The organism is Pannonibacter carbonis (assembly GCF_003012935.1).
Taxonomy (GTDB): domain Bacteria; phylum Pseudomonadota; class Alphaproteobacteria; order Rhizobiales; family Stappiaceae; genus Pannonibacter; species Pannonibacter carbonis.
The window spans coordinates 1-112748 of the sequence record NZ_PUDR01000012.1 but is presented as its reverse complement, the minus strand read 5'-3'; the positions used below and the strand labels follow the sequence as shown (position 1 = coordinate 112748).

General features: G+C 63.0%; 115 protein-coding genes (1 of these 115 running past the window's edge). 60 read left to right on the top strand and 55 right to left on the bottom strand.

Annotation, left to right across the window (positions count from 1 at the left end):
* Positions 1-986: the 3' portion of an ATP-dependent carboxylate-amine ligase gene (locus tag C8348_RS16800; RefSeq protein WP_106754527.1), read on the top strand. It extends 67 nt beyond the left edge of the window; the window shows 986 of its 1053 coding nt (coding positions 68-1053); the start codon falls outside the window, past its left edge; it ends in the stop codon at positions 984-986.
* A gap of 49 nt (positions 987-1035) precedes the next feature.
* On the opposite strand, the gene C8348_RS16795 is transcribed toward C8348_RS16800, so the two are convergent.
* From C8348_RS16795 to yddG, 3 genes are all read right to left on the bottom strand, one after another.
* Positions 1036-1239 (bottom strand): DUF1737 domain-containing protein, encoded by a 204-nt coding sequence (locus tag C8348_RS16795; protein WP_106754526.1) that lies wholly within the window; start codon positions 1237-1239, stop codon positions 1036-1038.
* Positions 1240-1272: 33 nt separating this feature from the next.
* On the bottom strand, positions 1273-2157 hold the full coding sequence (locus tag C8348_RS16790) for an HpcH/HpaI aldolase/citrate lyase family protein (protein WP_106754525.1): 885 nt from the start codon (positions 2155-2157) through the stop codon (positions 1273-1275).
* 104 nt (positions 2158-2261) lie between these two features.
* Complete coding sequence (yddG, locus tag C8348_RS16785) at positions 2262-3155, bottom strand: aromatic amino acid exporter YddG (protein ID WP_106754577.1); 894 nt, start codon at positions 3153-3155, stop codon at positions 2262-2264.
* Between the two features lie 262 nt (positions 3156-3417).
* Between yddG and C8348_RS16780 the strand changes: the two genes are divergently transcribed.
* The 5 genes from C8348_RS16780 (at position 3418) to C8348_RS16760 (ending at position 6404) form a co-directional block, all read left to right on the top strand.
* The gene (locus tag C8348_RS16780; protein WP_106754524.1) at positions 3418-3876 is read left to right on the top strand and encodes a GNAT family N-acetyltransferase; all 459 of its coding nucleotides are present in this window, start codon (positions 3418-3420) and stop codon (positions 3874-3876) included.
* A gap of 126 nt (positions 3877-4002) precedes the next feature.
* On the top strand, positions 4003-4983 hold the full coding sequence (locus C8348_RS16775) for a hypothetical protein (RefSeq protein WP_106754523.1): 981 nt from the start codon (positions 4003-4005) through the stop codon (positions 4981-4983).
* Positions 4984-5168: 185 nt separating this feature from the next.
* A complete protein-coding gene (locus C8348_RS16770; RefSeq protein WP_106754522.1) occupies positions 5169-5552 on the top strand; it encodes a hypothetical protein in 384 nt (127 codons plus the stop codon).
* 328 nt (positions 5553-5880) lie between these two features.
* Positions 5881-6129: a hypothetical protein gene (locus C8348_RS16765; protein ID WP_106754521.1), complete on the top strand. Its 249-nt coding sequence runs from the start codon at positions 5881-5883 to the stop codon at positions 6127-6129.
* Between the two features lie 62 nt (positions 6130-6191).
* Complete coding sequence (locus C8348_RS16760) at positions 6192-6404, top strand: hypothetical protein (protein ID WP_106754520.1); 213 nt, start codon at positions 6192-6194, stop codon at positions 6402-6404.
* Positions 6405-6438: 34 nt separating this feature from the next.
* Here C8348_RS16760 and tlpA read toward each other — a convergent pair whose 3' ends face one another.
* Positions 6439-7095: a thiol:disulfide interchange protein TlpA gene (tlpA, locus tag C8348_RS16755; RefSeq protein WP_106754519.1), complete on the bottom strand. Its 657-nt coding sequence runs from the start codon at positions 7093-7095 to the stop codon at positions 6439-6441.
* A gap of 57 nt (positions 7096-7152) precedes the next feature.
* On the opposite strand from tlpA, the gene argH reads away from it, so the two are divergent.
* From argH to C8348_RS16735, 4 genes are all read left to right on the top strand, one after another.
* Positions 7153-8538 (top strand): argininosuccinate lyase, encoded by a 1386-nt coding sequence (gene argH / locus C8348_RS16750; RefSeq protein WP_106754518.1) that lies wholly within the window; start codon positions 7153-7155, stop codon positions 8536-8538.
* A gap of 150 nt (positions 8539-8688) precedes the next feature.
* Entirely contained in the window at positions 8689-8913 is a 225-nt protein-coding gene (lptM, locus tag C8348_RS16745) for an LPS translocon maturation chaperone LptM (RefSeq protein WP_106754517.1), read from the top strand.
* A 39-nt stretch (positions 8914-8952) separates the two neighbouring features.
* Positions 8953-10227, top strand: coding sequence for a diaminopimelate decarboxylase (lysA, locus tag C8348_RS16740; RefSeq protein WP_106754516.1), 1275 nt, complete (start codon positions 8953-8955; stop codon positions 10225-10227).
* 102 nt (positions 10228-10329) lie between these two features.
* Positions 10330-12900 (top strand): TIGR02302 family protein, encoded by a 2571-nt coding sequence (locus tag C8348_RS16735; protein ID WP_106754515.1) that lies wholly within the window; start codon positions 10330-10332, stop codon positions 12898-12900.
* Between the two features lie 76 nt (positions 12901-12976).
* Here C8348_RS16735 and C8348_RS16730 read toward each other — a convergent pair whose 3' ends face one another.
* Genes C8348_RS16730 through C8348_RS16720 form a run of 3 tightly spaced genes read right to left on the bottom strand, consistent with a single transcriptional unit; the run spans position 12977 to position 15065 of the window.
* Positions 12977-13372 (bottom strand): response regulator, encoded by a 396-nt coding sequence (locus C8348_RS16730; protein ID WP_106754514.1) that lies wholly within the window; start codon positions 13370-13372, stop codon positions 12977-12979.
* 2 nt (positions 13373-13374) lie between these two features.
* Complete coding sequence (gene hpt, locus C8348_RS16725; RefSeq protein WP_106754513.1) at positions 13375-13935, bottom strand: hypoxanthine phosphoribosyltransferase; 561 nt, start codon at positions 13933-13935, stop codon at positions 13375-13377.
* Positions 13932-15065 (bottom strand): DUF3426 domain-containing protein, encoded by a 1134-nt coding sequence (locus tag C8348_RS16720; protein WP_106754512.1) that lies wholly within the window; start codon positions 15063-15065, stop codon positions 13932-13934. The genes hpt and C8348_RS16720 overlap by 4 nt, the downstream gene beginning before the upstream one ends.
* 184 nt (positions 15066-15249) lie before the next feature.
* Here C8348_RS16720 and ftsE point away from each other — a divergent pair, with 184 nt between their 5' ends.
* The 4 genes from ftsE to C8348_RS16700 all read left to right on the top strand — a co-directional run bounded on the left by ftsE (position 15250) and on the right by C8348_RS16700 (position 18753).
* On the top strand, positions 15250-15909 hold the full coding sequence (gene ftsE / locus C8348_RS16715; protein ID WP_106754511.1) for a cell division ATP-binding protein FtsE: 660 nt from the start codon (positions 15250-15252) through the stop codon (positions 15907-15909).
* Positions 15910-16127: 218 nt separating this feature from the next.
* Positions 16128-17138 (top strand): cell division protein FtsX, encoded by a 1011-nt coding sequence (locus C8348_RS16710; protein ID WP_108724198.1) that lies wholly within the window; start codon positions 16128-16130, stop codon positions 17136-17138.
* Between the two features lie 280 nt (positions 17139-17418).
* Positions 17419-17922 (top strand): YdcF family protein, encoded by a 504-nt coding sequence (locus C8348_RS16705; RefSeq protein WP_208983797.1) that lies wholly within the window; start codon positions 17419-17421, stop codon positions 17920-17922.
* 69 nt (positions 17923-17991) lie between these two features.
* Entirely contained in the window at positions 17992-18753 is a 762-nt protein-coding gene (locus tag C8348_RS16700) for a lysophospholipid acyltransferase family protein (protein ID WP_106754509.1), read from the top strand.
* 18 nt (positions 18754-18771) lie between these two features.
* On the opposite strand, the gene C8348_RS16695 is transcribed toward C8348_RS16700, so the two are convergent.
* A complete protein-coding gene (locus C8348_RS16695) occupies positions 18772-19290 on the bottom strand; it encodes a gamma-glutamylcyclotransferase (protein ID WP_106754575.1) in 519 nt (172 codons plus the stop codon).
* Between the two features lie 102 nt (positions 19291-19392).
* Between C8348_RS16695 and C8348_RS16690 the strand changes: the two genes are divergently transcribed.
* Complete coding sequence (locus C8348_RS16690; RefSeq protein ID WP_106754508.1) at positions 19393-20442, top strand: DUF2125 domain-containing protein; 1050 nt, start codon at positions 19393-19395, stop codon at positions 20440-20442.
* A 27-nt stretch (positions 20443-20469) separates the two neighbouring features.
* On the opposite strand, the gene C8348_RS16685 is transcribed toward C8348_RS16690, so the two are convergent.
* Together C8348_RS16685 and C8348_RS16680 are read right to left on the bottom strand one after the other, a co-directional pair.
* Positions 20470-20973: a cyclic nucleotide-binding domain-containing protein gene (locus C8348_RS16685; protein WP_106754507.1), complete on the bottom strand. Its 504-nt coding sequence runs from the start codon at positions 20971-20973 to the stop codon at positions 20470-20472.
* Between the two features lie 26 nt (positions 20974-20999).
* Positions 21000-21683, bottom strand: coding sequence for a response regulator transcription factor (locus C8348_RS16680; protein WP_106754574.1), 684 nt, complete (start codon positions 21681-21683; stop codon positions 21000-21002).
* Between the two features lie 157 nt (positions 21684-21840).
* On the opposite strand from C8348_RS16680, the gene C8348_RS16675 reads away from it, so the two are divergent.
* The 5 genes from C8348_RS16675 (at position 21841) to ftsY (ending at position 26888) form a co-directional block, all read left to right on the top strand.
* Positions 21841-22392, top strand: a complete 552-nt coding sequence (locus tag C8348_RS16675) for a L,D-transpeptidase family protein (protein WP_106754506.1) — start codon at positions 21841-21843, stop codon at positions 22390-22392.
* 50 nt (positions 22393-22442) lie between these two features.
* Complete coding sequence (ypfJ, locus tag C8348_RS16670) at positions 22443-23330, top strand: KPN_02809 family neutral zinc metallopeptidase (RefSeq protein WP_106754505.1); 888 nt, start codon at positions 22443-22445, stop codon at positions 23328-23330.
* 137 nt (positions 23331-23467) lie between these two features.
* Positions 23468-24379, top strand: a complete 912-nt coding sequence (gene dapF / locus C8348_RS16665) for a diaminopimelate epimerase (RefSeq protein ID WP_106754504.1) — start codon at positions 23468-23470, stop codon at positions 24377-24379.
* Positions 24376-25644, top strand: a complete 1269-nt coding sequence (gene mtaB, locus C8348_RS16660; protein ID WP_106754503.1) for a tRNA (N(6)-L-threonylcarbamoyladenosine(37)-C(2))-methylthiotransferase MtaB — start codon at positions 24376-24378, stop codon at positions 25642-25644. The genes dapF and mtaB overlap by 4 nt, the downstream gene beginning before the upstream one ends.
* Positions 25645-25691: 47 nt before the next feature.
* Complete coding sequence (gene ftsY, locus C8348_RS16655; RefSeq protein ID WP_106754502.1) at positions 25692-26888, top strand: signal recognition particle-docking protein FtsY; 1197 nt, start codon at positions 25692-25694, stop codon at positions 26886-26888.
* Between the two features lie 112 nt (positions 26889-27000).
* Here the strand turns inward: ftsY and C8348_RS16650 are convergent, their stop codons facing one another.
* The 10 genes from C8348_RS16650 to C8348_RS16605 all read right to left on the bottom strand — a co-directional run bounded on the left by C8348_RS16650 (position 27001) and on the right by C8348_RS16605 (position 35564).
* Positions 27001-27198, bottom strand: coding sequence for a hypothetical protein (locus C8348_RS16650; RefSeq protein WP_106754501.1), 198 nt, complete (start codon positions 27196-27198; stop codon positions 27001-27003).
* A gap of 57 nt (positions 27199-27255) precedes the next feature.
* A complete protein-coding gene (locus C8348_RS16645) occupies positions 27256-28743 on the bottom strand; it encodes a class I adenylate-forming enzyme family protein (RefSeq protein WP_106754500.1) in 1488 nt (495 codons plus the stop codon).
* A 4-nt stretch (positions 28744-28747) separates the two neighbouring features.
* Entirely contained in the window at positions 28748-29629 is an 882-nt protein-coding gene (locus C8348_RS16640; protein WP_106754499.1) for a 3-hydroxybutyryl-CoA dehydrogenase, read from the bottom strand.
* Positions 29630-29866: 237 nt separating this feature from the next.
* On the bottom strand, positions 29867-30805 hold the full coding sequence (locus tag C8348_RS16635) for an electron transfer flavoprotein subunit alpha/FixB family protein (RefSeq protein ID WP_106754498.1): 939 nt from the start codon (positions 30803-30805) through the stop codon (positions 29867-29869).
* 27 nt (positions 30806-30832) lie between these two features.
* The gene (locus tag C8348_RS16630; RefSeq protein ID WP_106754497.1) at positions 30833-31582 is read right to left on the bottom strand and encodes an electron transfer flavoprotein subunit beta/FixA family protein; all 750 of its coding nucleotides are present in this window, start codon (positions 31580-31582) and stop codon (positions 30833-30835) included.
* Between the two features lie 231 nt (positions 31583-31813).
* Entirely contained in the window at positions 31814-32503 is a 690-nt protein-coding gene (locus C8348_RS16625) for a rhomboid family intramembrane serine protease (protein WP_106754496.1), read from the bottom strand.
* 33 nt (positions 32504-32536) lie between these two features.
* Positions 32537-33112: a cob(I)yrinic acid a,c-diamide adenosyltransferase gene (locus tag C8348_RS16620; protein WP_106754495.1), complete on the bottom strand. Its 576-nt coding sequence runs from the start codon at positions 33110-33112 to the stop codon at positions 32537-32539.
* A gap of 31 nt (positions 33113-33143) precedes the next feature.
* Complete coding sequence (locus tag C8348_RS16615) at positions 33144-33341, bottom strand: twin transmembrane helix small protein (RefSeq protein WP_106754494.1); 198 nt, start codon at positions 33339-33341, stop codon at positions 33144-33146.
* A gap of 85 nt (positions 33342-33426) precedes the next feature.
* The gene (locus C8348_RS16610) at positions 33427-34302 is read right to left on the bottom strand and encodes an SDR family oxidoreductase (protein WP_106754493.1); all 876 of its coding nucleotides are present in this window, start codon (positions 34300-34302) and stop codon (positions 33427-33429) included.
* A gap of 23 nt (positions 34303-34325) precedes the next feature.
* A complete protein-coding gene (locus tag C8348_RS16605) occupies positions 34326-35564 on the bottom strand; it encodes a ubiquinone biosynthesis hydroxylase (RefSeq protein WP_106754492.1) in 1239 nt (412 codons plus the stop codon).
* 191 nt (positions 35565-35755) lie between these two features.
* Between C8348_RS16605 and tesB the strand changes: the two genes are divergently transcribed.
* Complete coding sequence (gene tesB / locus C8348_RS16600) at positions 35756-36619, top strand: acyl-CoA thioesterase II (protein ID WP_106754491.1); 864 nt, start codon at positions 35756-35758, stop codon at positions 36617-36619.
* Between the two features lie 3 nt (positions 36620-36622).
* On the opposite strand, the gene C8348_RS16595 is transcribed toward tesB, so the two are convergent.
* Both C8348_RS16595 and C8348_RS16590 read right to left on the bottom strand, forming a co-directional pair.
* Entirely contained in the window at positions 36623-37873 is a 1251-nt protein-coding gene (locus C8348_RS16595; RefSeq protein ID WP_106754490.1) for a CobW family GTP-binding protein, read from the bottom strand.
* 30 nt (positions 37874-37903) lie between these two features.
* Positions 37904-39271, bottom strand: a complete 1368-nt coding sequence (locus tag C8348_RS16590; RefSeq protein ID WP_208983795.1) for a D-alanyl-D-alanine carboxypeptidase family protein — start codon at positions 39269-39271, stop codon at positions 37904-37906.
* A 407-nt stretch (positions 39272-39678) separates the two neighbouring features.
* On the opposite strand from C8348_RS16590, the gene C8348_RS16585 reads away from it, so the two are divergent.
* The 9 genes from C8348_RS16585 to ureG all read left to right on the top strand — a co-directional run bounded on the left by C8348_RS16585 (position 39679) and on the right by ureG (position 46076).
* Positions 39679-40509, top strand: a complete 831-nt coding sequence (locus C8348_RS16585) for an urease accessory protein UreD (protein WP_106754572.1) — start codon at positions 39679-39681, stop codon at positions 40507-40509.
* 29 nt (positions 40510-40538) lie between these two features.
* Complete coding sequence (locus C8348_RS16580; RefSeq protein ID WP_106754489.1) at positions 40539-40841, top strand: urease subunit gamma; 303 nt, start codon at positions 40539-40541, stop codon at positions 40839-40841.
* A gap of 280 nt (positions 40842-41121) precedes the next feature.
* Positions 41122-41334: an LPXTG cell wall anchor domain-containing protein gene (locus tag C8348_RS22005; protein ID WP_157950451.1), complete on the top strand. Its 213-nt coding sequence runs from the start codon at positions 41122-41124 to the stop codon at positions 41332-41334.
* On the top strand, positions 41331-41636 hold the full coding sequence (locus C8348_RS16575) for an urease subunit beta (RefSeq protein ID WP_106754488.1): 306 nt from the start codon (positions 41331-41333) through the stop codon (positions 41634-41636). Before C8348_RS22005 ends, C8348_RS16575 begins: the two co-directional genes overlap by 4 nt.
* A gap of 69 nt (positions 41637-41705) precedes the next feature.
* Positions 41706-43418 carry an urease subunit alpha gene (gene ureC, locus C8348_RS16570; protein ID WP_106754487.1) on the top strand — a complete coding sequence of 571 codons (1713 nt, stop codon included), beginning with the start codon at positions 41706-41708 and terminating at the stop codon, positions 43416-43418.
* A gap of 57 nt (positions 43419-43475) precedes the next feature.
* Positions 43476-44078 carry a glutathione S-transferase family protein gene (locus C8348_RS16565; protein WP_106754486.1) on the top strand — a complete coding sequence of 201 codons (603 nt, stop codon included), beginning with the start codon at positions 43476-43478 and terminating at the stop codon, positions 44076-44078.
* On the top strand, positions 44075-44683 hold the full coding sequence (locus C8348_RS16560; protein ID WP_106754485.1) for an urease accessory protein UreE: 609 nt from the start codon (positions 44075-44077) through the stop codon (positions 44681-44683). The genes C8348_RS16565 and C8348_RS16560 overlap by 4 nt, the downstream gene beginning before the upstream one ends.
* Before the next feature lie 56 nt (positions 44684-44739).
* The gene (locus C8348_RS16555) at positions 44740-45462 is read left to right on the top strand and encodes an urease accessory protein UreF (RefSeq protein ID WP_244294039.1); all 723 of its coding nucleotides are present in this window, start codon (positions 44740-44742) and stop codon (positions 45460-45462) included.
* Entirely contained in the window at positions 45459-46076 is a 618-nt protein-coding gene (gene ureG / locus C8348_RS16550; RefSeq protein ID WP_106754484.1) for an urease accessory protein UreG, read from the top strand. Before C8348_RS16555 ends, ureG begins: the two co-directional genes overlap by 4 nt.
* 47 nt (positions 46077-46123) lie before the next feature.
* Here the strand turns inward: ureG and C8348_RS16545 are convergent, their stop codons facing one another.
* A complete protein-coding gene (locus C8348_RS16545) occupies positions 46124-47566 on the bottom strand; it encodes a TrkH family potassium uptake protein (protein WP_106754483.1) in 1443 nt (480 codons plus the stop codon).
* A gap of 169 nt (positions 47567-47735) precedes the next feature.
* Positions 47736-48119 (bottom strand): VOC family protein, encoded by a 384-nt coding sequence (locus C8348_RS16540; RefSeq protein ID WP_106754482.1) that lies wholly within the window; start codon positions 48117-48119, stop codon positions 47736-47738.
* A gap of 396 nt (positions 48120-48515) precedes the next feature.
* Between C8348_RS16540 and ffh the strand changes: the two genes are divergently transcribed.
* From ffh to rimM, 4 genes are read left to right on the top strand one after another with little or no spacing between them, the layout of a single operon-like run.
* The gene (ffh, locus tag C8348_RS16535; protein ID WP_106754481.1) at positions 48516-50072 is read left to right on the top strand and encodes a signal recognition particle protein; all 1557 of its coding nucleotides are present in this window, start codon (positions 48516-48518) and stop codon (positions 50070-50072) included.
* Between the two features lie 53 nt (positions 50073-50125).
* Positions 50126-50410 (top strand): chorismate mutase, encoded by a 285-nt coding sequence (locus C8348_RS16530; protein WP_106754570.1) that lies wholly within the window; start codon positions 50126-50128, stop codon positions 50408-50410.
* 19 nt (positions 50411-50429) lie between these two features.
* Complete coding sequence (gene rpsP, locus C8348_RS16525; RefSeq protein WP_106754480.1) at positions 50430-50801, top strand: 30S ribosomal protein S16; 372 nt, start codon at positions 50430-50432, stop codon at positions 50799-50801.
* A 60-nt stretch (positions 50802-50861) separates the two neighbouring features.
* The gene (gene rimM, locus C8348_RS16520) at positions 50862-51419 is read left to right on the top strand and encodes a ribosome maturation factor RimM (RefSeq protein WP_106754479.1); all 558 of its coding nucleotides are present in this window, start codon (positions 50862-50864) and stop codon (positions 51417-51419) included.
* Here the strand turns inward: rimM and C8348_RS16515 are convergent.
* Positions 51365-51883 (bottom strand): VanZ family protein, encoded by a 519-nt coding sequence (locus C8348_RS16515; RefSeq protein WP_106754478.1) that lies wholly within the window; start codon positions 51881-51883, stop codon positions 51365-51367. The two genes, rimM and C8348_RS16515, sit on opposite strands and share 55 nt — an antisense overlap.
* A gap of 211 nt (positions 51884-52094) precedes the next feature.
* On the opposite strand from C8348_RS16515, the gene trmD reads away from it, so the two are divergent.
* From trmD to C8348_RS16490, 5 genes are all read left to right on the top strand, one after another.
* Positions 52095-52874: a tRNA (guanosine(37)-N1)-methyltransferase TrmD gene (gene trmD / locus C8348_RS16510; protein WP_106754477.1), complete on the top strand. Its 780-nt coding sequence runs from the start codon at positions 52095-52097 to the stop codon at positions 52872-52874.
* Positions 52875-53125: 251 nt separating this feature from the next.
* Entirely contained in the window at positions 53126-53611 is a 486-nt protein-coding gene (gene rplS, locus C8348_RS16505; RefSeq protein WP_106754476.1) for a 50S ribosomal protein L19, read from the top strand.
* Between the two features lie 249 nt (positions 53612-53860).
* Entirely contained in the window at positions 53861-55273 is a 1413-nt protein-coding gene (leuC, locus tag C8348_RS16500) for a 3-isopropylmalate dehydratase large subunit (RefSeq protein WP_106754475.1), read from the top strand.
* 401 nt (positions 55274-55674) lie between these two features.
* On the top strand, positions 55675-56232 hold the full coding sequence (locus C8348_RS16495) for an HNH endonuclease (protein WP_106754474.1): 558 nt from the start codon (positions 55675-55677) through the stop codon (positions 56230-56232).
* Between the two features lie 142 nt (positions 56233-56374).
* Entirely contained in the window at positions 56375-57811 is a 1437-nt protein-coding gene (locus C8348_RS16490; RefSeq protein WP_208983794.1) for a TadE/TadG family type IV pilus assembly protein, read from the top strand.
* A 290-nt stretch (positions 57812-58101) separates the two neighbouring features.
* Here C8348_RS16490 and acs read toward each other — a convergent pair whose 3' ends face one another.
* The 3 genes from acs to C8348_RS16470 form a co-directional block, all read right to left on the bottom strand.
* Positions 58102-60039, bottom strand: coding sequence for an acetate--CoA ligase (acs, locus tag C8348_RS16480; protein ID WP_106754472.1), 1938 nt, complete (start codon positions 60037-60039; stop codon positions 58102-58104).
* 130 nt (positions 60040-60169) lie between these two features.
* Positions 60170-60568 (bottom strand): DUF1761 domain-containing protein, encoded by a 399-nt coding sequence (locus tag C8348_RS16475; RefSeq protein WP_106754471.1) that lies wholly within the window; start codon positions 60566-60568, stop codon positions 60170-60172.
* 25 nt (positions 60569-60593) lie between these two features.
* Positions 60594-61262 carry a YggS family pyridoxal phosphate-dependent enzyme gene (locus tag C8348_RS16470; RefSeq protein ID WP_106754470.1) on the bottom strand — a complete coding sequence of 223 codons (669 nt, stop codon included), beginning with the start codon at positions 61260-61262 and terminating at the stop codon, positions 60594-60596.
* A gap of 225 nt (positions 61263-61487) precedes the next feature.
* On the opposite strand from C8348_RS16470, the gene leuS reads away from it, so the two are divergent.
* Genes leuS through holA form a run of 3 tightly spaced genes read left to right on the top strand, consistent with a single transcriptional unit; the run spans position 61488 to position 65727 of the window.
* Positions 61488-64112 carry a leucine--tRNA ligase gene (gene leuS, locus C8348_RS16465; RefSeq protein WP_425270830.1) on the top strand — a complete coding sequence of 875 codons (2625 nt, stop codon included), beginning with the start codon at positions 61488-61490 and terminating at the stop codon, positions 64110-64112.
* Positions 64099-64674 (top strand): LPS assembly lipoprotein LptE, encoded by a 576-nt coding sequence (lptE, locus tag C8348_RS16460; protein WP_106754469.1) that lies wholly within the window; start codon positions 64099-64101, stop codon positions 64672-64674. Before leuS ends, lptE begins: the two co-directional genes overlap by 14 nt.
* A 9-nt stretch (positions 64675-64683) precedes the next feature.
* On the top strand, positions 64684-65727 hold the full coding sequence (holA, locus tag C8348_RS16455; protein WP_106754468.1) for a DNA polymerase III subunit delta: 1044 nt from the start codon (positions 64684-64686) through the stop codon (positions 65725-65727).
* A gap of 57 nt (positions 65728-65784) precedes the next feature.
* On the opposite strand, the gene C8348_RS16450 is transcribed toward holA, so the two are convergent.
* From C8348_RS16450 to hemE, 9 genes are all read right to left on the bottom strand, one after another.
* On the bottom strand, positions 65785-66711 hold the full coding sequence (locus C8348_RS16450; RefSeq protein WP_106754467.1) for a ParB/RepB/Spo0J family partition protein: 927 nt from the start codon (positions 66709-66711) through the stop codon (positions 65785-65787).
* A gap of 92 nt (positions 66712-66803) precedes the next feature.
* Positions 66804-67628: a ParA family protein gene (locus C8348_RS16445; RefSeq protein WP_106754466.1), complete on the bottom strand. Its 825-nt coding sequence runs from the start codon at positions 67626-67628 to the stop codon at positions 66804-66806.
* Entirely contained in the window at positions 67628-68296 is a 669-nt protein-coding gene (gene rsmG, locus C8348_RS16440; protein WP_106754465.1) for a 16S rRNA (guanine(527)-N(7))-methyltransferase RsmG, read from the bottom strand. Before rsmG ends, C8348_RS16445 begins: the two co-directional genes overlap by 1 nt.
* Before the next feature lie 13 nt (positions 68297-68309).
* Positions 68310-70184, bottom strand: coding sequence for a tRNA uridine-5-carboxymethylaminomethyl(34) synthesis enzyme MnmG (mnmG, locus tag C8348_RS16435; protein WP_106754567.1), 1875 nt, complete (start codon positions 70182-70184; stop codon positions 68310-68312).
* A 351-nt stretch (positions 70185-70535) separates the two neighbouring features.
* Complete coding sequence (mnmE, locus tag C8348_RS16430; RefSeq protein WP_106754464.1) at positions 70536-71888, bottom strand: tRNA uridine-5-carboxymethylaminomethyl(34) synthesis GTPase MnmE; 1353 nt, start codon at positions 71886-71888, stop codon at positions 70536-70538.
* 255 nt (positions 71889-72143) lie between these two features.
* The gene (locus C8348_RS16425) at positions 72144-72686 is read right to left on the bottom strand and encodes a GNAT family N-acetyltransferase (protein ID WP_106754463.1); all 543 of its coding nucleotides are present in this window, start codon (positions 72684-72686) and stop codon (positions 72144-72146) included.
* A gap of 112 nt (positions 72687-72798) precedes the next feature.
* Entirely contained in the window at positions 72799-74064 is a 1266-nt protein-coding gene (gene rho / locus C8348_RS16420; protein ID WP_106754462.1) for a transcription termination factor Rho, read from the bottom strand.
* A gap of 269 nt (positions 74065-74333) precedes the next feature.
* Positions 74334-74762 (bottom strand): protoporphyrinogen oxidase HemJ, encoded by a 429-nt coding sequence (hemJ, locus tag C8348_RS16415; RefSeq protein WP_106754461.1) that lies wholly within the window; start codon positions 74760-74762, stop codon positions 74334-74336.
* Positions 74763-74772: 10 nt separating this feature from the next.
* On the bottom strand, positions 74773-75801 hold the full coding sequence (gene hemE, locus C8348_RS16410; protein ID WP_106754460.1) for a uroporphyrinogen decarboxylase: 1029 nt from the start codon (positions 75799-75801) through the stop codon (positions 74773-74775).
* Between the two features lie 431 nt (positions 75802-76232).
* Here hemE and C8348_RS16405 point away from each other — a divergent pair, with 431 nt between their 5' ends.
* The 5 genes from C8348_RS16405 (at position 76233) to dnaQ (ending at position 79981) form a co-directional block, all read left to right on the top strand.
* On the top strand, positions 76233-77081 hold the full coding sequence (locus C8348_RS16405) for a pyruvate, water dikinase regulatory protein (protein ID WP_268137681.1): 849 nt from the start codon (positions 76233-76235) through the stop codon (positions 77079-77081).
* 24 nt (positions 77082-77105) lie between these two features.
* Complete coding sequence (locus C8348_RS16400) at positions 77106-77699, top strand: Maf family protein (protein WP_106754458.1); 594 nt, start codon at positions 77106-77108, stop codon at positions 77697-77699.
* On the top strand, positions 77696-78538 hold the full coding sequence (locus C8348_RS16395) for a shikimate dehydrogenase (RefSeq protein ID WP_106754457.1): 843 nt from the start codon (positions 77696-77698) through the stop codon (positions 78536-78538). Before C8348_RS16400 ends, C8348_RS16395 begins: the two co-directional genes overlap by 4 nt.
* The gene (gene coaE, locus C8348_RS16390) at positions 78535-79122 is read left to right on the top strand and encodes a dephospho-CoA kinase (RefSeq protein ID WP_106754456.1); all 588 of its coding nucleotides are present in this window, start codon (positions 78535-78537) and stop codon (positions 79120-79122) included. Before C8348_RS16395 ends, coaE begins: the two co-directional genes overlap by 4 nt.
* A 127-nt stretch (positions 79123-79249) precedes the next feature.
* On the top strand, positions 79250-79981 hold the full coding sequence (dnaQ, locus tag C8348_RS16385) for a DNA polymerase III subunit epsilon (protein ID WP_106754455.1): 732 nt from the start codon (positions 79250-79252) through the stop codon (positions 79979-79981).
* Positions 79982-80276: 295 nt separating this feature from the next.
* Here dnaQ and C8348_RS16380 read toward each other — a convergent pair whose 3' ends face one another.
* Positions 80277-81263 (bottom strand): 2-hydroxyacid dehydrogenase, encoded by a 987-nt coding sequence (locus C8348_RS16380; RefSeq protein ID WP_106754454.1) that lies wholly within the window; start codon positions 81261-81263, stop codon positions 80277-80279.
* Between the two features lie 284 nt (positions 81264-81547).
* Here C8348_RS16380 and C8348_RS16375 point away from each other — a divergent pair, with 284 nt between their 5' ends.
* On the top strand, positions 81548-82102 hold the full coding sequence (locus tag C8348_RS16375; protein ID WP_106754453.1) for an SH3 domain-containing protein: 555 nt from the start codon (positions 81548-81550) through the stop codon (positions 82100-82102).
* Between the two features lie 49 nt (positions 82103-82151).
* Here the strand turns inward: C8348_RS16375 and fabI are convergent, their stop codons facing one another.
* From fabI to fabA, 3 genes are all read right to left on the bottom strand, one after another.
* Entirely contained in the window at positions 82152-82964 is an 813-nt protein-coding gene (fabI, locus tag C8348_RS16370; RefSeq protein ID WP_106754452.1) for an enoyl-ACP reductase FabI, read from the bottom strand.
* A gap of 61 nt (positions 82965-83025) precedes the next feature.
* Positions 83026-84243 carry a beta-ketoacyl-ACP synthase I gene (fabB, locus tag C8348_RS16365; RefSeq protein ID WP_106754451.1) on the bottom strand — a complete coding sequence of 406 codons (1218 nt, stop codon included), beginning with the start codon at positions 84241-84243 and terminating at the stop codon, positions 83026-83028.
* Between the two features lie 117 nt (positions 84244-84360).
* On the bottom strand, positions 84361-84867 hold the full coding sequence (gene fabA, locus C8348_RS16360) for a 3-hydroxyacyl-[acyl-carrier-protein] dehydratase FabA (protein ID WP_106754450.1): 507 nt from the start codon (positions 84865-84867) through the stop codon (positions 84361-84363).
* A 353-nt stretch (positions 84868-85220) separates the two neighbouring features.
* Here fabA and irrA point away from each other — a divergent pair, with 353 nt between their 5' ends.
* A complete protein-coding gene (gene irrA, locus C8348_RS16355; protein ID WP_341871594.1) occupies positions 85221-85676 on the top strand; it encodes an iron response transcriptional regulator IrrA in 456 nt (151 codons plus the stop codon).
* A gap of 30 nt (positions 85677-85706) precedes the next feature.
* Here the strand turns inward: irrA and C8348_RS16350 are convergent, their stop codons facing one another.
* Together C8348_RS16350 and nth are read right to left on the bottom strand one after the other, a co-directional pair.
* A complete protein-coding gene (locus C8348_RS16350) occupies positions 85707-86273 on the bottom strand; it encodes a GNAT family N-acetyltransferase (protein ID WP_106754449.1) in 567 nt (188 codons plus the stop codon).
* The gene (nth, locus tag C8348_RS16345) at positions 86270-87106 is read right to left on the bottom strand and encodes an endonuclease III (RefSeq protein WP_106754448.1); all 837 of its coding nucleotides are present in this window, start codon (positions 87104-87106) and stop codon (positions 86270-86272) included. Before nth ends, C8348_RS16350 begins: the two co-directional genes overlap by 4 nt.
* A gap of 22 nt (positions 87107-87128) precedes the next feature.
* Between nth and C8348_RS16340 the strand changes: the two genes are divergently transcribed.
* Both C8348_RS16340 and C8348_RS16335 read left to right on the top strand, forming a co-directional pair.
* Positions 87129-87671, top strand: a complete 543-nt coding sequence (locus C8348_RS16340; RefSeq protein WP_106754447.1) for a DUF2244 domain-containing protein — start codon at positions 87129-87131, stop codon at positions 87669-87671.
* 107 nt (positions 87672-87778) lie between these two features.
* A complete protein-coding gene (locus C8348_RS16335) occupies positions 87779-88423 on the top strand; it encodes a DUF2799 domain-containing protein (RefSeq protein ID WP_106754446.1) in 645 nt (214 codons plus the stop codon).
* 49 nt (positions 88424-88472) lie between these two features.
* Here the strand turns inward: C8348_RS16335 and C8348_RS16330 are convergent, their stop codons facing one another.
* Positions 88473-89639, bottom strand: coding sequence for an MFS transporter (locus tag C8348_RS16330; RefSeq protein ID WP_106754445.1), 1167 nt, complete (start codon positions 89637-89639; stop codon positions 88473-88475).
* A 205-nt stretch (positions 89640-89844) separates the two neighbouring features.
* Positions 89845-92610: a DNA mismatch repair protein MutS gene (gene mutS, locus C8348_RS16325; protein ID WP_106754444.1), complete on the bottom strand. Its 2766-nt coding sequence runs from the start codon at positions 92608-92610 to the stop codon at positions 89845-89847.
* Positions 92611-92767: 157 nt separating this feature from the next.
* Here mutS and C8348_RS16320 point away from each other — a divergent pair, with 157 nt between their 5' ends.
* Complete coding sequence (locus C8348_RS16320; protein WP_106754443.1) at positions 92768-95050, top strand: NADP-dependent malic enzyme; 2283 nt, start codon at positions 92768-92770, stop codon at positions 95048-95050.
* A gap of 187 nt (positions 95051-95237) precedes the next feature.
* Here the strand turns inward: C8348_RS16320 and cysK are convergent, their stop codons facing one another.
* Both cysK and dut read right to left on the bottom strand, forming a co-directional pair.
* Entirely contained in the window at positions 95238-96203 is a 966-nt protein-coding gene (gene cysK / locus C8348_RS16315) for a cysteine synthase A (protein ID WP_106754442.1), read from the bottom strand.
* Positions 96204-96389: 186 nt separating this feature from the next.
* On the bottom strand, positions 96390-96839 hold the full coding sequence (dut, locus tag C8348_RS16310) for a dUTP diphosphatase (RefSeq protein ID WP_106754441.1): 450 nt from the start codon (positions 96837-96839) through the stop codon (positions 96390-96392).
* Positions 96840-97058: 219 nt separating this feature from the next.
* On the opposite strand from dut, the gene C8348_RS16305 reads away from it, so the two are divergent.
* The gene (locus C8348_RS16305; RefSeq protein ID WP_106754440.1) at positions 97059-97859 is read left to right on the top strand and encodes a DODA-type extradiol aromatic ring-opening family dioxygenase; all 801 of its coding nucleotides are present in this window, start codon (positions 97059-97061) and stop codon (positions 97857-97859) included.
* 41 nt (positions 97860-97900) lie between these two features.
* Here the strand turns inward: C8348_RS16305 and C8348_RS16300 are convergent, their stop codons facing one another.
* The 3 genes from C8348_RS16300 to trpA all read right to left on the bottom strand — a co-directional run bounded on the left by C8348_RS16300 (position 97901) and on the right by trpA (position 101163).
* Entirely contained in the window at positions 97901-99217 is a 1317-nt protein-coding gene (locus tag C8348_RS16300; RefSeq protein ID WP_106754439.1) for a bifunctional folylpolyglutamate synthase/dihydrofolate synthase, read from the bottom strand.
* Positions 99218-99379: 162 nt separating this feature from the next.
* A complete protein-coding gene (gene accD, locus C8348_RS16295) occupies positions 99380-100294 on the bottom strand; it encodes an acetyl-CoA carboxylase, carboxyltransferase subunit beta (protein WP_106754438.1) in 915 nt (304 codons plus the stop codon).
* A 41-nt stretch (positions 100295-100335) separates the two neighbouring features.
* The gene (trpA, locus tag C8348_RS16290; protein ID WP_106754437.1) at positions 100336-101163 is read right to left on the bottom strand and encodes a tryptophan synthase subunit alpha; all 828 of its coding nucleotides are present in this window, start codon (positions 101161-101163) and stop codon (positions 100336-100338) included.
* Between the two features lie 359 nt (positions 101164-101522).
* On the opposite strand from trpA, the gene C8348_RS22000 reads away from it, so the two are divergent.
* On the top strand, positions 101523-101690 hold the full coding sequence (locus C8348_RS22000) for a hypothetical protein (protein ID WP_157950450.1): 168 nt from the start codon (positions 101523-101525) through the stop codon (positions 101688-101690).
* A gap of 70 nt (positions 101691-101760) precedes the next feature.
* On the opposite strand, the gene C8348_RS16285 is transcribed toward C8348_RS22000, so the two are convergent.
* Positions 101761-102375 carry a TetR/AcrR family transcriptional regulator gene (locus tag C8348_RS16285; protein ID WP_198647099.1) on the bottom strand — a complete coding sequence of 205 codons (615 nt, stop codon included), beginning with the start codon at positions 102373-102375 and terminating at the stop codon, positions 101761-101763.
* 107 nt (positions 102376-102482) lie between these two features.
* On the opposite strand from C8348_RS16285, the gene C8348_RS16280 reads away from it, so the two are divergent.
* Positions 102483-103244 (top strand): SDR family oxidoreductase, encoded by a 762-nt coding sequence (locus tag C8348_RS16280; protein WP_157950449.1) that lies wholly within the window; start codon positions 102483-102485, stop codon positions 103242-103244.
* 80 nt (positions 103245-103324) lie between these two features.
* Here the strand turns inward: C8348_RS16280 and secB are convergent, their stop codons facing one another.
* Positions 103325-103804 (bottom strand): protein-export chaperone SecB, encoded by a 480-nt coding sequence (gene secB, locus C8348_RS16275; RefSeq protein ID WP_106754434.1) that lies wholly within the window; start codon positions 103802-103804, stop codon positions 103325-103327.
* Positions 103805-103974: 170 nt separating this feature from the next.
* Between secB and C8348_RS16270 the strand changes: the two genes are divergently transcribed.
* The 4 genes from C8348_RS16270 to C8348_RS16255 all read left to right on the top strand — a co-directional run bounded on the left by C8348_RS16270 (position 103975) and on the right by C8348_RS16255 (position 109780).
* Complete coding sequence (locus tag C8348_RS16270; protein ID WP_106754565.1) at positions 103975-105342, top strand: ActS/PrrB/RegB family redox-sensitive histidine kinase; 1368 nt, start codon at positions 103975-103977, stop codon at positions 105340-105342.
* 51 nt (positions 105343-105393) lie between these two features.
* The gene (locus C8348_RS16265) at positions 105394-105951 is read left to right on the top strand and encodes an ActR/PrrA/RegA family redox response regulator transcription factor (RefSeq protein ID WP_106754433.1); all 558 of its coding nucleotides are present in this window, start codon (positions 105394-105396) and stop codon (positions 105949-105951) included.
* Between the two features lie 213 nt (positions 105952-106164).
* Positions 106165-107985 carry an MliC family protein gene (locus C8348_RS16260; protein WP_106754432.1) on the top strand — a complete coding sequence of 607 codons (1821 nt, stop codon included), beginning with the start codon at positions 106165-106167 and terminating at the stop codon, positions 107983-107985.
* Between the two features lie 109 nt (positions 107986-108094).
* Positions 108095-109780, top strand: coding sequence for a methyl-accepting chemotaxis protein (locus tag C8348_RS16255; protein WP_106754431.1), 1686 nt, complete (start codon positions 108095-108097; stop codon positions 109778-109780).
* Between the two features lie 87 nt (positions 109781-109867).
* Here the strand turns inward: C8348_RS16255 and coaA are convergent, their stop codons facing one another.
* The 3 genes from coaA to hisF all read right to left on the bottom strand — a co-directional run bounded on the left by coaA (position 109868) and on the right by hisF (position 112086).
* Positions 109868-110833 (bottom strand): type I pantothenate kinase, encoded by a 966-nt coding sequence (coaA, locus tag C8348_RS16250; RefSeq protein ID WP_106754430.1) that lies wholly within the window; start codon positions 110831-110833, stop codon positions 109868-109870.
* A 95-nt stretch (positions 110834-110928) separates the two neighbouring features.
* Positions 110929-111252, bottom strand: a complete 324-nt coding sequence (locus C8348_RS16245; protein WP_106754429.1) for a phosphoribosyl-ATP diphosphatase — start codon at positions 111250-111252, stop codon at positions 110929-110931.
* A gap of 54 nt (positions 111253-111306) precedes the next feature.
* A complete protein-coding gene (gene hisF, locus C8348_RS16240) occupies positions 111307-112086 on the bottom strand; it encodes an imidazole glycerol phosphate synthase subunit HisF (RefSeq protein ID WP_106754428.1) in 780 nt (259 codons plus the stop codon).
* 45 nt (positions 112087-112131) lie between these two features.
* On the opposite strand from hisF, the gene C8348_RS16235 reads away from it, so the two are divergent.
* Positions 112132-112575, top strand: a complete 444-nt coding sequence (locus C8348_RS16235) for a DUF3800 domain-containing protein (protein ID WP_106754427.1) — start codon at positions 112132-112134, stop codon at positions 112573-112575.
* Positions 112576-112748 lie beyond the last annotated feature (173 nt).

Genomic DNA, 112748 nt, shown 5'->3' with positions numbered 1-112748 from the left:
CCGTTGAGGGCCTGCATCTCGTGGCCGAGCCCGAGTATGGCTATGCCGGCTATGTCGAAGCGCGGAGCGGCCGCCGGCATTTCTTCAAGGGAGCCGGCTTCGACCTGAACAGCGCAGGCGCTGCAGCCATTGCCCGTGACAAGGGCTACAGCGCCGACTTTCTGGCCCGGGCAGGCCTGAGCGTGCCGGCGACACTGCTGATCGCCAGCCCGCGGTTCGTTGCAGACATCCGCATGAAGAACCCGGGCGTGGCCGAGCGGCTCGCTGGGGAAGACGCCGCGCTTGCCTTTGCCGGGCGCGTGGGCTTTCCCGTCTTCGTCAAACCCAATGAGGAATCCGAGGGACGCGGTGTGCTGCGTGCGGCGACACAAGACCAGTTCGTCGACGCGCTCAGGCATCTCGGCGATGCCTATGACCGGCTGCTGGTGCAGGAAGAGGCAAAGGGGCGTGACTACCGGATCCTGATGCTCGACGGCGAGTGCCTCGCCGTCTTCGAGCGCTGGCCTTTCCGTGTCACCGGGGACGGCACAAGGACCCTTGCGACCCTGATCAATGACGCGACCCATGACTTTGCGTCTGACGGCAAGGGCCGCAAGATCAGCGCCGAGGATCCCCGCATCCTGGCCCATCTGGCCGCCTGCGGACTGGCGCTGGACCATGTTCCGGCGACGGGGCAAATCGTGCCATTGCTGCCGAATTCAAACCTCTCGTCCGGCGGGACGGCTGTCGATGTGAGTGACAGGATCGCGCCGGAGCTGACGTCGATTGCTGCGCAGGCGGGACGGGCCATCGGCCTGCGCTTCTATGGCCTCGACCTGATTGCCCCGGATATTGCCTCACCCGAAGGCTACCGCATTCTCGAACTGAATGCGGCACCGGGTCTCAGCCATTTTCACCGGATCGGCACTGCGGAGGCCGCAAAGGTGGAGACAATCTACGAGAAGGTATTCCAGGCGATTGCCCGTGACCTGCAAAACGGAATGTGAAAGCCCCGGCAAAGAGCCACTTTGACCCTGCAGCGCCGGGGCACTCGTGTCAGTAGTCGCCGAGCTTGATGTCGGGGGAATAGTCGCCCGGGACTTCCTTGGTGACGGCCTGGCCGCAGATGGTGAGGCCGCGCGTGGCGTCATAGGTCAGCTGCGGTGCACCGGCGAGTTCCCAGCCCTTGTTCAGCGCCTGGGTGACGCGGTGGCAGAACTGGCTGTCATCGGGGCCGGTGATGAAGCGGTAAAGTTTCATGTCTTGCGGTTCCTCATGAGGCGTTAACGCCGGTTATCCTCGGTCAGCGATCGCCTCGGCAATCGCCAGCACACGCCGGCCCATGTCGGCATGTAACCGCTCCACCATCTTCCCGTCGATCTGGATTGCACCCTTGTCCGCGTTTTCCGGCAAGGCGAAGGCATCGTTGATGCGCCGCGCCCAGGCAATCTCGGTCTCCGACGGGCTGAAGGCGGCATGGCAGGCGTCCACCTGCTTGGGATGGACCAGCGTCTTGCCGTCCATGCCCATCTCCGCGCCCTGCGCGCATTCGGCTGCGAACCCGTCCAGATCGTTGAAGTCGTTGTAGACGCCGTCGAGGATATCGATGCCCCCTGTGCGGGCGGCGGCAACGCAGGTCATCAGCCAGGGCAGCATCACGCTCCGGCCCTTGACGAGGCGGGCGCGGGTTTCCTTGGCCAGATCATTGGTGCCCATGACGAAGCAGGACAGCCGCACGTTCGGATCGCGTCCGGCGGAGGCAATCGAGGCTGCATCGAGCATGGCCTGCGGCGTCTCCATCATCGCCCAGAGCTTCAGCGACTGCGGCGCTCCGGCCAGCGCCAGCCTGTGCGCGACGCGTTCCAGATCGGCGAGGCTGTTGACCTTCGGGATCAGGATGGCATCCGGTCTTGCGGTCACGGCTGCTGCAATGTCGGCCTCGCCCCAGGGCGTATCGAGCCCATTGACCCGGATCACCACCTCGCGCGAGCCATAGCCACCGGCCGTCACAGCCTCGACGATCTGCTGCCGGGCGATGTCCTTGGCATCGGGGGCAACGGCATCCTCCAGATCGAGAATCAGGCAGTCGACGTCGAGCGTCCGGGCCTTTTCCAACGCACGGGCATTGGAGCCGGGCATGTAAAGGGCAGAGCGGCGCGGGCGGAATGTCTGGCTCATCACAGGATCCTTGCAGGCGTTGGGTGCAGTGCGGCAAGGCTAGTGGCCGCCGCCCTGATTTTCCACTCGTCTTTAGGATCAGGCCAAAGGGCCAACGTGAGTGATCAGGCCGCCTTGCGCAGGATCATGTCCTTGGCCGCAATCACCGCGCCAATGGTGATCAGCAGGCAGGCCAGCGCGACAGTGATGGTGAAGGCCCCGAAGCCGAAAGCGATCAGCAGCAGGGTGGACAGGAGCGGGGCCGAATAGGCGGCTGCCCCCAGCACCTGGATGTCCCCCTTCTTCACCCCGACATCCCAGGTGAAAAAGGCAAGGCCCACCGGAAACAGGCCGAGAGCGACGACGCTGCCCCACTGGATCACGCCGGACGGCCAGACAGTCTCCTCCAGCGCCAGATGGCAGGCGAGCGACAGAACCGCCGTCATCAGGCAGAAACCTGCCACCGCGCCGGTCGGAACCTCACCGAGCCTGCGTGACAGCACGGAATAGGTTGACCAGAACAGGGCGGAGGCGACCGCGGCGGCATAGCCAAGCGCATAGGCCGGATCGAAGGACACAGCACCGCCGCGCGTGACAAGTAGCGCGGCTCCGGCCAGCCCGAGAACTGTCCCGGCAACATGATGCGCCTTCAGCCTCTCCCCCGGCAGCAGCGCGGAGAACACGACGATCAGCAGTGGCCAGGTGTAGTTGATCAGATTGGCATCGACCGGCGGCGCGTTGCGGATGGCCGTGAAATAGAAGAAGTGGAAGCCGAACAGGCCGATGGTGCCAAAGGCCCAGACGCGCAGCGGCTGTGCCAGCACCGGGAGTTCGCCCCGGGTGGCGAGCCAGGCGAGCGCCAGCAGCCCGGACAGGCCGAAGCAGAGCGCATTGAGCAGGAACGGCGGCACCGCGCCCGAGCCCGCGCCGAAGACGCCAAGCGTCGCCCACATGAGGATGGCCGTCATCCCGATCAGCGTGGCACGGGTGCGGGTGGCGTTGGGGGACTGGCCAGACATCAGCTCGTGATCCGGGATGAGGCCGCAGCGCCGGCTGGCAGAACTGCCGGCGACAATGCGGTAAGGAAATGCTCCCGTCTTTGTGCCGCAACGGCTGCTGGCCGGCAAGCCGTGATGCGGCATCGCCTTGCGGTCCCTTAGGAGCACAATCCGGCCTGCACTCCCCCGGTCGGTTTGCCGCGCAAGGATGTGCTTGTCGGACGCCGGTTTTTTGGACATGGTGCATCCCGTGTAACGGACTGATTGCTTCGCGGAGATCCAATTGAGCAAGCTCGACATCAAGGCGCTTGGCCCTGACGACGCCCTTCATCTCGCCCCGCTGATCGCGGAAAACGCGCAGGCTCTGAAGCGCGGCGCGCCGCGCCGTCCTGACCAGTTCTATGCGGAAAAGATCCTGGGCGACCGCAGCGCCGAAGTGATCGGTGCCTTCGAGGACGGGGAACTGGTCGGCTTTGCCGTGTTCTTCGATCTGCCCGAGCTGATCACCGGTCTGCGCGCAGGTCAGATGGACCACATCTATGTCCGGCCCCAGTCGCGCCAGAAGGGCATTGCCCGCAAGATGATCGAGACCCTGGTGACCGAGGGCCAGAGCCGCGGCTGGCTGCAGCTGCGCTGGATGGTCCCGGGCAAGAACGCACCGGCGCTGGCCCTCTATGAGCGCATCGCCGAGCCGGACGACTACAAGAGCTACATCATTCGCATCGACCGCGTCGGCGGCTGACCGGAAACGGCCCCACGGTCTGGACGGCAACAGCGTCCGGGCCGTGATCACAGTCACAGTTTCGGCATTGAATTCCCACTACCGTCCCCGACAGGCTGCAGGCTTTGTTGGGCGGGAGTTATTTTGATGTGGGATTTCAGTTTTGGAACGGCACTTGGCCTGATGGTGCGCACGGCGCCCTATGTTCTCTTCCGCGTTGTCGTGTATTTCGCCATCGCCGTCGCCTACGTACTGGTCACGGGCACAGGGGCGGGCATCGGCTATGGCGTAGGTGCTTTCGCGGGGCCGGATGAACAGGCGGGATATGCGGCCTGGGGCGGCATTATCGGCTTTGGCGCCACTGCCGGCGTGATTTACCTGCTGCGCGAATACCTGCTTTATACGGTGAAGGCCGGTCATATCGCCGTGCTTGTCGAATTGATGGATGGCCGGCCCTTGCCGAATGGACAGGGCCAGATTGCCTATGGCGCAAGCGTCGTCCGCGAACGCTTTGTCGAGGCAAGCGTACTGTTTGGCATCGACCAGCTGATCAAGGGCGTTATCGGTGCCATCACCGGACTGATGCAGGGCGTCCTTTCCCTGCTGCCCATTCCCGGACTGGACACGATCACGCGGCTGTTGCGCGCCTTTCTCAATGTCGCCGTCGGCTTCATCGACGAGGTGATCCTTGCGCATGCGATCCGCACCCGCTCGGACAATCCCTATGCCTCTGCCCGCGACGCTCTGGTGCTCTATGGCCAGAACGCCAAGGTAATGATGAAAAACGCCGCCTTTGTCGCAGTGCTGGTCTATCTGTTTGCCTTTGTCATCTTCCTCGTCATGCTGGCCCCCGCTGCAGCCGTTGCCTATCTGTTGCCCGGTGGGTGGAGCGCCGGCGGAATCGTCTTCGCCCTCCTGTTCGCCTGGGCCGTCAAGGCAGCCGTGCTCGAACCGCTGGCAATCACCTGCATGATGCAGGTCTATTTCAAGGTGACCGCCGGCCAGACACCGGATCCGGTCTGGGAAGCCAAGCTGGACGGCCTGTCCAGCCGCTTCGGCGACCTGAAAGTCAAGGCCATGTCCTGGTCCGGACTTGGCGGAACAACGCGTGAGCGAACAGCGATGTGAGCGGGTCAGAACGGAACGCGGCCAGACAAAGCGCCTTTACGCAACGTAAAGATTTGTTAATGCTTTGTTGACATGATTCGGTCGTGCATCGACGGATCGCCCGGATACCCGGCAGACCGCCGGCGCAAGCCGGGCCAGAAGGCCCGGTGAAACCGCAAGGGATCGAACAGGGCCAGGAGGCCACAATGGCAACAGGTCTGGACCGGGTACTGGCGTCACAGGGCATCGCCCCGACGACAGAATACAGCGAGCAGAACCGCCGCGACCGGGAACAACCCGGCGGTCAGGGCTCCGGCTCGCGCGGCCATGACCAGCCGGCACCGGGCTTCGTGGTTGAACTCGAGGAACCGGCAGTGGTTCTCGACACCCATCACATCGAACATCACGAACTGGACGGGGTAGCCGCCTACAAGGCCACGGCAGACGCGGCACTTGGACAAGCCATCACCCGAAATGCCCTTGTGACCGCGCGTATCCCTACCGACAAGCGCCCGGCAGACGTGGTGCGCCATGCCTATGAAGACCATGGCGGCCGCATCGAGTCCCACGCCATCAATCTGGCGACATAAGAACGACACGCCCCGCCCCTGATACCGGACAGCGAGCTTTCAGCAAACACTGGCCGCTGGTGCGGGCCACTTTAACCGCCTTGCCTTTTGTTTTCCCAACTCGGGACGCTGGCGACGCCCCTTTCCGACGAAACGTCAATGCAAAACTTGCAAGCATTCAAGCAGCAGGAGAAGGCAATTTGATTCAAATTTGACTCAATTACCTTAAGTAAATTTTGGAATTTAAAACCATACAGTTTGGAATAATCTCAGCGTTTACACATTTTCATCTGGCTTCACCTATCTAATAGGGAACCTTTCCAAAACATCTGGAGAGAAGGAGGCCAGAATGGCGGAAATCACAACCTATCGCACCGGCGCTCCTGCAGCGCTTGATGCCGATCGAAGTCTCGTCGAGCGGCGCAATGCCCGGCTCGAACAAATCAACCAGAACCGGTCAGCCGCCCAGGCGGATGCCGTGCGCCAGCAGGCAGAGATCAAGGCCAACAGGGCCGAAGAACTGCAGCTGAACGCTGAACGCATTGACAACAAAGCCAGAGCCAACGGGCTCGGCGGACGTGTCGATATCTCTATCTGACGACTGCTGACTGGCAGGCGCAGTCCCGCGCCTGCATCAGCCGGTGATGAAAGGACCAGGCCATGACCGCAATTTCAGGCACAGCATCTGCGGATCTGTCGGCTCCCAGCCGTCGCAACGATCAGATTGCTCAGGCGGCCCAGGCTCGCGAGACCCAGGCCCAGGAGCGTAAGGAGCGGACAGAGACCGAACGGACGGCCGTGCCGCAGGAGGCAGAGCGCCGCGAAGCCCGCAAGATCCCGGGCCTTGGCAATGCCGTCGACATCACGGCCTGATCCGGTCGCCTGACCGAACATAGCATTGCCGCGCTCAACCTTTCGGCTGGGCGGCGGTAATCAGAGCCTTTGCGTCGGGCGAGGCCCATTCAGCTGGCCCGTACAGTGTTCCCAACTCGCAGCCCTCCGGGCTGACGAGCAGGGTGGTCGGCAAGCCCGTCGCGCGGGCCTTGGTCCGCAGGTCGTTGAAGACCTTGTTCGTGGCGTCGGAATAATAGGCAAGGTTGGTCACGCCGATTTCTTCCAGGAAGGCTTTCGGCTTGTCCGGACCGCCGCGATCCAGATTGACCGCCACAACCTCGAAATCGGCACCACCCATTTCTTTCTGCAGTTCATCGAGCGCCGGCATTTCCTTGCGGCACGGGGCGCACCATGTCGCCCACAGGTTGACCAGCAGCGTCTTGCCCTTCATGTCGCCAATCGAGATCTTCGATCCGTCCGGCGCAGCAAAACTCAGATCGACGAGCGACAGCGGCTTCTGCGCCGTCAGGAAAGCAGCGACTTCCCCCTTAGCCAGTTCCTTGAGCCCTGCCGCCGTTTCAAGGCTCGCCTTGCAGCTTTCCCCGGCTGGCGAGTTGCCACCGGGCAGGCCAATCACGTATACCGCCCCGATGACGGCCAGAATGCCGGCAACACCGGCAAGCACGATGGGCCTGGCGGACCTTGCCCGCAGTTCATTCGGCGTCGTCATGTTGTTTTCACCTGCCAACAGCACCTCGTCCGGGGGCGTCTACCAAGGGACAATCCAATGAGCAACCGCATGTGGGGCGGCCGGTTCGCCGAAGGCCCGGACGCGATCATGGAAGAGATCAACGCGTCCATCGGCTTCGACCAGAAGCTATATAGACAGGACATCGAGGGTTCCAAAGCCCATGTCCGCATGTTGGCAGCGCAACAGATCGTCGCTGGCGAGGATGCCGAGAAAATTGCTCACGGTCTCGACACGATCCTGTCAGAGATCGAAGCTGGCAAGTTCACCTTCTCCCGCGCCCTCGAAGACATTCACATGAACATCGAGGCGCGGCTGGCGGAGCTGATCGGCGCGCCCGCCGGACGCCTGCACACGGCCCGTTCGCGTAATGACCAGGTCGCGACCGATTTCCGGCTCTGGGTGCGTGACACGCTGGACACGCTGGATGGCCAGATCGCCGACCTGCTGGTGGCGCTCGCCGAAAAGGCTGAGCAGCATGCAGGCGACGTCATGCCGGGCTTTACCCACCTGCAATCGGCCCAGCCAGTGACCTTCGGCCATCACATGATGGCCTATGTCGAGATGTTTGCCCGCGATCGCAGCCGCTTTGCGGATGCGCGCAAGCGCATGAACGAATGCCCGCTCGGCTCGGCCGCGCTGGCCGGCACTTCGTTTCCGATCGACCGGATGATGACAGCCAAGGCGCTCGGTTTTGACCGCCCGATGGCCAATTCGCTCGATGGCGTCTCCGATCGTGATTTCGTGATCGAGGCACTGGCCGCCGCGTCGATCTGCTCGATGCACCTGTCGCGCTTTGCCGAAGAAATCGTGCTGTGGTGCTCGGCCCAGTTCGGTTTCATCAAGCTGTCTGACAAGTTCTCGACCGGCTCGTCGATCATGCCGCAGAAGAAAAACCCGGACGCCGCCGAACTGGTGCGCGCCAAGACGGGCCGTATCTATGGCGGCATGGTTGCGCTGCTCGTCATGATGAAGGGCCTGCCGCTGGCCTATTCCAAGGACATGCAGGAAGACAAGGAACAGGCCTTCGACGCCCTGCCCTCCCTGTCGCTGGCGCTGGCCGCCATGACCGGCATGGTGCGGGACATGGAACCTCAGGTGAAGCGCTTGAAAAAGTCGGCAGGTGCCGGCTATGCGACGGCGACCGATCTGGCGGACTGGCTGGTCCGGGTGCTCGGCATGCCGTTCCGCGATGCCCATCATGTCACGGGCAAGATCGTCGGCTACGCGGTGACCGAGGGCATCGACCTCGACAAGGTGCCGCTTGCCGTGATGCAGGAGATCGAGCCGCGCATCACGCGGGAGGTCTATGCCGTGCTCACCGTCGACAAGTCGGTGAAGAGCCGCACCAGCTACGGCGGCACCGCACCGGCCAATGTGCGCAAGCAGGCCCGCCGCTGGCTGAAGAGCCTCGGCAAGGCCTGATGTAAATGCACCGCCCGGCTTGCGCCGGGCGATCAACCTTGCGCGGGTCGCAAGGCAAGGCGCATCCGCCCTTGCCCGAAGCCGTGGGTCATGCGAGGAGTGAGCGGCATGTTGAGGCATCGCCGTGCCGCGAACAGGGGTTCAGCCGGAATGAAGTTCACTTCCCGTCATCGGGCCGTGCTGGCCCTTGGTCTTTGCGTGGCTCTCGGGATTGCCGGATGCGGCCGCCGCGGGCCACTTGAACCGCCCGGCGCAGCAACAGCTCCGGCGCCACAACAGGTCAACAGCGTATCGACGGCCATGCCGTCCGCAAGTGCGGCGACCGAGGCAAAGCCGATGAACGAACGGTTTATTCTCGACGCACTCATCCAGTAATCGCGCTTATCCGGGCGCCTCAGGTCAGGGTTTTCCGCCGTGCATCATTTCGCCTACAAAAACGGCATGCTTCATGCCGAGGACGTCGATGTGACCGAGATCGCCCGTGCGGTCGGCACGCCGTTCTATTGCTATTCCACCGCGACCCTTACCCGTCACTACAACGTCTTCTCGTCGGCCTTTGGCGATATTCCCGCGCTGGTCTGCTACGCGATGAAGGCCAACTCGAACCAGGCCGTGCTGACCACGCTGGCGCAGCTTGGCGCCGGCATGGATGTCGTGTCCGAGGGTGAGCTGCGCCGCGCGCGCGCCGCCGGGGTCCCGGGTGAGCGGATCATGTTCTCGGGCGTCGGCAAGACCCGGTCCGAACAGGCTCTCGGCCTGTCTGAAGACATCCTCTGCTTCAATGTCGAATCGGAGCCGGAACTCTGGCAGCTGTCCGCTGTCGCCCAGTCGATGGGCAAGACGGCCCGCGTCTCCATCCGCATCAACCCGGATGTCGACGCCAAGACCCACGCCAAGATCTCCACGGGCAAGTCCGAAAACAAGTTCGGCATCCCGTGGAAGCGCGCCCGGGAAGTCTATGCCGAAGCTGCCAAGCTGCCGAACATCGAGGTGTCCGGCATCGACATGCATATCGGCTCGCAGATCACCGAGCTTGCCCCGTTTGATGCAGCTTTCTCGCGTCTGGGGGACCTGATCCGCGACCTGCGCGCCGACGGGCACCACATCGAGCATGTCGATCTGGGTGGTGGGCTTGGCATTCCCTATATCACCAACAACACCCCGCCGCCGCATCCAGATGCCTATGCCGAGGTGGTCAAGCATCATGTGCGCGAACTGGACTGCCGCATCATCTTCGAACCGGGCCGCCTGATTGCCGGCAACGCCGGGATCCTCGTCACCGAAGTGGTCTACGTGAAGGAAGGCGAGGGCAAGACCTTCGTCATTGTCGATGCGGCGATGAATGACCTGATCCGCCCGACGCTTTACGAAGCGTATCACGAGGTCGGACCGGTGGTTGAAGCCCCGTTGGACGCGCAGCGAATCATCGCCGATGTAGTCGGACCGGTTTGCGAGACCGGTGATTACTTGGCTCTGTCCCGTGATATCCCGTCGGTAGCCGCCGGTGACCTGATGGCCGTCTACTCTGCCGGCGCCTATGGCGCGGTGCAGGCCTCGACCTACAACACCCGCCGCCTGATCCCGGAAGTGCTTGTAAACGGCTCTGATTATGCCGTTGTCCGGGCACGTCCCAGCTATCAGGACATGATCGACCTTGACCATGTGCCGGAGTGGCTCTCCAAAGCGTGACCGCCTGCCCCCGTATTTGGTGGTTTCGACAGCTTGCCGGAACCGGTCTCTTGCCTCACCTTGAGATCAGGGCTGGACTGGCGGTTCGCGGAGGCTTGGAGCTTGGCGCAGACAGACAGGGCGGCATCGGCCGCTGATCAGGTGCCCGGCAAGGCCGAGGCGGAACGTCGCTTGAGAACTGTTCTCGGGCGCAGTCGTCTCGCGCTGTTGTGGGAGCGGCTTTGGCCTGAGCTGTATCAGCCGCTGATTGTCGCGACTCTCTTCGTGGGCGTGTCCTGGCTCGGCCTCTGGTTGCTGCTGCCGGGCTGGGCTCGGGTCGTTGGCGTTATTGCTTTCGCGATCTTGTTTCTGGTCAGCCTGCGCGGCCTTGCGAGAGTGCGCCTGCCGTCCGCAGCTGAAACCCTCCACCGCGTGGAGCTCTCCAGCGGTCACGATCATCGCCCCCTGACCGCGCTGATTGATGATCTTCCGGCCCCATCCTCGGATCCGGTGACACTGGCCCTGTGGCAGCTGCACAAGCAGCGCATGGCCGAGGCGCTACGCAACCTGCGCGCCGGCTTTGCCCATCCCGAGGCTTTTCGCCGCGATCCTTATGCGCTGCGCGTCGTTGCCTTCCTCAGCCTGATCGTCGGTGCGGCCGTCGCCTCGGGTGACCGGATGGATCGGCTTGCCTCGGCGTTTCGGGCACCGCTCCAGACCATTGAAATCGCCACCCGGCTCGATGTCTGGGTGACGCCGCCGGTCTATACCGGCCGGCCTCCCGTCTATCTCACCGGTGAAACAGCGGTCCTGCGCGATCCCCTGGCCCCGATCCGCGTGCCGGCGGGCAGCGAACTGATCATCAGGGCCCAGGGCCATACAGGGTTCACCGTGACCGCGCCGGTTGCCAAGCCAGCGACAGACAAGACCTCTGGTGACACGGCAGCGACTACAGCCACGCCCGACGGGATTTTCGAGACGCGTCTGGTCCTCACAGAGACCGGCCCCGTCGATCTGGCCACAGACGGCGGCAAAATCGCAGGCTGGCTGTTCGAAGTGGAGCCGGATGCGCCCCCCACCATTCGCCTGCTGGATGATCCCGAGACCCAGCTCAGCGGCGCGCTGAAACTCAGCTACCTGGCCATGGACGACTACCGCGTCCTGTCGGCGGAGGCAGCCATTGCCCCGGCCCCGAAACCAGAGGGCGAAAGCTCAGCCAATCCGCGCCCGCTGGTCGAGGCGCCGCAATTCCCCCTTGCACTGCCGCCACGCAGCGCGGCGACGCAGAACGCCGAGACCATCCGCGACCTGACCTCGCATCCCTGGGCTGGCTCGGAGGTGGACCTGACCCTGATTGCGCGCGATGAAGCCGCGCAAACCGGACAGTCCACGCCGCATCGCTTCAAACTGCCGCAACGGAATTTTTCCAAGCCGCTCGCCCGGGCTGTGGTTGAACAGCGCCGCGAACTTGCGCTCGACGCCAATTCCCATTCCCGCGTCATCATTGCCTTCGATGTGCTGCTGCTGGCACCGGAAGTGTTCGAGGTACGGCCGAAGGCGCATCTCGGACTGACGTTTGCCTATCGAAATCTGGTCGCGGCCCGGACGGACGAGGATCTTCTCGCGGTGCTGCCGCTGCTCTGGGATCTGGCGCTGACCATTGAGGACGGGGATCTGTCCCTGGCCGAACGGGCCTTGCGCGAGGCGCAGGAGAACCTGCGCAAGGCGCTGGAAGAGGGAGCGTCCGACGAGGAAATCGCCCGTCTCACGGATGAACTGCGCAAGGCGCTGCAGGACTATATGCAGGCGTTGGCCGAGCAGCTGCGCCAGAATCCGCAGGCGATGCAGCCCTTCAATCCCAACCAGCAGACCATGCGGCCGCAGGATCTGGAAGAGATGCTGAAGCGCATAGAGGAACTGGCAAAGACCGGATCCCGGGATGCCGCGCGTGAACTGCTGGCCCAGATGCAGCGCATGCTGGAAAATCTCCAGACCGGCCGGCCGCAGATGGCACCGGATGGCCTCACCAGCGAAATGATGGAGATGCTCAACCAACTCGGCGAAATGATCCAGCGGCAGCAGGAATTGATGGATCAGACCAATCGCCTCAACCGGGATCAACGCCAGCAGCAACAGGGCCAACAGGGTCAGCCTGGTCAACCCGGAGAACAAGGGCAGCCGGGCGAAGGCGGCCAGCAGCCGATGACCGCCGAACAGCTGCGCGAATTGCTCGATCAGCTGGCGCAGGGACAGGGCGATCTGGCGCAGCGTCTGCAGCAGCTGATGGACCAGATGGGCCGCAACGGTCTTGGTGATAATGACGGTCTCGGAGAGGCCGGCGATGCCATGGGCCAGGCGCAGCAGTCGCTAGGCCAGGGAGAAGGCGAACAGGCAGCCGGCCAGCAGGGCAATGCGCTTGATGCCTTGCGCCGCGGCGCACAGCAGCTCGGCGAACAGATGATGGGTCAGGGCGAGGGCCCGGGCATGGCCCAGCGCTCACCGCTGAACGAGGATCCACTCGGCCGGCCGCGCCGCACCGAAGGGCCGGACCTGGGTAGCCAGGTGAAGGTTCCCGACGAGATCGACGTCCAGCGGGCCCGCCGGATCATCGAGGAACTCCGCCGCCGCTTCTCTGATCCGGGACGACCGCGCCTCGAACTGGATTATCTCGAACGGCTCCTGAAGAACTACTGAACCCGCAATGGCCCCATCGAAAACGAAAAAGGCGCGGAACACCGCGCCTTTTTCTTCGTTCAGATCGATGTCTGTCTCAGGCGGACAGGCGCTTCGGTTCACGGACGGTGCCGGTCAGGGCATCGCGGACGGCCTGGCGGATATCGGCCAGCGAGAACGGTTTGGTCACGACATCATGCACCAGCGCATCTAGGCCATTGGCCCGTTCTCGCTGGTCGGCAAAGCCGGTCATCAGCAGGATCGGCAGGCTCGGCCAGTCGCGCGCCGTGGCGAGCGCCAGGGCAATGCCATCCATCACCGGCATCTTGATGTCGGAGAGCAGGAGATCAAAACGGCCATTTTCACGGGTCAGCACCTCAAGTGCCTCGCCGCCATCTTCTGCCGCCTGAACCTCGTGTCCGTCGAGCTCAAGTGCCCGTTTCACGAATGTGCGGACGGCTTCGTCATCCTCGGTCAGAAGAATGCGGGCCATGCTCACCCTCCCGTAGCCTTGTCCGGCCGTGGCACATCGTCCACGACCACATAACCGATATAGGGCAACTGCCGCCAGGCGTGGCCCATGTCCATGCCGAATCCCACAACGAACTTGTCCGGACAGACGAAACCAACGTAGTCGGCTTCGATCGTGGCCTTTCTGTGCTCCGGCTTGTCGAGCAGGGCAGCAATCTTCACCGACCTGGCCCCCCGCGACAGCAGCCGTTCCTTGGCAAAGGACAGCGTGCGGCCGGATTCAAGAATATCGTCGACCAGGATGATGTCGCGTCCGCTGACGTCGCTTTCCACATCACGCAGCACCTTGAGCTCAGTGCTCGTCGTGCCCGCGCCATAGCTGGACAGGTGCATGAACTCCATCTCGAGCTGTTGCCCCACGCGGTGCAGGGCACGCACGAGGTCGGCTGCAAAGATGAAGCTGCCCTTCAGGACCGCGACGACGAGCAGGCGATGCGGCGCATCCGCCGCGATCTCCTGCGCCAGGGTGCTGACGCGGTCCGCGATCTGCGCTTCGTCGAAAAGGGTGTTGATCTGTGGCGTCATTGGGTCTGAAGCGTTGCCTGTCTTCTGGTCCGGTCGATGAACCGGACCTGGATGTCGGCTGCGGTCTCCGGAGGATCCGCCAGCCGGGTGCGAAACCGGGTGCTGGCCAGGGGCTCGAGCGCGATCGCCCTTGGCTCCAGGGTCCAGGCGTAAATCTCCTGCTGGTCCTCACCGCGCAGCGCAAGGCGCACGGCGGGCACGGCAACAGGGCTGCTGCTGATGTTCTGGATGGTGCCCTCCACCACCAGGACGGCAGCGCCCCCTTCAATTTCCCGGAAGGTTCTCAAATCACGGAACTCGAGCCCGCGCAAGTTCACCTTGTATCCGATGAACTCAAAAAGACTGGCAAGATCCGGCGCCTGCCGCACCACCGCCGTGCGGTTGAGGAACAGCCAGGCGCCGATCCCCAGCGACAGAAGCAGGATCATCAGGCCACCAGCGCGGCGCAGTGTCTGGGCATTGATATAGCGGCGGAGCTTCGACCAGTCGCGCCGCTTCTTCATTTTGTTCGGGTTGACCTTGATCTTCTTCCGCTTGGCGAGGGACTCGATGTCCACGGTACGTTTGCCGTCGTCCGTGTCATCGTCCGCGTTTTCCGCTGCAGCATTTTCAGAGCCGGGTCCACCAGAGCCGTTGAAGCGGCCGGACGGCCCGTCTTCCTCTGATGCTGCGTCGGCTGCGAAAGGATCGTCTCCGTCCTCGATGGCGTCTTCAGCCATCGCTGCGGCCTCGGCCTCTTCCCTGGCACGGGCTGCAGCCCTGGCGCGTTCGTCCGTCTCCTTTTCCTGGTCAGACCACGCATCGGGATCCTCAGCGTCCTCGTCCATGGCGCTGGCCCAGTCATCATCCTTCGGCTTCTCGGCCTTCTTGGGGTCAAGGCCCCAGTCGTCCTCGTCGATATCCTCCTCATCCGATGCCTTCGCGACCTCGGCGGCCTTGGCATCCGCCTTTGCGCGGGCGGCGGCGGCTTTGGGATCTACAGCGGGCTTGGCCTCGACGAGGGTTTCCTTGCGGGGACTGATGAACCAGCGGTTGCCGCAGCGGGCGCATTTGACGCTCCGCCCTTCGGTGCCAACCAGCTCCGCCTTGATTTCATAGGAGGTATCGCAGTCCGGACAGGTGATCTTCATGGGACGATTGCTCTCGCTCCACGGTCTGTGCACCGCTTCGGGCGCGGATGATACCAGTCCGGCGTTGTTTTGCGGGGATCAAAGGTCGCGCGCAAATCCCCAGTCTGGTTAAGAGGACATTCATATGTTTAATGAAGCGTTAACAAGGTGGGGGTAGGGTAACCGCCGTCCACGGAGGTTTTGCGTGATCCGTTTCGAGAATGTCGGGCTGCGATACGGCATGGGACCGGAAATCCTGCGCGATGTCACCTTCAACATCGAGCGGCAATCGTTCCAGTTCCTCACCGGCCCGTCCGGGGCCGGCAAGACCAGCCTGATCCGCCTTCTTTTCATGTCGCTGCGCCCGACGCGCGGGCTGATCCATGTCTTCAACCGCGACATGGCCACGATCAACAAGAAGGAACTGCCGGAACTGCGCCGCCGGGTTGGCGTCGTGTTCCAGGACTTCCGCCTGCTTGATCATCTGACAACCTATGAGAACGTTGCCTTGCCCTTGCGGGTGCTCGGCAAGGACGAAAGCGAGTACCGGGCCGACGTGGTCGAACTGCTGAAATGGGTCGGGCTTGGCGAGCGCATGCACGTGCTGCCACCAGTCCTGTCGGGCGGAGAAAAGCAACGTGCCGCAATCGCGCGGGCCCTGATCACCCGGCCGGACCTGTTGCTGGCGGATGAACCGACCGGCAACGTCGATCCGCCGCTGGCACGGAGGCTGCTGCGTCTGTTCATCGAGCTGAACCGGCTCGGGACCTCGGTGGTGATTGCGACCCACGACATCACTTTGCTGGAACAGGTCGAGGCCCGGCGGATGGTGCTGGCGGACGGCCGCCTCAGCGTGTTTGACTGAAGCCGGTGAAAGCGGACCGAGAGCCCATGGCCCCGAAGACCCCGAAGCGACCACCAGACGACGGGATGGAGACTGGACCTGAGAGCCAGAACGCATCCGCGCGCGCGCCGGCTGTCGAGTTGGGCAGTGACCGGGCTTCCGGAAAGACGGTGAGGTCGAAACCGAAAGCCCCGACCAGGACACCGGCATCGCCTGGCAAATCCGCAGGATCCGGCAAGATGGCCGGAGCGGCCCGGACCGCCGGTGACCTTGCCGCGCGGATGAGCATTCCCAAACCGCGTCTGCCGCAGCGCCTGAAGCGGACGGCACATGCCTCCGGCGCGGAGCGCCTGCGCCCCAACGCACCCATTGTTCCGCCGCAATCGGTGGCCGGCCGCGCGCTGACGCTGGTGGTGGCGATCATGAGTTTTCTTGCGTGCCTGACGGTTGGCTCGGTGTCGGTGGTGTGGGACGCGGCGCAGGACTGGAGCAATGATCTTGTCCGCGAGGTGACCATTCAGATCCGCCCTGCCGATGGCGTCGACATGTTGCGCCAGATCGACAGTGCTGTGACCATCACGCAGCGATTCCAGGGCGTCGGCACCGTCCGCGCCCTCTCGGATGACGAAACCAAGGCCCTGCTGCAGCCCTGGCTGGGGTCCGGACTGAACCTCGACACCCTGCCCGTGCCGCGCCTCGTCCAGGTGATGGTGGATGATCCCTCAGTGCTTGACCTGCCTGGTTTGAAGCAGCGCATCGAACAGGAGGTAACCGGCGCCAGCCTTGATGACCACTCGGTCTGGACCAGGCGCCTCGCCGCCATGGCCGGGGCCGTTGTCGCCGGCGGCTTCGGCATTCTGGCACTGGTGCTGTTTTCCATGGTGCTTAGCGTGGTCTTTGCCACCCGGGCTGCCGTCGCCAGCAACCGCGATGTCGTATCGGTTCTGCATTTCGTCGGCGCAGAGGACAGTTTCATCGCCCGCGAGTTCCAGCGGCATTTTCTCGTTCTCGGCCTGCGCGGCGGCATTGCCGGCGGAGTCTTTGCCTGTCTCTGCTTCCTGCTGCTGGAAATGTTCACCCGGCAAACGGCGGGGCTTGCAGGCTCTGACCAGATGTCGGCGCTGTTCGGCCCGGTCGCGGTCAGCACGCCCGGTTATCTTGGCGTCATCGGGATTGTATTTCTTGTTGCAGTGCTGACTGCACTCACCTCGGGTCTTGCAGTAAAATCCCAGCTGGCCCGGATCGACTGACAAAGCGCAGCGCCCCAAATTCAGCCGAATCGGATAGTATCTGCAAGGAATGACGCTTGTGACCAACGATCAGCGGCCAGACGCCGATCCGCAGTCCTTCCCGCAGGCCCCGGTGGCCGGGACAGGGCATGGGGGATCTGCGTCTTCCCGGCGTATTGGCGCAAACGGGGACACCCCGCGCCGGTTCCGGAAGCGCTGGTGGATTGCAGGTTGTCTTGTGAGTGCAGCCGGGATCTGGCTGATCGTCGCCTTTCTCTCTTTTACCGCAGAGGTTTCGCGCATGCGTCCGCCTCAGGATCCGCGTGCTGATGCCATTGTCGTCCTCACCGGCGGACAGGAGCGGATCGAAAAGGCCGTGGCGCTACTGGGCGAACGGCGGGCGCAACGTCTGCTGATATCCGGTGTCTATCCCGGCACCACGGCGCGCCAGATCAGCGCCCGCACCGCCACGGACAAGGAACTGTTTGCCTGCTGCGTTGATCTTGACCGCAAGGCGTTGAACACCATCGGCAACGCCAACGAGACCACCCTGTGGGCGAGGGAACATGGCTTCAGTTCGCTGATGCTGGTCACCAGCGCCTATCACATGCCGCGAGCGACCATGGAACTATCGGCCGCCATGCCGGAATTGCAGCTTGTCGCCTATCCGGTGGTGGCCGAGGAACTGCAGTTGGAAGACTGGTATCTGCGGCCGCAGACAATCCGCCTTCTCTTGCGGGAGTTTGTGAAGTATACCCTCGCCCGGGCCCGGGTCAGCACCATCGGTCTGCCGGACGGGGACTAGTCTCCGCTTTCGTCACCCCCGAGAACGGCCCGGACCGCAGTCCCTCCAATCGGCCGGCTTCCAAGACCCATGCTGTTCCTGCGCTCGCTGCTTTTCCAGATCGCCTTTTATCTGGGCACGCTCATCATGATGGTCGTGTTTGCGCCTTTCGTCTTTCTCACGCCGCGCCGCTGGGCCTGGATAGTCGTGCCGTTCTGGGCCAGGGCCAACCTGTTCTTCCTGCGCTGGATTGCCGGCGTCAGGTTTGAAGTCCGGGGGCTTGAGAATATCCCGCAAGGCGGCTTCATCGTTGCGTCCAAGCACCAGTCGGTGTGGGAAACCTTCGCCCTGATCCCGTATTTTCCCGATCCCACCTACATCCTTAAGCGGGAGCTGCGCTGGATCCCGATCTTTGGCTGGTACACTGCCAAGATGAAGCAGATCCCGATCAACCGGGGCAAGCGGGCTGCAGCTCTTGCGGCCATGATGGAAGCGGCAAAGGAAGCGGTCAGCGAAGGCCGGCAGATCCTGATCTTTCCCGAAGGCACCCGCCGCGCTGCCGGCGCAGAGCCCGGATACAAGTTCGGGATTTCGCATCTCTATCGCGAACTGGATTGCCCCGTTCTGCCGGTGGCCCTGAACGCCGGCCTGTTCTGGCCGCGCCAGAGCTTCTTCATCTATCCCGGCACCGTCATCATGGAATTCCTGCCGCCGATTGAAGCAGGCTTGCCGGCTGACGTGTTTTTCGGTCAGCTCGTCGACACCATCGAGACGGCGTCCGACCGCCTGATCGAGGAGGCCCGGCGGGCACCGTCGCCCTCGCCGGTTCTCAAGGACATCAGCCCGCGTTGAGGCGCCTGGGTGCGGCTGTCAGCCCTTGAGCCGGTCCGCCAGCCACGTCACGCGCGCGTCGTGGATACCCAGCTCGCCGAGATGGCTTGCGGTGTTCAGCACATATTCGGGGTTGGCTCCGGACTGGCCGACAGCCCCCCGCACCAGTTCCAGCTGGCGATCCAGCGGCAGCATGCCAGCATATTGCGGATGCGAGCGGCTGACCACATAGGTCACGGCCGTCGTCGTGCTGCCATCGGCAAAGGCAATCCGGCGATGGGCTTCCAGATAGACCATGGTCACCTGCTCACGCTCGCGCAGGTAAGCGATGGTCGCCTCGGCCCGATCGGCCTTCACGCGGAACGCCATGCCCCGGCAGGCGCCGCCACGATCAAGCCCGAACACCAGACCCGGACGTTCCTGCGTACCCCGGTGCACCCAGGAATAGACGCAAAGCGAACGATGCGCGCCGTGCAAAAGTGCAGGGCGCTTGTCCTCGAACTCGAAACCCGGCTTCCACATCAGGGAGCCGTAGCCAAACACCCACAAATCGCCCATATCGGTCATGAAACTCTGCTTCGGCGGATATGCCGGCAATAGCAATGGCGCGGCAAACTTGCAATCGCTGCAGGAAACTGACCCGCGCGGACGAGGACATGAATGACCACTGAGAAGACCCTGGCCGCAACGCCCCGGCCGAAGCGGACCAACCGGAAATACGCCTATCTCGCCACGGCCGTTGCAGTGGTCATTGGCGGGTGGAGTGCAGCCTGGTACACGGCGCGCGGGTTTCTTGATGCCGAGATCAGCAAGGTCATGGAACTGGCCGCGCAAAACGGCGCGGAACTCGCCTGTTTTGAGCGCGAGCTTGGCGGCTTTCCCTTTCGCTTCGAACTGAGATGCAAGGATTTCGTCCTGCGCGACCCGTTCGGCGGGTTCTTCTCGGTGGCGACCTTGCGCGCTGTCGCGCTGGTCTACAATCCGATGCACGTAATCATCGAGGCGGACAGCCCGATGGCCGCCTTCCGCGCCGGTGATTCGCCCATCCAGGAGGCGACATGGGGATCGCTCCGCTCGAGCGTTCGTTTCAACACGCAAGGACTGACCAAGCTTGATGCGGTCATCGAGACGCCGCGCCTTTTTTCGTCCGACAATCCGGCCCAGGGCGAGGTGACGATGGCCACCGCCGAGCTGCATCTGCGGCCGGCGCCGGACCAGCCGGCAAACCTTGACATCGCCTTCTCGTTCACAGGGCTCAAGACCGGCGATCCGGCGCACCCGGGCACGGACGGCGCGCTGGTCGGCACGGTGTCAGGTGCCGCGCCCTTGCTGACGGGGACGATCCCGCTCGGTCTGTTTGCCGCCACCGACGGCGTACCGGCCATTTCCTTGTCGCAACTGCGACTTGCCTCGGGCGACGCGTCGCTCAGCACGTCCGGCACGTTGAAGCTGCCGAGCGACGGCTATTTGACGGGCGAGTTCCCGATAGTCGCGATAGAGCCGGAGCAATCCGGTCAGGTGATCGCGCCGCTGTTCCCGCCGGCAACGCCCTTCCCGGAGGCCCTGCAGGGCGCGTTGGTCAGTTTCGGCAAGAAGACCGAGCACGAGGGCAAGCCGGCCATTGATGCAACACTGACGCTCTCTGGTGGAACGGCCAGGATCGGGATATTGCCGGTGGCGCAGATGCAGTCGCTCTACGGCGACCAATAAGATATGAAACTCAACAGACCGGGGCGCTCAGTCGTCCCGGCTGCCGCGCAAAGGCGCAGCATCAGCGATGTCGCTCAGTTCCTGCATCTTGTCACCGATCGGCGTGAGCGCTGCGACAGTCGCCTGGAACCGCGAGGCGTGAACCTCGAACAAACGGCGGGCGAGTTCCGGGAATTCCTGGATCATGCGCTTGAACAGCGCCCGGCGGATGCGGATGACGCGCACCGGCCCGATGCAGACAGCCCGGGCCGGACGGCGGGTCTCCACCAGCATCGCGGTTTCCCCCAGCAAGACGCCGGGGCCGACACTTTCGACTTCCTTGAAGCCGTGCGGCCCGCGCACCTGCAGGCTGACATTGCCCTTGGCAATGACGATGCCGCTGTCGGCCCGCTCGCCCTCGTCAAAGAGGAAGGAACCGGAGATCATGTCCATCGCTTCGGCGCTGAAGGCAAGCAGGCGCAACTGGTCGTCGGAGAAATCCGACAACATGGGGATCTGGCGCAGAATCGCGATGTCCTGAATAAGGCTCATGGCTCAAGTGTTAAGCCGCAAACCCCTCAGGGCACAAGCTTGTATCCACCGGCTTCTGTCACCAGAAGCTCTGCATTGGAGGGGTCACGCTCGATTTTCTGCCTGAGGCGGTAAATGTGGGTCTCCAGCGTGTGTGTCGTGACACCTGAGTTGTAGCCCCAGACCTCGTGCAGCAGCACGTCGCGGGTCACCGGCTTCTCACCGGCCCGGTAGAGATACTTCAGGATCGAGGTTTCTTTTTCCGTCAGCCGCACCTTGGAACCACGCTCGTCGAGCATGAGCTTCGCCGCCGGGCGGAAGGAAAAGCGGCCGATGGCGAAGACGGCATCCTCGCTCTGTTCATGCTGGCGCAGATGGGCGCGCACGCGGGCCAGCAGCACCGCGAACTTGAACGGCTTGGTAACATAGTCATTGGCGCCGGCCTCGAGGCCGAGGATCGTGTCGCTGTCCGTGTCGTGGCCCGTCAGCATGATCACCGGCGACTTGAACCCGGCCTTGCGCAACAGCTTGACTGCCTCGCGCCCGTCGATGTCTGGCAGCCCCACGTCCATCAGCAGCATGTCGACATGCTCGGACTTTGCCTTGGCGATGCCTCCGGCGGCAGTGTCGGCCTGCAGCGTGGTAAACTCGTCATAGAGCGACAACTGCTCAACGAGTGCTTCGCGCAGGTCCTTGTCGTCATCGACGATCAGCAGGGTACGGGCCGTCATGTCCTTGTCCTCGCCTGTTTTTTCCGCCTCACTCATATAGGCCGGCTTGCAGCACATTGCAGTCTTACGCAATGTTGCGCGAGAAAAAACGATCACCGGTCAGAGGGCACTTTGTCAAATCTGCTTCACGGTCCGGTTATCCAGGGGTGAAATCCGCATGACAGGCAATCGCAGCCGGCCAGCAAATGGGCAGCATCAGGTGCTGCAGGTCAGGGCAAGGCCAGGGCATCGCAGCCTCGGGACGCTGCAGCTTGGACATTTGGTGTTTCCCTGCGCCCTTGGGCGTGGTGGCATCACACGCCGCAAGCGCGAAGGCGACGGGGCAACACCGGCCGGCAGGTTCGAGGTGCTGGACGTCTATTTCCGCGCTGATCGCGGCCGGCGGCCATCAACGGGCCTGCCCGTCGCCGCGCTCCACCCGGACGATGGCTGGTGCGACGAACCCGAGCACCCGCGCTACAACCGCCCGGTCACCCTGCCCTTCCCGGCCAGCCACGAGAAAATGTGGCGTGAGGATAGGCTCTACGACATTGTTGTCGTTCTTGACTGCAACCTGACGCCCCCCATGCGCGGTCGCGGCAGCGCCATTTTCTTTCATATCGCACGCGAGGACTGGTGCCCGACGCTCGGCTGTGTTGCGGTCAGCCCGCGACACATGCGGCAGATCCTGTCGCAGCTGCGGCCCGGCGCGGTCATGGAGATCTTGTGAAAACGCTGTAGTGTGGGCGGCAGAACCACAAAGGGTTCAAGGAGACCGGGATGCGCTGGAAAGGCCGTCAGGAAAGCAGCAATGTCGATGACCGGCGCGGGTCGGGCGGTGGCGGCTTTCGCGCGCCCCGTCGCGGCATGAAGTCCGGTGGCGGTCTCGGCATCGGCGGCATTGTCGTCGTCCTGCTGATTTCCTGGGTCACCGGCATCAATCCGCTCGAGCTGCTGGGGACAATGGAGGGCGGGTCGCAGTCCGTCGAGACACGGCAGACCTCAGGCCCACGTCCGGCTGGCGAGGATGAACTGGCAAGTTTCGTGTCGGTGGTGCTGGCTGACACCGAAAACACCTGGACGCAGTTGATGCAGGCGGAAGGGCACGACTATCCCGAGCCGCGTCTTGTCCTTTTCACCGACTACGTACCCTCGGCCTGCGGCCAGGCAAGTTCCGCCACCGGGCCGTTCTATTGTGGCGCTGACCAGCAGATCTACATCGACCTGTCATTTTACCGCCAGCTGTCGCGCGAGCTTGGCGCACCGGGCGATTTTGCCCAGGCCTATGTGCTGGCACATGAAGTCGGGCACCACGTGCAGAACGTGCTTGGCATCCTGCCCGAATACCAGCGCGTCCGCCGGTCCCTCAACGAGGCGGACGCCAATGCCCTGTCCGTGCGCGTGGAACTGCAGGCAGACTGCCTTGCCGGTGTCTGGGCGCATCACGCCGCCCGTCAGCAGGGCTTTGTCGAGGACGGCGATGTCGAGGAAGCGCTGAATGCCGCCTCCCGCATTGGCGACGACACACTGCAGCGCGAGGCCCAGGGCTATGTGGTGCCGGAAAGCTTCAACCATGGCACCTCGGCACAGCGCGCGCGCTGGTTCCGCGAGGGCTTCGCGTCTGGCGACATGGGCAGCTGCGACACCTTCAACGCCCGCCGCCTGTAACGGCATCAGGCAAACCGCGGCAGGCTGAAACCATAGGACAAGGTGACTGCTGGTATTTTGACAGCTTTTCCGCCATATAGTCCAGATACAGGCAGCAAACTGCCCCTGACACCCCCTCAGCCCTCCGCGGATCCGACATGCGCAGATCGTTTTTGAAGATGAATGGCCTTGGCAATGACTTCGTCGTGTGGGACGCCCGCACGGAGAAACTTGCCCTGACGCCGGACGTCATCGCTGCGCTCGGCAACCGCGAGACCGGCATCGGCTTCGACCAGATGATCACGGTCGAGCGCTCGCCGTCCGGAGCTGACGTCTTCATGCGCATCCACAACTGCGATGGCAGCGAGGTGTCAGCCTGCGGCAACGCCACCCGCTGCATCGGCCGGCTGCTGATCGAGGAGACGGAGAAGGACGCCGTGTCCATCGAGACCCGCGCCGGCCTGCTCATCGCCCGCAAGGCCGAAGCGCCGCTGAGCGTCACCGTCGACATGGGCAAACCGCGCTTTGCCTGGAACGAGATCCCGCTGGCGGAAGAGTTTGCCGATACCCGCGCGATCGAGCTGCAGATCGGCCCCATCGACGCGCCGATCCTGCACACGCCGGCTGCCGTCAGCATGGGCAATCCGCATGCGATCTTCTGGGTCAAGGATGTTGACGCCTATGATCTCGGCCGCATCGGGCCGCTGCTCGAAAACCACCCGATCTTCCCGGAAGCAGCGAACATCTCGCTCGCCCATATCTTTGCCCCGAACCAGATCCGCGTGCGGGTCTGGGAACGTGGCGCGGGCCTGACGAAGGCCTGCGGCACCGCCGCCTGCGCCGTCGCCGTGGCTGCAGCGCGTGATCGTCGTGCCGGCCGCAGCTCGGTCATCCACTTGCCGGGCGGCGCGATCTCGATCACCTGGCGCGAGAGCGACGACCACGTCCTGATGACCGGTGCCACCGAAGTCGAATTCGAGGGAGAGGTCGATTTTGACAGCCTCACCTTCGTCAAGACCGGGCCGGGCGACGCGGACCTGCAGGCAGCCTCGCTGGAGGTTGCCCAGTGAGCATCGACGTTGTGACCTTCGGTTGCCGGCTCAATTCCTATGAGTCGGAAGTGATGAAGCGCGAGGCGGAAGCCGCCGGCCTCAAGGACGCGATCCTGATCAACACCTGTGCCGTCACGTCGGAAGCCGTGCGCCAGGCACGTCAGGCCGTGCGCAAGGCGCGCCGCGACAATCCGGACGCCAAGATCATCGTCACCGGCTGCGCCGCCCAGACCGAGACCTCGAAATTCTCCGAAATGCCGGAGGTTGATCTCGTCCTCGGCAACGCGGAAAAGCTGGAGCGCGCCTCCTATGGCCGCGTCGCCCAGTTCGGGCTGGATGCCAGCGAGAAGGTCCGCGTCAATGACATCATGAGCGTGCGCGAGACCGCCAGCCATCTCATCGACGGACTGGAAGGCCGCGCCCGCGCCTTCGTCCAGGTGCAGAACGGCTGCGACCACCGCTGCACCTTCTGCATCATCCCCTTCGGCCGCGGCAATTCCCGCTCGGTGCCGATGGGCGTTGTCGTCGATCAGGTCCGCCGGCTGGTGGAGAATGGCTACAACGAGATCGTCGTCACCGGCGTCGACATCACCTCCTATGGCTCGGACCTGCCGGGCACGCCGAAGCTCGGCACGCTGGTCGCCAAGATCCTCAAGCTGGTGCCGGAGCTGAAGCGCCTGCGCCTGTCCTCCATCGATTCCATCGAGGCCGATCCGGAGCTGATGCGCGTCATTGCCGAAGACGAGCGGCTGATGCCGCATTTCCACCTGTCGCTGCAGGCCGGGGACGACATGATCCTGAAGCGCATGAAGCGGCGGCACCTGCGCGCCGACAGCATCCGCTTCTGCGAAGACGTCCGCGCGATGCGGCCGGATGTGGTCTTCGGCGCCGACATCATCGCCGGCTTCCCGACCGAGACGGAAGAGATGTTCGCCAACACGCTGGCGATCGTCGACGAATGCGGCCTGACGCATCTGCACGTCTTCCCCTTCTCCCCGCGCCCGGGCACACCGGCCGCGCGCATGCCGCAGCTGGAAAAGGCTCTGGTCAAGGAGCGCGCAGCGCACCTGCGTGCCAAGGGCGAGATCGTGCTGGCGGCGCATCTGGGCGCCGAGGTTGGCCGTCTGCGGCCGATCCTGATGGAGCGCGAAGGCCTTGGCCGGACTGAACAATTCACCCAGGTCGAGGTGGAAGGCGGCGAAGCCGGCCAGATCCTTCAGACCCGGATCACCGGACACACCGGCCGCCATCTTCTCGGCGCGCTCGTCTCCCAGGCTGCCTGAAACCTGAAGGCCGCAGGACCCGACACCATTACGCAGGACGCGACACGATGAGCGAGAAGAAGCGCGGGTTTTTCGGCCGCCTGTTCGGTGGCAAGGATGCGGACGAGGCCCAGGTCGAGCATGCCGCCGAGGTCTTGACCGCCGATCTTGAAGCAGTCAGCGAACCGGTCGCCCTTGTAGAAACCTTGCCAGAACCGCAGCCCGACGCCGCGGAGCCGGCCGAACAAAGTGAACCTGCGCAGACTGAGGCGGAGCGAGACGCTCCGGTTGCGCCTACCAAGGTTTCCGTTCCAGCTCCTGTGGTCGAGACGCCTCAACCGGCGGAAAAGCTCACCTGGTTCCAGCGCCTGCGCCGGGGTCTCGCACGGTCGTCGTCGGCGCTGACCGAGGGCATTTCCTCGATCTTCACCAAGCGCAAGCTCGACCAGTCGATGCTGGACGAGCTGGAAGACATCCTGCTGCAGGCAGACCTCGGGCTCGACACCGCAAGCTCGATCACCGAGCGGCTGGGGTCCGGGCGCTTCGACAAGGAAATCTCGCCGGAGGAAGTCCGCGCCGTTCTGGCCGAAGAGGTCGAAAAGGTTCTGGCTCCGGTGGCCAGGCCGCTGGATCTCGACCGGGGTATCCGTCCGCATGTGGTGCTGATGGTCGGCGTCAATGGCACCGGCAAGACGACCACCATCGGCAAGCTGGCCTCGCGCCTTGCCGCCGATGGCAAGACGGTGATGCTGGCCGCCGGCGACACGTTCCGCGCCGCCGCTGTCGAACAGCTGAAGATCTGGGGCAGCCGCACAGGCTCGGAAGTCGTTGCCCGGGATGCAGGAGCAGACGCGGCCGGCCTTGCCTTTGACGCCATGCAGGCGGCCAAGGAGAAGAACGTCGACGTGCTGCTGATCGACACCGCCGGCCGGCTTCAGAACAAGGCCGAGCTGATGGCGGAGCTGGAAAAGGTCATCCGCGTCATCCGCAAGGTCGATCCGACCGCGCCGCATGACGTGCTTCTGACCCTCGATGCCACGACCGGCCAGAACGCCATGAACCAGGTGGAGATCTTCGGCAAGGTCGCCGGCGTCACCGGTCTGGTCATGACCAAGCTGGACGGCACCGCGCGCGGCGGCATCCTTGTCGCCATCGCCGCCAAGCACCGCATGCCGGTACACTTCATTGGCGTCGGTGAAGGCATCGACGATCTTGAACCGTTCTCGGCCCGCGACTTTGCCGAGGCGATTGCCGGACTGGCCTGAGGTCGCTTGCCTCTGACACTACCAGGACAATATCAGCGGCAAGAAAAAACCCGCGCAAAGCGCGGGTTCAGTCGGCTGCCGGACGAGGGTCGGCAGCGGGGATCACAAAGGATCAGGCGGTCACATCAACCGCGCCGCCCATGCCGGCGGGAGCGGAGCGAGCTGCACCGCTTTGCGCGGCCTGGTCAAGCAGGGCGACAATGGCCTGATCTGACTGAAGCGCCATCTTCGTCATCTTCGTCTGCAGCTGGTCCCGGGTCTGGGCCTGCTGCGCGGAGACGAGCGACGTGGCAATCGAAACACTGTCCATGAAACCACCGAGTGGTTGCGAGATGCATCAGTTTCGACCAATCGAGTTAACGCCCGGTTAACTCTTCTGCAGACTGCGGCGCAGAAGCTTGCCGGACGGTGTGCGCGGCAACTCGTCAACGAAGCGATACAGCTTTGGCCGCTTGTATTCGGCCAGACCGGCAGCGGCCATCGCGGCGATATCCGCCTCGTCCGCTGCGCTGCCTTGCCGCAGGACGATGAAGGCTGCGATCAGGTCAACGCCATTGCCCGCTGCAACCGTGGTCACTGCAACCTCTGCAACATCCGGATGGGTGGCCAGAACGCGCTCGACTTCCTCAGGCGCCACCCGATAACCGAAGGCGTTCATGACATCGTCGGCCCGGCCTTCGTACCAGAGATAGCCATCCGCATCGAAGCGCGCCCGGTCACCGGTCAGGAACCAGTCGCCCCGGAAAGCCGCAGCAGTCTCCGCTTCGCGGCCGAAATAGCGCAGCATCAAACCGGGATCGGAGCGATGCACGGCGAGAAGCCCCGCAGTGCCGTGAGCCAAGGGCCGGTCGTCTCCCTCCTCCGCCAGCACGGCAACACGGCGGCCCTCCTGCGGCTTGCCCGGACTGCCCGGCCGGGTCGGGACCTCAGGTCCGCTGGAGATATAGGTTGAGATCTCGCTCATGCCGAGCGCTTCGTAGAGTGGGCGGCCACTGCGGAAATGCCAGTCGGCGTGCAGAGAACCCGACAGCGCCTCGCCGGCCGTCAGGCCATGACGCAGGGCCGGGAAAGACGCGGGCGTGACATCGGCATATTTGAGCATGCGACGGTAGAGGCTTGGAACGGCTGCAAACAGCGTGGCGCGGCTCCCCTCAAGAACGCCGGGCCAGACGTCCGGCTCGCGCGGCCCGTCATAGACAATGCTTGTGGCGCCATTGGCCCAGGGATCCATGAGGCCGACGCCGAGCGTGTAGGTCCAGTTGAAGGCGCCGGCGTGAAGCAGCCTGTCGTGGCGGGTCATGCCATACCAGCCACGGTCCATCGGGCGGCGCCCGAGTGCGGCACGCTGGGCATGCAGCACGCCCTTGGGATAGCCGGAGGTGCCGGATGTGTAGATCAGGAAGGCCGGATCATCCGGCTGCGTCCCGGCATAGGCACCGGCTGGCGCTGCCTTGAGATTTGCGAGCACATCCGGCCCGAGAAAGCGGACGCCGATGCGCTCGGCGGGCAGGCTTGTCGCCCCGTCATGCAGCACGCAAACCGCGCCGCTGTCGGCAAGGATCAGGTCGCATTCCGACGCTGTGAGCAGGGCGGAACTCGGTACCGGCACGAAGCCGCCGGCAATGGCGCCAAAGAAGACGAGCGGAAAATCGCTGGAATGGCCGATGCGCAGCAGGATCCGCTCGCCCTCTGCCAGCCCGAGACGACGAAGGCCGCCGGCGACACGCAGGATCGTGTCTTCCAGACGGCCATAGGTCCAGGTCTCGAGTGGCACACCCGCTGGCCCCACCACCTCCAGCGCGACATCCGTGGCAGGCGGCGCGGCGTTGGTGAGGCAATAACGGGCGAGGTTCATTGCGTCAGCGGGTCGGAACCGGGGTGTCGCCGCGATAGTCGTAGAAGCCGCGACGGGTCTTTCGGCCCAGCCAGCCGGCCTCGACATATTTCACCAGCAGCGGGCACGGACGGTACTTGCTGTCGGCGAGGCCCTCATAAAGCACCTGCATGATCGACAGGCAGGTGTCGAGACCGATGAAATCGGCCAGCTGCAGCGGGCCCATCGGGTGGTTCGCACCGAGCTTCATCGCGGTGTCGATGGCCTCGACCGAACCGACGCCCTCATAAAGCGTGTAGATCGCCTCGTTGATCATCGGCAGCAGGATGCGGTTGACCATGAAAGCCGGGAAATCTTCGGCAACGGCAACCGTCTTGCCAATGCGCGAGACAAAACCCTTCGCCGCCTCGAAAGTCTCGTCTTCGGTGGCGATGCCACGCACCAGCTCGACCAGTTCCATGATCGGAACCGGGTTCATGAAGTGGATGCCGATGAAGCGCTCCGGCCGGTCGGTGGTGGCCGCCAAACGGGTGATCGAGATTGAAGAAGTGTTGGTCGCCAGCATCGCTTCCGGCTTCAGCACCGGGCAGAGCTGGGCGAAAATCTTGCGCTTGACCTGCTCGTTCTCGGTGGCGGACTCGATGATGAGATCGACGTCGGCAAGCATGTCGAGGTTTTCAGCACCCGACAGCCTGTCGAGGGCCGCCGAGCGTTCTTCCTCGGCAATCTGTCCCTTGCCGACCTGGCGCGCCAGGTTACCATTGATCGAGGCAAGCCCGGACTCGATCCGGTCGCGGGAGAGGTCGTTGAGGATGACCTGATACCCTGCCAGGGCGCAGACATGAGCGATGCCGCTGCCCATCTGGCCCGATCCGATCACGCCGATTTTCCTGATCTCGACCACCATCGTTCCATCCGATTCTGTTGCAAGCCACGGTGACACGGGCAACGGCCGTTGCCGAACCCTCACTCGAACCACGCTATTCTTTACAAGACTGGCGCGTGGCGGCAAGAACTCCCGGCGGAAAAGCGGCCCGCCCTGAAGTTTTCGTTAAGTTATATGTCGTGGCTGTGGCATTGCGGCCAGGGACACGAACAAGAATGCAAAATGACCCGCGACGGGAGCCGCCGCGGGTCATTTGACTCAGGCCTTTTCCAGCTCGGCCTTGAGCTGCGGCAGGATGTCGAAAAGGTCGCCAACCAGGCCGTAGTCCGCCACCTGGAAGATCGGGGCCTCTTCGTCCTTGTTGATCGCCACGATGACCTTGGAGTCCTTCATGCCGGCCAGATGCTGGATCGCGCCGGAAATGCCGCAGGCGATGTAGAGCTGCGGGGCGACGACCTTGCCGGTCTGACCCACCTGCCAGTCGTTCGGGGCGTAGCCCGCGTCGACGGCGGCACGGGACGCGCCAACGGCTGCACCCAGCGCATCCGCCACCGGCAGGATGACTTCCTGAAACTTCTCGGAGGACCCAAGCGCGCGACCACCGGAGATGATGATCTTCGCCGAGGCGAGTTCCGGACGGTCAGACTTCGACAGCTCTTCGCCAACGAAGGACGACAGGCCGGCGGCTGCCGGAACAGCTGCGTCTTCAATCGCCGCCGAACCGCCCTGGCCGGCCGCCGCGAAGGAGGCCGTGCGAACGGTCAGGACCTTCTTGGCATCGCTGGACTTGACGGTCTGGATGGCGTTGCCGGCGTAGATCGGGCGCTCGAACGTGTCGGCGTCGATCACGGCGGTCACTTCAGAGATCTGCATCACGTCGAGCAGGGCAGCAACGCGCGGCAGGGTGTTCTTGCCGCTTGCCGTCGCCGGGGCGACGATGGCGGAGTAGCCGCCGGCAAGCGAGACGATCAGGTCGGCCAGCGGTTCGGCGAGCTGATGGGCGAGAGCATCGCTTTCGGCCACGAGAACCTTGGCAACGCCGGACAGCTTGGCAGCTTCAGCGGCAACCGCGCGGGCGCCGTTGCCGGCCACCAGCACATGGACATCACCGCCGAGCTTGGCAGCGGCGGTCAGGGCCTTCGCGGTCGCGTCATTCAGCGCGCCAGCGGCATGTTCGGCCACGAGAAGGGTGGTCATGGATCAGTTCCTCCTGCGACGGGTCCCTCAGAGGACGCCGGCCTCGTTCTTCAGCTTGGCGACCAGTTCAGCGGCGGAGCCGACCTTGACGCCGGCCTGGCGCGACGCCGGTTCGACGGTCTTCAGCACGGTCAGGCGCGCAGCGATGTCGACGCCGAGCTCTTCCGGGGTCTTTTCGTCGATCGGCTTCTTCTTGGCCTTCATGATGTTCGGCAGCGACGCATAGCGCGGCTCGTTGAGGCGCAGGTCCGTGGTCACCACGGCCGGCAGCTTCAGCTTCACGGTCTGCAGGCCGCCGTCGACTTCGCGGGTCACATCAACGGTTTCGCCGGCAAGGTCGACCTTCGAGGCGAAGGTGCCCTGGCCCCAGCCCAGCAGCGCAGCCAGCATCTGACCGGTCTGGTTGCAGTCGTCGTCGATGGCCTGCTTGCCAACGATGACGAGACCAGGTGCTTCCGCGTCAACCAGTGCCTTGAGGATCTTGGCAACGGCGAGCGGCTCGGTGGTCGCATCGGTCTTCACGAGAATGCCGCGGTCAGCACCCATCGCCAGCGCGGTGCGCAGGGTCTCGGTCGCCTGGGCCGGGCCGACGGACACGACAACCACCTCGGTTGCCTTGCCGGCTTCCTTGAGGCGCAGCGCCTCTTCGACGGAGATTTCGTCGAAGGGGTTCATCGACATCTTCACGTTGGCAAGGTCAACACCAGAGCCATCCGGCTTCACGCGGACCTTCACGTTGTAGTCGATCACCCGCTTGACGGGCACAAGGATCTTCATCGGTTTTATCCTCCCGCTCGGACGGCTTTTCTGCCGCACCGCATCAACTGTTCAAGCCGGCTTACGATCCATCCCGGAAAACGGCGGGTTTCAGCCAAACTCTTTGTATGGCGGGGGACGGTAATCACCCGCACGTCAGGTGTCAACGATGGCGCAAGGGAAGCGGCATAGGCTATTTGCTGCATTGCAGGAGCCAGCATCATCCCTTTGGCCAGGTCATTCGGGCCCGTCTCAGAGCCCTTTGTCGAACAATGGCACACCGCGCCGCCTGAGCACCATCACCAGAACGGCACCTGCAACAATCCCACCGACATGGGCGGACCAGGCAACCTGGCTGTCGCCGTCGGTGACGAGATTGAAGAACTGCAACCCGATCCAGGCCCCCAGCGCCCAGAGCGCGGGGATCGGCAAGGGAATGCGGCCCAGCACCAGAACCCAGACGCGGACGCGCGGATGCAACATCACATAGGCCGCGACAATGCCGGAAACAGCCCCCGAGGCACCAATGAGCGGCATGTCCGAATTCGGCGACAGCAGCGCATAGGCGAGGCCACCGGCCGCGGCGGACAGGAGATAGAAAAGCAGGAACTTCACGTGGCCAAGCGCATCTTCGACATTGTCACCGAAGACCCACAGGAACAGCATGTTGCCGCCCAGATGCCAGATATCGGCATGAAGAAAGGAATAGGTGACAAGCGTTGCCTGTTCCGGGACAACAATCAGCTCCGGTGACAGGTCGCGAATGTCGAACAGGACGGACGGAATCAGGCCAAAGGAGAAGGCGCCCGCTTCGACCGCCTCGCCCAATCCCGCGCCTTGCAGGACAACGAAGGCAAGCACGTTGGCGAGGATCAGCCCCCATGTGACATACGGCCGCAGCACATGGCGCAGCGGGTTATGGTCGTGAAGTGGAATGAACATGCCCGCCGCCGCTCCGTACCGGCCGAAACGGCCTTACCGGTTTTTGCCCGGCACCCACAGAACGTCAAGCGCGCCCTTGTCATTCAGATAGCGCGAGGCGACGAAAAAGAAGTCCGACAGACGGTTCATGTAGCGCGTTGCGGCGGGATTGACCTGTTCCCGGCCCGCCAGCTCGACCATCAGCCGCTCGGCACGGCGCGACACGGTGCGGGCGAGATGCAGATAGGTCGCCGCCGGCGTTCCACCCGGCAGCACGAAGGAGCGCAGCGGCTTGAGATCGGCATTGAGCAGGTCGATGGCCTCCTCGATCGCGGTCACCTGGTGATCCGTGATGCGCAGCGGCTCATAGCCAAGGTCCTGGCCCGTGTCCGGTGTCGCCAGATCGGCGCCAAGATCGAACAGGTCGTTCTGGATCCGCGACAGGATGCCATCCACCTGCGGATCTGATTCGCCAAGGGCAAGGCGCACAAGCCCGACCACCGAATTTGTCTCGTCGACGGTGCCATAGGCCTCGATGCGCAGGTCATACTTCGGACGGCGTTCGCCGGACCCCAGCGCGGTCGTGCCGTTATCACCGGTCTTGGTGTAGATCTTGTTCAGGACAACCATGTCTTCCCCCTGCCCTTCTCAATGCTGACGATCAGGGCTTCGGCCCGAGGAAATAGAGCGTCGCCATGATGATGACGATGGCAAGAAACTGAAGGCCAACGCGCCAGCGCATCAGCTGCTGCGACTTGCTCGCAGAGCCGCCGCGAAACATGTTCCACAGTCCGAGAAAGAGCACGACTGCGACCGCGCCCACCGCGACCGGAACAAGATTGTAGAGAATATTGCCCATAATGGTTCCGTCCTGTCGTCCGCCGCAGCCCCGGCAGCGGATGTCGTCTTACGCCGGCGCTGCGCCGGCAGACCTCATTGATTGATCATTCTTCCTTGTCGGCCGCATTCATGAGCATGCGGTCCAGCGCCCTGGTCGAGAGCAGGCGCTTGAGCACCGTCATCACCTTGGTCGGAACCGTCGTGCGATAGCGTGCCTTTGGGTGGGGTGATTCGATGGCATGGATCAGCTGCTCGACAACTGCTTCCGGCTGCAACTTGAACCGGCCCGGTTCGCCGTTTTCCATGCGCTTCAGCCGTCGTTCATAGGCTGCGCGATGAACAGACGCCTCCAGTCCTTCCCGCCCGATCCAGCGATGGAAATTGGCCATCGCATTGGCCGTGAAGGCGGTATCGATCGGCCCCGGCTCGATCAGGGCCACATGGATGCCCGTGCCGTGCAACTCGTGCCGCAGGGTGTCGGAATAGGCCTCAAGGGCAAATTTCGATGCGGTGTAGGCGCCCCGGTACTTCATCGCGATAAAGCCCAGGATCGAGGAACACTGCACGATGCGCCCCGCCCCTTGCGCCCGCATGACCGGCACGACCTGACGCGTCAACGCGTGCCAGCCGAAGAAGTTCGCCTCGAACAGGCCGCGCAGCGCGTCTGTCGGCAAGTCCTCCAGCGCGCAGGGAACGGCATAGGCACCATTGTTGAACAGCGCATCAAGCCGGCCACCGCTGCGCTCAAGGATTTCGCCCAGCGCAGCGTGAATTGTCGCTTCGTTCTCGTAGTCGAGCAGGAAGGCCTCAAAGCCCTGCGCCTTCAGCTCGGCAACGTCTTCAAGCCGCCGCGCCGTTGGAAACACACGCCAGTTGCGGCCGCGCAGGAGCCGGGCCGCCGAGGCACCGATACCGCTGGAACAGCCCGTGATGAGTATGCTGCGAGCGGCCGCGCTGCCCGGTTCTGCAAGGTCCGTCATAAACGAAGTTCAACCCTCAAGCGTCAGATCGGCTCGCCGGTCAAAAGCTTCGGCGCAGGACCGGCAAATCCCGCCGCTTCGCGGATGAATCCGGTTTTCAACCTCGGCATCCGCTCGACGAGACCGAGGCCAAAGTCGCGGATTCCGCGCAGGATGTCGATATCATTCGAGAACAACCGGTTGAGCACATCCGTCACCACACCCATCTGGAACGCATCGAAGCGGCGCCAGGTCTGGTACCGCTCCAGCACATCGAACGCGCCGATGTCCTGGCCGAGGCGGCGGGCCGTCACCAGCACCTCTGCCAGCGCCGCCACGTCCTTGAAGCCCATGTTGAGCCCCTGTCCGGCAATCGGGTGAATGCCATGCGCCGCATCACCGGCAAGGGCAAAGCGCGGGCGGATGTATTCGCGCGCCAGGGTCAGCCCCAGCGGGTAAGCGTGGCGCGGTCCATCCAGTTCCAGTTTGCCGAGATGATGGCCGAAGCGGCGCTCCAGCTCGATCTCGAAGGTGAAGTCATCGCCGCGCACCAGGCGGTCCGCATCTGCGGTGCGCTCGGTCCAGACCAGCGACGAGCGGTTGCCGGGCAGCGGCAGGATGGCAAAGGGGCCGGCGGGCAGGAAATGTTCCTCGGCGCGGCCGTTGTGCGGCCGCTCGTGCTTGACCGTTGTCACGATGCCGGACTGGCCATAGGCCCAGTGCACCGTCCGGATGCCGGCCAGGTCGCGCAACCGCGACTTCACCCCATCAGCGGCAACCAGCAGCCGGGCCGACAGGGTCTTGCCGGAGGCCGTGTGAATTTCAACCCGGCCAGGAGCCGTGCTGAAATCCCGGGCGGTATCGGGGGCGTGGAACACGACGCCCAGCGCCGCAGCCGCCGCATGCAGCGCCGGAAGCATGACGCCATTCGGCACCATATGGGCAAAGGCCTCACCCGCCTGGCGGTCACCGGCGAAGGTCAGATAGACGGGCCGAACCGCATCGCGCAGGCGGCTGTCCGTGACGATCATCTCGTTGATCGGCTGCGCCTTGGACTTGATGTCCTGCCAGATGCCGAGCTGGTCCAGCATGCGGCAAGCGGCAGCGGCAATGGCGGACGCACGGGGATCCTTGCCCAGCGTGTCCATGGGCTTGGGATCGATGACGGCAACCGACATCGACGGATCCGCCTGCTTCAGCGCCAGCGCCAGCGACAGCCCGACATAGCCGCCACCGGCAATCGCGACGTCAATCCGCTCGGCATCCGCTTCGGACACGTCCATGGTCTTCTCCTTCAGAACTCGCAAGACGGCGCCTTGATATGGGGCGCCCCCTTCCCTTTGGACAGCATTGACTTGTGGTCCCGGCGCACGTCCAAGTCACATGGAAACGTGCGGTGACCGGCCGGTCACCGGCATCCCCACACCCTCACGGGCTGCTGCAGCCCAAGGACCATGTAGCAAGGATTGCGGCGATGAACACGGCCATCGAGACACTTTTGTCCATTCTCGACCTCGAACCGCTGGAACACAATCTGTTTAGAGGTCGCAGCCCCCAGGTTGGCTGGCAGCGGGTTTATGGCGGGCAGGTCATCGGCCAGGCCCTTGTGGCGGCCTCGCGCACGGTGAGCGAAGACCGGCACATCCATTCCCTGCACGGCTATTTCCTGCGTCCGGGCGATCCGGCAGTGCCGATCATCTATGACGTTGACCGCATCCGTGATGGCGGCAGCTTCACCACAAGGCGCGTCGTCGCCATCCAGCATGGTCAGGCGATCTTCTCCATGTCCGCCTCGTTCCAGACATTGGAAGAAGGTCTGGAGCACCAGGTCGAGATGCCAAACGTCCCGATGCCGGAAGACCTGCCTAGCGAGCAGGACCTGAAGGAAAAGCTGCTGCAGGTGGCCCCGCCCAATGTCCGCAAGTACTGGGAACGGGAACGGCCGATCGAGCTGAGACCCGTCGACCTCACCCACTATTTCAGCTCCAAGAAACTGGATCCTGTGCAGCATGTCTGGGTGCGCGCGACAAATCCACTGCCGGACGACCAGCGCATTCACCAGTGCGTGCTGGCTTATGCCTCGGACATGACCCTGCTGGACACGTCCCTGTTCCCGCATGGCAAATCGGTCTTCAGCCCGGATATCCAGCCGGCAAGCCTTGACCACTCGATGTGGTTCCACCGCCCTTTCCGGGCCGATGAATGGATGCTCTACACGACCGACAGCCCGTCATCCTCGGGCGGGCGCGGCATGAACCGGGGCACGCTGTACAGCCGCGACGGCCAGCTCATCGCCTCCACCGCGCAGGAAGGGCTGATCCGGCTGAAGCGGACCTGAGTTTCAGCGCGGCGAGAAGCCGGAGATCGCCAGAGGATTGTCCATCATCGCCTGGGCATCCGGCGTATCCGGCTGGAGCGCGCCCGTGAAGGCATCGAACAGGCGGCGGACAAAGCCCTCCGGCAGATCGGAGGTGATGAACACCAGCCGCGAGCGATGATCGGCATCCGGCCAGGCAGGCAGGGTCACCGGCGGATGAAACACGTGCTGGACGCCGTGGATCACCACCGGACGCTCCGGGTCCTCGGCGATCTGGATGATGCCCTTGACGCGCAGCAGCTTCGGCCCATGCGCCGAGCGCAAGAGATCGATGAACATTTCCAGCGCCGCCGCCGGCACGGGACGGTTCGCCGCCAGCGTGAAGGCGCGGATCTTGTCATCATGACGGTTTACATCGTGATGATGGTGGCCGTGGTGGCTATGGTCATGAGCGTGATGATCATGGTGGTCATGACCACAATTCTCGTCATGGCAATGCGCATGGTCATGCTCATGGCCATGATGGTGATCGTGGCCCGTCGCCGGCTTGGGCTCGTAGGCCTCCGCATTGAGCCAGCGCGCCACATCGGGGATCTTGGTTGCAGGATCATACAGCCCGGCATTGAACAGGTGCACAGCCTCGGCCTCGCCTTCCGCGGCCTCCAGCTGCAGCGCTCCGGGATTGAGCGTCATCAGCCGGCTGCGAAGCGCCGAGAGCGAAGCCTGACCTTCCGGCCCGGTCAGAAGATCCGTCTTGGTCAGCACAAGGCGGTCGGCGACGGCGGCCTGGCGGACGGATTCCACATGCTCGTCCAGCGTCGACATGCCGTTGACCGCATCGACCAGGGTCACGACGCTGTCGAGCCGGTAGCGCAGCATCAGATAGGGATGCAGCATCACCGTGTGCAGGATCGGCGCGGGATCAGCCAGACCCGTGGTCTCGATCACCACCCGGGCGAGCTTGTCCATGCGACCATTGTCGAGACGGCGCAAAAGGTCTTCCAGCGTGTTGATGAGATCGCCACGAATGGTACAGCACAGGCAGCCGGAGGACAGCTCCATCACGCCATCGTCGGACCGGTCGACCAGCAGGTGGTCAAGGCCGATGTCGCCGAACTCGTTGATGATGACGGCCGTGTCCGCCATGACCGGATCCTTGAGAATCCGGTTGAGCAACGTCGTCTTGCCGGACCCGAGGAAGCCGGTGATGATCGACAGCGGAATGGGCGGCTTCGGTCCACGCGGCTGCGCGGCGGCGGTCGGTTCGGCGGACATGAGCTTATCCTTCAGGCGGGCAGCCCGGTGCTACGGCCTGGGCGCAGGTTTGACCGGGGGGTTCAGGGCCCTGAATATGGCACCGGGGGCCGGCTCGGCAACTGCGCCGGGAACAATGCCCGAGGGCCGCAGGTCCAGCGGCTTGGAAACCGGCAGGCGTACGGGAGGCTGGGCCGAGCCGGCAACTTCAGCCAAGGCGGGTGCAGCAGGCGCTGCCTGTGTCTGGCCTTTCACAACACCGACGGACACGGTCACAGGGGCATAGGCGACCTGTTCGACACCGACGGTGCGGTCCAGAATCATGGCCCAGTCAACCTTGCCTGTTCCCTTGCCGGCCGGCACATCTTCGCCGTCTTCGCCCGGTTCGCTGCCGCTTTGCTGCGGCATGCCGGGCATGATCGGCTTGCTGTCATCGAGATTGCTGAGGGCCATGACGGCAGAGCGGGACTTTTGCGGACTGGCCATATCAAAGCGCGCCAGGATCTCGTCCGGACCAGGCTTTCGGTTGCGCTTGCAATAGCCATCGGCCGGAGGTGGCGTGCCGGCGCGCGGCAGCATTGTGACAGTGGTGCTGGAGCCGCGCGTGCGGAAGCCGCGGTCGATCACCTGGCGGGAAAAGGCCGTGCGCTCGAGACCCGATCCCGCACCCAGAACGATGGCAATCACCGTGCGGCCATTGCGGGTGGCGGACGCAGCGACATTGTAACCGGAGTTGCAGATATAACCTGTCTTCAGGCCGTCCGCGCCCGGCACGCGCTGCAGGAATTCCCGGTTGGCCGAGCGAAGCGTCTGCTTGCCAAACTTGAGGCCCGGATGACGGTAAAAATGCTGCGCCTCGGGAAAATCCCGTTTCAGGGCAATTGCAAGCAGGGCGAGATCGGCGGCGGAGGAAATCTGGCGATTGTCCGGCAACCCATGCGGATTGACAAAAACTGTGCCACGCATTCCCAGCCGGCGGGCTTCGGCATTCATCATCGTGATGAAATTCTCTTCCGTGCCGCCGACGGTTTCAGCCACAGCCACTGCAATATCATTAGCCGATTTGACCATCAGGATCGTCAGGGCCGTCTCAAGCGGCAGCTGTGTGCCAACCTTGAAGCCCATCTTGCTGGGAGGCTGTGCAAGCGAATTGGCAGACTGGATGACCGGAGCTTGCAGCGAAAGCCGACCGTCGCGGATCGCGCGCAATGCGACATAGGCCGTCATCATTTTGGTCAACGAAGCCGGATACCATTGCCGGGTCGCTTCGTGCTCTTCCAGCACGGCGCCCGTTGTCGCGTCGACCACCAGGTAGGGACCGATGTCCGCCCGCGCCGGCATCAGGGTTGCAGATAGGACGCTGAGGCCGGCCAGCGCCGCCAAGCCCAGCGCACGCGCCTTGTAAAATCCACCGAGCACGATGCCCTCGTCGTGAAAGAATGCCCCGCAGGCCCGAAGGCCACACCCCGAAACTCAATAACCGATAGAGGTTAAGGATTGCAAAGGATATGCCCACGCGTCCCACAACATCCAGCCTGATCCGGCCCCTCGCACGGGTCACGCCTGCCTCAGGAACAGGCAATCGCCATCTATTGAGGCAAGCCCAACCCGGCGCGATGCCCGCGAACCGGACATCGCCTGCCATGATCCGGCAGATGGCCCGCTGCTTGCTAAGCAATGACGATATGCAGACAGGCAAAGGCATTGCCTGCAACTGGGCTCTTGCATGCGCGAGCGGCAAGCGACCATGATCACGGCAAGAAGGAACCGGGGGGCACGGTGCAGTGAAGGACGTCACGCAGGCAAAGCTTGCATTGGTTGAGCCGATGCCGGAGCCAGCTCCGCGCCTGCAACGCGCCCAGGGCGCGGCCGTCGTGCATTTTGCCTGCACCACACAGACAGAAGGCCAGACCAGAACGACACTCGCTCGCCTCGGGCAATCCGGCTCGGCCAAGATCCGCCTGCCCAAGGTCTATGACGACGTGCCTGTGGCTGTCATGCTCAACACATCCGGCGGCATAACCGGTGGCGATCAGCTCTCGTTCGAGGCAAGCGTTGCGAGCGGCGGGCACGCCATTGTCACCACCCAGGCGGCCGAGCGGGCCTATCGCAGCACATCCGGAGCAGGTGAAGTCCGCAACCGCGTCACGGTCGGCGACGGGGGCACGCTGGAATGGCTGCCGCAGGAAACGATGCTGTTCGAGCAGTCGCATCTTCGCCGCAGCCTGCAGGTGAACCTGACAGGCAGCGCCCGTTTCATGGGGCTGGAGATGGTCGTTCTCGGCCGCGAGGCCATGGGCGAGACCGTCACCACCACCTCGTTCCGCGATGCCTGGACCATCCACCGTGATGGCCGGTTGCTTTATGCGGACACAGTCCGCTTCGGCCCGGATGCCGCGAGCCTACAGGCGCTGGCGACCCTAAATGGCGCCCGTGCCTTTGCCACCTTCATCGACTGCGGGCCGGATGCGGAGATGAACCTCGTCCGGGCGCGAGGTCTCATCGACGCCCTGCCGCTGCGCGCGGGTGTGAGCGCCTGGAACGGCCGCCTGCTGGCTCGCTTTGTAAGTCCTGGCAGCCGTGCCCTCCGCGACGGCCTCATTTCCTTTCTTCAAGCCTATCGCGGCGCGCCCCTGCCCCGCGTCTGGCACTGCTGACCCATGACCAAAACAGACGGAGACCGCCGGTGAACCTGACCCCGCGCGAAAAGGACAAGCTGCTGATCGCCATGGCCGCCATGGTGGCCCGCCGGCGGCTGGAACGCGGCGTGAAGCTGAACCATCCCGAGGCGATTGCCCTGATCAGCGATTTCGTTGTCGAGGGCGCGCGCGATGGCCGCACCGTTGCTGAACTGATGGAGGCCGGAGCACATGTCCTGACCCGCGATCAGGTCATGCCCGGCATCGCCGAGATGATCCACGACGTGCAGGTGGAAGCAACGTTCCCCGATGGAACAAAGCTCGTCACCGTGCACCAGCCGATCCGGTGAGGGGCCATCCATGAAACGGATGCTGGGCCTTGAGACACATGACATGCCAGCCGCATGGGTAGCAGCCGCCAAAACCGGCGACCCTCAGGTGGATCCGGGCGTTTCAGCCCCCCTCCCCCTCGTGGGGAGGGGTAAGGGGTGGGGGGGCGCCCGGAACCCAGTCGGATCACCAAATGCCTTGAGAGCCCATGGTCAAAAATGTCGGTTTCCTCGTCGTTTCAGTCCGTTGCCCCCCACCCCCATCCCCTCCCCACGAGGGGGAGGGGAGCACGGCGCCTCAGTGCCAGTCACCAGGCGGCGCCGCTTAGCGGCTGGGCCAAGTCCTGTCAGCAGCCTCGCCTTTGCCACCCTCATTCCGGTCCCGGCCCTCGCCCAGGGAACTGAGACCTCACAAGCCCTGTTCACGCCGACAGTGATCCTGATCGGCATAGCCGGACTGGTCATCGGCGGGGTCATCGGGTTCATCCGCCGCCGCAAGGAGATGAAGAAATGATCCCAGGTCAATTGTTCCCCGCCGAGGGAGAGATCGAACTCAATGCCGGCTTGCCCGTTGTCGAACTGGATGTTGCCAATACGGGCGACCGGCCGGTCCAGGTGGGCAGTCATTATCACTTTGCTGAAACGAACGCCGGCCTGAGCTTTGACCGGGCTGCCGCGCACGGGCTGCGACTGGACATCCCGGCCGGAACGGCGGTGCGCTTCGAGCCAGGCCAGACGAAGCGTGTGCATCTGGTGCCCTATCGCGGCGACCGCATCGTCTATGGCTTCAACCAGAAGGTCATGGGGGCCTTGTGAGCCCGAGCCGGTTGACCTGACCAACACCACGATCCCATCCGCCCAGTACCGCGACACGCGAGGAAACCGATGCCGTTCAAGATGTCCCGCGCTGCCTATGCCGACATGTTCGGTCCCACCACCGGCGATCGTCTGCGCCTCGCCGACACCGACCTGATCATCGAAGTGGAGAAGGATTTCACCATCTATGGCGAGGAGGTGAAGTTCGGCGGCGGCAAGGTGATCCGCGACGGTATGGGCCAGTCGCAGCACCCGCGCTCGGCGGGTGCCGTCGATACCGTGATCACGAATGTGCTGATTGTCGATCATTGGGGCATCGTGAAGGCCGATGTAGGCCTCAAGGACGGGCGGATCGCAGGGATCGGCAAGGCGGGCAATCCGGACGTGCAGCCGGGCGTGACGATCATCGTCGGGCCGGGCACGGAAGTGATCGCCGGGGAAGGACGCATCCTGACGGCCGGCGCGCTGGACGTGCACATCCACTACATCTGCCCGCAGCAGATCGACGAGGCGCTGATGTCGGGTGTCACCACGATGCTGGGCGGCGGCACGGGCCCGGCAACCGGCACCAACGCCACCACCTGCACCCCCGGCCCCTGGCACCTGGCGCGCATGCTGCAAGCCGCCGACAGCTTCCCAATGAACCTCGCCTTTGCCGGCAAGGGCAATGCCTCCCTGCCGGCCGCGCTGGAGGAACAGATCCTCGCCGGAGCCTGCGCCCTCAAGCTGCACGAGGACTGGGGCACGACGCCGGCCGCGATCGACACCTGTCTTGCGGTGGCCGACGAGTACGACGTGCAGGTGATGATCCACACCGACACGCTGAACGAAAGCGGCTTCGTGGAAAACACCAAGTCCGCCTTCCGCGGCCGCACCATTCACGCCTTCCACACCGAGGGCGCGGGCGGCGGCCATGCGCCGGACATCATCAAGGTGGTGGGCGAGGCCAATGTGATCCCCTCCTCCACCAACCCGACGCGGCCCTACACCCGCAACACCATCGACGAGCATCTCGACATGCTGATGGTCTGCCACCATCTCGATCCGTCGATCCCCGAGGACGTGGCCTTCGCCGAGAGCCGCATCCGCCGCGAGACCATCGCCGCCGAGGACATCCTGCACGACATGGGCGCGATGTCGATCATCTCGTCCGACAGCCAGGCCATGGGCCGCGTCGGCGAGATCCTGATCCGCACCTTCCAGACCGCGCACAAGATGCGCGTCCAGCGCGGCCGCCTGCCCGAGGAAGCCGGCGACAACGACAACATGCGCGTGAAGCGCTACATCGCAAAGGTGACGATCAACCCGGCCATCGCGCATGGGCTGGACGAGCACATCGGCTCGGTCGAGGTGGGCAAGCTGGCCGATCTGGTGCTGTGGTCGCCCGCCTTCTTCGGTGTCAAGCCGGACATGATCCTGAAGCTCGGCACCATTGCCGCCGCGCCCATGGGCGACCCGAATGCCTCGATCCCGACGCCGCAGCCGGTCCACTACCGCCCGATGTTCGGTGCCTTCGGCAAGGCGATGACTGCAAGCCGGGTGACCTTCGTGTCGAAGGCCGCGCATGAGCATGGCATCAAGGACCGGCTGGAACTGGACAGCTTGGTGCTGCCGGTGAAGAACACACGGTCGGGCATTTCCAAGCGCTCCATGATCCACAACAACGCCCTGCCCGTGGTCGAGGTGCATCCGGAAACCTATGAGGTGCGCGCGAACGGGGAACTGCTGACCTGCGAGCCGGCGGATGTCCTGCCCATGGCCCAGCGCTATTTCCTGTTCTAGGTTAGCACTGACGCCGGCTGGAAATTCAGCCCGCGCGAGGAGAGACACGGGGACATCATGTACAAGGTCATTGGCAGTCCGCGCAGCCGCGCCATTCGCATCTACTGGATGCTGGAGGAACTCGGCCAGCCTTACGACATCGTACTGGCTGCACCGCATAGCCCGGAAGCTCTGGCCTTCAACCCAAGCGGAAAGATCCCCGTCCTTGTCGATGGCGAGGCGGTACTGACCGACAGCGTGGCTATCGTCCAGTATCTGGCCGACAAGCACGGCACCTGCACATTCGCCGCCGGAACAGTGAACCGTGCCATTCAAGACAGCTTCACTCAGTTCTGCGTCGACGAAATCGAAGGTGCACTCTGGACGTCCGCCAAACAGGGTCTGTTCTACGAGAACTGCGCGCCGCAGATGCAGGAGATCTGCCACGGCGAGTTCACCAAGGCGATGGAAACACTGGCCCGCCGGCTGGACGGCAAGCCCTATGTAATGGGCGATACTTTCACGGTTCCGGATCTCATCCTTGGTCATTGCGGCAGCTGGGCGGCAGGCGCAAAGTTTCCAATGCCCAAGGATGGACCGCTCCACGCCTATTTCAAGCGGCTGCGCGAGCGGCCGGCCTATCTGGCAATGGGCAAGCGCGTGGCGGAGCTGCCCAAATGACCGCACCCTTGCGCGCAGGGCTCGTGCGGCCGGCTGGCACCTGGCCCGACTGGTCGCTGGATACGATCACGCTCGACGGCGAGGACAGGCATCGCCGCCGGGCGGTGCTGACGACGGACGGCGGCACGGAGTTCCTGCTGGATCTGCCCGATGCGACCTGGCTGCGCCATGGCGACGGGCTGCAGCTGGACGACGGACGCATGATCAAGGTGCAGGCCGCCCCGGAGGATGTGGTGGACATCACGGCGGTCTCGCCGGCAGCGCTCGTCCGCATCGCCTGGCATCTCGGCAACCGGCATCTGCCAACCCAGCTACTGGACAATGGCCTGCGCATCCGCCGCGATCACGTCATCGAGGCCCTGGTCGAGCTGCTCGGCGGGACGATGGAGGCCAAGTCGGCACCCTTCGATCCCGAAGGCGGCGCCTATGGTCATGGACGGACGCAAGCGCACGACCATGTTCATGGCCATGGGCATGGTCATGACCATTCCCATCATGATCACGGGCACGGGCACGGGCACACCCATGACCATCACCACGGACATGGGCATGGGCATGGGCATGGGCATCGTGGACACACACACGGCGACGGACATTCCCATTGAGAGGGCAAGCCACCCCTGATTCATGTGAAACATCTGAGCCGGCTGCGGATCTGCGGGTGGCACCGGACGGGCTGGATTGCACCGGCCTGTACCGGCTGATGGCTTTGCTGTCGCCGGCCTTTCCCATCGGTGCGTTCACTTACAGCCATGGTCTGGAACAGGTCATCGAGGACGGAGATATCCGGACTGCGGCTGATCTGGAGGCCTATCTGGTGGCCCTGTTCCGCCATGGCAGCGGCCGGACCGACGCGATCCTGCTGCGCGTAGCGCATGCCGCCGCCATGGCCGGTGATGATGACGCAGTGCTGGTGGCACGCGATTATGGCCTCGCGCTTGCCCCGTCGCGCGAACGGCTGCTGGAAACATCGGCGCAAGGGACGGCCTTTCTCGACACCTGCCGCAAGGCCTGGGCGCCGCCGGCGGGCCGCGATGGCGCAGCCGTCTTCTCGCGCCTGGTGCCGCAGGAAAGTGCCGTTGATCCCTGGCCTTATCCTGTGGCGGTCGGACTGACGGCAGCCGCCTGGTCGATCCCGGTGCACCTGACGCTGACGGCCGCGTTGCAAGCCTTTGCGGCGTCACTCATCTCGGCGGCCATCCGCGCAGTTCCGCTTGGCCAGACGGACGGACAACGCGTGCTGCACCGGATGGAGCCTGTGATTGCTGAGCTCGTCCGGTCGACTGATGCGACCACGCTCTCCGATATCGGCAGTTCGGCGTTTGGGGCTGACATTGCCTCGATGCGTCACGAAACCCAGTACACGAGGTTGTTCAGAACATGACGTCCCCCAATGGCCCGCTTCGCGTCGGCATCGGTGGCCCGGTCGGTGCCGGCAAGACCACGCTGACCGACCGGCTCTGCAAGGCACTGCGTGACCGCTACTCGCTCGCCGTCATCACCAACGACATCTACACGAGCGAGGACGCCGAGGCGTTGATGCGCTCGCAGGCGCTGCCGAGCGAACGCATCCGCGGCGTCGAAACCGGCGGCTGCCCGCACACGGCGATCCGCGAGGATGCCTCGATCAATCTCGCCGCCGTACATGACCTGACCCGCACGTTTCCCGACCTGGACCTGATCCTGATCGAATCGGGCGGTGACAATCTGGCCGCCACCTTCTCGCCGGAACTGGCAGACCTGACGATCTACGTGATCGACGTGGCGGCCGGTGAGGAAATCCCGCGCAAGGGTGGCCCCGGCATCACCCGCTCCGACCTGCTGGTGATCAACAAGACGGATCTGGCCCCTTATGTCGAGGTGGACCTGTCAGTCATGGACCGGGACGCGAAGCGCATGCGCAAGGACCGGCCTTATCTTTTCGCCAACACCAAGGCGGGCAAGGGCGTCGGCGAGATCGCGGACTTCATCGTTCGACAGGGTGGACTTGGGCACTGAAGCCACGGCGAGGTCAGATCCGCCTCAATAGACCTGCATGCCCTGAATCAGTTCTGGGACCAGAAATAGGGACTGAAGACCAGCAGACCACCAATCAGTTCCAACCGGCCGAGGATCATCTGGAAAGCGAGCAGCAGGGTAACCGTATCGGACAGGGGAGCAAAGTTTCCGGCTGGACCGATGATCGGGCCAATGCCGGGACCCACATTGGCCTGTGCCGTGATCGAGGCACTGAGCGCTGTCTCGATGTCGAGGCCCAGCATCATGTAGATAAAGGCAAAGCCTGCGAAGGTCGCAGTGTAGAGCACCGAAAACACAAGCACACCTTCAAGAACGCCCGGGGACACAGGCGTTCCAGCATAACGCGGTTCGATCACCCGGCTTGGGTGGACCGCCCGCTTCAGCATGGTGCGAATGGCACTGATCAGGATCTGGATCCGGAAGATCTTGAAGCCGCCGGACGTCGATCCGGAACAGCCGCCGATGAAGGTGGTGAAGAAGAACACGGCAATGACGAAATTGCCCCAAAGCAGCCAGTCATCGGACGCGTATCCGGTCGTGGTCACCACCGAGACAATGTTGAAAGTTGCCCGCGTCAACAGGGTAAAGGGGTCTTCGTCAACAGTTCCATTGATCGAGAGAAAGACCAGAAAGCTGATCGCAGCCGTCAGACCGATGAAAAACCGGACCTGTCCCCGATGCGGATTGTCGCGCCACTCCGCTACGCGGATGAGATAGAGAAAAGGAATCCCGGACATCAACATGAAGGCAATGGAGATCCAGAGCATCAGATTGCTGGAATATTTCCCCATCGAACTGTCGGACGTCGAAAAGCCGCCCGTCGAGACAGTGGTCATCATGTGATTGACTGCATCGAAAGCCGTCATGCCAGCAAGATAATAGGCAAGACCACAAAACAGGCTGAGTGTCAGATACAGCATCAGCAACCGCGCCACGAAGGGCTCGACCCGGCCATAGGGCTTGCTGGTTTTCTCGGATGATTCGATGGCGAAGAGCTGGGAGCCACCGATGCGCAGGCCCGGCAACAACCAGATTCCAATAACGACGATGCCGATACCACCGATCCATTGCAGCAGCGACCGCCACAGCAAAATGCCGGGGGGTTGACGATCGAGACCAGTGATGACTGTAGATCCGGTGGTCGTCAGGCCTGAGGCAGTCTCGAAGAAGGCTTCGGAAAAATTCAGTCCTATTTCGCTAAGGTAGAAGGGAATAGCCCCGGCCAGGCTGAACACAAGCCAGGCTGCATTGACGAAAAGAAACGTTTCCTTCGGACGGAACTGGAACTTCTGCCCCTCCAATGCCGCCGATATCAATGCGCCGACAACCCCAAGGATCAACGCCGTCGTTGCAAAAACCGCCCAGTCGCTGTGCCCAGCAATCAGATCAGCACCGGCAGGCAGCAGCATGAACAGGGCGATAATGATCAGAAGACGGCCAATCGGCAGGATGACGGCACGAAAGTTCATCGGGTCTCTTTCGCTGGCGCGCCGGGCATATCCCCGGACGCGTCCAGTCTGAAGCTTCGCAACGGCATGGCGCAGGGCGCTTGTGCCTTTGGCGCATGTTCCCCGTTCCGCTGCCGATTGCAAGCCTCAGGCTGACGCAGACTGCCGGCAGATCCGATCAGCCCTTTAATCAGCCATTGTAGACGACAGCGATCTTGTTGCCGCTCAGATCGCGCATATAGGCCGAATACCAGGTCGGAGTGTAGTCCGGGCGCGGCCCCGCAGCGCCTTCGTCCAATGCCCCGAGCGCTATCGCAGCGGCATAGAAGGCATCAACCTCAGCCGGCGATGCAGCGGGAAAAGCGACCATCGTGCCATTTCCTGCGGTCGCAGCCTCGCCATCATAGGGCTGGCAGATCCAGACTGTCCCGCCCTTCCCGATCCCGCCGGCCGAGTAGCCCCGCCAGCCCGGAAAACTTGCATGGGCCGACCAGCCAATCGTGGCCAATACCTTGTCATAGAAGGCATGCGCTGCTTCCACGTCGCGCGCACCCAGTGTTAAATAGAGTTCCATGATCATTCCTCTCGCGTAAAATGCATCTTCAAGCTAGTGCCTAAATAGGAACAAATAAAGAACAAAATCACTCCATCCAATAATCAACTATGGCATGCATGCCCTCTGGGAACGCCCGAACCGGCCTGTTCCTTGACTCTCTTAGCGATCCTGATGTATGTCCCACCCACTTCACGAAAGTGACGACAGATCTGATCAGCCGACCGGGACCCGCACAGGTATAAAGAGCGCCCGGAGGTCAACACCCGACAGCGCGTTGCGCCCTCGGGTGCAAAACTGCTTTGCGCGCGGGCTTTCGTGCATCAAGGCGGCTGGTTCCCGGAGCTGCGCCACCCCAGATGAAGGGGCACCGGCCATGAGGCTGGATGTCAGGACGCAACCCGGAAGGACCCGCGCATGTTTGAAAGTCTGTCCGAACGCCTGAGCGGCATTCTCGACAAGCTCACCGGCCGTGGCGCGCTGTCCGAGGCCGACGTCAACGAGGCGATGCGCGAAGTCCGCCGCGCGCTGATCGAAGCCGACGTTGCTCTTCCGGTCGTCCGCTCCTTTACCGACAAGGTTCGCAACCGCGCCGTCGGCGCCGAGGTGGTCAAGTCGATCACCCCGGGCCAGATGGTGATCAAGATCGTCCACGACCAGCTCGTGGAGATGCTCGGCGCCGAGGCCGAACCGATCGATCTGAATGCCACCGCTCCGGTCGCCATCATGATGGTCGGCCTGCAGGGCTCGGGCAAGACGACGACAACGGCCAAGATTGCCCGTCGCCTGACCCTGCGCGACAAGCGCAAGGTGCTGATGGCCTCGCTCGACACGCGCCGTCCGGCGGCGCAGGAGCAGCTGAAGGTCCTTGGCGAGCAGAACAACGTCGACACGCTGCCGATCGTCGCCGGCCAGGGACCAGTGGACATCGCCAAGCGCGCCATCATGGCGGCGCGCCTTGGTGGTTATGACGTTGTCATGCTCGATACCGCCGGCCGTATCCATATCGACGAAGCGTTGATGCTGGAAATGGCCGAGGTGAAGGCGGCGACAAATCCGCATGAAATCCTGTTGGTCGCCGATTCGCTGACCGGTCAGGACGCCGTCAATCTGGCCAAGAGCTTCGACGAGCGCGTCGGCATCACCGGCATCGCGCTGACACGCATGGACGGTGACGGTCGCGGCGGCGCTGCCCTGTCGATGCGGGCCGTCACCGGCAAGCCGGTCAAGCTGATCGGTACCGGCGAAAAATCCGACGCCCTCGAAGACTTCCATCCGCGCCGGATCGCTGACCGCATCCTCGGCATGGGCGACATCGTCAGCCTCGTCGAAAAGGCCGCAGAGGCCATTGACGCGGAAAAGGCGGCCAAGATGGCCGCCAAGCTGCAGAAGGGTACCTTCGACCTGGAGGACCTCGCCGACCAGCTCAAGCAGATGGAAAAGCTCGGCGGCATGTCCGGCATGATGAGCATGCTGCCCGGCATCGGCAAGATGAAGAAGCAGCTCGATGCGGCCAATCTCGACGAGCGCATGTTCAAGCGCCAGGTCGCCATCATCCAGTCGATGACCCCGACCGAACGGCGCAAGCCTGACCTCCTGAAAGCGAGCCGCAAGAAGCGCATCGCCTCCGGCTCCGGCGTGGATGTGTCCGAAGTCAACAAGCTCCTGAAGATGCACCGCCAGATGGCCGACGTCATGAAAATGATGGGCAAGAACAAGGGCATGATGGGCAAGATGATGGGCATGCTTGGCGGCGGAATGGGCGGAATGGGCGGCGGCATGCCGAACATCGATCCCAAGCAGCTGGAGCAGCTGGCCAAGAGCGGCCAGCTTCCCGGCGCTGCTGATCTTGCCAAGGGCCTGCCAGGCGGCATGGGTGGGATGCCGGGCGGCTTCCCGGGTCTTGGCGGTCCGAAGCTTCCCGGCCTTGGTGGCCTGGGCGGCCTGCCGGGCTTCGGAAAGGGCAAGAAGTAATGACCGATGCCTTGAAAACTGGTGCCGATGCCCAGCTGGGTGACAGCCCTGCCATGATGGAACTGCGGTCCTTGCGCGCGTCCATCGACAATATCGACGCCGCTCTCGTCCACATGCTGGCCGAGCGTTTCAAGTGCACCCAGAAGGTGGGACACCTGAAGGCGACCCACGACCTGCCGCCGGCTGATCCGGCGCGCGAACAGATTCAGATCGAGCGCCTGCGCCGGCTTGCCGTCGACGCAAACCTTGATCCTGACTTTGCCGAGAAGTTCCTGGCGTTCATCGTCAAGGAAGTGATCCGGCACCATGAAGCCATTGCCGCAAACGCCGGCAACTGAAACAACTGGAGAAACTGAAATGGCTACCAAGATCCGTCTCGCCCGTGGCGGCGCCAAGAAGCGTCCGTTCTACCGCATCGTCGTCACCGACGTCCGCGCCCCGCGCGACGGCCGCTTCATCGAGAAGGTCGGCTCCTATGATCCGATGCTGCCCAAGGAATCCGAGACCCGCGTCGTTCTCGATGTGGAGCGCGTCAAGTACTGGCTCGCCAACGGCGCAACCCCGACCGATCGCGTCCTGCGCTTCCTGAATGATGCCGGCCTCGTGACCCGCGAAGCCCGCAACAACCCGAAGAAGGCCGAGATGGGCAAGAAGGCTGCCGAGAAGGCCGCCGCCGCCAAGAAGAAGGCCGAAGAAGCAGCAGCCGCTGCTGAAGCTGGCGCGGAATAATCCCGTGACGCGGGCGGCTTTCCAGATGGACATCGGGACACAATCAATCGGAGCGCAGACATGATCAACGCTCCGACGGACAAGATCCTGATGGCTGTGGTGGGAGCCGCCCACGGCATCCGCGGCGAGGTGCGGGTCAAGCCCTATGGCGATGACCCGTTGTCCTTCACCGACTACGGCCCACTGGAAACAGAAGACGGATCCCGCCGGTTCACGGTGGTCAATGCCCGCGTGCAAAAGACGGTCGTCGTCACGAAGTTCAAGGGAATCAACGACCGCAACGCCGCGGAGGCGCTGAACGGGCTTGAACTCTACATCCCCCGAGACCGGTTCCCGGAGCCGGAAGAGGATGAATTCTACCACACCGACCTGATTGGCCTGACAGCCGAAGACGAGAGCGGAGCCGCCCTCGGACGGATTGTCACCGTGCAAAATTTCGGGGCTGGCGATCTGATCGAGATCCGGCCGCCGAGCGGCAAGTCCTATTACATCCCGTTCACGAAAGAGTTTGTACCGACGGTGGACATGGCCGGCAACCGCGTCATTTGCGTGCTGCCGCCCGATTATCTGTCTGAAACGCCGCGCGATGACGGCAGGGACGATGCCAAAGCTCGCTGAACCTGGACGCGGTTAAGAACTGGCCCAATCCTGGCCATCAGCTGTTCACGGCTTTCCGCTTCAGCTGCAAGCCGGCGCTGCTCCGACCGCCACAAGGCGATGCCAAAGACCACAAGCCCAACACCAATTCCATTCGCGGCCGCATCCAGCAGCGATGCCTCGCGGCCCGGAATAAAGGCCTGCAGGATTTCTCCGCCAATGCCGAAGCCGAAGGCAACGAGCGCAGAAATACGCAGCCGGCAGCAGAAGAAGGCATGGATCGACAAGGTCAGCAGGCCATAGAAAGCTACATGCAGCACCTTGTCAAAAGGATGCGACAGGCCGTGGTTGAACACCACTCCAACCGCCAGCCCGAACACGATCAGCACGCTGAGCGGCAGCACGCGGCTGAGCGAAATGTCGATGTAATGGGCATCGACATGGCGACGGACAAAAGCGGGCAGGTGAAAGCGGATGGACGGCACGGGATGGCATCTCCTTGAATTTCCCGTCAGCATCACCCGGTGAAGTTAAGCCGGGGTTAGGTCTGCGTTTTGGACCGGTCAAAAATTCACATTTAACCCCATATAGTTAAGTGAGTTTTAGCCAGATCCTTCAAGTTTTTACGATCTCGGCACTGCTTTCCTTTTTGCAGCGTGTCGCCTATGGATCGGCGAGAGAGCCGGAACCAACTCCATGACATTTGCTGCGACAATCCTGACGCTCTATCCCGACATGTTTCCCGGGCCGCTCGGACAAAGCCTGTCCGGCCGCGCGTTGAGCGAGGCAAAGTGGTCGCTGGACGCCCGCCAAATCCGCGACCATGCCACGAACCGGCACAGATCCGTCGACGATACGCCGGCGGGCGGCGGGGCTGGGATGGTCTTGCGCGCTGACATTCTCGCAGCCGCCATTGATGCCGCCACCTTGCCGGAAGACACCCGACCACGTTTGCTGATGAGCCCACGCGGCAAACCGCTGACGCAAGAACGGGTGCGGCAACTGGCAGCCGGCCCGGGTGCGATTATCGTCTGCGGTCGTTTTGAAGGCGTCGACCAGCGGGTCATCGAGGCGCGGGCGCTCGAGGAGGTCTCCATCGGCGACTACATCCTGTCCGGTGGCGAAATCGCGGCGATCACGCTGCTGGATGCCGTGATCCGTTTGCTGCCGGGTGTGATGGGCAATCAGGAAAGTGGCGAGACCGAGAGTTTCGAGACCGGCCTGCTGGAACACCCGCATTATACGCGCCCGGCCACGTTCGAAGAGCGTGGCATCCCCGAGATCCTGACTTCCGGCAATCACAAGAAGATCGCCGAGTGGCGCCTGAGCGAAGCCATGGCACTGACGGCCGCCCGTCGGCCGGACCTGTGGGCGGCCTATGAGGCGGCGCACCCGCCGAAACCAACAAGGCGCACACGGTCGAGAGCGAAGGGCGAGCCTGAGACAAAGCCAGCAAACGCGCCAGATTCCGCATGACATTCCGGTGAAGATGGGGTATGTCCCCGCTCGCGTTCAACGGATCTCGCCCGGTGGCGTGCTTTTGCACGCGCGGACAGACCCGAAGAACTGCCGGTTCCGAAGTGCCGCCTTTTCAAGGATGACTGAGCTTCGAACTGGCAGGCCCTGATCCAAGGCCATGGCCAAGACGGTGCACCCGCCCCGATGCACGCCCTGAAAAGGGATGCGCCGGGACGCTCTGACCGCACAACTGACAAGGAAAAACTGCCATGAACATCATCGAACAGATCAACGCCGAAGAACAGGCGAAGGTTGAAGCCGTCCGCAAGCTGCCGGAGTTCTCGCCGGGCGACACCGTCAAGGTGAACGTCAAGGTCGTCGAAGGCACCCGTACCCGTACGCAGGCCTATGAAGGCGTCTGCATTGCCCGCTCGGGCGGCGGCATCAACGAGAGCTTCACCGTTCGCAAGATCTCCTATGGCGAAGGCGTCGAGCGCGTGTTCCCGACCTGCTCTCCGCTGATCGAGGGCGTCGAAGTCGTGCGTCGCGGCAAGGTCCGCCGCGCCAAGCTGTATTACCTGCGCGACCGTCGCGGCAAGTCGGCCCGTATCGTCGAGGCCACCAACGCCCGCGCCAAGCGTCTCAATGAAGAAGTCCGCGCTGAAGCCGCATCTGCCAAGGCCAGCGCTGCTGCTGCCAAGGTTGCAGCCGCTGAAGCAGCTGCCGCTGCTGCTGCTGCTGCCACCGCCGAATAATTTTCGGTTCCAGTTCGGTCTTGAAAGGCGGTCCAGTGGGCCGCCTTTCTTTTTTGTTCGCCGGAACCTGGTCAGTTGAACAAAGCTCAAGAGTTCGCGGTGCCGAACGCGCTTGACCCTTGCCCCTGCTTCAAGGCATTGAATCAGGCAACACCCGAGCCGGCAAATTGCCGGCCGGAGGCATGAACGAGGGCACCGGCCGCATTTGGCGGTACAAGTGTGACCCGGCCAGGTTTCAGGAGACAAGCCATGACGAAAGCGCGGACCCTTTACGACAAGATCTGGGATGATCACGTCGTCGACATGCAGGAAGACGGCACGGGCCTGCTCTACATCGACCGCCATCTCGTCCACGAAGTCACCAGCCCGCAGGCCTTCGAAGGCCTGCGCATGACCGGCCGCAAGGTCCGTCAGCCGGAAAAGACACTGGCCGTTGTCGACCACAACGTACCGACCACCGACCGCAGCCAGGGCATTGACGATCCTGAATCCGCGCTGCAGGTTCAAACGCTGGCTGACAACGCCGCCGAATTTGGCGTCGAGTATTACAGCGAGCTGGATCATCGCCAGGGCGTGGTGCACATCGTCGGTCCGGAGCAGGGCTTTACCCTGCCGGGCATGACCATTGTCTGCGGTGACAGCCACACCTCGACCCATGGCGCATTCGGCGCGCTGGCGCATGGCATAGGCACGTCCGAAGTGGAACACGTTCTGGCCACCCAGACGCTGATCCAGAAGAAGGCCAAGAACATGCTCATCCAGGTGGATGGCAAGATCCCGGCCGGCGTCACCGCCAAGGACATCATCCTCGCCGTCATCGGTGAGATTGGCACCGCCGGCGGCACCGGTTACGTCATGGAATATGCCGGCGAGGCGATCCGCTCGCTCTCCATGGAAGGCCGCATGACGGTCTGCAACATGTCCATCGAAGGCGGCGCCCGCGCCGGCCTGATCGCACCGGACGAAACCACCTTCGCCTATATCCAGGGCCGGCCAAAGGCTCCTAAGGGCGCAGCACTGGAGCAGGCGATCTCCTACTGGAAGACACTGCACACCGACGAAGGCGCGCATTTCGACAAGGTGGTGAAGCTTGATGCCGCGAACCTGCCGCCCATCGTCACCTGGGGCTCGTCGCCGGAGGACGTGGTGTCCGTGACCGGCGTCGTGCCAAACCCGGACGAGATCGCCGACGAAAACACCCGCAAGTCCAAGTGGCGCGCGCTGGAGTACATGGGCCTGACGCCGGGCACGAAAATCACCGATATTCCGATTGATGTCGTGTTCATCGGCTCCTGCACCAACGGCCGCATCGAGGACCTGCGCGCCGCCGCTGCTGCCATCGGCAATGGCAAGGTTAAGGATGGCGTCAAGGCCATGGTCGTGCCGGGCTCCGGGCTTGTGAAAGAGCAAGCAGAAGCCGAAGGCCTCGACAAGATCTTCAAGGCAGCCGGGTTTGAATGGCGCGAGCCGGGCTGCTCCATGTGCCTGGCCATGAATGCCGACAAGCTGCAGCCGGGCGAGCGTTGCGCCTCCACCTCGAACCGCAACTTCGAAGGCCGCCAGGGTTTCAAGGGGCGCACGCACCTCGTGTCCCCCGCCATGGCCGCCGCGGCCGCTATCGCCGGTCATTTCGTCGACATCCGCGAATGGCAGATGGCCTGATTCGCGACACCGATTGCAGGCGTGACAACAAACCCCCGGGAAATCCGGGGGTTTTCTGTTTGAGGGCACGCATCAACGGCGAAGCAGGCGAACACCTTGCGGCACAGCGCCGCCATTGACCGCTGGCTGCTACAGACAAATGGGGGAAAAAGGCGGCTTCGAGTTTCAACAATCCCTGCGCCGGCAACGCGGATTAATCATTGAATTCAAGCATATGACATCTTGTTTTCCGCTACGGGACGAGCCTCCCCCTACCTGCCGCCTCATGTATTTTACGGGCTTCACAAGACTGTCACCTCGGCACTACTATATGAGCATCATGTTAAGGTAGTACCCGGCGTCGGGGTGCCGGTGCCGGTCCTAGTTGTGATGACAAGGATGAATAAGGCAAGGAGCCGCAGGTGACGATAGCCGTACCCTCGGGCGCCCATCCGGCCCTCGTGCTGAATGCGGACTACAGGCCCTTAAGCTACTATCCGCTGTCCCTGTGGTCCTGGCAGGACGCGGTCAAGGCGGTGTTTCTCGATCGCGTCAACATCGTGTCGGTGTATGACACAGCGGTTCGAAGTCCGAGCTTCGAGTTCCAGCTGCCGAGCGTCGTTTCGCTCAAGACCTTCGTCAAACCGTCCCGATATCCCGCCTTCACCCGCTTCAATGTTTTCCTGCGCGACCGGTTCCAGTGCCAGTATTGCGGTTCGAAGGATGACCTTACATTCGATCATCTGATCCCGCGCTCCCGCGGTGGCCAGACCACCTGGCAGAATGTCATCACCGCCTGTTCCCCCTGCAATCTGCGCAAGTCGAACAAGAGCTGCGAGCAGCTCGACATGTGGCCGATGCATATGCCATTCCAGCCAACCATCCAGGACCTGCACAACAACGGTCGCGGCTTTCCGCCCAATTACCTGCACGACAGCTGGCTGGATTTCCTGTACTGGGACACGGAGCTGGAACCTTAACAGGAGTTAAGTGGTTTTCGTTCCAAGGCTTAAGCCGGCGTCAACCAACGCAGAAGATGACGCAGCGATTTGTCTCGAATTTTAGTGATTGAGAAGACAATTCGCTGAATATCTCAGCCAGAAACTAATCTGGAGAGATGTCATGCGTTCCGCGTCCCTGATGCGATTGACCAAGAAGCTGCGCTTGTTCCGCAGCGAAACGCGCGCGTCAATCATGCCCCTGTTCGCCTTGCTAATCCTGCTGATGATCGTCATCGGTGGCGCCGGGGTCGACTATGGCCGCGCCGTGATGGCCCGCTCCACCATCGCCAATGCCCTGGACTCAGCGGTGCTGACCGTTGCCCGCGAGCTGTCGGTCAAGCTGATGACCGACGCGGAGGTTGCGACCGCCATCAACAAGACCTTCGAGGCCAACCTCGCCTCGGCCGGGCTGACCGGCATCAGCATGAGCCCGATCATCTACAGCATCAATCCTGAGCAGGGGATCGTCTCGGCGACTGCCACGGCCAATGTGCCGACCAGCTTCATCTTCATGGGGGGCGTCGGTCCCAAAGACATTCCGGTTTCGGTCGAGGCCCAATCGACCTACTCCCTGTTCGATGTCGAACTGGCCATGGTTCTCGACGTGACAGGGTCGATGAACGCCCAGATGGCGTCCTTGCGCACGGCGGCTCTTGCGATCACCAATATTCTGATCCCGCCGACCACGAAAGAAGACGAGTCGAAAGTCAAGATATCCCTGATCCCTTATAGTCAGGGCGTCAATCTCGGGACCTATGCGAACACCGTCACGAATGGGGCGACATCTGGCGGCAATTGCGTCACTGAAAGATCAGGTCCGCAAAAATTCACAGACGCCACCTACAATTACGCAGGCAATTCATCAGACTTCTTTGGCGGTGGCTCTATCGCCTGCCCGGCAACCTCCACGCTCATTCCCCTGACTGCAAAAAACTCGACCCTGACGACGGCGATCAACGGGCTCCGCGACGGCGGAGGTACTGGCGGCCAGATGGGTATAGCCTGGGGCTGGTACACGCTGTCGCCAAACTGGAACAATCTGTGGCCTTCAGCTTCACGCCCCGTCGCCTATGGCAAGGCCAAGATGAAGAAAATTGCCCTCATCATGACGGATGGTGACTTCAACGACTTTTATGATTTCACCGCGTTGGACCAGGCAACATGCCGCACGCGTGGCGGATACAACTCCAGAAACGGAACTTACACTGGACAGAGCAATCATCCACGTGGATACTACTGGCTTCCAGATGCAAAAACCAAAGGATGCGATGCCGGTACAAAAAATTACTGGCTGGGGCAGTACTATACGAACGGTAATTACGACGACCAACCATCTGTTCGTGCCCGGAAACTCTGCGACGAAATGAAGGCGAAGAACATCGAAATCTACACCGTCTTGTTTACTTCGGGTGTCGGGTCAACCGCACATGCCGAAAAGCTGATGGCGTATTGTGCAAGCTCTCCGGGAAACTATTTGAAGGCCACCAACAGCCAGGCCCTGATCGGTGCGTTCCAGAAGATCGCCAACCAGATCCAGTCGATCTACCTGTCAAAGTGACCTTGGCCAAGCGGTGTCGAAAACCACAATGAAAAGGCCCGCCATCCGGCGGGCCCGAGCTTGATGACAAATCTCGACCTCAGCGTCGTCATCCCGGCCAAGCGAAGCGCCGAGCCGCGACCGGAGAGCCAGGGCCTCTATCTTTCAATGAGTTATCCTAGGAGAGGCCTTGACTCTCCGGTCCCGGGTCTCCGCTCCGCTGCGCCCGGGAAGACGATAGAGGGCTTGTCAGCAGTCCAAGGGCCCGCCATCCAGCGGGCCCTTTTTGATTTCCAGAAGTCCTAAACGGCTCAGCTGCGGTTCTGGCGGTTCTCGATCAGGTCCTCGACCACGGTCGGATCAGCCAGCGTCGAGGTATCGCCGAGGTTCTCGAAGCTGTCCTCAGCGATCTTGCGCAGGATGCGGCGCATGATCTTGCCGGAGCGGGTCTTCGGCAGGCCGGGAGAGAACTGGATCAGGTCCGGCGAGGCAATCGGGCCGATTTCCTTGCGCACATGGGCCACCAGTTCCTTGCGCAGCGCCTCGCTCGGCTCCTCGCCGTCCATCAAGGTGACATAGGCGTAGATGCCCTGCCCCTTGATGTCATGCGGATAGCCCACGACAGCCGCTTCCGACACCTTCGGATGCGCCACCAGGGCGCTTTCCACCTCGGCCGTTCCCATGCGGTGACCGGACACGTTGATCACGTCATCGACGCGGCCGGTGATCCAGTAATAGCCATCCGCATCGCGGCGGCAGCCATCACCGGTGAAATACATGCCCTTGTAGGTGGCAAAGTAGGTCTGCACGAAGCGCTCGTGATCACCATAGACGGTGCGCATCTGGCCGGGCCAGCTGTCGACGATGACCAGGTTGCCCTCGGTCGCACCCTCGAGGATGTTGCCTTCCGCGTCCACCACAGCCGGCTGGACGCCAAAGAACGGCCGCGTGGCAGAGCCCGGCTTCAGCGCCGTTGCGCCCGGCAGCGGCGTAATGAGAATGCCGCCGGTCTCCGTCTGCCACCAGGTGTCGACGATCGGGCAGCGCTTGTCGCCAACCACGTTGTAGTACCACATCCAGGCTTCCGGATTGATCGGCTCACCCACGGAGCCCAGCAGGCGCAGGCTCTTGCGCGACGTGCGGGTGACATGATCGTCGCCAGCGCCCATCAGCGAGCGGATCGCGGTCGGGGCGGTGTAGAAGATGTTGACCTTGTGCTTGTCGACCACATCCCAGAAGCGGCCGGCATTCGGGTAGGTCGGTACGCCTTCAAACATCAGCGTCGTCGCGCCATTGGCGAGCGGACCATAGACGATGTAGCTGTGGCCGGTGACCCAGCCCACATCCGCCGTGCACCAGTAAACGTCGCCATCGTGATAATCGAAGACATACTGATGCGTCATCGAGGCGTAGGTGAGGTAACCGCCCGTGGTATGCATCACGCCCTTCGGACTGCCGGTGGAGCCGGAGGTGTAGAGGATGAACAGCGGATCTTCCGCGTTCATCTCGGCCGGCGGGCAAACGTCGGAAACCTTGGCCACTTCCTCGTGGTACCAGACATCGCGGCCCTGGGTCATGGTGACGGCACCACCGGTGCGCTTGACCACGATCATGGTCTCGATCGGAGCCTTCTCGACCGCCTTGTCCGCATTGGCCTTGAGCGGCACGCCGCGGCCACCGCGCAGGCCTTCATCTGCGGTGATAAGGCAGGTCGACTTGCAGTCGGCAATGCGCTGCGCCAGGCTGTCCGGAGAGAAGCCGCCGAAGACGATGGAATGCACGGCTCCGATGCGGGCACAGGCCAGCATCGCATAAGCCGCTTCAGGGATCATCGGCAGGTAGATCGTGACACGGTCGCCCTTCTTCACGCCCTTGGCGAGAAGCACGTTGGCGAAGCGGTTCACCTCGTGCGACAGGTCCTTGTAGGTGATGACCTTGTGCTCGGACGGATCATCACCTTCCCAGATGATCGCCGGCTGATCGCCGCGAGCCGCAAGATGACGATCAACACAGTTCGCGGCCACATTGAGCGTGCCATCTTCGAACCACTTGATCGACACGTTGTGGTAGTCGTAGGAGGTGTTCTTGACCCGGGTGTAGGGCTTGATCCAGTCAAGGCGCTTGCCGTGTTCGCCCCAGAACGCTTCCGGGTTTTCCACCGACTGGCGGTACATTTCCTCATATTTCGCGTTGTCAACGAGGGCGTGCGCCGCCACTTCCGCCGACACCGGGAACACGTTGTCAGACATGCCATCCTCCCTACAGACTTCCGGCTGGTTGCCCTAAGGACACCTCCGTTTCGGCGGCATTATGCTGAGCGAAACAGTGTACGTCCATTAGGGATAAGTCGAACTCTCGTAGACAGATTCGGTGCTTAGGTCACCCGACAAGTCCGATCACGACACCCTGGATCAAGAGAACACCCAGCCAGTGGCCCCCATCGACCAGAAGGAGAAGCGGGCTAGTCTTTTGATGCCGATGCGACACAACCAGCGATGTAAGGAAAAAGCCGGTCCAGATCATGCCGGCCGAAATCAGGCCGCTGTTCACGCTGAGACCACCTGCATGATAGATGACGCCGGCAAAGATGAAGGCCATCAGCAGTTCAGCGACAAAGGTCACCAGCATGGTGATCGCGGTCGGGCGCGCCTGATCAGCGGAAAGCCCGGCGGCGCGCTGCCACACCCGGCCAAGCAGGCCATACCACAGCGCGCCAAATGCGAAACTGGCCACAGCTGCAGCGGCAACGCCGACAAGATTGATGCCGTCAAACATCATGATAACTGCCCTCTCCGCATGCGGCTCAACCACGCCCGCCGAAAATCGCCGAACCGACCCGCACATGGGTCGCCCCGAAGGAAACAGCCGTCTCATAGTCGGACGACATGCCCATGGACAGTTGCGTCAGGCCATTGCGAGCGGCAATCTTCTCAAGCAAGGCGAAATGCGGGCCCGGGGCTTCCTCCACGGGCGGAATGCACATGAGGCCAATCACGTTAAGGCCGATATCCTCGCGGCACAGGCGAATGAAGGCATCGGCCTCTTTCGGTGCGATGCCAGCCTTCTGCGGTTCCTCGCCGGTGTTCACCTGGATGAAGCACGGCAGATCGCGGCCTTGCGCCAGCATCTCGGCCTTCAGCGCCCGGGCGATCTTTTCCCGGTCGATGGTGTGAATGACATCAAAGGTCGCAACCGCCTCCTTTGCCTTGTTCGACTGCAGCGGTCCGATGAGATGCAATTGGATATCGCTGAACTCGGTTCGCAGCTGAGGCCATTTACCCATGGCTTCCTGAACGCGGTTTTCGCCGAACACGCGCTGCCCGGCCTCCAGCACCGGGCGGATCTCTTCCGCTTCAAAGGTCTTGGAGACCGCGACCAGGGTCACGGAGCCGGCGCTGCGGTTGTGTTCCGCCTCCGCCGCGCGAATGTCGGACTGGACGGTGGCAAGTCGGTCGATGGCGGTAGCGGCCATGAGGATACTCCGGCGAAAGCGGACCGTAACGGTCCCTGACCGCTCTGATACGGCGGCAAGCTGGTCCGGTTCAAGTGAAAGCATCTCCTGGCCCAGCCGCCCCGAGGCAGACGGGCGCGAAAAGCGCCGCAATTTCAGCCAATCATGTTGACCCTTGCGGGAAATTCTGGTGACAGTCCGGCAGGTGTTTGTTTGATGTGCGCCCGGTTCGCGGGCGCCAGTGAAATGGCGAATTTGATGGTTACGGAACGGGAACGCTACAACGCGCGCGACGTCGAAGCGCGCTGGCAGAAGGTCTGGGACGAGAAGGACGTGTTCAAGACGTCCAACGAGGATCCGCGCGAGAAATACTACGTGCTGGAGATGTTCCCCTACCCGTCCGGCCGCATTCACATGGGCCATGTGCGAAACTACGCCATGGGCGATGTCGTGGCCCGCTACAAGCGCGCCAGGGGCTTCAACGTCCTGCATCCGATGGGGTGGGATGCCTTTGGCATGCCGGCCGAAAACGCGGCCATGCAGAACAATGTCCATCCGAAGGACTGGACCTACGAGAACATCGCCTTCATGCGCGGCCAGCTCAAGATCATGGGCCTGTCGCTGGACTGGAGCCGCGAGTTCGCGACCTGCGACGTGGAGTACTACACCCAGCAGCAGCGCCTGTTCCTGAAGTTCCTGGAAGCCGGCCTCGTCTACCGCAAGAAGTCCAAGGTCAACTGGGACCCGGTCGACATGACCGTGCTGGCCAACGAGCAGGTCATTGATGGCCGCGGCTGGCGCTCCGGCGCGCTCGTCGAGCAGCGCGAGCTGACCCAGTGGTTCTTCAAGATCACCGACTATTCCGAGGATCTTCTGGAAGCGATCGACACGCTCGACCGCTGGCCGGAAAAGGTCCGACTGATGCAGAAGAACTGGATCGGCAAGTCTGAAGGCCTGCGCGTCCGTTTCGAGTTCACCGCTCCGGCCCCGACGGGCGACAAGACCCTCGAGATCTTCACCACCCGCCCCGACACGCTGTTCGGTGCCTCGTTCATGGGCCTGTCGCCGGATCACCCGATCTCGGTGAAGCTCGCCGAGAGCAATCCGGATCTGGCCGTCTTCATCGAGGACTGCCGCCGCATCGGCACCTCGGCCGAAGCCATCGAGACGGCCGAGAAGAAGGGCATGGACACAGGCCTGCGCGTGAAGCATCCGCTGGATGCTTCCATCGAGCTGCCGGTCTATGTCGCCAACTTCATCCTCATGGATTACGGCACCGGCGCGATCTTCGCCTGCCCGGCGCATGACCAGCGCGACCTCGATTTCGCCCGCAAGTACGGCCTGCCGGTCAAGCCCGTCGTGCTGCCGAAGGATGCGGATGCCGCGACCTTCGACGTGGCCGATATCGCCTACACGGATGACGGCACGATCTTCAATTCAGGCTTCCTCGACGGACTCAGCATCGCTGAGGCCAAGGAAACCGTGGCAAAGAAGCTCGAAGCCGTGATCATCGACGGATCGGCCCAGGCTTCGCGCCAGGTGAATTACCGCCTGCGTGACTGGGGCATTTCGCGCCAGCGCTACTGGGGCTGCCCGATCCCGGTCATCCACTGCGACGACTGCGGCGTGGTTCCGGAAAAGGACGAGAACCTGCCGGTCAAGTTGCCGGACGACATCAATTTCGACAAACCGGGCAACCCGCTCGACCGGCACGCCACCTGGCGCCATTGCGCCTGCCCGAAATGCGGCAAGCCGGCGCGCCGTGAAACAGACACCATGGACACCTTCGTGGACAGTTCCTGGTATTTCGCCCGCTTCACCGCGCCGCATGCCGACCAGCCGACGGAACCGGCCGCGGCCAATGGCTGGCTGGCTGTCGACCAGTATATCGGCGGCATCGAGCATGCGATCCTGCACCTGCTTTATTCGCGCTTCTTCACCCGCGCGATGCAGAAAGTCGGCGCGCTGAACCTGAAGGAGCCGTTCAAGGGCCTCTTCACCCAAGGCATGGTCACGCACGAGACCTACAAGAGCACGGAAGGCAAGTGGCTCAGCCCGACCGAGATCCAGTTCATCGAAGGCGACACCCGCTCGGCCATCGAGGTAGCCACCGGCGCACCGGTGACCATCGGCTCTATCGAGAAGATGTCGAAGTCGAAGAAGAACACGGTCGACCCGACGGACATCATCGAGACCTATGGCGCCGACACCGCGCGCTGGTTCGTGCTGTCGGACAGCCCGCCGGAGCGTGATGTCATCTGGACCGAGGAAGGCGTTCAGGGCTCCTGGCGCTTCGTGCAGCGCGTCTGGCGTCTGGTCGGCGAAGTTGCCGCCACGCCGAAGCGCAGCACCGAGGCCCCGCAGATGGGCGATGCCGCGCTGGAGCTGCGCCGTGCCACCCACAAGACGCTGGCGGCCGTGTCGCGCGACATCGAAGGCCTCGGCTTCAACCGCGCCGTTGCCCGCATCTACGAACTGGTGAACCAGATCGGCAAGACCGTGCACAACGGCCTGGGTGATGCCGACACCGCCTGGGCTGCCCGTGAGGCCTGCGACTATCTTGTCATGATGATGGCACCAATGATGCCGCATCTTGCCGAAGAATGCTGGACCGAGCTGGGCCACTCCGGCCTCGTCGCCGAGGCCAGTTGGCCTGCTCTGGACGAAAGCCTGCTTGTCGAGGACAGCATTGTCCTGCCGGTGCAGGTGAACGGCAAGAAGAAGGGCGAGATCACTGTTGCACGGGACGCCTCGACGGCGGACGTCGAAGCAGCCACAGTGGCACAGGAGTTCGTCCAGCGGGCGCTGGAAGGCCGCGCTCCGCGCAAGATCATCGTGGTGCCGCAGAGGATCGTGAATGTCGTTGGCTGACGCTTGGGCGCGCGGGCGCCGTACTTCCGTCGGAGTTGCCCTTGTTCTGGCCAGCGGATTGCTGCTGGCCGGCTGCCAGGTGCGGCCACTCTATGGCCAGCTTCCGACAACGGCCGGTGCAGCCGGAGAAACGGTGCAGGGGGAACTGGCGGCGATCGAGATCGAGAAGATCGATACGGTCAACGAGATGCGTCTCTCGGACGCGCGCCGCGTCCTCTACAATGAGCTGACGTTCGGCTTCGAGCGTGGCACCTACCCGCCAGCCAAGAAGTATCGCTTGCGCATGGTGATGAACATCGGCGTGTCGGAAGTCGGCGTGGAGCGTCTGGCTGACGTACCATCTGCCTATTCGACCACCATGAATGTCACCTTCGTCCTCTCCGACGCTGCGGACAATCGCACCCTGATGACCGGCAAGTCCTTCGCAACCGCCTCCTACGACTTCTCCAGCCAGCGCTTCGCCAACCTGCGCGCCCGCCGTGATGCGGAAGAGCGGGCGGCGAAGGTGGTGGCGCAGGACGTCCAGGCGCGCATCGCCGGTTACTTTGCCACTCGCAAGTGAGGTGATCCCGTGGTCGCGCTGAAAGCCGGCGACATTGATCGTTTTGTCGCCAAGCCGCCGGCGAATGTCCACGCGATCCTGGTCTACGGACCCGACACGGGGCTTGTGTCCGAACGGGCACAGGCCCTCGTTGCCGCCTACAGCGCCGGCAACGACGACCCCTTCAGCCAGGCCAAGCTCGATGCCGGCGATCTCGTTTCAGATCCGAATCGGCTGATCGACGAGGCCCTCACCATTCCCCTGTTCGGCGGCCGCCGCACCATCTGGGTCAAGGATGCCGGAGGCCGCAACCTGCTGCCTGCCGTCACCCCCGTGGTCAACCTGCTCGACTGCCCCGCCGTAGTGGTGATCGAGGCCGGCGACCTGAAGAAGAGCACCGGCCTGCGCAAGCTGTTCGAGAACGACAAGCGTGCCGTCGCCGTTCCCTGCTATGCGGACACAGCCAGGGACCTGGAAACGCTCATAGACGAGGAAACACGGGCGGCCGGGCTCACCATTACCCGGGAAGCCCGCGCGAGCCTGCACGGCCTTCTGGGTGCCGACCGGATGGCCAGCCGTGGCGAGCTGCGCAAGCTCTGCCTCTATGCCCACGGCAAGGGCCGCATCGACACGGACGACATCGAGGCGATCATCGGCGATGCTTCGGCCTTCGAACTGTCCGAGCTGATCGACGCGGCAGCCGGTGGCGACTTGCCCGCCCTCGACCACGGGCTTGAACGCCTGGATGCAGCAGGCAGCAACGCCTCCGTGATCGCCGGTCAGACCCTCGCGCATTTCCAGTGGCTGCATCGCCTGCGCGCCGACGTCGACAGCGGCACTCCGGCCGCACAGGTCATCGAAACGGTGAAGCCGCCGGTGTTCTTCAAGCGCAAGCCTGCCCTCACCCGGCAGCTGTCGATCTGGAACTCCCAGGACCTGGAGAAGGCGATGGACCGGCTGTACGACGCCATGCGCATCGCCCGCCTCAATGACCGCATCGGCATGCCGGTCCTGTCCGAAGCCCTGCTGACCCTCGCCCGCGTCGCCACGGCCCGCAGCAAATCCCGCAGATAAAAAGAAAGCGGCCCGGAAAATCCGGACCGCTTCCGATTCGAAAATCCTAACGAACCCTTAACGGGTTTCGATGCCGAGCTTTCGGCACAGCTCGTCGAGCTGCTCGAGCGAGGCATACTTGATCTTCAGCTCCCCCGAATCCTTGCCTGCCTTGTGGCCGATGGCGACCTTCAGCCCGAGGCTGTCGGTGAGGCGCTTTTCAAGGGCGCGAGTGTCCGCATCCTTCTCCACCTTGGCCGCAGGATCCTTGCTGCCGGACAGCTTGGACAGGATCTCCGGATCTTGTGCCAGCTTCTCCGCCTCGCGCACGGACAGGCCCTTCTCGACGATCAGCTCGGCCAGCGCAGACGGATCCTCCAGCGTGATCAGCGCGCGCGCGTGGCCGGCCGTGATCAGCCCTTCCGACAGATAGTCCTTCACGGCATTCGGCAGCTTAAGGAGGCGCATGGTGTTGGCGACATGACTGCGGCTCTTGCCGATCAGGCGCGCCAGATCATTCTGGCTGTAGGCGAACTCGGCCGTCAGCTGCTCATAGCCGAGCGCCTCTTCGATCGGGTTGAGATCGGCGCGCTGCACGTTCTCGATGATCGCCAGCTCAAGCGCTTCCTGGTCGGTGATCTCGCGGATCAGCACCGGCACATCATGCAGGCCCGCCCGCTGCGCCGCCCGCCACCGGCGCTCGCCGGCAATGATCTCGAAATGGTTCGGCTTGCCTGCGGCCGGACGCACCAGGATCGGCTGGATGATGCCCTTCTCGCGGATCGAATCCGTCAGCTCGGTCAGATCCTTTTCGTGGAAGCTCTTGCGCGGGTTGCGCGGGTTCGGCTCCAGGAACTCGACAGGCACCTTTCGGGTGTCGCGCGGGGGGCTTTTGTCCGCCTGGGCCGCCGCCTGATCCTGCGAAGCCGGAACGATGCCGGCGTCACCGATAAGGGCCGCAAGTCCCCGGCCCAACCGTTTGTTGCGTCCGCCGTCTTCAGCCATGGTTCTTCTCCGCTTGCGCGCTGGTCGTGTCTTCAGAATGGAAAACGCGGCGCTGCCGCCGCGTTGAATATCGTTTCGGCAAGGACCTAGCCTCAGGCCGCGACGCGGCGCAGCTCCCGCTCGCGCTGAATGATCTCGGAAGCAAGCCGCAGATAGGCCTGGCTGCCGGAGCACTTCAGGTCATAGAGCAGCGCCGGCTTGCCATAGGACGGCGCTTCCGAAATGCGCACGTTGCGCGGGATGATGGTCTCGTAGACCGCATCGCCCATCGTCTCGCGCACGTCGGCCACGACCTGGCTCGAGAGGTTGTTGCGGCTGTCGTACATGGTCAGCACGATGCCGTGGATGGTCAGCTCGTTGTTGAGCGCGTTGCGCACCTGCTCGACCGTCGACAGCAGCTGCGACAGACCTTCCAGCGCGAAGAACTCGCACTGCAGCGGCACCAGGATCGAGTGCGACGCCGACAGCGCGTTGATCGTCAGAAGGTTCAGCGACGGCGGGCAGTCGACCAGCACATAGGAGAAGCCCATCTCGCGGAACAGCCGCGACGAGGCAAACTCGTCAATGGCCTTGCGCAGGCGATAGGCGCGGTCGGCGCTGGAGGCAATTTCCAGCTCGAGGCCGAGAAGATCCATCGTCGACGGAGCGACCCAGAGACGCGGCACCGCCGTCTCCTTCACCGCCTCTTCCATGCTGCAGTCACCACAGAGCACGTCATAGGTCGACAGCGCCCGGTCGCGGCGATCGATCCCGAGACCCGTCGAGGCGTTGCCCTGCGGATCAAGGTCGACGACCAGCACGCGCTCGCCGATGGCGGCAAGAGCGGTACCTAGGTTGATGGCCGTCGTCGTCTTGCCAACGCCACCCTTCTGGTTGGCCAGCGCCAGAACGCGCGGGGTTTCAGGAAGCCTGTTCATCAGCGGGAACCTTCCTCGTCAGATCGGGCCGTCAGGTTGGAGAGGATCAACATGCGGCTCTCGGGATCAATGAGACTGGCCTTTTCTACCAGATCAAAGGCCCATGCGTGAGACGCTTCATTAACCTCGCGCTGAAAATCGCGCCCTTTGTGGAAAACAGCCACCGCGCCCTGGTCCATGAACGCCCGGGAAAACCCTAACAAAAGATCCAGCGCCGCCAGCGCACGCGCTGAAACCGCATCCACCGGACCATGCGTCCATTGTTCCGCAACCGACTCGATCCGGGCCGGAATGACGGTGCCATTCGACCCGGTCTCACGCAGCGCCGTGCGCAGGAACGCCGCCTTGCGCTGGTTGCTCTCGACGAAATAGACATGCGCGCCGGCCGTGTCGGCAAGGAGGATCGCCGTGACGATCCCGGGGAACCCTGCCCCGCTGCCGAGGTCCACCCACCGTTTCGCCTCCGGCCGCACCAGATGCGGCTGCAGGCTGTCGGCCACGTGCCGCCGCCAGATCTCCGGGATGGTCGCCGGTGAGATCAGGTTCTGGGCCGGCTGCCAGCGCAGTACCAAATCCACGTAGGTTTTCAACCGGGCTTCAGTTTCACGTGAAACAGAGGCGTATTCCCGCAGAACATGCGGGCCATCGAGGGGTGTTGTCCCAGCCATATTCACAGGTCCTTCACGCCGCCCCGCGCCGTTCCTGGCGCTTGACCTGCGACAGCAACAAAGTCAGGGCGGCCGGCGTCATGCCGTCCATGCGCGATGCCTGGCCAATCGTCGCCGGCCGCACCGTTTCGAGTTTTTGCTTGATCTCGTTCGACAGCCCAGCCAGCGCCGAGAAATCGAACGCATCCGGAATGGTCAGAGCTTCATCGCGGCGAAGCGCAGCGATATCGGCCGCTTGCCGATCGAGATAAACCGCATAGAGCGCATCCGTCGCCACCTGCTCCGCAATCGAGGCCGGAATGTCGGCAAGCTGCGGCCAGACTGGATAGAGCTGATCCACCGTCATATCGGGATAGGACAGAAGATCAAAGGCGCTGCGCCGGATGCCGTCCTGATTCAGCGGCAGCCCCTGCTTTACCGCCTGGGCCGGCGTGATCGACAGGCCCTGCATGAGTGCGCGCGCTGCATCGAGCTCCTGCAACTTCTTCTCGAACGCAGCCTGACGGGAAGACCCGACACATCCAAGCGCGATGCCGGACGGCGTCAGCCGCTGATCGGCGTTGTCCGCCCGCAGCGACAGACGGTACTCTGCGCGGGATGTGAACATGCGATAGGGCTCGGTGATCCCGCGCGTCACCAGATCGTCGATCATGACGCCGATATAGCCCTGCCCCCGATCCACGACGAAATCCCGGGCCGATCCGCCCGCGCGCAATGCGGCATTGAGGCCGGCAACCAGCCCCTGCGCCCCCGCCTCTTCATAGCCAGTCGTGCCGTTGATCTGGCCGGCGAGGAACAGCCCCTTGCAACGCTTGGCCTCCAGCGTCGTCGTCAGTTCACGTGGATCCACGTGGTCATACTCGATGGCATAACCGACCTGCAGCACCGACACATTTTCGAGACCCGGAATGGTCTTGAGAAACGCCAGCTGCGCATCCTCCGGCAGAGAGGTGGAAATCCCATTCGGATAGACCGTATGGTCGTCGAGCCCTTCCGGCTCCAGAAAAATCTGATGCCCGTCGCGGTCGCCGAAACGGACGATCTTGTCCTCGATCGACGGGCAGTAGCGCGGCCCGCGCCCCTTGATCTCGCCGGAATACATCGCCGACCGGGACAGGTTCTCGCGAATGATCCGGTGCGTCTCATCCGTCGTTCGGGTGATGTGGCACGAGATCTGCGGCGTCGTGATTGCAGTCGTCATCGTGGAGAACGGCACCGGCTCGTCATCCCCCGGCTGCTCTTCCAGCCGCGCCCAGTCGATGGTGCGACCGTCCAGACGCGCCGGCGTTCCGGTCTTGAGGCGCCCCAGTGCAAAGCCAATGTCTTCGAGCGACGCCGACAGACCCAGCGCCGGACCCTCACCGACACGACCCGCCGGGATCTTGCGATCACCGATATGGATCAGCCCCCGCAGGAATGTTCCCGTCGTCAGCACCACGGAACCGCAGCTGATCGCGCGGCCGTCCTTGAGCGCCACACCGCAAATCACGCCATCCCGACGCAGCAGCTGATCCGCCTCACCCTCGACGACTTCGAGATTTGCCGCAGACCGGATCTCCGCCTGCATGGCTTCGCGATAGAGCTTGCGATCCGCCTGGGCGCGGGGCCCACGCACCGCCGGACCCTTGCGCCGATTGAGCATGCGAAACTGGATACCCGCCCGGTCCGCGACGCGCCCCATCAGACCATCCAGCGCGTCGATCTCGCGCACCAGATGCCCCTTGCCCAAGCCACCGATGGCCGGATTGCAGGACATGACACCGATGGTCTCGAACCGATGCGTGACGAGAGCAGTGCGCGCGCCAAGCCGCGCCGCAGCCGCAGCCGCCTCGCAGCCGGCGTGACCACCACCGATCACCACAACATCAAATCGCAACGCCTCAGTCATCCGCACCGCACCCATTCGACGCAGACCAATGCCTGCCCGTCACCGTGTTTCAATTGGAAGGAACGCCCGGAACCTGACCTGACTACCCGCCTTGCGGACAGCGCAACTCTCCGGCCAAACCGGTTCACGTATTCGCTTCCTTATAGGGAATCCAACCGGCTTTGGTCAAAGTGATTTCACGTGAATCAACCCGGACAATTGCCAAGGTCTCACGGATTCACGTGAAACACCCGCCGCCTGATCCACGCATCACCCGACCGCTGATTCACGTGAAACAAGTTGCGTCGAACCTGAAATGATTCACGTGAAACATGGGTCGGTTCGATAGCGAACCGGATTCACGTGAAACACTCACTTGCCGATGCAAAACTCGCTGAAGATCACATCAAGCAGATCCTCAACGTCGATCCGCCCGGTGATCCGGCCGAGGCTATCGCCGGCCCGCCGTAAGTCCTCTGCCCTGAGCTCCGCTGGCAGATGCGCCTGGCGAAGAGCTTCATCGAGACCTTCGAGACAGGATCGAAGATGATGCTGGTGTCGCTGCCGCGTCGCCACCAGGGTCTCACCCCGTCCAAACATCTCGCCAGCAAAATGAGAAAGCGCATCCAGCAACCCGGAAAGCCCCTCCCCTTTTGCAATGGACAAAGCAAAACCAAGCTCTGTTTCGGATAAGTCTCGTTTCGAGGGAGTCTCAAGATCGGTCTTGGTCCGAACCAACCAGACCGGAACCGACTCGATCCTGATCGCATCCGGCAGTCCGTTGTCCCGATCATCAGGCGCCGGTCCACCTGGTTCCTGCAGCCAGAGAACAAGGTCTGCAGCGCGCCCTCGCTCGGTTGCCCGGCGGATGCCTTCCAGTTCGACCCGGCCCGCATCGCCCCGAAGTCCCGCGGTGTCTGCCAGCGTGACAGGGTAGCCACCAAGATCGAGGTGCACTTCGATCACGTCGCGAGTGGTCCCCGCCTCTTCCGTAACGATGGCGACATCCCGACCGGCAATGGCATTGAGCAGGCTCGACTTGCCCGCATTGGGCGCTCCCAGCAAAACGACCTGCAATCCTTCCCGCAAACGTTCACCGCGCGGCCCGGCAGCCAGATGGGCAGCCACCTCATCGCGGAGGGCGCCCGCCTCCCGCCAGACCTCATCGGCAACACTGCCGGGAACATCGTCCTCATCGGCGAAGTCGAAGTCCGCCTCGATCATCGCCCGCATGTGCAGGAGCCGCTTGCGCCATCCCTCATAGAGCCGGCCGAGCGCGCCATCCATCTGCCGATAGGCCTGGCGTCGCTGCGCCTCGGTCTCGGCCGCAATTAGATCGGCAAGACCCTCGACCTCTGTCAGGTCCATCCGTCCCTGTTCGAAAGCCCGGCGGGTAAACTCCCCGGCCTCGGCAGGGCGAAGGTCAGGAAGCCGCCCAAGCTCAGCCAGAACCGCCGCAACGACCGCCCTGCCACCGTGGCACTGCAGTTCCACCACATCCTCACCAGTGAAGCTGGCTGGTCCCGGAAACACGACGACAAGAGCCTGATCCAGCACCTCGCCGGTCTGCGGATCCTTGAGTGTACTGAGGCTTGCCTTGCGCGCCGGAAACGACCGGCCAGTCAGCGCCGACAAGGCCGCCAGCGCCGACGGGCCACTGAGACGGATCACCGCAACGCCGGACGGCAGCGCACCGCTGGAGAGGGCATAGATCGTGTCATGCATCGAACTGAACCGAACCTGACTGCAACAAGCGAAAAAACCTGACCCAGCCGCATACAGGCTTCTGCACCGGATGCCTAGTCATGCGCCGTGATCGATGCGCAGCCGATTCGATCCGGCGCAGACGGCATGCCGCGTCTCGTGTCACTGCCCGATCAATCCGCTGCCGATTCAAATGGCGCTCACCTTTCCGGCGCTGCCACGGCGGCTGTTTCACGACCGATGTTTCACGTGAATCGGGGATGTCGTCGCTGATCTCTATGTCCGCGCGAGCCGATACAACACATGCGGCGCGAGAGGGTGATCAGGCCCGAGCATCGGATGCAGAAAATCATCGGCCGGATCACGGACCATACCCAGCCGCTGCATCACCTTCTGGGACGGAAAATTGTCCTGTGCCGTGAAGGATACGATCTCGTCGAGGCCAAGAGTTTCGAAGCCGAATCGCAACCATGCCCGGGCCGCCTCAGTCGCATAGCCCAGCCCCCAGGCGTGGCGAGCCAATCGCCAGCCGATTTCGACGCAAGGATCAAACGGCAAGGGCTTGTCGTAGGATGGCCTGTTGAGCCCCACGAAGCCGAGGAAGGCACCGTCCGCCTTCCGCTCCACGGGAAACACGCAAAAGCCGTCAGCGGACAGTTTTGCCCGCGCACGCTCCATCATGGCACTGGTCCCGTCCCGGTCCATCACCGACGGAAAATAGCGCATGACCTCCGGATCGGAGTTCATGGCGGCAAATGCGTCGAGATCCCTGTCTTCCCAAGGGCGGAGAATGAGGCGTTCGGTTTCAAGACGGATCATGGGATGCCTTTCGGTACGCGTCCGATTCAAATCCAGTGCAGGGTCCCTGTCAAAACGAAAGGCGCCGGAGTTGCCGCCGGCGCCTTTGAGACTGAACCGGATCCGATTCGGATCAGGTGTTCATGCTGTCGAAGAAATCGTCGTTCGACTTGGTCTGCTTCAGCTTGTCGAGCAGGAACTCGATCGCATCGACCGTGCCCATCGGGTTGAGGATGCGGCGCAGGACGAAGGTCTTCTTGAGACGTTCAGGCGCAACCAGCAGCTCTTCCTTGCGGGTGCCGGAGCGCTGGATATCGATGGCCGGATAGACACGCTTGTCGGAGATCTTGCGGTCCAGGATGATTTCGGAGTTACCCGTTCCCTTGAACTCTTCGAAGATCACTTCGTCCATGCGGCTGCCGGTGTCGATCAGCGCGGTCGCGATGATGGTCAGCGAGCCGCCCTCTTCGATGTTACGTGCAGCACCGAAGAAGCGCTTCGGGCGCTGCAGCGCGTTGGCGTCCACACCACCGGTCAGGACCTTGCCGGAAGACGGCACGACGGTGTTGTAGGCGCGGCCGAGGCGGGTGATCGAGTCGAGCAGGATGACCACGTCGCGGCCATGCTCGACCAGGCGCTTGGCCTTCTCGATGACCATTTCGGCAACCTGCACGTGGCGCGTTGCCGGTTCGTCGAAGGTGGAGGAAACCACCTCGCCCTTCACCGTCCGCTGCATGTCCGTCACTTCTTCCGGACGTTCATCGATCAGCAGAACGATGAGGTAGCATTCGGGATGATTGGTGGTGATCGACTTTGCGATGTTCTGCAGGAACACCGTCTTGCCGGTGCGCGGCGGCGCGGTGATCAGGGCGCGCTGGCCTTTGCCGAGCGGCGCAACAAGATCGATGATGCGCGAGGAGAGATCCTTCGAGGTCGGATCGCCCATTTCCATCTTGAACCGCTCATCGGGATAAAGCGGGGTGAGGTTGTCGAAGTGGACCTTGTGCCGGGTCTTCTCCGGATCCTCGAAATTGATGGTGTTGACCTTGAGCAGCGCGAAATAGCGCTCGCCTTCCTTCGGGCTGCGGATCTGGCCTTCGACCGTGTCGCCGGTCCGCAGTGAGAAGCGGCGGATCTGTGACGGCGAAACATAGATGTCGTCAGGGCCCGGGAGATAGTTCGCGTCCGGCGAACGTAGGAAGCCGAAGCCGTCCTGCAGGACTTCGACCACGCCTTCGCCGATGATCTCGACATCCTGCGCCGCAAGGTTCTTCAGGATCGCGAACATCAGCTCCTGCTTGCGCATCGTGCTGGCGTTCTCAACTTCAAGCTCTTCCGCGAAGGTCAGAAGCTCGGTCGGCGATTTTGCTTTCAGATCTTTGAGTTTCATTTCCCGCATAAATTGGGGTCGTTCTCTGTTAGGTGGGAGATGAGTACGCGGAAGGACGCTTCTGATTTCCGAAACGCGAATGAAATCGGCAACAGAAGTGAAGTCTCGGCGTGTGCCGGCGTGAGGGGTGCCGACTAGCTTCGCCATTAGGCACGGTCTGGAGGTGCACCCCGCGCGCCTTTCGAGAAGTTGGCAGCGACCATAACTGCTTCGTCCAGGTCCCGCAAGAGCGTATTCTCTGCTTCAGGACCTGGAACCGATTGCATACGTAGCGGCACTTAGAATGGCTTGACGATAACCAGGATAACAATGCCAATCATCAAGAGCGTCGGGACTTCATTCAGGATGCGATAGAACCGTGCAGGCCGCGTGTTTTCGTCGCGAGCAAAGACCTTCACGCAGCGCGACAGGTATCCATGCACGCCGGACATCAGAAGCACCAGCGTGAGCTTGGCGTGGAACCAGCCATCGTGAAACGCATCCAACTCATAGGCAAGCCACAGCCCCAGGATCCAGGCCACGATCATGGCCGGATTGATGATCGCCTTCAGCAGCCGCCGTTCCATGACCTTGAAGGTCTCGGACTGCGGTGACCCGACCGGCACATCAGCGTGATAGACGAACAGCCGGGGCAGATACAGCATCCCGGCCATCCAGGCGATGATGGCGATGACATGCAGCGCTTTCAGCCAGAGATAGAGATCCATCCTAACCTCCTCATCCCTGCCGCACGCGCTCGACCATCCGGGCCACATGCGCCGGATCAGTCTCTGGCGTCACGCCATGGCCAAGATTGAAAATCAGCGGACCCTGCCCCAGCGCCTCGAGCACATGGGCGATGCCGTCATCCAGCGCCGCGCCGCCGGCCACCAGCCGCATTGGATCGAGATTGCCCTGGATGGGTACAGACTTCTGGATCGACTGGGCGATGTGGTCCGGCGCGGTCCAGTCAAGGCCCACAGCATCCACACCTGTGCCAGTCACATAGGCCGTCAGGCGGGCTGACGATGCCTTCGGGAAACCGATGATCCGCGCATCCGGCCGGGCTGCCTTCACCCCGGCAACGATCTGGCGGGTTGGCTCGATCGACCAGCGGGCAAAACCTGCATCGTCAAGAACACCCGCCCAGGTGTCGAAAATCTGCAGGGCGTCTGCGCCGGCATCAAGCTGGCGGATCAGATAGGCGATAGATGCAACGACGAGTTCGTCGATGAACCGCTGCATCAGGGCCGGATCGCGATAGGCGCCAACCCGGGCGGCTGTCTGGTCCTGCGTCGTATGACCTGCGACCGAGTAGCAGGCAACGGTCCAGGGCGCTCCGCAGAAGCCGAGCAGCGTGGTCTCTTCCGGAAGCTCGCTGCGCAGACGGCGGACTGTTTCGATCACCGGCGCCAGATGAGCCTCTGCTCGTCCCTGCTCAAGCCGGTCCAGCACATTCTGCGACAGAGGTTCGAGAACCGGTCCACGCCCTTCCTCAAAGCGAACCGGATAGCCGATGGCATCCGGGACGACGAAGATGTCCGAGAACAGGATCGATGCATCAAAGCCGTAACGGCGGATCGGCTGAAGCGTCACTTCCGTTGCCAGATCCGGATTGTAGCAGAAGTCGAGGAAGTTCTTCGCCTTGGCCCTGGTCTCCCGGTACTCGGGCAGATACCGCCCTGCCTGTCGCATCATCCAGACCGGTGGCGGGTAGAGCCTTTCACCAGCGAGTACGCGCATGACGGCCCGGTCGTTCGATTTCATGGCTCGGTCCTTTTTCCCGTCAGGGCCCCAGTAAGGGAGTCTCGGTAGATTTGAATCTGTTTCTTATTCTTAAGGGTGGATTACCGGGATCATTCGTTGTCCACAATCCATCCTCTGACTTTTCGCGCCGGAATGAATCGTCGCGCGGTCTGGACAAGCATCGGGGATTGAATCCGGCTTGATCAAAAAAAGAAACGAAAACAAAAGCTTGGCCTGTTGTTAAGGCTTCCTTAAGACTTGTGGCCGAAGTGGATAAACTGAGGGTGAGGCCGGAAGGCCCTGTTGATCCACATGAGTGCCGAACCGTTTCGGCATCGGTTGCCGCGATTTTACGATCTGTTAATGAAATCGGCTCAGCGGGGATGACTTTTCCTGCCTGGAGCTGGAGAGGCCGGGTTGTCCCCCGCCATCCACATGCGAGAGGATTTGTTGTGGGAAAATCCAGACACTACTTCCACCTCCATCTCGTGTCCGATTCGACCGGCGAGACGCTGATGACCGTGGCGCGTGCCGCGACCGTCCAGTACGAGGCGGTGCAGGCCATCGAACATATGTATCCGCTGGTCCGCACCCACAAGCAGCTCGACCGTGTCATCGGCCAGATCGAGCAGGCACCGGGCATCGTGCTCTACACTCTGGTCGACAAGGAGATTGCCGAGCGGCTGGAACGGTTTTGCCGCGAAATTGGTATCCCTTTCGTTAACATCCTCGATCCTGTCTTCGCTGTTTTTCAGTCCTACCTCAATGTGCCCTTCACCCGGCGTCCCGGCGGGCAGCACGCCCTTGATGCCGAGTACTTCAAGCGCATCGATGCGCTGAACTACACGATGATGCACGACGACGGTCAGATCGCGGACAACCTCAATCAGGCAGACATCGTTCTCGTCGGCATCAGCCGCACTTCGAAGACCCCGACCTGCATCTATCTCGCCAATCGTGGCATCAAATGCGCCAACGTCCCGATCGTCCCCGACATTCCCCTGCCTGAGGATCTGACCCGGCTGACCCGCCCGCTCGTTGTTGGCCTGATTGCCTCTCCCGAGCGCATTCAGCAGATCCGCCAGAACCGTGTGCTCTCGCTTAATTCCGAGGGCTATAATGATCTCTACATCGACCGGCGCGAGATCGCCCGGGAGATCGCGGCCACCCGGCGGCTGTGCGTCGAACAGGGCTGGCCCTTGATCGATGTCACCCGCCGCTCCATTGAAGAGACGGCGGCAGAGATCATGGAACTCTATCGCCACTTCAGGAACGCCGGAGAGGCTCAGTCCCTCGCCTGACCGGCCCAGTAAACGGAAACTCTCATGGCCCTTGTGCTCGCCAGCGGAAGCCGGATTCGCGCCACTCTGCTTGCAAATGCCCGGCTCGATTTCGCGGTCGATCCGGCAACCGTTGATGAACGCGCCGTTGAAGCGCCGCTGCTGGAGGCAGGCTTCCCCCCTGAGGACATCGCCCAGGTGCTGGCGGAGGCCAAGGCGCTCGACGTCGCGGGCCGCCGGCCGCAGGATCTGGTGATCGGCGCGGATCAGGTGCTTGGCCTTGGCAATGCGCGTTTCACCAAGCCGGCCGACATGGAAGCCGCCCGCCGCCAGCTGCTGGACCTGTCCGGCAAAACCCACGAGCTGCACTCCGCGGTCGTTCTGGCGCGCGGCGATGAAGTCCTCTGGCGTCATGTCTCGACCGCCCGGCTGACGATGCGAGCTCTGTCCCCAGCCGAGATTGGTCGGTATCTGGCGCTCGCCGGGGATGCGGTCCTGTCCAGCGTCGGCTGCTATCAGCTGGAAAACGTCGGTGTCCGGCTGTTCGAGCGGATTGAAGGCGACTATTTCAGCATTCTCGGCCTGCCCTTGCTGCCGCTGCTGGGCGAGCTTCGCGCGCTTGGGGAGACCGACGTATGACCGACCTCCGCCGATCCGCGATCACCGGCTGGCCCGTCGCTCAGTCACGCTCCCCGCTCATTCACGATTACTGGCTGAAGAAGCATGGCATTGCCGGCGACTACGACCGCGTGGCCGTCGCACCGGAAGATGCCGAACGGTTCTACCGGGATCTGGCCGCATCCGGGCTCACCGGCTGCAATGTCACGGTGCCACACAAGGAGCTGGCGGCATCGCTTTGCGACTGGCTGGATCCGGCGGCGACAGCCATGGGCGCGGCCAACACGCTCTGGCTGGACAATGGCCGGCTGTGCGGCGCCAACACCGATGGTCTCGGCTTTCTGGGCAACCTCGACGAGGCTGCGACGGGCTGGGACAGGACCAAGGGGGCGGCCGTGGTCCTCGGCGCAGGCGGTGCTGCCCGGGCGATCGTCTGGGCCTTGCTCTCGCGCGGCTTTGCACCAGTGCACGTGATCAACCGGACCGAGGAAAAAGCCAAGGCAATCGCGGATCATTTCGGCAGCGACGTTGTGGCTCATGCGTGGGACAAGCTGGGGACCGTGCTTGGACAAGCCCGGGTTCTGGTCAACACCACATCGCTGGGCATGATGGGCAAGCCCGAGCTGGATATCGACCTCTCCGGATTGCCGCAGGATGCCCTGGTGACCGACGCGGTCTATGTTCCCCTGGAAACCGGCCTCCTGCGCGCGGCAAGGGAGCGGGGCAACGTTGCCGTCGATGGTCTCGGCATGCTGCTGCATCAGGCTGTAAATGGCTTTGAACGCTGGTTTGGTTTCCGGCCGCAGGTTGATGCAGAGCTGCGCAACCTGATCCTCGCCGATCTGGATGCCGCCAAATGATCCGTCTGGGTCTCACCGGCTCGATTGCCATGGGCAAATCGACCACGGCCAAGCTGTTTGCCGAGGCCGGAGTTCCGGTGCACGACGCCGATGCGACTGTGCATGCGCTGTATTCTGGCCGGGCTGCACCGCTGATCGAGGCCGCCTTTCCGGGCACCGTCGCTGGTGGCATCGTCGACCGGACACGCCTAGGAAATGCAGTGCTTGGTAAACCCGAGGCCATTGCCCGTCTCGAGGCCATCGTGCATCCGCTGGTCCGCGAGGAGGAGCTGGCGTTTCTGGACAGAAGCCGCAAGGAAGGACGGCGGATTGTCGCCCTCGACATCCCCTTGCTGTTCGAAACGCGCGGCGAGCACCGCGTCGATGCCGTCGCGGTCGTGACGGCCAGACCCGACACCCAGCGCGCGCGCGCGCTGGCACGGCCGGGCATGACCGTCGAACGTTTCGAGGCGATCCTCGCGCGGCAGATGCCGGACGCCGAGAAGCGCCGCCGGGCGCATTTCCTCATCGAGACCGATCATGGAGTGGACGCTGCGCGGCGCTCCGTCGCCAGCATCCTGCGTGCCCTGGCCGGCCGGGGCTAGAACCCCGGCAGCCAAAGGCCGGCCACCGCTGGCAAGCAAGGCAGGATAACGATGTTTTCGGATTGCATGGCCGTCAGGAAGAAGCGACTCTCGCCCCTAGCCCTGCCCGACCATTCGGACCCAGCCTATGCGTGAAATTGCCTTCGATACGGAAACCACAGGACTCGATCCGCGCAACGGCGACCGCCTGGTCGAAATCGGCGGCGTCGAGCTGCTGAACCACGTCCCGACCGGCCGCACCTACCACGTCTACATCAACCCGGAACGGGATGTTCCGGAGGGTGCGTTCGCAGTGCACGGCCTGTCGACCGAGTTCTTGTCGGACAAGCCGAAATTCGCGGCCGTGGTCGATGATTTCCTCGCCTTTGTCGGGGACTCGACCCTCGTGATTCACAACGCGTCCTTCGACATGGGCTTCATCAACATGGAGCTGAACCGTGTCGGCCGGCCGCCGATCCCGCGCACCCAGGTCATCGATACGCTCGAACTGGCCCGCCGCAAGCATCCGATGGGGCCGAACTCGCTCGACGCGCTCTGCTCGCGCTATGGCATCGACAATTCGCGCCGCACCAAACACGGCGCATTGCTCGACAGTGAACTGCTGGCCGAAGTCTACCTCGAGCTGATCGGCGGACGGCAGCGAGCGCTGGGATTTGACATCGACCAAGCCGGATCCGGCGCACAAAACCGGGGTGACAGTGGCGCAGACGGCCAGATGACGTCCGCCCCGGCACGCCCTCGCCCCACCCCCCTGCCCTCGCGCCTCACCGCCGACGACCTCGACCGCCACGCCGGCTTCATCAAGGGCATGGGCGACAGCGCGATCTGGAAGAAATACGAGGCAAAGGACGCTGGCTGACGGCAAACCGCCTCCTGCATCCAGACGACACCTGCTGATAGCCACCGCCAAACACCGAACACCAGTGGTCATCCCCGCCTTGTGCGGGGATCCAGCTTTCAGGCCTCAAGCCGGGGCGTACCAATAGCTTCTGAAGGCGGTTCAGGGAGTATGGATCCCCGCACAAGGCGGGGATGATTGCCGAGAGTGGGGTGGACCTCGGCTCTCCGGTCCCGGATCTCCGCTTTGCTGGGTGGGGGATGACGCCGAAGTGTTTGCCATAAACGAAACCCCGGCAAGGCCGGGGTTTGTCAGTTCAAAGCATCGACGGCAGGACGCGGTCCGGCGGGCGGTGGCCGTCCATGAAGGTCTTGATGTTGATGATGACCTTCTCGCCCATCTCGATACGGCCCTCGAGCGTGGCAGACCCCATGTGCGGCAACAGCAACACCTTGTCCATCTGCGCCAGCTTCGGGTTGACCGCGGGCTCGTGCTCGAACACGTCGAGACCCGCACCAGCGAGCTCGCCTGCTTCAAGCTGACGGATCAGCGCGTTTTCGTCGATCACTTCGCCGCGGGCCGTGTTCACCACATAGGCGTCCTTCTTCAGGAGCTTCAGGCGGCGGGCCGACAGCAGGTGATAGGTCCCCGGCGTATGCGGGCAGTGGATCGACACGACGTCCATGCGGGCCAGCATCTGGTCGAGGCTTTCCCAGTAGGTGGCCTCGAGGGATTCCTCGATGTCGGAATGCAGCCGGCGGCGGTTGTGATAGTGGATCGACATGCCGAACGCCTTGGCCCGGCGTGCGACTGCCTGACCGATGCGGCCCATGCCGATGATGCCGAGGCGCTTGCCCCAGATCCGGTGGCCAAGCATCCAGGTCGGCGACCAGCCGGACCATTCACCGGTGTTCATCACCTTGATGCCTTCGGCGAGACGGCGCGGCACGGCCAGGATCAGCGCCATCGTCATGTCGGCGGTGTCTTCGGTGAGGACGCCAGGGGTGTTCGTGACGTTGATGCCACGGTTGTTGGCGCTGACCACGTCGATGTTGTCGACGCCATTGCCGAAGTTGGCGATCAGCTTCAGGTCCGGGCCGGCCTGCGACAGCAGCGCCGCGTCGATGCGGTCGGTCACGGTCGGCACCAGGACATCCGCGGTCTTTACGGCCTCGACCAGTTCGGCTTGCGTGTAAGGACGATCGCTTTCATTCAGACGCGTCTCGAACAGTTCCCGCATCCGGGTCTCGACGACATCCGGAAGTTTGCGCGTGACGACGACCACAGGCTTCTTCTTCGGCATGCCATTTGCCTTCTGCGTTGCGTTGAGGGCGCCTTAACCCTAACAGGCCTACACTTCAGCTTGATGGCGTTGCCGCCAATCTGCCTCTCCCGTTCTCCTTACCAGATGGTCCGCCAGATACAAGGGCAGCCAAATGGCGCAGGGCCCCGACCTTGGTCGGGTATCGGTGCGACAATGCGGGGTTGATGTGTTGGTTGGGCAGAAGCTCTCGAACCTGCAAGGGCTGGTCTGGAATCTGTCCGGCGAACCCGGTAAACGGGAACAATGCAGAACAAGAGGAAGGCATGAACAGGCAATCCGAGCCCCGGCGCAAACGCACGATCCCTCATGGTCTTGGCGCCCTTCTGGCCCTTTCGCTGATCCTGATCGCAGCCCCGCTGGCACATGGCCAGACCACCCGGACCGGCAGCAGCGGCCAGCCGATCCCACGCTTTGTCAGCCTCAAGTCCGACAGGTCCAATGTCCGTCTAGGACCGTCGGACCGACATGAAGTTGCCTGGACTTATGTGAAATCCGGCCTGCCGATCGAGATCACCCAGGAATTTGAAAACTGGCGCAGGGTCCGCGATTGGGAAGGCAAGGAAGGCTGGCTGTTCCACTCTCTGCTTTCCGGACGTCGGACTGTGCTTGTCACCCCCTGGGATGCCAGCGGCGAAAACACCCCGCTTTATGCCAAGGCGGATGTGGATTCGGGCATTGTCGCCTATCTGGCTCCGAAAGTATTGGCCAACGTCAAATCCTGTTCCAAAGGCTGGTGCCGTGTCGAAGGACGTGGTTATGACGGCTGGATTGAACAAACGCGCCTGTTTGGCGTCTATCCAGATGAGGTCATCGACTAGCAGAAACGAAAAGGGCCGCTGTTGCGGCCCTTTTTTGCTGTATCGTACCTTAGTCGTCACTGCGATCCTGCCGCTTCAACTCCTCGAGACGGGGCATTGAAACGGTGTTGTAGCCACTGTCGACAAAGTGGATCTCACCGGTCACCCCGCCCGACAGGCTGGACAGGAGATAAAGGCCCGAGCCGCCGATCTCGTCCAGTGTTACGGTACGTGCCAGCGGCGAATTGCGCTTCTGGTAGTTGTACATCAGGCGCGAATCCGAAATCACAGATCCGGCAAGGGTCCGCACGGGCCCAGCCGAAATTGCGTTCACGCGGATACCCTGCACGCCATAGTCCATTGCGAGGTAGCGCACGGAAGACTCCAGCGCGGCCTTGGCGACACCCATGACATTGTAGTTCGGCATCACCCGCGTCGCTCCGCCATAGGTCAGCGTCACGATGGAGCCTCCGTTCGGCATGATGGCCGCTGCCCGCTTGACGATCTCAGTGAAGGAGAAGCAGGAAATCAGCATCGCCTTGGAGAAGTTCTCCCTCGAGGTGTCGGCATAGCGTCCCCGAAGTTCACTCTTGTCGGCATAGGCAATTGCATGCACGAGAAAGTCGATGCTTCCCCATTCACTTGTCAGCGTCTCGAAGACTTTGTCGACCGATGCAATGTCCTCGACATCGCAGGGCATCAGGATCTTCGAACCGACAGACTCTGCCAGCGGCTTGATGCGCTTTCCGAATGCATCACCCTGATAGGTGAAGGCAAGCTCCGCGCCATGGTCGGCCAAGGTCTTGGCAATGCCCCAAGCGATCGAATGGTCGTTGGCAACACCCATGACAAGCCCGCGCTTGCCTTTCATCAGCCCGTTCATGAAAAACTCCTGTGCGACTGCCGGATCCCCCGCGGGGCGTCGGGAGGGATCCGTCAATCTGTTAACCGTTGTATTTTTTGAAGACGACCGAAGCGTTGGTACCGCCAAAGCCGAAGCCGTTTGACAGGACGCAGTTCAACTCGGCGTTGTCGACGCGCTGGCGCACGATCGGCATGTCGGCAAAGGCGGGATCGATTGTTTCGATATGGGCGGAGGCTGCGATGAAGTTGTTCTGCATCATCAGGATCGAATAGATCGCCTCCTGCACGCCGGCTGCTCCCAGCGAGTGGCCGGACAGCGCCTTGGTGGCAGAGATTGGCGGGATCTTGTCGCCGAATACGGTACGGATCGCCTCGATCTCCTTGATGTCCCCAACCGGGGTCGAGGTTGCATGCGGATTGATGTAATCCACGTCGCAATCGACGGTCTTCAGCGCCAGACGCATGCAGCGCTCGGCGCCCTCGCCCGAGGGGGCAACCATGTCGTGACCATCCGATGTCGCGCCATAACCGACGACCTCGGCATAGATCTTGGCACCACGGGCCTTGGCGTGTTCCAGTTCCTCAAGCACCAGGACGCCGGCGCCGCCGGCGATGACGAAGCCGTCGCGGTTGGCGTCATAGGGACGCGATGCAGTCGAAGGCGTGTCGTTGTACTTGGACGACATGGCGCCCATGGCGTCGAACAGCACGGAGAGCGTCCAGTCCAGTTCCTCGCCGCCGCCGGCAAAGACGATGTCCTGCTTGCCCCACTGGATCAGTTCGGCCGCATTGCCGATGCAGATGTTGGTTGTCGCACAGGCGGCAGAGATCGAATAGTTGACGCCGTGGATCTTGAACGGAGTGGCCAGCGTCGCGGAGTTGGTCGAGGACATTGCTTTCGGCACTGCCGTGGGTCCGATGCGCTTGGGACCCTTTTCACGGGTAATGTCGGCCGCTTCCACGATGGCGTGGGTGGACGGTCCGCCCGACCCCATGATGATGCCGGTGCGCTCGTTGGTGACATCGCCGGCCTCAAGACCGGAATCGGCAATCGCCTGCTGCATGGCGATGTAGTTCCAGGCTGCACCTTCACCCATGAAGCGCGTGGTGCGACGGTCGAGCACCTCGAACGGCTTGACCTTGGGCGCGCCATGAACCTGGCAACGGAAGCCGAGGTCGGCATATTCCTGCGCCCGCACGATGCCGGAGCGGCCGGACTGAAGGCTTTCCAGCACTTCCTGTGCCGTATCGCCGATCGACGACACGATGCCCATGCCCGTAACAACAACCCGCCTCATTGGGGTCTCCTGTCTTTCGATGCCACCATCCGGCGGGGGCCGGAGAATAGCCGTATTATTTCGTCAGAAAAATGAAGGCGCGCATCCCGAAGCGCGCCCGCGCTTCCACATATGGGATCAGGTCTTGGCCAGACCAACCCGAAGGTCGGTTGCCTTGTAGATCTGCTCGCCGTCAGCCTTCAGCCAGCCATCGGCAATCCCCAGCACAAGCCGGCCGCGCATGATGCGCTTGAAGTCGACGCCATACTCGACCTTCTTGACGGACGGGGTAACCATGCCCTTGAACTTCACTTCGCCAGTGGACAGGGCCATGCCCTTGCCCTCAAGGCCGAGCCAGCCGAGGTAGAAGCCGGTCAACTGCCAAAGGGCATCGAGACCAAGGCAGCCCGGCATCACCGGATTGCCCTGGAAATGACAGGGGAAGAACCAGAGGTCTGGGTGGATGTCGAACTCTGCGCGCGCAAATCCCTTGTCGAACTCGCCGCCGGTCTCGGAGAGCTCCGTGATGCGGTTGAACATCAGCATCGGCGGCAACGGCAACTGCGCGTTGCCGGGGCCGAACAACTCTCCACGTGCACAGGCCAGGAGGTCTTCATAGTCGTAGCTGGGGCGCCGCTCGGTCATTCCATTCCCGTTTTTTCTTTTCTGGCAGGTCCAGGCCGGTGACGCGACCGGACCGCCCAGAAGGGTTTTGTTCAAGAGGTTCGATGGCCTTCCTAACACAGTGGTCCTTCCTCCGAAAGATCGTCCCTTTGCCGAGAGGACCAAGCGTCTTCCTTGGTTTCCGTTTGAAGAACCCACGCGTTCACGTCTCGTTGAGGCATGAAAAACTTGCATTCCAGGGCCAAGAAATGGCAAAGGTAGAAAAAGTCCCGCGTCAGCTGGCTTGCTGGCAGGGTGCAGTCATGCCGTGTTCTGAAAAGCCAGAGCCGGCTTAGCACTTCGTGTAGCTGCCCTGGCTGGAAGTCACGGATCGAATGTCTGGATCAGAAAAGCATATGACCGAGCACCATTCCCACGCCGGCGATACGCATCCCGATGTCACCGAAATGCTTCGTCACTCGGGCCTGCGCCCGACACGGCAACGCGTTGCTCTCGCGGAGCTTCTGTACTCGAAGGGCAACCGGCATATTTCGGCCGAGATCCTGCATGAAGAGGCCGTTCTCGCCCGGGTTCCGGTATCGCTGGCCACGGTCTACAACACGCTGCATCAGTTTACCCAGGTCGGTCTCCTGCGCGAAGTGGCCATCGACGGCACCAAGACTTACTTCGATACCAACGTGCACGACCATCACCATTTCTTCATCGAAGGTGAGAACCGCGTCGTTGATATCCCGAACGACGGGGTCGGCATCGGCCGTATCCCGCAGGCGCCGGAAGGCATGGAGATCGTGCGGATCGATGTAGTTGTCCGGGTCCGGCCGAAAAGCTGAGCCCGTTCCGCTCCAGAGCACATGGCAGGATCAGGAGGCCGGCGCCCAGGTTGCCGGCCTTTTCAGTTGGTGCAGGTAGCCGGGCTTTGCATCGGGCGTCATCTGGAATGCGCCATCAATCACCGAAAAGCCGAGGCTCGCCAGAAGGCCGTTTGAAACTGCGTTTTCCGGGTTGGTGATGGCGTAAAGGTTTTGGGCCGCAAGGGCCGTAAATCCATGCGCCAACATGGCTGTCGCAGCTTCCTTGCCGTAGCCCTTGCCACGCGCCTCGGCCAGGAGCGCATAGCCGATATCGGGCGCATCCAGCCGGTCGCGTTTTAAGAGCCCCGCAATGCCGACTGGCTTCCCCTCCACGGTGGAAGCGAGCCAAAGTCCGTAGCCATGCCGGCTATGATGCGGAGCGATATGCTCCCGGACATAGCGCCGCGCATCTTCTACCGTCTTCAGGCCCCGGTCCCCGATGTAGCGGTGATAGTCGGGGTCATTCATCAGCGTCAGCAGCAGGGCTGCGTCGGCGGGAAGGATCATCCGGAAGACGAGGCGGGCGCTGGGCGCTGCGACGAGTGGCGGTCTGGCTCTGGGCGGGGTGGTCGTCATGCGGCCGCCGGATCTTCCGATGTTGCCGCATCTTGCACCATCGCGGCAGTCCTCAGGGCAATATCGGGCACCTCCGGCAGGTCAATCCGTTCAGGGCTCTTGCACAGGTCATAGATCAGGCAGCGGTGGCATTCCGGCTTGCGCGCCTTGCAGATGTAGCGGCCATGCAGGATCAGCCAGTGATGGGCGTGCAGCCCGTATCGGGCCGGAACCACCTTCTCCATCGCCAGCTCCACCGCAAGTGGCGTCTTTCCGGGCGCGATGCCGATGCGATTGCCCAACCGGAACAGGTGTGTGTCAACGGCAATGGTGTGATGGCCGAAGGCCATGTTCAGGACGACATTCGCTGTCTTGCGGCCAACGCCAGCGAGCGCCTCCAGCGCCTCGCGATCCTCGGGCACTTCGCCGCCGTGGTCGCGGATCAGTTGCTCGCACAGGAGGATGACGTTCTTGGCCTTGGTTTTATAGAGACCGATGGTGCGGATCTCGTCCCGCACCCGGTCTTCGCCAAGGGCCAGCATCTTTTCCGGTGTATCTGCGATGCGGAACAGGGTCTTGGTCGCCCTGTTTACCCCGACATCGGTCGCCTGGGCCGAAAGCACCACCGCAACCAGCAGGGTGAAGGCATTGACGTGATCCAGTTCCCCCTTTGGTTCGGGGTTGTCAGCGTGGAACCGGGTAAAGATCGCATCGACCTCGGCCCGTGTGTAACGCGGCTTTGCCCGCCGACGTTTGGGGGCGGGCGACGCAGCGTCTGTTTTGACGGACGCTTTGGTGCCGCTGGCAGGTCCTGCGGAATTTTGCTTCGGGCGGGAGGTCTTTGCTTCGCTCATAGGTCCTCTATAAAGGGAGGTCATGACGAGCGACAATCCGAAACACGCGCCGGATGAGGGTGCTGCGACGGGCGACCAGCCATTCTTCTCGGCTGTGCTCACACCGTACAGATCCCTGGGGCAAAACGGCTTTCTTGTGCTGATGCTGTGCACCGGCGCGGTTTGCCTTGCCCATGGCGTGATGTTTGTGGCCGTTGGTGCCTGGCCGGTGATGGCCTTTTTCGGTCTTGATATCGCGCTCGTCTGGTTTGCCTTCCGCATGAACTATGCCGCTGCCCGGGCGCATGAGGAGATCATTATTCACTCTCACGAGATCTTGATCCGGAAAGTCGGCCCCGGCAAGCGTCTGCAGGAATACCGGTTCAACACATTCTGGGTTCGCCTGACGGTCGACAGGTTGGACGATGAAGGGGTCACGCGGATCCTGCTGACCTCGCGCGGCGAGGCAGTGCCGATCGGCGACTTTCTCAATCCGCCGGACCGGACCAGCTTTGCCGGGGCGCTGACAGCAGCGCTTGCGGCCGCAAAGGCTGGACGGCACCTGCCGGGCGGATTACCGGCCTGATCCTGCGGTCGTCTGTAAAACACCCGGAAAGTGCCGAAGGTCCGTCTGGAACCCTGTCCTGCATGACTTTAAGATGCCTCCAGGCAAAGGCGGGGCATCAAAACAACATGAAACTCTTGATCGCATTGGCTGGCTGCGCCGTCATGGCGTTGGCTCTGGCGGGTTGTGAGACCGTATCGAAAGAACAGTGTCAGGCCGGTGACTGGGTGGCCTTGGGCCGCGCCGATGCATCGGTGGGACACCCTTCGAGCCGTATCGAAGACATCATGAAGGATTGCGGGCGGCACGGTGTGACGCCTGATCCGCAGGCCTATTATGTTGGCTGGCAGGAAGGCGTGCAGATCTATTGCACGCCGCTCAACGGCTTCAACCTTGGCCGGGATGGCACATCTAAGTCGAACATCTGTCCGCCGGCGCTGGGCGCTCCCTTCGACTATGCCTATCAGCTCGGCTATCGCCTCTGGTCCGCGCGCAACGAGGTCAGGCAGCTTGAAGACCGTACCAGGTCGCTGGAATCCCAGATCGAGCGGGACCGGTTTTCTCTCAACACGACGGACTGCAACGGTGCGAAGCCAGAAGATCGCGACAACTGTCGCCGTAACCGGGATCGTCTGCGGGATCGGATCGATGATGCCCGCTTCCAGATCCAGGACCTGCGCTGGCGCATCCTGCAGAAGCAGCAGGACCTCCAGGCGACCGAATATGCCGTCAACACGGAGGCCGCGCGACTGTTCCCCGGCTACGGTCGCTGACAAGGCTTGAGCAGATACCGGTTGGATTTCGGCCAACCGGTGCTTGCTGTCAGGTGCGCGGCGGCCGCAGGAAGAGCAGTGCGACCAGAACCGGCAGGCCGCTCAAGGCTGCAACCAAGATCACAGCCTGGAAACTGAATGCATCGGCGATGAATCCCATCGAGACATTGCCGATGAACCCGCCCAGAAACAACGAATTCATGTAGAGCGCCGTTGCCCGGCCGGGCTTGTCGGGCGCGTAGCTCTGCACGAAGGAAATCGCCACGCCGGCAAACAACCCGTAATAATAGCCCTCGATGGCTCCCAGAATGACCACTTGCGTCACAGTTTCCACCTGGGTGAAGGCACCGAAGGTGAGGATCGCGATGATGGCGGCGCCAGCCAGGATCACCCGCGCGCCGAAGCGGGTGGCCAGTCGGGCCGCGCTGAAGATCGCGATGACCTCGACGATGCACTTGGCCGAGATGGCAAGTCCGGGCGTGTAGCCCGGAAGACCGACCTCGCGCACGAAATACAGCGGCATGGCTGCTGTAAACAGCACGTTGCCGATGGCGATCAGTGTGCAGACAAGCGCTGCCAGTAAAAGCGGCCAATCGATGCCCTCGAGACTGGCCGGACGCGGCGGACGCGGCGGCGCGCGAAAGCCGTTCGGAACAGCCAGATGCCACAGCAGCAGCCAGATGGCCGCCAGGCCGGCTGAAATGCTGTAGGCCACGCGAAACCCGACCAGATCGATGATGATGAAGGACATCGACGGACCGACCACCCAGGCCAGCGACACGCCCATGCGCAGCCAGGCATTGTACTGGCTGATCTCGATCCCGGTTTTCTCGGCGTAGAGGCGGCCATAGGTGAATTCGGTCGACGTGGCGCCATTCGCAATCGCCATCACTGGCGCGCCCAGCGCGATCAGCAGCCAGAACGGCGGCAGGCTGGCGAGCAGCACGGCCATGACCAGATAAGCAATGATCGACACCAGAAGCAGCGGCTTGACCGTAACCATCCGGTCGAGGCGTTCACCGAAGATGCGGTTCACCACCATCGTCAGCGGCGCGACGATGCCGGCGTAAAGCGCGATCTGCCAGGGCTCCTGTCCAAGGCCCTCGACGATGAAGAACCCCATGACGGGGATCAGCGACGAGGTGCACATGGCGCCAAAGAACACGAGCAGAAGGATCAGCACCGCCTGACGCGGGAGCTGCAGAACGAAGGACATCTGGAAACCGGTTTCAGGCGGGGCAGCCGGACGGGGCGGCAGGCTGCAAATCAGGGAATAGACTTGAAGAATAGACCCATTTGCCGGCTTTGCACGTGCGTTTTTTGAATGGATTTAAATCTGGCCCATGCGGTGTGCACATGGGTATGCAATCAGCCAGATCGCTTGTCCGTCGTATCCTTGCGCCAGTTGTTCAATGCTGCCGTTACGGCTTCAATGCCTTCAGCCGGTACAGGGCTTCGAGTGCCTCACGGGGGCTCATGTCATCGGGGTCGAGCCCGTCCAGCGCCTGCCGCAGCACATCCGGCACTGGCGCTGCTGGAGCCGTGGCCTGTGCTGCACGGGAAGCCGGTTGCCGGGGAGCCGGGGCGAGTGCCGCAAACAGCGGCAGGTCGTCGATCAGCGTCTCGGCCGGCGCACGGCGGTCCTTTTCTTCCAGCTGCGACAGAACTGCCTTGGCCCGCTCGACAACGCTTGCCGGCAGACCCGCCAGCTTGGCCACCTGGATGCCGTAGGACCGGTCGGCGGCGCCTGGCACGATCTCGTGCAGGAAGATGACGTCGCCGTTCCACTCCTTGACCGACACCGTGGCGTTGGTCAGTCGGGGCAGGCGCTGGGCCAGGGCCGTCAGCTCGTGATAATGCGTGGCGAACAGGGCACGCGCGCGGTTCACCTCGTGCAGGTGCTCGATCGCGGCCCAGGCTATCGACAGGCCGTCAAAGGTCGCGGTGCCACGGCCAATCTCGTCCAGGATCACCAGTGCCCGCTCACCCGCCTGATTGAGGATAGCGGCCGTCTCCACCATCTCCACCATGAAGGTCGAACGGCCGCGCGCCAGATCATCAGCCGCGCCGACACGGGAGAACAACCGGTCGACCATGCCGATATGCGCGGAGCGCGCGGGCACATAGGCGCCCGTCTGGGCCATAACGGCAATCAGCGCATTCTGGCGCAGGAACGTCGACTTACCGGCCATGTTCGGACCGGTGATCAGCCAGATGCGGCCATGCGCCATGGCGTCATCGGCCGGGCCGAGATTGCTGTCGTTCGCGACAAAGCTGTCGCCGCCCGAGCGCCGCAGCGCCTGTTCGACCACCGGGTGGCGACCACCCTCGATGGTGAAGGCGAGGCTCGTGTCCATCTGGGGCCGGCAGTAGCCATCTTCCTGCGCCAGCTTGGCCAGCGCGGCCGAGACATCCAGCACGGCCAGCGCCCGCGCGGCCGCCTTGATCGCCTCGCCAGCTGCGACGACAGCTGCGGCGAGCCGGTCGAAAATCTCGAGTTCGATCGCCAACGCCCGTTCACCGGCGCTGGCAATCTTCGATTCCAGGTCAGCCAGCTCGGTCGTTGTAAAGCGCATCGCGCCGGCCATCGTCTGCCGGTGGATGAAACGGGCCGGATCGGCCGTCATCCGGTCAGCCTGGCCACTTGGAGCCTCGATGAACCAGCCGAGCACGTTGTTGTGCTTGATCTTCAGCGAGCGCAGGCCCAGCTCTTCGGCATACTCGGCCTGGAGCCGTGCGATCACCTTGCGCGAGGCATCGCGAAGGTCGCGCAGCTCGTCGAGATTGGCGTCGTAGCCTTCGGCAACAAAGCCGCCGTCTCGCTTCAACAGTGGCGGCTCGTCCGACAGCGCGCGCGACAGCTCTTCGCCCAGCGCATGCGGGGCGACGGCAAGATCATGCCGCGCGGCCGAGAGCTCCACCGGCGTTTCGGCCCCGCGCTCCAGCAGCGCCAGAATCGACCGGGTCGCGGACAGACCCTGCGCAATGCTGAGAAGGTCACGTGGTCCGCCGCGCTGAAGGGCAATCCGCGACAGGGCGCGGGCAAGATCTGGCGCTGCGGCCAGTTCACGCCTAAGTCCCTCGCGCAGGATTTCCCCATCGAGGAAGTAGGCAACGGAGTCCAGCCGGGCGTTGATGGCGTCCGGGTCCGTCAACGGTCCGGCGAGCCGGCTTGCTAACAGGCGCGCGCCGGCGCCGGTGACAGTCCGGTCGATGGCCGAGAGCAGACTGCCCTGCCGGTCGCCGCCAAGCGTGCGCATCAGCTCCAGATTGGCCCGGGTTGCCGGGTCGATCAGCATCCGCCCCCTTGCGGCCTCACGTACGGGCGGGTCCAGCGGCGGACGCTCGCCCAGCTGCGTCTTCTCGACATAGGCAAGTACGCCCGCGGCGGCCGAGAGCTCGGCGCGCGAAAACGTGCCGAACCCGTCCAGCGTCCGAACGCCGAAATACCGGGCCAGGCGATCAACGGCCGTGGCGCTGTCGAAAAACGCACGCGGCACGGGCGACAAGGCTGCGCCTTGTCCTTCCACGATGTGTCTGAGGTCAGGTTCCTGCAACAACGCGTCAGGCACGAGAATTTCGCGCGGATCGATGCGGGCAAGGTCAGCCGAAAGACGCGGAAGATCACTCTCGCCAACCTGGAAGCTGCCGGTCGACATGTCGATCCAGGCAAGACCGAACACGGCGTCATCCGGGCCGGAGCCAATACGCAGGCGATTGAGGGCGAGCAGGAAATTGTTGGCTCCGGCATCCAGCAGACGTTCTTCGGTCAGCGTGCCCGGGGTCACGAGACGAATGACATCGCGCCGGACGACAGACTTGGAGCCGCGTTTCTTGGCCTCGGCCGGATCTTCCATCTGCTCACAGACCGCCACCCGGTGGCCAAAGGCGATCAGCTTCTGCAGGTAGTCATCGGCAGCGTGCACCGGCACACCGCACATCGGAATGTCCTCGCCAAGGTGCTTGCCGCGCTTGGTCAGCGTGATGCCGAGCGTGCGGGAGGCGATTTCCGCATCCTCGAAGAACAGTTCGTAGAAATCCCCCATCCGGTAGAACAACAGGCTGTCCGGATTGGCGGTCTTGATCTCGATGAACTGCGCCATCATCGGCGTGACGCGCTGCTCCGCTCCTGTGGTGTCAGGGGCGGTCAGGTCGGGGGAGGAAGCCTGGGCAGGTTCGAATGACATGGCCGGACCGTAGCAAAGCGCATCCGTCGTTTCATGGCGACTACTGCCTTGTGCTGCCTTGAGCCGGTAATTTTCAGGGGATAAGGTTTGCATCCCCCGGCGTGGCTATGCCCGGCCGCCCGCAGCCCGACGCATGCTCCAGAGGAACCCAAAGGCCATGTCCGACAAGAAGAAAACACCGAAGACCGGGATCAGTTTCACCGAACAGGAAGCGCTTCTGTTTCACCAGGAAGGCAAACCCGGCAAGCTGGAAATCACCCCGACCAAGCCGATGGCCACCCAGCGCGACCTGTCGCTGGCCTATTCGCCCGGCGTTGCAGTTCCGGTTCGCGCCATCGCCGAGGACCCGAGCCGCGCCTTCGACTACACCACGCGCGGCAACCTCGTTGCCGTCATCTCCAACGGAACGGCCATCCTCGGCCTTGGAAACCTGGGTGCTCTTGCCTCCAAGCCGGTGATGGAAGGCAAGGCCGTGCTGTTCAAGCGCTTCGCCGACGTGGATTCCATCGACCTGGAAGTCGATACCGAGGAAGTCGACGCCTTCATCAACTCGGTCCGCTATCTCGGGCCCTCCTTTGGCGGCATCAACCTGGAGGACATCAAGGCGCCGGACTGCTTCATCATCGAGCAGCGCCTGCGCGAACTGATGGACATCCCCGTCTTCCACGACGACCAGCACGGCACCGCCATTATCGCCGCTGCCGGCATGATCAACGCGCTGCATCTGACAGGCCGCGACATGAAGACCGTCAAGGTGGTCTGCAATGGCGCGGGCGCTGCCGGCATCGCCTGTATCGAGCTCGTCAAGGCGATGGGCGTACCGCATGAGAATGTCATCCTTTGCGACACCAAGGGCGTCATCTACCAGGGCCGCACCGAGGGCATGAACCAGTGGAAGTCGGCCCATGCCGTGCGCACGGACGCAAGGACGCTGTATGAGGCCCTCAAGGGTGCGGATGTGTTCCTCGGCGTCTCCGTCAAGGGCGCACTGACCGAGGACATGGTCCGAGCCATGGCGCCGAACCCGATCATCTTCGCCATGGCCAACCCGGACCCGGAAATCACGCCGGAGGAAGTCGCAGCCATCCGTGATGACGCCATCGTCGCCACCGGCCGCTCCGACTATCCGAACCAGGTCAACAACGTCCTTGGCTTCCCCTACATCTTCCGCGGCGCGCTGGATGTGCGAGCCACCACGATCAACGAGGACATGAAGGTGGCCTGCGCCCGGGCTCTGGCCGAGCTCGCCCGCGAGGAGGTGCCGGACGAGGTTGCGGCTGCCTATCGCGGCAACCGGCCGAAGTTCGGGCCGGAGTACATCATCCCGGTGCCGTTCGATCCACGGCTCATCTCGACCATCCCGCCGGCCGTGGCCCAGGCTGCGATGGACTCGGGCGTGGCGCGCAAGCCGATCATCGACATGGATCAGTACCGGCACCAGCTGTCGGCCCGACGCGATCCTGTCGCCGGCACGCTGCAGCGCATCTTCACCCGCGTCCGCCAGATGCCGAAGCGCGTTGTCTTTGCCGAGGGCGAAGAGGAGCCAATGATCCGCGCCGCCGTCAGCTTCGTGAACCAAAGCCTCGGCGAGGCCATCCTGATCGGCCGTGAGGACGAGATCCGGGCGGCCGCCCAGGGCGCGGGTATCGACATCGACCGCCCCGGCATCCGCTTGCAGAACGCACGCAACTCGACCCGCAATGCCGATTACGCCCAGTATCTCTACGGCCGGATGCAGCGGAAGGGTTACCTGCTGCGCGACTGCCAGCGCATGGTCAACAACGACCGCAACTACTGGGGTGCCATCATGGTGGCGCGCGGCGATGCCGACGCCATGGTGACAGGTATCACCCGCAACTACTCGGTCGCCCTCGACACCGTGCGACAGTGCATCGACACCAAGCCCGGCCACCGCGTCATCGGCGTGTCGCTGGTGCTCGCCCGTGGCCGCACCGTGCTCGTTGCCGACACCACCGTGCACGACATGCCGAATGCCGAGGAGCTGGCGGACATCGCCGAGGAAGCAGCCCATGTGGCCCGTCGTCTCGGCTATGAGCCGCGCGTGGCCATGCTGGCCTATTCCACCTTCGGTCACCCGAAAGGCGAGCGCGCCGAGCGCGTGCAGGAAGCCGTGCGCATCCTCGACCGGCGCCGCGTCGACTTCGAGTATGACGGAGAAATGGCTGCTGACGTGGCGCTCAACATGGACAAGATGTCGTCCTATCCGTTCTGCCGCCTCACCGGCCCGGCCAACGTGCTGATCATGCCCGCGTTCCACTCTGCGTCCATCTCGACCAAGATGCTGCAGGAACTGGGTGGCTCGACGGTGATCGGCCCGCTGCTCGTCGGCTTCGACAAGCCCGTGCAGATCGTGCCGATGGGCGCCAAGGACAGCGACATCGTCAACATGGCAGCAGTGGCCGCGTATAATGTGACGTGAGCTTTCCGGCGCTGGCCGGTTCGCGCGATGGAAATGCAAACGGGCCGCTTGCTGGCGGCCCGTGAGACGACCGACAGTCCTTGTTTGGACTCCGGTCTCTCTCCGTGTCACCCCGGCCAAGCGTTAGCGCGAGCCGGGGCCTACTCACTGGCAGAGCCGTCTTTCTGTCGCGTTTACCGCTACTCTCTCACTCCAGACCTTCGAACAGTGCCGTCGACAGATAGCGTTCGGCGAAGGACGGGATGATCACCACGATGGTCTTGCCGGCGAACTCGTCGCGCTGGCCAACCTTGATGGCGGCGGTCAGGGCCGCGCCGGAGGAAATGCCGACCGGAACACCTTCGGTGCGGGCAACTTCGCGGGCGGTGGCGAAGGCCTCGTCATTGCTGACCTTGACGATCTCGTCAAAGACCGACGTGTCCAGCACGCCCGGAACAAAGCCGGCGCCGATGCCCTGGATCTTGTGCGGGCCGGGGTTGCCACCGGACAGGACCGGGCTGTCGGCCGGCTCGACGGCCACCACATGCAGGCCCGGTTTGCGCGCCTTGAGCACCTGGCTGACGCCGGTGATGGTGCCGCCGGTGCCGATGCCGGACACAAAGACATCCACCTCACCATTGGTGTCGTTCCAGATCTCCTCGGCCGTGGTGCGGCGATGGATGTCCGGGTTCGCGGCGTTCTCGAACTGCTGCGGCATGACGGCGCCTGGGATCTCGTCCACCAGTTCTTGCGCCCGGGCGATGGCGCCCTTCATGCCCTTCGGGCCCTCGGTCAGCTCGAGTTCCGCGCCCAGGATCTTGAACATCTTGCGCCGCTCGACCGACATGGTCTCCGGCATGACGAGGATCAGGCGATAGCCCTTGGCAGCAGCGACAAAGGCCAGCGCGATGCCGGTGTTGCCGGACGTCGGCTCGACCAGGGTCGTCTTGCCGGCCTGGATGCGGCCGTCGGCTTCCATTGCCTCGATCATGGCAACGCCGATACGGTCCTTGACGCTGGAGATCGGGTTGAAAAACTCGAGCTTGGCCAGAAGGTTGGCTTTCACGCCGTGCTTTTCGGCGAGGCGGTCAAGGCGCACGATCGGGGTATCACCGATGGTTTCGGTGATCGAACCATAGATCCGGCCGCGGCCGGGCTTCTTGTCGGACATCATCTTCTCCTGATGCGGTCGGGCGTCCGCGCCGGGCGCGGTCCCTCTGACTGTGATCCAAGCCTAGGCGCAACGGACAAGCAAGGCGAGAAGGCGCATTCCAAAGTTTTGAAGCGCGCGAAATGTTCATCCCGCCGCTTGGCGTCTCAGGCAAATACCTTGCTCTGGCAAAGGCCGCATCTGCAGGGCTCAGGCGGTACCCGTTGAGCCGAACCCGCCGCTGCCGCGCTCCGTCTCGTCAAGGCCAGCGACCTCCAACAGGGTTGCCTGCAGCACCGGGGCAATGATCATCTGGGCGATGCGCATGCCGTGCGTGACGGGGAAGGGCTCGATGCCGTGATTGATGAGGATCACCTTCACCTCCCCGCGATAGTCGGCATCGACCGTCCCGGGGGTGTTCAGCACCGTAACGCCGTGTTTTGCCGCCAGGCCCGAACGTGGGCGAACCTGTCCCTCAAAGCCGCGCGGGATCGCCATGGCAAGGCCGGTCGGCACCATCGCGTAGGCACCCGGAAGCAGGATGATTTCGCTTTCCACCGCCGCGAAAAGATCAAAACCGGCCGCATCCCGGCTCTGATATGCAGGCAGGGGAAGGTCCGCCCCATGGGCAAGGCGCTGGATCTGAACCGATACGGTCATGAAAGGGCTCCATCTGAACTGTTTCCGTCTTGCTGGCAGGACAACCGCGCTGGCGCAAGAGGGGGCGCGCACAGGAGTGATTGGCCACAGGCTGCGGTCGGACCCCTGTTCGGGGCGACTGTTCGCTATTGATGAACGATCAGTTGGAGGAAACGGGTATTTATTCACGCCTGACGCCGAACTACTTTAGGCCCATGCTTGTTGACCCCGAGGTCTGCCATGTCTGCGATTACCCCCCATACAGCCTCCACCTTTGCCCCGATGTTTCTGGCGCATGGGTCGCCGATGCTGGCCATCGAAGACAGCGCCGCGCATCAGTATCTGAAGGCGCTGGGCGACAGCCTGCCACGGCCACGGGCGATCATCGTCCTGTCGCCGCATTGGGAAACCGAAGGCCTGCGCGTGTCGGCCCCTGGTCCACTGCGCACCATCCATGACTTTGGCGGCTTTCCGAGGGCGCTGTTCGAGATCCAGTATCCGGCGAGTGCACCGGAAAACCTGGTTGCCGATGTGATGCAACGGCTGACGACAGCAGGGATCGCTGCATCTGTGGATGCGTCGTGGGGACTGGATCACGGGGCGTGGGTTCCCTTGTCCCTCGCTTTCCCGGATGCCGGCATTCCCGTCGTCGCCCTGTCCCTGCCCCTGACTTATGGCCCGGAACAGATGCTGGAGCTTGGCGCGGCGCTGAGCCCGCTGAAGGATGACGGTGTGCTGATCCTCGCGACCGGCAGCACGACGCATAACCTTCGCATGATCATGCCGAAGACGACACCAGCGGCCGATTGGGCCGTTGCCTTCGACGACTGGCTCGATCAGGGGCTCTTGACTGGCGCGCCGGAGAAGATCACGGACCTGACCGCCAATCCGCAGCTTCGGCTGGCGCATCCAACGGAAGAACACTTGCTGCCGGTGTTCTTTGCCCTTGGCGCGGGTGGTGCCGGCGCAAAGGGCGAGCTTCTGCATCGCAGCTACGAGTATGGCACGCTGTCGATGTCCTACTACCGCTTTGCGGCGTAAGCAGTTGCCGTGAGCTGCCGCATAAGCAGACCTGTCCCGCGTCAGCGGGGCAGGGTGCCGTTTGCTGCCAGAACATCCCCCACCAGATAGAGCGAGCCGCAGATCAGGATGCGCGGCGGCTCGCCATCCCTGGCTGCGCAGGCGCGGATATCCGCCAGCGCCAGATCGAGACTGTCAAAGGGTGTGGCTTCCAGCCCTGCCGTGCGGGCAAAGTCGGCCAGCTCAAACGGATCCCGGGCAGCATTCGTCGAGTTGACCGGAACGGTCCCGACATGCCGGACGAGTCCCTCAAAAGCCCGGAAGAAGCCGATGGGATCCTTGGTCGTGAGCATGGCCGAGATCATGTAGAGCGGCCTTGGGCTCTTCTCTTCCAGCTCGCCCATGTAGGTCGCGATGGTCAAGGCAGCCCCAGGGTTATGGCCGCCATCGACCCAGACTTCGGCACCGTCGGGGCATTTGTCGAACAGCGGCCCATGCCGCAACAGATGCAGCCGGCCCGGCCAGCGCACGGCTTTCAAGCCTTGTGCAATGACGTCAGCCTCTGGCAACAATCTTGCAGCCTTCAATGCCGCGATTGCCACGCCGGCATTGAGGATCTGGTGGTCGCCGGGAAGCGCTGGCAGCGGCAGGTCGAGAAGCCCGTCCTCGTCCTGGAACACCATGCGGCCATTGTCGGCCATCGCGGTAAATTCCTCGCCGAAGCGTCCGAGCCGTGACTTCGCCCGCGCGGCCGCGCGGTCGATGACCCGGGTGACTTCATCAACCTGCGGCGCCGAGACCGACGGACACCCCGACTTGATGATCGCAGCCTTCTCGCCGGCAATTTCGGTGAGGGTATTGCCGAGAAATTTCTCATGGTCATGGGAGATCGACGTGATCACCGATACGAGCGGTGTGTCGATAACGTTTGTCGCGTCCAGCCGGCCACCCAGCCCGACCTCCAGCAGCAGAACATCCGCAGGCTCCTCGGCGAAGAGAAGCAGCGCGGCCGCCGTGGTGATCTCGAAGAAGGTGATCGGGTTGCCATCATTCGCCCGCTCGCAGCGATCGAGCGCGGCGATGAGGCGCGGGTCATCGATGAACCCGCCATTTCCGCCCATCCGGATCCGCTCATTGAAACGGACCAGATGCGGCGAGGTATAGACATGGCAGCGCTGGCCGGCGGCCTCGAGGATCGCCCGCATCGTTGCCGTGACGGAGCCTTTGCCATTGGTGCCGGCAACATGGATCACGGGCGGAAGGCGGCGTTCGGGATGGCCGAGGGCTTCCAGCAGACGATGCATGCGGTCCAGCGACAGGTCGATCTGCATCGGGTGCAGGGCGAGCAGCCGGTCGAGAATGGCAGTGATCTGGTCCATGGCGCCCTTTCAGGCTCAACAGGGCCGATCCAGACTTGACTGGTGGCCTTTATGTTCTTTCCGCATACAGAGGTGCACAGGTCCTGACAAGCGGCTGAAACGGGAACGGCCCGCCGTGTCAAAATCACGACGGGCCGGGCCCGAATTCAGGTCCTGCGTAGATCAGGCGGCAGCGTCCGAGACGACTTCGTCTGCGGTTTCCGGTTCATCCATGTCCGGCAGCTCGATCTGGCGCTTCATCAGGATGCCGGCGAGACGGGCAATGGTCGACTTCATGTCGTGCCGCTTCACCACCATGTCGACCATGCCGTGGTCGAGCAGGTATTCGGCGCTCTGGAAGTCCTCCGGCAGCTTTTCGCGGATCGTCTGCTCGATTACGCGGCGGCCGGCGAAGCCGATGACGGCGCCCGGCTCGGCAATGTGCACGTCGCCCAGCATCGCGTAGGAGGCTGACACGCCGCCCGTGGTCGGGTTGGTCAGCACGACGATATAGGGCAGGCGCGCCTCGCGCAGCATCTGGACCCCGACCGTGGTGCGCGGCATCTGCATCAGCGACAGGATGCCTTCCTGCATGCGCGCGCCGCCGGAGGCGACGAACAGCACGAAGGGCGTGTTCGCCTGCACAGCTGCCTGCATGCCGGTCAGGATCGCCTCACCGGCAGCCATGCCGAGCGAGCCGCCCATGAAGTCAAAATCCTGCACGGCAGCAGTGAAGTCCATGCCTTCAACCTTGCCGCGGCCGACATAGACGCAGTCTTCCTCGCCGGAGCGGGTGCGGTACTCCTTCAGGCGGTCGACATATTTCTTGGTATCGCGGAACTTCAGCGGATCGACGGTCACGCCCGGCGTCGCAATGCGCTCGTAGCTGCCACCGTCGAAGAATGCGTCCAGGCGCTTGCGCGCCGGCATGCGCATGTGGAAGCCGGAATTCGGCACCACCCAGAGATTGGCTTCCAGATCGCGATGGAACACCATCTCGCCCGTTTCCGGGCACTTGATCCAGAGGTTTTCCGGCATCTCGCGGCGCGACAGGAAGCTGCGCAGTTTCGGCCGAACGACAGTGTTGATCCAGTTCACGGCAAAATCCGTCCGTTGTTGATCGGTCTTTGGGTCCTGCCTCAGCGGGCGCGAGCCACGCCGCCGGCAAGCGACGACACAAGGTCAGTGACGGCCGCAACGGTGCGGTCCGTCGCCTTGCCGTTTGCATCCAGGCTTTCGCGGATCGCCTCGACCAGCACCGAGCCAACCACGACGCCATCGGCGTTGCGGCCAATCTCTGCGGCCTGATCCGCTGTCTTCACGCCGAAGCCGACGGCGACCGGCAGGTTCGTGTGCGACTTGATCCGGCCGACAGCCGCTGCAACGCGCTCCGGATCCGCCGAAGCGGTGCCGGTGATGCCGGTGATCGAGACATAATACACGAAACCGGAGGTGTTCTTCAAAACGGCCGGCAGGCGGCGGTCATCGGTAGTCGGCGTAGCGAGGCGGATGAAGTTCAGCCCGCCCTTCATCGCCGGAATGCAGAGCTCGTCATCGGCTTCCGGCGGAATATCCACGATGATGAGACCGTCGACGCCAGCTTCCTTGGCTTCCGCCACGAAGGCTTCCGGGCCGCGGACATAGATCGGGTTGTAGTAGCCCATCAGGATGATCGGCGTGTCCTGGTCCGACTGGCGGAACTTGCGCACCATGTCGAGGGTCTTGTCCATGGTCTGGCCGGCGGCCAGGGCGCGTTGCGTGGCGCGCTGGATCGGAACGCCTTCCGCCATGGGATCGGAGAAGGGCATGCCCAGTTCAATCACGTCGGCACCGGCGGCGGGCAGAGCGTCCAGCACGGCCTGCGACGTGGCGAGGTCAGGGTCACCGGCGGTGATGAAGGTCACCAGGGCCGGGCGGCCCTTCTCGGCGCAGGCCTTGAAGCGGCGGTCGATGCGCGTCTCGGTCATACGGCTTTCCATCCTGTGGCGGGCCACCCGCTGCGGGTTGCGCCCGTTCTGAGCTTGAGCGCGGCCGCACAGGAACCGGCTGCCGCGCAAGGTCCGGGGCTTGGATGTAGGGGGCGGGCGGGGCTCCTGTCAACGCGAGTCCGCCATGGTGCTGAAGAAATGGCAAGCCAACTGTGGCAATGGCGCGGCCGAGCCATGCACGCAACGCTGCCCAGACGCTCATTGTCGAGGGGTGTAAACGCACTCAGTGCGTGATTATCTGGCTAACAAGAGGACGGCGATGGACCGTCCCGGTTTGGCTCCAGCTATCGGCCTGAAAAGGCACTGGCCGGGCCTCAGATCCCCAAAAGGAGCATGTCATGCGTGAACCCGTTTCCGCCCGTCTTGCCCGCATCGGGCGTATTTTCAGTGATCATGCGGGCGACAGCCTTCCGGCGACGCCGCGCGGCAAGCGCAATGAACCCAGGGCAAGCCAGTTCGAAGTCTATCTTTCGGCGATGCTCGCCGGCGGTCTTGGCGGGCGCTAGACCCACCCGCTCTCGAAGAAACCCGGTCAATGTCTTGATGGACGGACAGAAGACTGACGCACAGCAGCGCTCAGGCTGGCGGTGTGCGCCAGTCTAGTCCGAGATAGCCGAAAGCTGCCCGCCGCAGGCGCAGGAACAGAGCGTCCATGTCAGTCTCGCCCGACATTGTCGCCGCCTGCGCCAGGCCATGCGTGATCGCGATCAAGTCAAAGGCCGTCTGGTCGACGTCTTCCAGACCAAAATCCTGCAGCAAGCCCGTGATCAGAACGCGAATGCGCTGCTTCAGCTCCAGTGTCTCCGCGTCCAGCGGCAAACCCGTTTCCAGCTGTTCCAGGGCATGGGCCAGCTGAGGTCGTCGTGTGTGATGGTAGAGACTTGCCTTCAGCACACGTTCGACAGCCGCTGCAAAGGAAAGCCCGGCTGCTCCATCGATCGCACCGCTGAGATCTTCCAGCAACTCGGCGCGCAAGGCACGGATCAATCCGGCAAGGATGACCTCCTTGGATGGATAGTACTGATACAGCGAGCCGATCGACACGCCAGCGCGTTCTGCGACACGGTTCGTGGTGAATCGGGCGGTCCCGTCCTCCTCCAGAATGCGAGCTGCAGCCTCGTGGATCGCGTCGCACGTCTGCCGGCTGCGATCCTGACGTGGCTGTTTTCTGGGCTTCAAGGCCGTGCTCAAGGTCGCTCCTGATTGCGAGTTGAGAAAAGTGAGCAATTACTCACATTTCTAGTGGCGGGTGTCCAGCACGAATGGCCGCGCCGGACCGAAGGCTACAGGAGGCTTGCATGTTTGAGATGTTCGATCTGTCTGATCGCACGGTTCTGGTCACCGGCGGAGCGCGTGGCATCGGCCGCGAGCTGACGCGTCAACTGACAGGTCATGGCGCAAGGGTTCTGATTGTCGGCCGCAATGCCGATGCGCTCCAAAAGCTAGCCGCTCTCTACCCGGACCAGGTTTTCACGCTGGATATGGACCTTGCCAATCCGGGAGCTGCCACAGCCATCGCAGGCTGGGTCAGGGAAGAGCATCCGGACTTGAGTGTCGTGATCAACAATGCCGCGATCATGCGTCATGATGATCTCACCGAACCTGCCGATACTCGGGCCAGCGACATTGCCGAAGAGATCGCCATCAACCTGACGGCGCCCTTGCAACTGAGCAGCCTGCTGCTTCCAACGCTGGCGCGCTGCCCGCGGGGTGGGGCCATCGTCAACATCTCGTCCGGACTGGCGATCGCCCCCAAGAAGGATGCGGCGGTCTATTGCGCCACCAAGGCAGCCCTGTCGCACTTCTCGCGCGCCCTCAGGGATCAATGCCGGGCCAGGCACCTGAAGATCCGGGTGTTCGATGTCCTGATGACCCTCGTCGACACCACGCTGTCGCGTCCGAACAAGATGCGGAAATATGCGCCGGAAGCCGCCGCACGGGACGTCTTGAAGGCGATCGCCCAAGGCCGGGAAGAGGTCCTCGTGGAAAAGGTGAAACTGCTCGCTGCCATAAACCGGCTCTCGCCGAGTGTCGCGCGGCACATGATGCGCGGAGCCTGAGACAACAACGTCAGACAGCAAAAACCCCTCCCCAGGCCATCGCCCGGGGAGGGGTTTTCAGTTTCAGCGGAACACTGGCCTCAGTTGGCGCGCGGCGCTTCCTGGGACATGTTCTGACGGTAGAGTTGAGCGAAGTCGATCGGGTCCAGCATCAGGGGCGGGAAGCCGCCGTTGCGCGTCGCATCAGCCAGGATCTGGCGTGCAAACGGGAACAGCATGCGCGGGCACTCGATCATGACGAACGGGTGCAGATGCTCCTGCGGCACGCCGGTGATGCGGAAGAAACCGCCATAGACCAGCTCGACGTTGAACATCAGGAAATCGTCGCGCTCGGCGCGGGCGGTCAGCGACAGGACCACGTCGAACTGGCCTTCACCCATCGGCTGGGCGCTGACGTTGACGGCGATGTCCAGCTTGGGCTGGTCACCCTGGGCCAGCGAACGCGGGGCATTCGGGTTCTCGAAGGACAGGTCCTTGATGTACTGGGCCAGGATGTTCATGCCCGGTACGGCGTTCTCGTCTTCCGGTGCGGCTGCGCCGCCGTCATTGATGTCGGTCATCGTCAATGGTTCCGTTGTCACCTGCCCTCCCGAGCGGGACGGCAATTGCATGGGCCCGCTGCAGCTGGGCGCTGACAGAGGATCTTGACCGGGTGGCTAGCACGTTCAAGACCGGAGAGACAAGAGGACAGGCCTTGCCTTGCCGGCAAATGCGGCACAGATACTGGATCATGACAGAAGATGTAGAACCCGGATTCCTTCTCGCTCACCGTCGGCTCAAGCTGGATACGCTGGTACGATTGCGCTGGCTTGCGGTTGGCGGCCAGACCATCGCACTCCTGGTGGTGCATCTCGGCCTTGGCTATCCGGTGCCAGTCGCGCCGGCCTTCGCACTTGTTGCGCTGTCGGCCTGGGTCAATGTTTTTCTCAAGGTCCGGTCGCCCTCGACCTTACGGTTGTCGGATCGCTCGGCTGCGGTCCAGCTCGGCTATGATATCCTGCAGATGTGCGGGCTGCTGTATCTGACCGGTGGGCTCGGCAATCCCTTTGCCTTTTTGCTGCTGGCACCGGTGATGGTCTCGGCGACCGGCCTGTCCGGCCGGCTGACCCTGGCGCTGGGCCTGCTGGCGACGGGCTGTGCGACGCTGCTGGCCTTCTTCCACATGCCCCTGCCCTGGCCGGATGCAGCCGTCTTCGCCCTGCCGATTGTCTACTCCGTCGGCGTTTGGATCGCGCTGGTCTGTTCGCTCGCCTTCATGGCGGCCTATGCGTTCCGGGTAGCCCTGGAAGCGCGTCAGCTGGCTGACGCCTTGGCTGCGAGCGAGTTGGTTCTGGCCCGCGAACAGCATCTCAACGCGCTGGATGGCCTGGCCGCAGCCGCCGCGCATGAACTGGGCACGCCGCTCGCCACGATCTTTCTCACAGCCAAGGAACTGAGCCGCGAGTTCGAGCCTTCGGATCCGCGCGCGGAGGATGTGGCCCTGATCCGCTCCCAGGCAGAGCGGTGCCGCGACATCCTGCGCCAGCTGACGACCCTGTCCAGCGACAAGGACATGCATTTCCAGCGCATGCCGATGTCGCAGCTGATCGAGGAGGTTGTCGAACCCCATCGCGGCTTTGGCATCGCGATCAAGGTTTCCATGGCCGGTGAGGGCGCCGAGCCGGTCGGGTCGCGCAATCCGGCGATCCGCTATGGTCTTGGCAATCTTCTGGAAAACGCAGTCGACTTCGCCCGTACCACGGTCCAGGTAAGTTCAACCTGGGACGCACGCACCGCCCGCATCACGATTTCGGACGATGGTCCGGGCTTTTCCGCAGACGTTTTGTCGCGGATCGGTGATCCTTACATTTCGTCACGAACAGTCCGCAATGCCGCAAATCACTCCGGTGGCGGCCTGGGGCTGGGCTTTTTCATCGCCAAAACCCTGCTGGAGCGGACAGGCGCGCGCCTGTCGATCGAGAACCGGCCGCCACCGGAGACGGGAGCGATGGTCCGGATCACCTGGCCGCGGACGAGCATCGAGGCGCAGGGCAATGTGGACCCGGCGCAGGATTCCGGCCATAACTCCTTCAATGTTCCCGGCGCCTTGCTGCCGTGAACCGGGAGGATGTGACTTACGTACACCCGTGAAAACAGGATTGCAGGACCCATGACCGATCCCGAGCTTCGCCAGATCGAGGCCGACGACAAGAGCCTCCTGATCGTCGACGATGACAAGGCCTTCCAGACACGGCTGGCCCGCGCGATGGAAAAGCGTGGCTTTGTCACCGACTGTGCTGATGGCGTTCGGGAAGCGGTTGCCAGGATATCGGCATCTGCCCCGGCTTTCGCCGTGGTAGACATGCGTCTTGGCGATGGCAGCGGGCTTGATGTGATCGAGGCCCTGCGGCAGCATCGCCCGGACGCCCGGGCCGTGATCCTGACCGGATACGGCAACATCGCCACCGCCGTCACCGCTGTTAAACTTGGCGCAATCGACTATCTCTCCAAGCCGGCTGACGCCGATGATGTCTTCGTGGCGCTGACGCGCGAGGGGGATGCAAAGGCAACCCCGCCGGAGAACCCGATGTCGGCAGACAGGGTGCGCTGGGAACATATCCAGCGTGTCTATGAGATGTGCGAGCGAAATGTGTCCGAGACAGCGCGGCGGCTGAACATGCATCGCCGGACCTTGCAGCGCATTCTGGCCAAGCGCGCGCCTCGGTGAGGGGGCGCGCAAGCTCCACGCCAGTCTGACCCCTCATTTTCGCCAAATGCTTGCCACGTTCTGTTTCTACAGCGCGCCAGGTCATGTGCTTTTGGCGCTTCCTTGCGCCTGTGCCATTGCGCACGCGCGTCTCGGGCGGCTAAATGCCGCGACAGGAACGTGCGATTTCTCCGCTGGGGCGAAAGCCGCATCGGGCAAGGAAGTGAGGGTCGGATGCTGTCGAACTGGAACGCCGCAAATCTGGACCGTGACGTGGCTTCCTGCGGTGTCCGATTCCGGATCGGGGTCTCCTGTGCGCTCGCCGGCGGCCTGTTGGCATCCCTCGCCCTTCCCGTCACCGCAATGGCCCAGACCCCGCCGTCGGAGATGCGTATCCAGGTGGTTCCGGCCGAGCCCGGTATCCGCTCGATCTTGCTCAACAAGCGCTATCGCCCCATCATTTCGCGCGGGATCGAGGGGGCTGTCATCGAAACGGCGCCCGGAGGCGGTGATACGGCAGCGGTCGGGTGCCAGGTCGAGTTGGAGGTAACGCTCGAAAACAGCCGCGTCCTGCGCCGTAGCGCTGATATCTGCGGCTCTGGTGGCACGGTCGTCGTTGACGTCAACAAGGATCCCGGTCCCGGTCGGGCCCGGGTTGTCGGAACGGATGCGGCGCCTGCTGCCCCGTCTCCTGGTGCTGCCACTGCGCCAAAGGCCCAGGCTCCGTCGTCGCCTCGCGCAACGCAGGCCGAGACGAAGCCCCCGGTTCAGCCTGCCCCGCAACCGCAGGCCCAAACCCAGACCCAGCCGGCCGCACCCCAGCCAGTTCCTCAGACAGCTCCGGTTGAGGTCCCCTCTGCCGTGACCGAGGCGCTGGGGCGGCAGCAACCGGCTGGCCAGCCGCTCGGACAACCGGCCCCTGGCCAACAGGTCACGTCGGGTACCATTCCCGGAGCTGTGTCAGGCCCGGTGTCAGCGACGATACCAGGCGCAGCCCCCATCCTGCCTGCCCTCCCCGTCGAGCGCAGCTGGAGCGTCAGCGGCACGCAGCTCGGGTCGCAGACGGCGGTCCTCGTTCATGCCGGGCCGCAGGGAGTTGATCTGGACTTTCAGGCCAGCTGTACGCCGCAGTCGGGGCTTGCCACCCTTCGGCTGATGCGTCCGTCGCCGGGAACCACACCGGGCGCAATGGTTCCCGTGACCATCCGGGCGGATGAGTTCTATGCAACCTATGACGCTGTCGGCACTGTTGCGGCCGGACAGACCGTGCCGGAATTCACTGTCAGCCTTACGGATCCCCTCTGGGACGCCATGGCACGCAAGGTCCAGCTTGATGTCATCCTTGATGGTGTTTCGCAGGCTGTGTCCCTCAAGGGCAGCGCCCAGCCGGTCCGGCTTTTCACCGCGACCTGTGCGGAGCCGCAGAGGATCGTCGAGGACAGCCAGGATCCCGCGCTTGCCGGTGCGGGGGAACTCTCCTGCGCCGAATTCGGATCCATCCGCTCGCTGGACGGCGGTTTCCGTGGAAGGATGCTGTTCCGCAATGCGCGCAGTGAACCGGTTGATGTCTTCTGGATCGACTACGCCGGTGCGCAACGCTTCTATGCGCGGCTGCTGCCCGGACAGGTCCTCGACCAGGAATCCATCCTGTCGAATGCGTGGATGGTCACCTCGGCCAGCGGCCAGTGCCTGGGCCTTTATGTCAGCCGCGCCCCGCGCCAGGATGTAGTGGTGGGCAACCGGGTGTCTGGCGGGCCCTCTCCCCTTGGGTCTCCTGTGCCCCTGTCGGCGGGTCCCCTGCCGCCCGCCCCGGTCGGCGGGGTTGATTCGGTCAACTATCTCTGCACGGCCGGCATTGATCTTCAGGTGCAGTTTGACGCGGCCAGGGACATTGCCGTCGTGACCGAGTTCGGCCAGATCTCTGTCACGCTGCCCCGGGTGCCGAGTGGCTCAGGTTTCCGTTATGAGAGCGGCGGCTATCGTCTTGCCGGGCAGCGCGATAATGCAACCTGGTCGCGTCCCGGTCTTTATGATGCATTCTGTGCGCGCAATTGATCTGCAAAAGGGTTAAAGCGAAACGCGTATATCCCTAGGTAACGAAAGGAAGAATTTACCTATCGGGAACAAACTGCTTCTAGGTAAGAAATAACCGGGAAGTCAGAATATGTCTTTTACCCGCCTGCCCTTGGTCTGGAAAATCTCCATACCCATTTTCACGATTTTCGCCTTCACCGTAATTCTTGGCCTCGTCAGCCTCAGCGCCCTCAACAAGGCCATGTTGGATGAGCGGATGAACTCCATCCGGGGGATTTCCAAGGCATCGCAGGCCATTGCCGCAGCTTATCACGCCAAGGAACAGGGCGGCACGCTGAGCCGCGACGAGGCGCAGGCGGCAGCCAAGGAGGCGATTGGCGCAATTCGCTTCGACGGCGACAATTACATGTTTGTCTATGACGAAACAGGCAAGAACCTTGTTCACGTCAACCCCAAACTCGTTGGCACCGACATGAGCGGCGTCAAGGATCAGAATGGCACGCGGATCGTCGTCGAACTGATCAAGGCGGCTCGCAGCGGTGGCGGCTCGCTGCTTTACCCCTGGCCGCGTCCCGGCAGCGATGAAGCCATCGACAAGCTGGGCTGGGCAGAGGGCTTTGCTCCCTGGGGCTGGATGATCGGCACGGGCGTCTATGTCGACGATCTCGATGCCGCCTTCTGGAGCCAGGCAATGATGATTGTCGGTATTGCAGTTGTCGGTGCATTTGTCGCAGGGCTGGTCGCCTTTGCCGCGGTGCGCAGCATCGGCCGTCCGATTGCCAACCTGACCGCAAGCATGAGCCGTCTTGCCGATGGCGAAAGCAACATCGTCATCGAAGGCGCGAACCGCGGCGACGAGATCGGCCACATGGCCGCTGCCATGCAGGTCTTCGTCCGTAACGAGCAGGCTCGCAAGGCCCTGGAAAGCGACCAGTTGTCCCGCCAGGAAGAAGCACTGCGCCGCGGCGAGGAAGTCCAGCGGCTGAGCGCCGATTTTGACAGCCAGATCACCCAGATGATGGGCGTCATCGAGCAGTCGGTGAAGAAGCTGCAGGATGCGTCTCACGAGATGATCAGCGGCGCCGAGCAGACCACGCGCCAGACGGAAACCGTGACATCCGCATCCGAGCAGGCGGCGCGCAACGTCGAGACCGTGGCGGCCGCCGCAGAGGAACTGTCTGCATCGGTTGCTGAAATCCGGCGCCAGGTACAGCAGTCGACCCAGATTGCCTCCAAGGCCGCAGCGGAAGCCAGTTCCAGCAACAGGCGCATGACGGGCCTGTCGGAAGCGGCCGGCCGCATCGGTGAAGTCGTGACGCTGATCCAGGCGATTGCCGAGCAGACCAACTTGCTGGCGCTGAACGCGACCATCGAAGCCGCACGTGCCGGTGAAGCTGGCCGCGGCTTTGCGGTCGTGGCGGCGGAAGTGAAGGAACTGGCTACCCAGACCTCCAAGGCAACGGAAGAGATCTCGAGCCAGATTTCTGCGATCCAGTCGGAAACAGAGAAGGCCGCCCAGGCGATCTCCTCGGTGACGCAGATCATCGACCAGATGAACGACATCGCAGGGTCCATTGCCTCGTCGGTCGAGGAACAGGGTTCGGCAACGTCCGAGATTGCCCGCAACGCGACCGAAGCCTCGCGCGGCACGATGGAAGTGACGTCCAACATCGGCGAAGTGTCGCGTGCGGCGGAAACCACCCGCATGACCGCCAGCACGGTTGATGCTGCGGCCCAGCAACTGGAGCAGAATGCCGGCCAGCTGCGTCGTCAGGTGGCTGACTTCCTCGGCGGGGTCCGGCGTCAGGCGTCCTGACAATCTACCGAGACAGAAAAACCCCGCCGTCCAGGACACGGCGGGGTTTTGCTTTTTGAAGTCTTGGATTGAAAATGCCGAGGTTGATCAGATCTTGCGCAGGGCGACCTTGGCGATGCCGTGGCTGGCATCCTTGGTGAGGATAAGATCCGCACGCGGCCGGGTCGGGAAGATGTTATCCCGCAGGTTCTGCAGGTTGATACCGGTCCAGATGCTCTTGGCCTTGGCCAGTGCTTCGTCATCCGTGATGCGCGAATAGCGATGGAAATAGGAATTGGGGTCGCGGAACGCCGTTTCACGCAGGCGCATGAAGCGGTCGATGTACCATTTCTCGAGCATGTCCTCGGGAGCGTCGATATAGACCGAGAAATCGAAGAAGTCGGAGACGAAGGGCACGGCGCGGCCATCCTTTGGCAGTTCGCGCGTCTGCAACACGTTGAGCCCCTCGACGATCAGGATGTCCGGCTTGTCGACGGTCACGGTCTGTCCAGGCATCACGTCATAGTAGAAGTGGGAATAGACCGGAGCCGAAACGTTTCGCTTTCCTGCCTTGATGTCCGACAGGAATTTCAGCAGCGCTGGCCGGTCGAAGCTCTCCGGGAAGCCCTTGCGCTGCATCAGGCCTTCCTGTTCCAGCACCGCATTGGGAAACAGGAAACCGTCTGTCGTGATCAGATCAACCTTCGGGCTCGCAGGCCAGCGCGCGAGCAGGGCGCGCAGGATACGCGAGGTGGTCGACTTGCCGACGGCAACCGATCCGGCAATGCCAATGATGAAGGGCGTCTTGCCCTCTTCAACGTCGAGAAACCGCTTGGTCGCCTGATGCAGGATCAGCGTGGCTTCGGCGTAATAGGCCAGCAGACGCGACAGAGGCAGATAGACGCTTTCGACATCTGCCATCGAAATGGGATCATTGAGACCACGCAGCTCGTTGACCTCGACGGCCGTGAGGGTCATCGGGGTGTCGGCGCGCAGATGCGACCACTCGTCCTTGGTGAAGACCCGGTAGGGCGAAAGGTCCATGCTGTCAGCGCGGGGGGCGGTCTGGTCCATCGCAAGTTCCGGTTTCAGGCGTATGTATCATACGGGTTCATGGCCGTGTCCCGGGCCAGCGGTCCGGGGATGCTGCGGACTTCCCGCGACAGGAATCAATCCGCCGGGCGCGATGCCTTTTCCTCAAGCCCGGTGCGTCCGGTCCGCGAGGCCAGTTCCGCCATGACGGCGGACAGGGGCACATCACAAACCTTGAGCACCACGAGCAGGTGGTACAGCAGGTCTGCTGCTTCCCCCGTCAGTCCCTCGCGGTCGCCCTGGACAGCAGCAATCGCCGCTTCCACGGCTTCCTCGCCCAGTTTCTGGGCGCATTTGCCGACGCCCTTGCCGACCAGCTTGCGGGTGTAGGACGCCTCGTCCTCGCTGGCCGCACGGGTGGCAACGATGGCGTCGAGGTCGGCCAGGGTAAAGGCGGTCATCTGATCAGCGTCTTTTCTCGTTTGGGAAAGTCTTACACCGGATCATTTCGCAAATCAGGTATCCATTCGCATAGGTATCCCTGCGGCAGCCATATGCGCCTTGGCTTCTGCGATGGTGTAGGTGCCGAAGTGGAAGATCGAGGCGGCCAGCACGGCGGTGGCGTGGCCATCGCGCACGCCGTCCACCAGATGATCGAGCGTGCCGACACCGCCCGAGGCAATCACAGGCACCGGCACCGCATCGGCAATCGCGCGGGTCAGCGGGATGTTGTATCCGGCCTTGGTGCCGTCGCGGTCCATCGAGGTCACCAGCAGCTCGCCGGCACCCAGCTCCACGACCTTGCGGGCAAACTCGACCGCGTCGATGCCGGTGGCGTTGCGCCCGCCGTGGGTGAAGATCTCAAAGCGATACGGCTCGCCCTCGGCGCTGACCTGCTTGGCATCGATGGAGACGACGATGCACTGGGAGCCGAACTTCTCCGCCGCCTCGCGCACGAAGTCAGGGTTGGTGACGGCAGCGGTGTTGATCGACACCTTGTCCGCGCCGGCGTTGAGCAGCTTGCGGATGTCTTCCACCTTGCGTACGCCACCGCCGACGGTCACCGGCATGAAGCAGGCCTCGGCGGTGCGGCGGACAACGTCATAGATCGTGTCGCGGTCATCGCTGCTCGCCGTGATGTCGAGGAAGCAGAGTTCGTCGGCGCCGGCAGCATCATAGGCCTTGGCGGCCTCCACCGGATCGCCGGCATCGACCAGATCAACGAAGTTGACGCCCTTGACCACGCGGCCGTCCTTGACGTCGAGACAGGGGATGATGCGGGCCTTGAGGGTCATGCGCGGGCCTTTGCAATTTCATGGCCACGCAGATATGGAATCTGAATGGCAGAGGCAGACAGCTCTTACATCTTCTATGCAGACGAAAGCGGCGATCATTCGCTGACGTCCATCGACGTGAACTTCCCAGTGTTTGCCTTGTCGCTCTGTGGCTTCAAAAAATCAAGCTATTGCAGGCAGATCGTTCCCCGCTTCCAGCGGATCAAGTTCCACTACTTCGGCCATGATGCGGTGATTTTGCACGAGCACGAGATCAGAAAGCAGAAGGGCGATTTCAAGCTTTTCACTGATCAGAGGCTGCGCGAAAGCTTCCTGCAAGATGTGTCAGACTGCATCGAGGCTTCGTCCTTCCGGATCGCCGGATGCGTCATCCTGAAAAGTGAGCTGAAGCTCGATTTCTTTCCGGACAATCCCTACGCCATCGCTCTCGGGGTCTGTCTTGTGAAGGTTTACCAGTTCCTCAAGGCGAAGCACTGCTGTCCGGTTTAAGTTTGTAGGCCTGGGAGTTGCATCTGCCTTGTGTCATTTGGCGGGGTTGGCGGGGCTTTGCTGAGGTGGTCGATTGGCCGTTTGTGCATGATGTTGAGGCGCAGGAGGCGGGCAAAGGCGCGGGGCTGAGGGATTGCGCGCTGGGTGGCATGGACGATGCGCAGCAGGATGTA

Bases quoted from the DNA above. Each gene is read 5' to 3' on its own strand.
- C8348_RS16795 (WP_106754526.1), bottom strand. From the start codon at position 1,239: ATGAAACTTTACCGCTTCATCACCGGCCCCGATGACAGCCAGTTCTGC.
- C8348_RS16790 (WP_106754525.1), bottom strand. From the start codon at position 2,157: ATGAGCCAGACATTCCGCCCGCGCCGCTCTGCCCTTTACATGCCCGGC.
- yddG (WP_106754577.1), bottom strand. From the start codon at position 3,155: ATGTCTGGCCAGTCCCCCAACGCCACCCGCACCCGTGCCACGCTGATC.
- C8348_RS16775 (WP_106754523.1), top strand. From the start codon at position 4,003: ATGTGGGATTTCAGTTTTGGAACGGCACTTGGCCTGATGGTGCGCACG.
- C8348_RS16770 (WP_106754522.1), top strand. From the start codon at position 5,169: ATGGCAACAGGTCTGGACCGGGTACTGGCGTCACAGGGCATCGCCCCG.
- C8348_RS16765 (WP_106754521.1), top strand. From the start codon at position 5,881: ATGGCGGAAATCACAACCTATCGCACCGGCGCTCCTGCAGCGCTTGAT.
- C8348_RS16760 (WP_106754520.1), top strand. From the start codon at position 6,192: ATGACCGCAATTTCAGGCACAGCATCTGCGGATCTGTCGGCTCCCAGC.
- tlpA (WP_106754519.1), bottom strand. From the start codon at position 7,095: ATGACGACGCCGAATGAACTGCGGGCAAGGTCCGCCAGGCCCATCGTG.
- argH (WP_106754518.1), top strand. From the start codon at position 7,153: ATGAGCAACCGCATGTGGGGCGGCCGGTTCGCCGAAGGCCCGGACGCG.
- lptM (WP_106754517.1), top strand. From the start codon at position 8,689: ATGAAGTTCACTTCCCGTCATCGGGCCGTGCTGGCCCTTGGTCTTTGC.
- C8348_RS16730 (WP_106754514.1), bottom strand. From the start codon at position 13,372: ATGGCCCGCATTCTTCTGACCGAGGATGACGAAGCCGTCCGCACATTC.
- hpt (WP_106754513.1), bottom strand. From the start codon at position 13,935: ATGACGCCACAGATCAACACCCTTTTCGACGAAGCGCAGATCGCGGAC.
- C8348_RS16720 (WP_106754512.1), bottom strand. From the start codon at position 15,065: ATGAAGATCACCTGTCCGGACTGCGATACCTCCTATGAAATCAAGGCG.
- C8348_RS16710 (WP_108724198.1), top strand. From the start codon at position 16,128: ATGGCCGGAGCGGCCCGGACCGCCGGTGACCTTGCCGCGCGGATGAGC.
- C8348_RS16705 (WP_208983797.1), top strand. From the start codon at position 17,419: ATGCGTCCGCCTCAGGATCCGCGTGCTGATGCCATTGTCGTCCTCACC.
- C8348_RS16700 (WP_106754509.1), top strand. From the start codon at position 17,992: ATGCTGTTCCTGCGCTCGCTGCTTTTCCAGATCGCCTTTTATCTGGGC.
- C8348_RS16695 (WP_106754575.1), bottom strand. From the start codon at position 19,290: ATGGGCGATTTGTGGGTGTTTGGCTACGGCTCCCTGATGTGGAAGCCG.
- C8348_RS16690 (WP_106754508.1), top strand. From the start codon at position 19,393: ATGACCACTGAGAAGACCCTGGCCGCAACGCCCCGGCCGAAGCGGACC.
- C8348_RS16685 (WP_106754507.1), bottom strand. From the start codon at position 20,973: ATGAGCCTTATTCAGGACATCGCGATTCTGCGCCAGATCCCCATGTTG.
- C8348_RS16680 (WP_106754574.1), bottom strand. From the start codon at position 21,683: ATGACGGCCCGTACCCTGCTGATCGTCGATGACGACAAGGACCTGCGC.
- C8348_RS16675 (WP_106754506.1), top strand. From the start codon at position 21,841: ATGACAGGCAATCGCAGCCGGCCAGCAAATGGGCAGCATCAGGTGCTG.
- ypfJ (WP_106754505.1), top strand. From the start codon at position 22,443: ATGCGCTGGAAAGGCCGTCAGGAAAGCAGCAATGTCGATGACCGGCGC.
- dapF (WP_106754504.1), top strand. From the start codon at position 23,468: ATGCGCAGATCGTTTTTGAAGATGAATGGCCTTGGCAATGACTTCGTC.
- ftsY (WP_106754502.1), top strand. From the start codon at position 25,692: ATGAGCGAGAAGAAGCGCGGGTTTTTCGGCCGCCTGTTCGGTGGCAAG.
- C8348_RS16650 (WP_106754501.1), bottom strand. From the start codon at position 27,198: ATGGACAGTGTTTCGATTGCCACGTCGCTCGTCTCCGCGCAGCAGGCC.
- C8348_RS16645 (WP_106754500.1), bottom strand. From the start codon at position 28,743: ATGAACCTCGCCCGTTATTGCCTCACCAACGCCGCGCCGCCTGCCACG.
- C8348_RS16640 (WP_106754499.1), bottom strand. From the start codon at position 29,629: ATGGTGGTCGAGATCAGGAAAATCGGCGTGATCGGATCGGGCCAGATG.
- C8348_RS16635 (WP_106754498.1), bottom strand. From the start codon at position 30,805: ATGACCACCCTTCTCGTGGCCGAACATGCCGCTGGCGCGCTGAATGAC.
- C8348_RS16630 (WP_106754497.1), bottom strand. From the start codon at position 31,582: ATGAAGATCCTTGTGCCCGTCAAGCGGGTGATCGACTACAACGTGAAG.
- C8348_RS16625 (WP_106754496.1), bottom strand. From the start codon at position 32,503: ATGTTCATTCCACTTCACGACCATAACCCGCTGCGCCATGTGCTGCGG.
- C8348_RS16620 (WP_106754495.1), bottom strand. From the start codon at position 33,112: ATGGTTGTCCTGAACAAGATCTACACCAAGACCGGTGATAACGGCACG.
- C8348_RS16615 (WP_106754494.1), bottom strand. From the start codon at position 33,341: ATGGGCAATATTCTCTACAATCTTGTTCCGGTCGCGGTGGGCGCGGTC.
- C8348_RS16610 (WP_106754493.1), bottom strand. From the start codon at position 34,302: ATGACGGACCTTGCAGAACCGGGCAGCGCGGCCGCTCGCAGCATACTC.
- C8348_RS16605 (WP_106754492.1), bottom strand. From the start codon at position 35,564: ATGGACGTGTCCGAAGCGGATGCCGAGCGGATTGACGTCGCGATTGCC.
- tesB (WP_106754491.1), top strand. From the start codon at position 35,756: ATGAACACGGCCATCGAGACACTTTTGTCCATTCTCGACCTCGAACCG.
- C8348_RS16595 (WP_106754490.1), bottom strand. From the start codon at position 37,873: ATGTCCGCCGAACCGACCGCCGCCGCGCAGCCGCGTGGACCGAAGCCG.
- C8348_RS16585 (WP_106754572.1), top strand. From the start codon at position 39,679: ATGCCGGAGCCAGCTCCGCGCCTGCAACGCGCCCAGGGCGCGGCCGTC.
- C8348_RS16575 (WP_106754488.1), top strand. From the start codon at position 41,331: ATGATCCCAGGTCAATTGTTCCCCGCCGAGGGAGAGATCGAACTCAAT.
- ureC (WP_106754487.1), top strand. From the start codon at position 41,706: ATGCCGTTCAAGATGTCCCGCGCTGCCTATGCCGACATGTTCGGTCCC.
- C8348_RS16565 (WP_106754486.1), top strand. From the start codon at position 43,476: ATGTACAAGGTCATTGGCAGTCCGCGCAGCCGCGCCATTCGCATCTAC.
- C8348_RS16560 (WP_106754485.1), top strand. From the start codon at position 44,075: ATGACCGCACCCTTGCGCGCAGGGCTCGTGCGGCCGGCTGGCACCTGG.
- ureG (WP_106754484.1), top strand. From the start codon at position 45,459: ATGACGTCCCCCAATGGCCCGCTTCGCGTCGGCATCGGTGGCCCGGTC.
- C8348_RS16545 (WP_106754483.1), bottom strand. From the start codon at position 47,566: ATGAACTTTCGTGCCGTCATCCTGCCGATTGGCCGTCTTCTGATCATT.
- C8348_RS16540 (WP_106754482.1), bottom strand. From the start codon at position 48,119: ATGGAACTCTATTTAACACTGGGTGCGCGCGACGTGGAAGCAGCGCAT.
- ffh (WP_106754481.1), top strand. From the start codon at position 48,516: ATGTTTGAAAGTCTGTCCGAACGCCTGAGCGGCATTCTCGACAAGCTC.
- C8348_RS16530 (WP_106754570.1), top strand. From the start codon at position 50,126: ATGATGGAACTGCGGTCCTTGCGCGCGTCCATCGACAATATCGACGCC.
- rpsP (WP_106754480.1), top strand. From the start codon at position 50,430: ATGGCTACCAAGATCCGTCTCGCCCGTGGCGGCGCCAAGAAGCGTCCG.
- rimM (WP_106754479.1), top strand. From the start codon at position 50,862: ATGATCAACGCTCCGACGGACAAGATCCTGATGGCTGTGGTGGGAGCC.
- trmD (WP_106754477.1), top strand. From the start codon at position 52,095: ATGACATTTGCTGCGACAATCCTGACGCTCTATCCCGACATGTTTCCC.
- rplS (WP_106754476.1), top strand. From the start codon at position 53,126: ATGAACATCATCGAACAGATCAACGCCGAAGAACAGGCGAAGGTTGAA.
- leuC (WP_106754475.1), top strand. From the start codon at position 53,861: ATGACGAAAGCGCGGACCCTTTACGACAAGATCTGGGATGATCACGTC.
- C8348_RS16490 (WP_208983794.1), top strand. From the start codon at position 56,375: ATGCGTTCCGCGTCCCTGATGCGATTGACCAAGAAGCTGCGCTTGTTC.
- acs (WP_106754472.1), bottom strand. From the start codon at position 60,039: ATGTCTGACAACGTGTTCCCGGTGTCGGCGGAAGTGGCGGCGCACGCC.
- C8348_RS16475 (WP_106754471.1), bottom strand. From the start codon at position 60,568: ATGATGTTTGACGGCATCAATCTTGTCGGCGTTGCCGCTGCAGCTGTG.
- C8348_RS16470 (WP_106754470.1), bottom strand. From the start codon at position 61,262: ATGGCCGCTACCGCCATCGACCGACTTGCCACCGTCCAGTCCGACATT.
- leuS (WP_425270830.1), top strand. From the start codon at position 61,488: ATGGCGAATTTGATGGTTACGGAACGGGAACGCTACAACGCGCGCGAC.
- lptE (WP_106754469.1), top strand. From the start codon at position 64,099: ATGTCGTTGGCTGACGCTTGGGCGCGCGGGCGCCGTACTTCCGTCGGA.
- C8348_RS16450 (WP_106754467.1), bottom strand. From the start codon at position 66,711: ATGGCTGAAGACGGCGGACGCAACAAACGGTTGGGCCGGGGACTTGCG.
- C8348_RS16445 (WP_106754466.1), bottom strand. From the start codon at position 67,628: ATGAACAGGCTTCCTGAAACCCCGCGCGTTCTGGCGCTGGCCAACCAG.
- rsmG (WP_106754465.1), bottom strand. From the start codon at position 68,296: ATGGCTGGGACAACACCCCTCGATGGCCCGCATGTTCTGCGGGAATAC.
- mnmG (WP_106754567.1), bottom strand. From the start codon at position 70,184: ATGACTGAGGCGTTGCGATTTGATGTTGTGGTGATCGGTGGTGGTCAC.
- mnmE (WP_106754464.1), bottom strand. From the start codon at position 71,888: ATGCATGACACGATCTATGCCCTCTCCAGCGGTGCGCTGCCGTCCGGC.
- C8348_RS16425 (WP_106754463.1), bottom strand. From the start codon at position 72,686: ATGATCCGTCTTGAAACCGAACGCCTCATTCTCCGCCCTTGGGAAGAC.
- rho (WP_106754462.1), bottom strand. From the start codon at position 74,064: ATGCGGGAAATGAAACTCAAAGATCTGAAAGCAAAATCGCCGACCGAG.
- hemJ (WP_106754461.1), bottom strand. From the start codon at position 74,762: ATGGATCTCTATCTCTGGCTGAAAGCGCTGCATGTCATCGCCATCATC.
- hemE (WP_106754460.1), bottom strand. From the start codon at position 75,801: ATGAAATCGAACGACCGGGCCGTCATGCGCGTACTCGCTGGTGAAAGG.
- C8348_RS16400 (WP_106754458.1), top strand. From the start codon at position 77,106: ATGGCCCTTGTGCTCGCCAGCGGAAGCCGGATTCGCGCCACTCTGCTT.
- C8348_RS16395 (WP_106754457.1), top strand. From the start codon at position 77,696: ATGACCGACCTCCGCCGATCCGCGATCACCGGCTGGCCCGTCGCTCAG.
- coaE (WP_106754456.1), top strand. From the start codon at position 78,535: ATGATCCGTCTGGGTCTCACCGGCTCGATTGCCATGGGCAAATCGACC.
- dnaQ (WP_106754455.1), top strand. From the start codon at position 79,250: ATGCGTGAAATTGCCTTCGATACGGAAACCACAGGACTCGATCCGCGC.
- C8348_RS16380 (WP_106754454.1), bottom strand. From the start codon at position 81,263: ATGCCGAAGAAGAAGCCTGTGGTCGTCGTCACGCGCAAACTTCCGGAT.
- C8348_RS16375 (WP_106754453.1), top strand. From the start codon at position 81,548: ATGAACAGGCAATCCGAGCCCCGGCGCAAACGCACGATCCCTCATGGT.
- fabI (WP_106754452.1), bottom strand. From the start codon at position 82,964: ATGAACGGGCTGATGAAAGGCAAGCGCGGGCTTGTCATGGGTGTTGCC.
- fabB (WP_106754451.1), bottom strand. From the start codon at position 84,243: ATGAGGCGGGTTGTTGTTACGGGCATGGGCATCGTGTCGTCGATCGGC.
- fabA (WP_106754450.1), bottom strand. From the start codon at position 84,867: ATGACCGAGCGGCGCCCCAGCTACGACTATGAAGACCTCCTGGCCTGT.
- irrA (WP_341871594.1), top strand. From the start codon at position 85,221: ATGTCTGGATCAGAAAAGCATATGACCGAGCACCATTCCCACGCCGGC.
- C8348_RS16350 (WP_106754449.1), bottom strand. From the start codon at position 86,273: ATGACGACCACCCCGCCCAGAGCCAGACCGCCACTCGTCGCAGCGCCC.
- nth (WP_106754448.1), bottom strand. From the start codon at position 87,106: ATGAGCGAAGCAAAGACCTCCCGCCCGAAGCAAAATTCCGCAGGACCT.
- C8348_RS16340 (WP_106754447.1), top strand. From the start codon at position 87,129: ATGACGAGCGACAATCCGAAACACGCGCCGGATGAGGGTGCTGCGACG.
- C8348_RS16335 (WP_106754446.1), top strand. From the start codon at position 87,779: ATGAAACTCTTGATCGCATTGGCTGGCTGCGCCGTCATGGCGTTGGCT.
- C8348_RS16330 (WP_106754445.1), bottom strand. From the start codon at position 89,639: ATGTCCTTCGTTCTGCAGCTCCCGCGTCAGGCGGTGCTGATCCTTCTG.
- mutS (WP_106754444.1), bottom strand. From the start codon at position 92,610: ATGTCATTCGAACCTGCCCAGGCTTCCTCCCCCGACCTGACCGCCCCT.
- C8348_RS16320 (WP_106754443.1), top strand. From the start codon at position 92,768: ATGTCCGACAAGAAGAAAACACCGAAGACCGGGATCAGTTTCACCGAA.
- cysK (WP_106754442.1), bottom strand. From the start codon at position 96,203: ATGATGTCCGACAAGAAGCCCGGCCGCGGCCGGATCTATGGTTCGATC.
- dut (WP_106754441.1), bottom strand. From the start codon at position 96,839: ATGACCGTATCGGTTCAGATCCAGCGCCTTGCCCATGGGGCGGACCTT.
- C8348_RS16305 (WP_106754440.1), top strand. From the start codon at position 97,059: ATGTCTGCGATTACCCCCCATACAGCCTCCACCTTTGCCCCGATGTTT.
- C8348_RS16300 (WP_106754439.1), bottom strand. From the start codon at position 99,217: ATGGACCAGATCACTGCCATTCTCGACCGGCTGCTCGCCCTGCACCCG.
- trpA (WP_106754437.1), bottom strand. From the start codon at position 101,163: ATGACCGAGACGCGCATCGACCGCCGCTTCAAGGCCTGCGCCGAGAAG.
- C8348_RS22000 (WP_157950450.1), top strand. From the start codon at position 101,523: ATGCGTGAACCCGTTTCCGCCCGTCTTGCCCGCATCGGGCGTATTTTC.
- C8348_RS16280 (WP_157950449.1), top strand. From the start codon at position 102,483: ATGTTTGAGATGTTCGATCTGTCTGATCGCACGGTTCTGGTCACCGGC.
- secB (WP_106754434.1), bottom strand. From the start codon at position 103,804: ATGACCGACATCAATGACGGCGGCGCAGCCGCACCGGAAGACGAGAAC.
- C8348_RS16270 (WP_106754565.1), top strand. From the start codon at position 103,975: ATGACAGAAGATGTAGAACCCGGATTCCTTCTCGCTCACCGTCGGCTC.
- C8348_RS16265 (WP_106754433.1), top strand. From the start codon at position 105,394: ATGACCGATCCCGAGCTTCGCCAGATCGAGGCCGACGACAAGAGCCTC.
- C8348_RS16260 (WP_106754432.1), top strand. From the start codon at position 106,165: ATGCTGTCGAACTGGAACGCCGCAAATCTGGACCGTGACGTGGCTTCC.
- C8348_RS16255 (WP_106754431.1), top strand. From the start codon at position 108,095: ATGTCTTTTACCCGCCTGCCCTTGGTCTGGAAAATCTCCATACCCATT.
- coaA (WP_106754430.1), bottom strand. From the start codon at position 110,833: ATGGACCAGACCGCCCCCCGCGCTGACAGCATGGACCTTTCGCCCTAC.
- C8348_RS16245 (WP_106754429.1), bottom strand. From the start codon at position 111,252: ATGACCGCCTTTACCCTGGCCGACCTCGACGCCATCGTTGCCACCCGT.
- hisF (WP_106754428.1), bottom strand. From the start codon at position 112,086: ATGACCCTCAAGGCCCGCATCATCCCCTGTCTCGACGTCAAGGACGGC.
- C8348_RS16235 (WP_106754427.1), top strand. From the start codon at position 112,132: ATGGCAGAGGCAGACAGCTCTTACATCTTCTATGCAGACGAAAGCGGC.